Source organism: Candidatus Thermoplasmatota archaeon, assembly GCA_035540375.1.
Classification (GTDB): domain Archaea; phylum Thermoplasmatota; class SW-10-69-26; order JACQPN01; family JAJPHT01; genus DATLGO01.
In genome coordinates, this window is sequence record DATLGO010000004.1 from 1 (window position 1) to 82,348 (window position 82,348).

General features: G+C 71.0%; 45 protein-coding genes and 2 tRNA genes. 17 read left to right on the plus strand and 30 right to left on the minus strand.

What is annotated here, in order from left to right; genetic code table 11:
* Positions 1-23: 23 nt before the first annotated feature.
* Together gyrA and gyrB are read right to left on the minus strand one after the other, a co-directional pair.
* Entirely contained in the window at positions 24-2,660 is a 2,637-nt protein-coding gene (gene gyrA / locus VM889_00255) for a DNA gyrase subunit A (GenBank protein ID HVL46970.1), read from the minus strand.
* 11 nt (positions 2,661-2,671) lie between these two features.
* The gene (gyrB, locus tag VM889_00260) at positions 2,672-4,591 is read right to left on the minus strand and encodes a DNA topoisomerase (ATP-hydrolyzing) subunit B (GenBank protein HVL46971.1); all 1,920 of its coding nucleotides are present in this window, start codon (positions 4,589-4,591) and stop codon (positions 2,672-2,674) included.
* A gap of 119 nt (positions 4,592-4,710) precedes the next feature.
* Between gyrB and VM889_00265 the strand changes: the two genes are divergently transcribed.
* On the plus strand, positions 4,711-5,205 hold the full coding sequence (locus VM889_00265; protein HVL46972.1) for an NOB1 family endonuclease: 495 nt from the start codon (positions 4,711-4,713) through the stop codon (positions 5,203-5,205).
* Positions 5,206-5,233: 28 nt separating this feature from the next.
* Positions 5,234-5,317 (plus strand) — tRNA-Leu (locus tag VM889_00270).
* Positions 5,318-5,338: 21 nt separating this feature from the next.
* On the opposite strand, the gene VM889_00275 is transcribed toward VM889_00270, so the two are convergent.
* The 5 genes from VM889_00275 to VM889_00295 form a co-directional block, all read right to left on the minus strand.
* Positions 5,339-6,595: a right-handed parallel beta-helix repeat-containing protein gene (locus tag VM889_00275; protein HVL46973.1), complete on the minus strand. Its 1,257-nt coding sequence runs from the start codon at positions 6,593-6,595 to the stop codon at positions 5,339-5,341.
* 56 nt (positions 6,596-6,651) lie between these two features.
* Positions 6,652-7,404, minus strand: a complete 753-nt coding sequence (locus tag VM889_00280; protein HVL46974.1) for a hypothetical protein — start codon at positions 7,402-7,404, stop codon at positions 6,652-6,654.
* 6 nt (positions 7,405-7,410) lie between these two features.
* Positions 7,411-23,253: a LamG-like jellyroll fold domain-containing protein gene (locus tag VM889_00285; protein HVL46975.1), complete on the minus strand. Its 15,843-nt coding sequence runs from the start codon at positions 23,251-23,253 to the stop codon at positions 7,411-7,413.
* Positions 23,250-36,212: a hypothetical protein gene (locus tag VM889_00290; protein HVL46976.1), complete on the minus strand. Its 12,963-nt coding sequence runs from the start codon at positions 36,210-36,212 to the stop codon at positions 23,250-23,252. The genes VM889_00285 and VM889_00290 overlap by 4 nt, the downstream gene beginning before the upstream one ends.
* Before the next feature lie 144 nt (positions 36,213-36,356).
* Positions 36,357-38,099 (minus strand): hypothetical protein, encoded by a 1,743-nt coding sequence (locus VM889_00295; GenBank protein ID HVL46977.1) that lies wholly within the window; start codon positions 38,097-38,099, stop codon positions 36,357-36,359.
* Between the two features lie 119 nt (positions 38,100-38,218).
* Between VM889_00295 and VM889_00300 the strand changes: the two genes are divergently transcribed.
* A complete protein-coding gene (locus VM889_00300; protein ID HVL46978.1) occupies positions 38,219-39,580 on the plus strand; it encodes an amino acid permease in 1,362 nt (453 codons plus the stop codon).
* Here the strand turns inward: VM889_00300 and VM889_00305 are convergent, their stop codons facing one another.
* Positions 39,581-41,284: a hypothetical protein gene (locus VM889_00305; protein HVL46979.1), complete on the minus strand. Its 1,704-nt coding sequence runs from the start codon at positions 41,282-41,284 to the stop codon at positions 39,581-39,583.
* A 67-nt stretch (positions 41,285-41,351) separates the two neighbouring features.
* Complete coding sequence (locus VM889_00310; GenBank protein HVL46980.1) at positions 41,352-43,025, minus strand: hypothetical protein; 1,674 nt, start codon at positions 43,023-43,025, stop codon at positions 41,352-41,354.
* 363 nt (positions 43,026-43,388) lie between these two features.
* Between VM889_00310 and VM889_00315 the strand changes: the two genes are divergently transcribed.
* Positions 43,389-43,463: transfer RNA gene (locus tag VM889_00315), tRNA-Met, on the plus strand.
* A 432-nt stretch (positions 43,464-43,895) separates the two neighbouring features.
* On the plus strand, positions 43,896-44,063 hold the full coding sequence (locus VM889_00320; protein ID HVL46981.1) for a hypothetical protein: 168 nt from the start codon (positions 43,896-43,898) through the stop codon (positions 44,061-44,063).
* Here the strand turns inward: VM889_00320 and VM889_00325 are convergent.
* The gene (locus VM889_00325) at positions 44,053-45,348 is read right to left on the minus strand and encodes an FAD-dependent oxidoreductase (protein ID HVL46982.1); all 1,296 of its coding nucleotides are present in this window, start codon (positions 45,346-45,348) and stop codon (positions 44,053-44,055) included. The genes VM889_00320 and VM889_00325 overlap by 11 nt on opposite strands.
* 77 nt (positions 45,349-45,425) lie before the next feature.
* Here VM889_00325 and VM889_00330 point away from each other — a divergent pair, with 77 nt between their 5' ends.
* Positions 45,426-46,319, plus strand: a complete 894-nt coding sequence (locus tag VM889_00330) for an AsnC family transcriptional regulator (protein HVL46983.1) — start codon at positions 45,426-45,428, stop codon at positions 46,317-46,319.
* A gap of 183 nt (positions 46,320-46,502) precedes the next feature.
* On the plus strand, positions 46,503-47,306 hold the full coding sequence (locus VM889_00335) for an alpha/beta fold hydrolase (protein HVL46984.1): 804 nt from the start codon (positions 46,503-46,505) through the stop codon (positions 47,304-47,306).
* A 479-nt stretch (positions 47,307-47,785) separates the two neighbouring features.
* On the opposite strand, the gene VM889_00340 is transcribed toward VM889_00335, so the two are convergent.
* The 3 genes from VM889_00340 to VM889_00350 form a co-directional block, all read right to left on the minus strand.
* Complete coding sequence (locus VM889_00340) at positions 47,786-48,589, minus strand: response regulator (GenBank protein HVL46985.1); 804 nt, start codon at positions 48,587-48,589, stop codon at positions 47,786-47,788.
* A complete protein-coding gene (locus tag VM889_00345) occupies positions 48,589-49,971 on the minus strand; it encodes a PAS domain S-box protein (GenBank protein ID HVL46986.1) in 1,383 nt (460 codons plus the stop codon). Before VM889_00345 ends, VM889_00340 begins: the two co-directional genes overlap by 1 nt.
* Before the next feature lie 299 nt (positions 49,972-50,270).
* Positions 50,271-51,086 (minus strand): hypothetical protein, encoded by an 816-nt coding sequence (locus tag VM889_00350; protein ID HVL46987.1) that lies wholly within the window; start codon positions 51,084-51,086, stop codon positions 50,271-50,273.
* A gap of 341 nt (positions 51,087-51,427) precedes the next feature.
* On the opposite strand from VM889_00350, the gene VM889_00355 reads away from it, so the two are divergent.
* Both VM889_00355 and VM889_00360 read left to right on the plus strand, forming a co-directional pair.
* Complete coding sequence (locus VM889_00355) at positions 51,428-53,182, plus strand: hypothetical protein (protein ID HVL46988.1); 1,755 nt, start codon at positions 51,428-51,430, stop codon at positions 53,180-53,182.
* On the plus strand, positions 53,143-53,727 hold the full coding sequence (locus tag VM889_00360; protein ID HVL46989.1) for a hypothetical protein: 585 nt from the start codon (positions 53,143-53,145) through the stop codon (positions 53,725-53,727). The genes VM889_00355 and VM889_00360 overlap by 40 nt, the downstream gene beginning before the upstream one ends.
* An 18-nt stretch (positions 53,728-53,745) precedes the next feature.
* Here the strand turns inward: VM889_00360 and VM889_00365 are convergent, their stop codons facing one another.
* Together VM889_00365 and VM889_00370 are read right to left on the minus strand one after the other, a co-directional pair.
* Positions 53,746-54,546 carry an endonuclease/exonuclease/phosphatase family protein gene (locus VM889_00365; protein HVL46990.1) on the minus strand — a complete coding sequence of 267 codons (801 nt, stop codon included), beginning with the start codon at positions 54,544-54,546 and terminating at the stop codon, positions 53,746-53,748.
* A 152-nt stretch (positions 54,547-54,698) separates the two neighbouring features.
* Positions 54,699-55,754, minus strand: coding sequence for a hypothetical protein (locus tag VM889_00370; protein ID HVL46991.1), 1,056 nt, complete (start codon positions 55,752-55,754; stop codon positions 54,699-54,701).
* A gap of 191 nt (positions 55,755-55,945) precedes the next feature.
* Here VM889_00370 and VM889_00375 point away from each other — a divergent pair, with 191 nt between their 5' ends.
* A complete protein-coding gene (locus tag VM889_00375; GenBank protein HVL46992.1) occupies positions 55,946-57,055 on the plus strand; it encodes a DNA alkylation repair protein in 1,110 nt (369 codons plus the stop codon).
* A 236-nt stretch (positions 57,056-57,291) separates the two neighbouring features.
* Entirely contained in the window at positions 57,292-57,921 is a 630-nt protein-coding gene (locus VM889_00380; protein ID HVL46993.1) for a hypothetical protein, read from the plus strand.
* Between the two features lie 166 nt (positions 57,922-58,087).
* On the opposite strand, the gene VM889_00385 is transcribed toward VM889_00380, so the two are convergent.
* Positions 58,088-59,380, minus strand: a complete 1,293-nt coding sequence (locus tag VM889_00385) for an FAD-binding oxidoreductase (protein HVL46994.1) — start codon at positions 59,378-59,380, stop codon at positions 58,088-58,090.
* A gap of 320 nt (positions 59,381-59,700) precedes the next feature.
* Here VM889_00385 and VM889_00390 point away from each other — a divergent pair, with 320 nt between their 5' ends.
* Complete coding sequence (locus VM889_00390) at positions 59,701-60,669, plus strand: winged helix-turn-helix transcriptional regulator (protein HVL46995.1); 969 nt, start codon at positions 59,701-59,703, stop codon at positions 60,667-60,669.
* 31 nt (positions 60,670-60,700) lie between these two features.
* Here the strand turns inward: VM889_00390 and VM889_00395 are convergent, their stop codons facing one another.
* Positions 60,701-63,832: a PKD domain-containing protein gene (locus VM889_00395; GenBank protein HVL46996.1), complete on the minus strand. Its 3,132-nt coding sequence runs from the start codon at positions 63,830-63,832 to the stop codon at positions 60,701-60,703.
* A gap of 186 nt (positions 63,833-64,018) precedes the next feature.
* On the opposite strand from VM889_00395, the gene VM889_00400 reads away from it, so the two are divergent.
* A complete protein-coding gene (locus VM889_00400; GenBank protein ID HVL46997.1) occupies positions 64,019-64,417 on the plus strand; it encodes a DUF1722 domain-containing protein in 399 nt (132 codons plus the stop codon).
* On the opposite strand, the gene VM889_00405 is transcribed toward VM889_00400, so the two are convergent.
* From VM889_00405 to VM889_00440, 8 genes are all read right to left on the minus strand, one after another.
* Complete coding sequence (locus tag VM889_00405) at positions 64,407-66,116, minus strand: hypothetical protein (protein HVL46998.1); 1,710 nt, start codon at positions 66,114-66,116, stop codon at positions 64,407-64,409. The genes VM889_00400 and VM889_00405 overlap by 11 nt on opposite strands.
* A 61-nt stretch (positions 66,117-66,177) precedes the next feature.
* Complete coding sequence (locus tag VM889_00410; GenBank protein ID HVL46999.1) at positions 66,178-66,684, minus strand: heme-binding protein; 507 nt, start codon at positions 66,682-66,684, stop codon at positions 66,178-66,180.
* A gap of 87 nt (positions 66,685-66,771) precedes the next feature.
* Positions 66,772-70,569 (minus strand): HYR domain-containing protein, encoded by a 3,798-nt coding sequence (locus VM889_00415; protein HVL47000.1) that lies wholly within the window; start codon positions 70,567-70,569, stop codon positions 66,772-66,774.
* Positions 70,570-70,634: 65 nt separating this feature from the next.
* Positions 70,635-71,978: a DUF2254 domain-containing protein gene (locus VM889_00420; GenBank protein ID HVL47001.1), complete on the minus strand. Its 1,344-nt coding sequence runs from the start codon at positions 71,976-71,978 to the stop codon at positions 70,635-70,637.
* A 57-nt stretch (positions 71,979-72,035) separates the two neighbouring features.
* Positions 72,036-73,085, minus strand: a complete 1,050-nt coding sequence (locus VM889_00425; GenBank protein HVL47002.1) for a methyltransferase — start codon at positions 73,083-73,085, stop codon at positions 72,036-72,038.
* A 46-nt stretch (positions 73,086-73,131) separates the two neighbouring features.
* Positions 73,132-74,250 (minus strand): Vms1/Ankzf1 family peptidyl-tRNA hydrolase, encoded by a 1,119-nt coding sequence (locus tag VM889_00430; protein ID HVL47003.1) that lies wholly within the window; start codon positions 74,248-74,250, stop codon positions 73,132-73,134.
* Between the two features lie 38 nt (positions 74,251-74,288).
* Entirely contained in the window at positions 74,289-74,903 is a 615-nt protein-coding gene (locus VM889_00435; GenBank protein HVL47004.1) for a hypothetical protein, read from the minus strand.
* A 40-nt stretch (positions 74,904-74,943) separates the two neighbouring features.
* Positions 74,944-75,750 (minus strand): amidohydrolase family protein, encoded by an 807-nt coding sequence (locus VM889_00440; protein ID HVL47005.1) that lies wholly within the window; start codon positions 75,748-75,750, stop codon positions 74,944-74,946.
* A gap of 242 nt (positions 75,751-75,992) precedes the next feature.
* Here VM889_00440 and VM889_00445 point away from each other — a divergent pair, with 242 nt between their 5' ends.
* The gene (locus tag VM889_00445; GenBank protein HVL47006.1) at positions 75,993-77,285 is read left to right on the plus strand and encodes a DEAD/DEAH box helicase; all 1,293 of its coding nucleotides are present in this window, start codon (positions 75,993-75,995) and stop codon (positions 77,283-77,285) included.
* Between the two features lies 1 nt (position 77,286).
* Here the strand turns inward: VM889_00445 and VM889_00450 are convergent, their stop codons facing one another.
* A complete protein-coding gene (locus tag VM889_00450) occupies positions 77,287-77,766 on the minus strand; it encodes a HEAT repeat domain-containing protein (GenBank protein HVL47007.1) in 480 nt (159 codons plus the stop codon).
* 26 nt (positions 77,767-77,792) lie between these two features.
* A complete protein-coding gene (locus tag VM889_00455; GenBank protein ID HVL47008.1) occupies positions 77,793-79,088 on the minus strand; it encodes a tetratricopeptide repeat protein in 1,296 nt (431 codons plus the stop codon).
* Between the two features lie 84 nt (positions 79,089-79,172).
* Between VM889_00455 and VM889_00460 the strand changes: the two genes are divergently transcribed.
* Positions 79,173-79,655, plus strand: coding sequence for a hypothetical protein (locus VM889_00460; GenBank protein ID HVL47009.1), 483 nt, complete (start codon positions 79,173-79,175; stop codon positions 79,653-79,655).
* A gap of 10 nt (positions 79,656-79,665) precedes the next feature.
* Here VM889_00460 and VM889_00465 read toward each other — a convergent pair whose 3' ends face one another.
* Positions 79,666-80,172, minus strand: a complete 507-nt coding sequence (locus tag VM889_00465) for a KGG domain-containing protein (GenBank protein HVL47010.1) — start codon at positions 80,170-80,172, stop codon at positions 79,666-79,668.
* A 111-nt stretch (positions 80,173-80,283) separates the two neighbouring features.
* Between VM889_00465 and VM889_00470 the strand changes: the two genes are divergently transcribed.
* A complete protein-coding gene (locus tag VM889_00470) occupies positions 80,284-80,616 on the plus strand; it encodes a hypothetical protein (protein HVL47011.1) in 333 nt (110 codons plus the stop codon).
* A 3-nt stretch (positions 80,617-80,619) separates the two neighbouring features.
* On the opposite strand, the gene VM889_00475 is transcribed toward VM889_00470, so the two are convergent.
* On the minus strand, positions 80,620-81,327 hold the full coding sequence (locus VM889_00475) for a DUF1614 domain-containing protein (GenBank protein ID HVL47012.1): 708 nt from the start codon (positions 81,325-81,327) through the stop codon (positions 80,620-80,622).
* A 120-nt stretch (positions 81,328-81,447) separates the two neighbouring features.
* On the opposite strand from VM889_00475, the gene VM889_00480 reads away from it, so the two are divergent.
* Positions 81,448-81,612: a hypothetical protein gene (locus tag VM889_00480; GenBank protein HVL47013.1), complete on the plus strand. Its 165-nt coding sequence runs from the start codon at positions 81,448-81,450 to the stop codon at positions 81,610-81,612.
* Positions 81,613-82,052: 440 nt separating this feature from the next.
* On the opposite strand, the gene VM889_00485 is transcribed toward VM889_00480, so the two are convergent.
* Positions 82,053-82,348: hypothetical protein (locus VM889_00485; protein ID HVL47014.1), on the minus strand; the 296-nt coding region annotated here is incomplete at its 5' end.

Consider the following 82,348-nt stretch of genomic DNA (forward strand, 5'->3'; position numbering starts at 1 on the left):
CGTCGCCCTGGACCCCGTTTGACCTACTCCTCTTCGTCGGGCTCGGCGGGCTCCGGCTCGTCGGGCGGGAGCGGGAAGGGGCTCGGGGGCGCGGGCGGCCCCGGTCGAGGCTCGCTCGCAAGCGCCGCGGCCTGGGCCTCGAGGTCGGCCTCCGCGACGTCCTCGTGCATGAGGACCGCGAGCGCGCGCACCTTGTCCCCTTCGTCGAGGCGCATGATGCGGTTGCCCTGGACGTTCCGGCCGAGCACGCTGATCGTGCTCACGGGCACGCGGATGACCATGCCGCCCTCGCTCGTGACGAGGATCTCGTCCACCTCGCGGACCTCGCGGACGGCCACCACGCGTCCGTTGCGCTCCGTCGTCTGGATCGTGATGATGCCGGACCCGCCGCGGTGCTGGAGGCGGTATTCCTCGATCACGGTGCGCTTGCCGTAGCCGTTCTCCGTCACCGTGAGGAGCTGGCCCGCGGGGTCGCGGATGACGGCGAGGCTCACGACGCGGTCGCCCGCGTCGAGCGAGACGCCGCGCACGCCCGTCGCGGGTCGGCCCATGGGGCGGACGTCGGCCTCGCTGAAGCGGATCGATTGACCCTGCGCCTTCGCGAGGATGATGTCGTCCGAGCCGCCCGTGATGCGGACGCCCACGAGCGCGTCGCCCTCGTCGAGGCCGAGCGCGATGATGCCGGACGTGCGGGGGCGGCTGTACTCGGCGAGGCTCGTCTTCTTGACGGTGCCGTTCCGGGTCGCGAAGAAGAGGTACTTGTCCTCCGCGAACTCCGCGACGGGGACGGCGGCCTCCACGACCTCGCCCTGCTCAAGGCCTTCGAGCAGGTTCACGATCGCCTTGCCCTTGCCCTGGCGAGAGCCTTCGGGGATCTGCCAGGCCTTGAGCCAGTACACCTTCCCGACGTTCGTGAAGAAGAGGATGTAGCGGTGCGTCGTCGTGACGAAGAGGTCGACGACGTAGTCCTCCTCCTTCGTCTGCATGCCCACGAGGCCCTTGCCGCCGCGGCGCTGGGCGCGGTAGGTGTTGAGCGGGATGCGCTTGATGTAGCCGTCGTTCGTGATGGTCACGACGACGTGCTCGTCGGGGATGAGGTCCTCGACCTGGATCTCGCCCTCGGCGTCGACGATGGCCGTGCGGCGCGCGTCCGCGTAGGTCCCGCGGAGCTCGTCGAGCTCGGCGACGATGATCGCCTTGACGCGCTCGGGCTTCGCGAGGATGTCCTCGTAATCGAGGATCTGGCCGTGGAGCGATTCGGCCTCCTCGCGGAGCTTGCGGACCTCGAGGCCCGTGAGCTTCGAGAGGCGCATGTCGAGGATGGCCTTCGCCTGCTCGTCGTCGAGGCGCGTGCCCACGTAGTCGAGCCCGACGCCGAGGTATTCCTCGGCGACGAGGGCGGCGCGGGCCGCGTCCGGGTCGGCCGACTCGCGGATGATGCGGATGACCTTGTCGAGGTTCGCGCGCTCGCCGACCGCGAGGAGGAGGCCCTTCACGATGTGGAGGCGCGCCTCGGCCTTCTTGAGGAGGAACTGCGTCCGCCGCGTCACGACCACCGTGCGGTGTCCGAGGTACTCCTCGAGGAGGCCCTTGAGCGTGAGGACGCGGGGCTGGTTGTCGACGAGGGCGAGGTTCAGGATGCCGAAGCTCGCCTCGAGCTGCGTGTGCTTGAAGAGGTTGTTGAGGACGACGTCCGTGACCGCGTCGCGCTTGAGCTCGATGACCATGCGCATGCCTTCGCGGTCGGACTCGTCGCGCAGGTCGCTGATGCCCTCGAGCTTCTTCTCCTTCACGAGATCCGCGATGGCGGCGAGGAGGTTCGCCTTGTTGACCATGTAGGGGAGCTCCGTGAAGACGAGCCGTTCGCGGTCGCCCTTCATCTCCTCGATCTCGTGCTTCGCGCGGACGCGGATGACGCCGCGGCCCGTCGCGTAGGCCTGGAGGATGCCGGAGCGGCCCTGGATGATGCCGCCCGTCGGGAAATCGGGCCCGGGAACGAGCTTGACGAGCTCCGCGATGGAGATGTCGGGGTTCGCGGCGAGCGCCTTGAGCGCATCCACGATCTCGCCGAGGTTGTGGGGCGGCATGTTGGTGGCCATGCCGACCGCGATGCCGGAGGATCCGTTCACGAGGAGGTTCGGGAGCTTCGCGGGCAGGACCGTCGGCTCCTCGAGCGAGGCGTCGAAGTTGGGCGCGAAGTCCACGGTCTCCTTGTCGAGGTCCTCGAGCAGCTCGCCCGCGATGCGGGAGAGGCGGGCTTCGGTGTAACGCATGGCCGCCGCGTTGTCGCCGTCGACCGAGCCGAAGTTGCCCTGGCCGTCGACGAGGGGGTACCGCAGGGAGAAATCCTGCGCCATGCGGACCATCGTGTCGTACACGGCGGAGTCGCCGTGCGGGTGGTACTTTCCGAGCACCTCGCCGACGACGCGGGCGCTCTTCTTGTGCGCCTTGTCGGCGGTGAGGCCCAGCTCCTGCATCGCGTACAGGATGCGGCGGTGGACGGGCTTGAGGCCGTCGCGCGCGTCGGGAAGCGCTCTGCCCACGATGACGGACATCGCGTAGTCGATGTACGCGGTGCGCATCTCGCTCTCGATGGGGCGGTCGACGAGGGTTCCGTGGCCGCCGTTCGGAATCGTGTCGGGATTCGGTTCTTCCACCATCGCGCTTCACCTCAGACGTCCAGCACCCGCACGTCCCGCGCGTGCTCCATGATGTAGTCGCGGCGCGGCTCAACCGCGTCGCCCATGAGGAGCGTGAAGAGGCGATCGGCCTCCACCGCGTCCTCGACCGTGACCTTCGCGAGCGTGCGCGTCGCGGGATTCATCGTCGTCTCCCAGAGCTGGGTCGGGTTCATCTCGCCGAGACCCTTGTAGCGCTGGAGCCCCACCCCCTGCGATCCGATCTCCGCGAGGATCGCGTCCTTGTCCTTCTCGGTGTACGCGTAGCGCTCGGTCTTGCCCTTCTTGATCTTGTAGAGGGGCGGCTGCGCGATGTACACGTAGCCCGACTCGATGAGCGGACGCATCGTCCGGTAGAAGAACGTGAGGAGGAGCGTCCGGATGTGGGCGCCGTCAACGTCCGCATCGGTCATGATGATGATCTTGTGGTAGCGGGCCTTCGAGAGGTCGAACTCCTCCTCGACGCCCGCGCCGATCGCCGCGATCATGTCCTGGATGAGCTGGTTCTTCAGGATCTTGTCGAGACGGCTCTTCTCGACGTTGAGGATCTTGCCGCGAAGCGGAAGGATGGCCTGGAACTCGCGGTTGCGCCCCTGCTTCGCGGACCCGCCGGCCGAGTCGCCCTCGACGATGTAGAGCTCCGAGGTCGTCGGGTCGCGGCTTGCGCAGTCCGCGAGCTTGCCCGGGAGCGTCGAGGACTCGAGGAGCCCCTTGCGGCGCGTCAGCTCGCGGGCCTTGCGGGCGGCTTCGCGGGCGCGCTGGGCCTGCAGGCACTTCTCGACGATGATGGCCCCGACGCGCGGGTGCTCCTCGAGGTACGTCGCGAGCTTGCCCGCCACGATCGAGTCCACGATGCCGCGGGTCTCCGCGTTCCCGAGCTTCGTCTTCGTCTGGCCCTCGAACTGGGGCTCGGGGATCTTCAGGCTCACGATGGCGGTGAGGCCTTCGCGCGTGTCCTCGCCCGAAAGGTCGTCCTCGCCGGACTTGAGCGCCTTCGACTCGCGGGCGTAGCGGTTCACGACGCGCGTCACGGCGCCCTTGAAGCCGACCATGTGCGTACCGCCCTCGGCCGTGTTGATGTCGTTCGCGAACGAGAACACGTTCTCCGTGTATCCGTCCGTCCACTGCATCGCGACGTCGACCATCTGCCCCTGGTCCTCGCCCGAGAAGGTGATGATGTCGGGATGGAGGGGCGAGCGGCCCTTGTTGATCCATTTCACGAACTCGGCGAGGCCGCCCTCGTACTGGAAGACCTCGCGCCGGTCGCTCGTCTCGTCCGTGAACGTGATCTTGAGGCCCGAGTTCAGGAAGGCGAGCTCGCGCAGCCGCGTGACGAGGGTCTCGCCGTTGAACACGGTGTCGGTGAAGATCGTCGCGTCGGGCTTGAAGCGCTGGCTCGTGCCGTGCCCGGGCGCGGGTCCGAGGCGCTGCATGGGGGCGACCGGGACGCCGCGCTCGAGCCGCACGAACGCCTTCTCGCCGCGGTACACGACCGTCGTCTCGAGCCACTCCGAGAGGGCCGCGACCACCGAGAGGCCGACGCCGTGGAGACCGCCCGACACCTTGTAGGCGCCGCGGTCGAACTTGCCGCCCGCGTGGAGCTGGGTGAGCACGATCTCGAGCGCCGGCTTCCCGTACTTGGGGTGGATGTCGGTCGGGATGCCCTGACCGTCGTCGGAGACCGTCACCGAACCGTCCTTGTGGAGCGTGACCTCGATCGCGCTGCAGCGGCCCGCGAGGGCCTCGTCGACCGAGTTGTCGACGAGCTCGTACACGAGGTGGTGGAGGCCGCGCTGGTCGGTCGAGCCGATGTACATGCCCGGGCGCTTGCGCACCGCGGCGAGCCCTTCGAGCACCTGGATCGAGGCCGCGCCGTAGTCTTGCTGCGACTCGGAGGCCTTCTTCTCGGTCATGGAAAACGTACGCTCCTGCGGAGTCGGGGCTTATGAATGCCCGGTGCAACCCACTTATAAAGGGAAACGCCGGAATGGCTTATATAGATTCCGCGGCTGTCCCCCGATTCGGACCGCCCATGGACGCCCCCCTCGTGCTCGACACCTCCGCGCTCCTCTCCGGCCGCCCCGTGCGGCTTGCGGGCGCGACGTACGTGCCGCCCGAGGTCCTCGACGAGATGCGCCGCCCCGGCGCGAGCGCGCGCAACCTGGAGTATCTGCTCGCCGCGGGCCTCGCGGTGCGCGCGGCGACGCCGGGGGCCCTCGCGGCGGCGCGCGCCGCGGCCGAGCGCACGGGCGACCTTCCGCGCCTCTCCCGCGCCGACCTCGCGGTGCTCGCGCTCGCGGTCGACCTCGGGGCGCGGATCGCGACCGACGACTACCGCGTGCAGAACGTCGCGGTCGCGCTCGGGATCGCGCACGAGGGACGCGCGGAGCGCGGCATCACGGAGGCGTGGACCTGGGTCTATCGCTGCAACGGATGTCGCCGGGTGCACGCGACCGACCCCGGAGCGTGCCCGGTGTGCGGCGCCGCGACGCGCGCGGTGCGGGCGCGACCCGGCCAGAAGCCTTGATGCCGCGCGGCCCGCATGCGCGCTCGACGCGGAGGTCCCCTAGCTGGTCAATGGGGCGAGACTTAGGATCTCGTGCCGCAGGGCTTCGCAGGTTCGAATCCTGCCCTCCGCATGTCCGGTTCGCGCCGCGGTGCTAATGCCTCACGGGCTTGAGCTTCGGGCACTTCGTCTTGAGCTTCGGCTCCTCGACGAGCCAGGGGTCGTACGGCACGAAGCCGGTCGATTCGAGGGCCGCGCCCGATCCGGCGCCGACGCCCGAGGGGCCGGTCGCGTCGCCCCACCAGTTGCGCGTGGCGTTGCCCGGCAGCCCGGCCTCGGCGACGAGGCCCGTCGCGGACCGGACGATCGAGTTGTTGTGGAAGGCCCAGCCGCCGGCGTTGAAGATCGACGCGGCTGTGCCCGCGTCCTCGAACCGGTTCTTCTCCACGAGGCCCCGGTCCCCGAGATCGAGCCGGAGGCCGCGCGTGACGTTGGAGAAGAGATTGCCCACGATGTGGACGTCCTGCGACTTCGCAAGCCACAGGGCGGCTTCAGGGTGCCGCGAGCCCTCGAACGTGTTGCCGCAGACGAGCGCCGACGGCAGCCTCGTGGGGAACTCGATCTCCTCGCTCGCCCGGAACGCGGACGAGGCGCCCACGAAGAGGTTGTCGACGAGCGAGAAGGCCTCGTGATCGCCGTCCACGAGCACCGTCGCGTCCGCGAAACGGTTCTCCTTGAGCGTCACCGCGCGGCTCGCCTCTCCGAAAAACAGCGAATCCAGGGGCGTGCGCCGGAAGGTCGAGCCCTCCACGAGCACGTTTGCGGACGCGCGGACCGCGAGGCCCGATTCCGACCCCGCGAACACGACGTTCGAGATGCGGACGTCCTCGGACCGCAGGACGTAGACGCCGAGATACGTGAGGAGGAGGTCCGGGACCGGCGGCGTGAAGTCGGTGTCCTCGATTGCGATGCCGCGGGACGACTCGACGAAGACGTTGAACCGGTGGTCCGTGACGCGGACGTCCCGGACGACGACGTTCTCGGCCTGCGCGAGATGGATGCCGATGGGCTCCCGACATTCGGGGCCCGGTCTCGTCGCGCAGCCGGGCGCGGCCGCGACGCGTCCCGTGAGGTCCCGGATGACGACGTCCTCGATGACGACGTGCGCGGTGGTCCCTTCTAGCCGGATGCCGGCCTGCGCCGTGTGGACGATCTCCCAACCGCGGATGACGTAGGGGTCGTCGGCCGTGCCGACGCCGTCCACGACCCCCGAGAAGGGGCCGTCGAAGGCGGCGTCGCCCACGATCGTGATGCTCGGATGCGGGAGGTGGGACGGCGCCACCGCGACCGGCGCCGACGCGAAGCCGACGCCGGTCGCAAGGAGGCTCACCGCAAGGAGAACGGGCCACATGATCGCGCGCTCGCTACCGGGGCCTTATAGGTCTTTCAGTCCGCTCCTTGGCCGCCTCAATAGGAAATCCAGCCGGACGCGTACTTGAACGGCACGGGGTCGCCCGTCATCGTGACCTCCACGTGGTAGTAGTTCACGTCCCCCTCCCGGTTCGTGGCGCCCTTGTCCTTGAAGACCGTCCCGTTCAACTGGTAGGCCCAGACGCAGTCGTGGATCGATTGAAGGACGGTGCACTTCGAGGCCGTCGTGCAGTCCGCAGGTCCGATGTTCGCTCCGCTGATGGTCTGCCGGTACGTGACGCAGGCCTTCACCGCGTACTCCTTGCCGATGGAATCGATCACACGGTTCGCGACGCGCCAGCCGAAGGTGTCGGTTCCGCGGACGTCCCCGTCGAACCGAGCGTACCAGATGCACTTCCCGTAGGAGTAGGTGCTCGTGTTGACCCACCAGGGGCCCGTGTAGGCGCACTGCGGAACGCTGAACTGGGAATCCGTGTTCGCGCACGACTGCGATCCGTCGGGACAGCCTCCCGGGGTTTCCGACGCCGTTTCGAGCCCGCGGATGCCGATCGAGTACCACTCGAGGTGACCGTTGTTCCGGGTCGGCGCCGCGCCCCGGTCGATCATGACGCCCGACGACGCATCGTAGTAGACGATGTGGTTGTCGAGGGTCCGGAGGTAGTCGCCGCTCGAGGGATTGAGGGGGTCGCTCTGCAACGCCCCTCCGCCTCCGCCGAAGGTGATCGCGGCGGCGGCGCCGGAGACGATGAGCAAGGTCGCGATGCAAGCCGATAGCCGGGGGATCCTCATGGTTTCCTAGCCTCCCTGATTGTTCGTGTTGAACTCCCTGGTGCCAAGTGAAACTTCCGCTCCCTGGTCCACGATCACGTCGATCGTGTGCGGCCCGTTCGAGCGGGTCCTCGTGTCCCACGCGTAGGACCACTTCGGCGCGCGTCCCAGGTTCGCGATGGCCGCCTGGTCGTGGTCGACGACGAGGCGGATCCGGTCGACGAGATCGCCCGCGTCGGGGTCGATCGCGGTACCCGTCAGGGTCGCCGTACCCGAGAAGGTCGCCCCCTCGGCCTGGTCGAAGGTGACGACGGGGAGGGCGTTCGCGGCGCGGATCACGATGTCGTCCACGTAGATCTCGCCGGCGCCCGTCGGGGTCGAGGCATCGAGGTCGCCGATCGCGAGCCGCGTGAGGGCGCCCGCAAGCGGCAGCTCGGTGTACATCTTGTTGTTGAACTCGATCGCCCACAGCCCGCGGTTCTGGTCGACGTCGATGCGGATCGGGTACCACGTGTTGGCGCTGATCGTTCCGAGGGCGAATTGGCTCCAGGAACCGCCGTACCGCGTCCGGGCGTAGGCCTCCGTGGCGCCCGTCACGGTGTTCGAGTGCAGCGAAAGGCCGATCTCGAACGTCGAGCCGGTGCCGAGCGCGAGCGCGTACATGTGGTTGAACTGCACGCTCGGCGAGGCGGTTGCGGCCGGATCGGCGGCGGGTCCGCTCGCGGTGGTCGAGCCCACGTCGACCTCCTGACGGAGGGAGCCCGCGGCCGGGTAGAGCACCATGGCGTCGACCACGAACCGCGACGGCAGGTTGAGCGATCGCGTGACGTGGGACACCTCGTTGGGCACGCCCGTCGACCGGAGGTGCGCCGCGCGCGACCCCGTCAGGGTGAAGTTGTCCGACCAGTCGGCATGGGACGTGGGACGGTACGGGGGCTTGACCCAGAGCAGGGACGTCGTGTCGTCGAACCCTTCGGAGGCGACAAGGCGGCCGCGGTGGACGAGGAGCGACCGCCAGCGGAGGTCCGCGTCGCCGCCCCCGAGGACGATGCCGTCCGGCGCGAGCGCGCTCGAGGTCGAATAGCTTCCGACGAACGCGTCGTTGACCTTGAGTGTCCAGCGCCCGTCGAGGACGCTCACGACCAGCCTGTTGTAGGCAAGCGGCGCGAGCGACGCGCCCGTCGCGACGGACGAGGCCCCGTCGTGGACGACGATCGCATTGGAGACGCATCGGATCCTCACGACCGGATCGGTTGCGCTTGTGAGGCGGAGGAGATCGCCGTTTGCGCACCCGCCCTCGAATCGGCCGACGTCGACGCTTGCCCAGTAGGCCGTTCCCGTCGCAGGAAGAGGCGCAGAAAGCGTCGCGCTCACGGTCGATGCGCCCTGGGTGCGGACGCTCTCGACCTTCTTCCAGGGATCCTTCGAAACCGACACGGGACCCGCGGTCGTCCAGCCTTCGGTGGTCGAGAGGGCCGCGTCGAGGAGGCCTCTCGCGAGGACGTCGCTCAGCGCCGACCCCACGTCGTCGATCCACACCTCGCCCGAGGTGGCGGCCGCCGGAACGGCGAACCGAAGGGCCGAGACGGGCGCGGCGCCGAGTCGCGTGTACGTGCCGCGCGGGACGTCGTCCACGATGAGCGTCCACGTGGAGGCCCCGGGATCCTTGATCTCGAGCTTCGTCCACGCGCCCGTCGCGAGCGTGGCGCCCGTCGCGACCCAGGCTCCGCCGGACAGCGCAAGGAGCGAGCCGCCCGGCTCGGCGCGCAGCGCGGCGACGGTGGTCGACCCGCCCGTCCTCAGCTCGAGGAGGTCGATCGACCCGCCCGCCCCGGGCCGGAGGTTGACGAACGCCCAGTGGCGGCCGGCGGGGACGTTCTCGCCGATGGCCCATTGCGCGGACGGCGATGCGGCGCCGCTCGTCGCGAGGAGACGGATGCCCTGCGCGCCCTGCCGGGCCGCGATCGCCTCGGCCTTCGCGAATTCCGCGCCGGTTGTCGGATTGAGCGTCCAGTACGGATCGCTTTCCACCGCGCCCGTGCGGACGACGGGGGTCGTGACCGGGGTCGCGTTGAACCGGTAGGTGACGACGGTCTTGGATTCCTTCGCGGTCGTCGCCGTGAGCTCGAGGACCTGGTTGAGGCCGAGGCCGTTCAGATCCTGCACGTAGTTCAGCGAGAGCGCGGGCGTGCCCGTCGCCTGGTACTTGAGGCCGCCGTTCAGCTTCACCTGCACGGTGACCGGCTCGGATCCCGCCTCCACCGTTCCTTTGATCGTGAACTTGTCGCCCACGACCTTGCCGTGCCCGCCCGAGACGCCGACGAGCTGGTCGTTCACGACCGCCCCGCCCACGAGATCCCGCGCGAGGTTGAAGACGGGCTCGGGCACGATCCGCCAGAGGAACGGCGGCGAGACCGCGTCGCGGAAGTTCCCCGCGAAGTCCTTGGCCTCGATCTTGAGCTCGTAGGAGGTGCCGTGCGTCATCGACCACGTCGTTGTCGTGACGACGTTCTGGCCGGGGACGAGCGTCACGCCGGTGAGCTGCGACCACGATCCGCCGACGACGCGGCGGTAGAGCTTGATCGAGTTGCGGTTGACGCCCGAGCCGTCGTCGAGGATGGTCGTCTTGACCGAGAGCCACTTGTCGGCGAAGCCGCCTCCCGGAAGCTCGTTCGGCAGCACCGAGAGCGTGGGCGCGACGGTATCGACGTAGGCGAGCGCCTCGGCCGCGCCGAGCGGCTCGACGTTGCCGGACTTGTCGGTCGCCGAGGCGCGGACCTGGACGGGAACGTTCGTGGGGATCACGACGGACGCGCCCGGGTACGCTCCCGTGGTCGAGGCGCTCCACGCGCCGGCGGGAACGTAATGGTCGATCGGCCGGTACGCGAGGTTCGGGACGGGCGAGAGGGCTGTCTTGCGGCCATCGCCCGCGCTGACGCCGACGTGCGAGACGCGGGCGGTCTCCGGGAAGGCCCCGTAGCGGGCCTCGATCTCGCCCGTGCGCTTGAGGACGAGCGCGAAGTTGTTGCTCGTCGCCGGGTTCGCGGTCGACCCCACGTTCCAGATGATCGTCGCGCGGTCGTCGGTCGCCGAGACGCGCAGGCCCTTCGAGGCGCCCGTCCCGACGACGAAGGCGCCCCACGCGGGGGCGATCACGCGCTGCCCGTCGAAGTTCGCGGCGGTCGGCGAGGCCTCGAAGCCTTCGCTGAAGCCGACGACGCCCTTCTCGTCGGCCCAGAGCGCGGTGACCGGTTGGCCGTACACCTTGAAGGCGAACGGCAGGTCGAGCCTCTGGCGGGACGCCGTCGAGAGCGCGCCGGTCGTCCAGCTGAACACGGGCTCGGCCGGGACGTGCCGTGGGTTGAGGTTCGCGTTGCCGTTCTGCTCCGTCCATCCCGAGAAGGCCGTGAACCCGTCGTCCACGAAGGCCGTGCCGAGGCTGTCGACGAAGCGCACGCGCTTCACGAAGGCCTCGAACTCGGGATAGCACGTCTTCCATTGGCCGAGCGCGCGGATGGAGACCTCGAAGAACGGCGAATTGCTCTGCGTCTGGTACGGCGTCACGACGAGGCCGGGCGCCGTCGTCGTGAGGTCGTGGTCGTACGTGTAGGGCCCCATGACGATGCGCAGCGCGAGCTTGCCTGCAAGCGACTCGGATCCGCATCCGGTCATCCAGCTTTCGAGGTTGTCGACGAGGTCGACTTCGGCGCGCATGCTGCGGGAGGCTCCGACGTACGGGTAACGGTAGATCCGGGCCCACGCGCCGGACGCGACGTCCGTTCCCGCGACGCGCGAGAAGACGTACCCGGATGGCCGCGCGGTCGTCGAGGTCTCGTGGGTGTACAGCGACCCGTCGAGAACGCGCGTCTCGATCGCGACCGACGCGACGCCGCTTGCGAGGCCGCCCGCCGGCGCCGGGTCGGCGGCGATCGGCGCGACGGTCGTCGAGGGGCGATAGAGGGTGGCCACGAGGGGGGTTGCGGTCGGGGCCGTGCGGTCGAGCAGGATCTTCGCCGGCGCGGGCCGCGCGGCGGCGACGTAGGGCCGTTTCGAGACCTCGTCGATCTCGAGCGCGGGGAGGACGCGCCGGTAGAGGCGGAACTCGTCGAGCGCTCCGGAGTAGAACTTCGCGCCGCCGCCCGCGCTCGCCGCGTTCGAGCCGATGAAGCGGAACTGCGTGGGGGACTCGGAGACGGCGCCGCTTGCGGCGCCCGACACGGTCTTCGGGACGCCATCCACCCAGAGCGTGAGCGTCGTTCCGTCCCAGGTCATGGCGAGGTGCGTCCAGGCGTGCACCGGAAGCGCCGCGTCGGACGCGACCGCGACGGAGCCCGCGGCCGTCTTCACCGTGGCCTTGGCCTTCCCGGCTTCGAGCCAGAGCGTCCAATCGTCGGCCGCGTTCGCCTTCGTGGACAGGGGCGCCGTCTGCGAGGCGACGTCCGGCTTCACCCAGGCCATGACCGTGAACGCGGACCCGAGCGCCCAGGTCGTGCCCGACGACCACTGCAGGTACCGGTTCGTCCCGAAGCGGTAGGCCATGCCCCAGGGCGAGGTCTCGTGCACGGGGTGCTGCGTGGTGGTGAGCGTCTGGCCCATCGTGCCGAGATCGCTGTACACGTTCGCGGCGCCGTCGAAGGCGAGCAGGTTGACCTCGTCCGTGCGGCGGCTCGTCGCGCCGGTCGCGGCGCCCGAGTCGGACCCGTGGCCGACCGCGTCGCGCACGTAGGCGCGGGCCGAGTACTCGACGCCGTCGACGCCGGCGAGGTCGACGTCCGCGAGGGTCCACGTGCCGCGCGGCGGGACGTTCTCGCCCGCAAGGTCGGCGAGGACGAGCGGACGGTGGGTCGCGCCCGTCGTCTCCACCTCGAGCGCGAGGCGACCGAGGCGGCCCGCCCACCGGTCGACGGGGGCCGCGTTCGTGACGACGACGTCGACCCGGAGCGGAAGGTCCTTCGCGAAGCCGTCGCCCGCGTCGCCCTTCGGCACCACCGTGACGGTCGGGGGCGTGAGGTCGAGGATCGTCGACGCGACGGGCGTCCACGGTCCCGCGAGGCCCGAGACGTCGACCGCGCGGATCCTCCACGCGTATTTCGTTCCGTCGTCGGCGGAGGAGCCGAGATTCCGCGTCCACGTGAACTCGGATTGCACCGCGCCGACCTCGCGCGTCGCGACGTCCACGCCGAGGGGCGCGGGGAGGTCGTATCCGAGCCGGGTCGTCTCGAGCTCGACATAATCGACGCCGGAGGCGTAGCCGTCCGGGACGGAGTCGTCCACCTGGACGAGGAGGTCCTGCGCGAGGAGGAGCGTCTCGCCCTTGACCGGCGCGAGGATGGCGCCGGGGGGACGGTTGTCCCACGCGAAGCCGTCGAGGAGGAGCGCGGGGCCTTCGACGTTGCCCGCGACGTCCCGACCGCTCACCTCGAAGCGGTGGAGGCGGTTCGGCGCGATCGCGATCGAGGTCTCGTACTCGCGCCAGCCGGGGCCGCCGGCCACCTCCGAGACGGCGAGCTCCGTCCGGTGGCCGCTCGCGACGTCGACGAGCCACACCTTGAGCCCGTCGGCCCCGGGTCGGATGCCGGAGGCCTCGAGCGCGCCCTCGACGAGCGGGTCCGTCACGCGGAAGACCGCGTGGACGTTCGCGCCGGTCCAGGGTCGGATCGCGGGGAACCCGTTGAACGACTTGAGCGCGGTCGCCGGAGCGTGCACGTCCACGAGGAAGCCGCCGAGGATCTCGATCGACTCCGGGGGTTCGACGTTGCCGGCCGCGTCCGAGGCGATCGATCGGAACCAGTAGCGCTGGCCGCTCGCGACGGGGTGCGGATCGGTCGCGGGCGTCCAGGCCCCGTTCGCGCCGACGCGCGCCTCGAGGGCGACGGACGTCGGCGCCGAGTCGCGCGGCGGGTCCTGCACCGCGACGTCGAGGTCGATGAGGAGGGGCTCGCCCGCGCGCACGTAGCCGTCGGCGACGTGCGGCGGAAGCGTCAGCGTCGAAAGCGGCGGCGTGACGTCGACGAGCGTGACGTTCTTGTTGACCTCGCGCAGGAGGCCCGCGCGGTCCGTCGCCCGGACAACGAAGCGCCAGGGCTTGCCGTCGTCGAGCGCGAGCCGGTCCGCGCCGTAGGTCACGCTCGCGTCGCCGCGCGCCGTCGGCTGCGCGGCGTTCGGCTCCGCGTACCAGGGCGCGGGCGGCGCGTCGCCGTTCCCAGCGAGGATCTCGATCTTCGCGAGTCCCGCCGTCGCGTCGGCCGCGATCCAGCGGAGGTCCACGGTCTTGTTCGTGTACGTCGGGAGATCGTCGACGAAGAGCGTGGGTCCGGTGACGTCGACGGTGAACTCCACGGCGGGTCGGTCGGCCTGGCAGTTGCCGGCGGCGTCGCAGACGACGAGCACGACGCGGTATCGCTGGCCGTCGGCGAGGTCGAGTCGGTACGTGCCGTTCGGAAGCGGCGCCTTCTCGACGGGGAGGGCCGGCGGGCCGAAGAGGACCTTCACGACGAGGTCGCTCTGGACGCCCGCGCCGAGGTTCTCTAGGTTCGGACGGAACCAGACGCGCGGCTCGCTCACGAAGCCGTCGGGATTCACCTGGCGCGCGAGGTCGGCGAGGTCCCCCGCGGGCGCCGTGAGGTCGAAGCGGAACGTGGCCGCGGTCGAGCGGTTCGCGTTGCCCGCGCGGTCCCACGTCGTGGCCGTCACCGTCCAGAGCGCGCCGTCCTCCGCCGCGAGGTTTGCGGGACGGATCGCCCATTGGCCCGTCGCGTCGGGGGTCGCGTGCGTGCGACGGTCCCCGCGCTCGCTCTCGGCGACGAGGACGACGCGATCGATCGCGCCTTCGTGGTCGACCGCGAGCCAGCTCACGGTGGGGGAGTCGTTCACGAACGCGGGGACGAAGGGCGGAAGCCAGTGGATGTCGGGCTTGAAGAGATCGAGCGTCGTCTCGACGGCCTCGCTCAGCGCGAGGTTGCCCGCGGCGTCGTAGACGGCGCACGCGGCCTCGACTGGCCAGAGCCTGCGCGCCTCGAGCCAGGCGGGGACGGGGCCTTCGCGCATGCGGATGGTCGCGTCGCCCTCCGCGGCCGGGAGATAGGCGTAGAGGTGCCAGTCGGCGGCGACGCCTTCGGGTCGCACGAGGAGGCTCGCGTTCACGACGGCGCCCGCGACGGCCTGGTCGGAGTCGTTCGAGGCCCAGACGAGGGGGATCGCGTGGCCGCCGTCGAGGCCGATGTCGAGGACGCGGCAGACGGGCGGCGCGCGGTCGATGTGGAAGGCGAAGTCGGCCTGCGGCTTCGTCTCGCGGTTACCGGCCTCGTCGCTTGCGACGACGCGGACCTCGACGAGCCGGCCCGAGATGCTCCGGTTGTCGAGGCCGAACGCGGCCGCGTCGACGCGGACCATGCGGTCGATCGAGACGGTCGGGTTGAGGGAGCGGTTCGTCGCGGGGTCGATGCCGCCGCCGACGTGCTCGCGGTCGAGCGTGATCCAGCCCGAGTCGCCGACGCGCGCCTGGACGCGGACGTCGTGGATCGAGGCCGCGATCTCGCACAGGTTCCTGGAGGTCGACTGCCCGAGCACGTTGAAGTGGTCGTCGCGCAGCCACGAGGGATCGATGCCGACGGGGACGCCGAGCGCCGGCGGATCGGTCACGAGCGGCGCGTGCGAGCTGACCTTCCGCCACGAGAGACCGTCCGTCACCGGGGCGAGCGTGTCGACGATCGTGCGGGCACCGACCTCGACCTCCTTGCCGAAGACGTCCTTCGCTCGGACGGTGAGATCCATGAGGCCGCAGTCGCCGCCCGAGAAGAGCTTCCTCGCGCTGAGCACGTCGAGCGTGACACGGCCGTCGCGCGGATAGAGCGTCGCGATCTTCGCGAGTCCCGCCTCGGAGGGCGCGTAGACGTCCGCGAGGCGCAGCCCGCAGTCGGGATCGAAGAGGGCGAGCTCGGCCTCGAGGGTCGAGAGGTCCACCGTGGCCCCTGCGCCGACGACGCTTGCGAGGACGCGCTCGCGCGCCGTGTCGCCGAGGAGGTAGAGGAGGCTCGTGGGACCGAAGACGTCGGCGATGACGGGCTCGTACCACGTCGCTTCGTTGCCGAGCCGGTCCCGGACGACGACCTTGACGGCGGCGACGAGCGGATTGAGCGCCGTCACGTCGTCGACCGCGGGAACCGCGGCCTCGAGGGCCGCGTCCTGGACGCGCTTGCGCTCCCACACGTCGGTCGCGAGCGCCGTCGCGAGGTGCGCGTTCTTCGCGAGGAAGTCCTGGAGGTTGTCGATGCCGTTGAAGTGCACGTGCGTCGTGTCCCGATCGAACTCGCCGACGAGGTTCCACGTGAGGCCCTGCGGGAGATTCGATTCAATGAAGGCCTTGAGGGCCTGGTTGACGCTCAGGCGTTCGAGCATCTCCGCGTTGAACGCGGGAGCCTGCACGTCCCGGTTCAGTTCGCTCATCGCCATCCGCGTGTGATGGAGGACCCAGGCGTGGTCGAGGGGCGCCCAGTACACGGCGTACGTCCAGCCTTCCCCCGCCGGGCGAAGGCCGCTGCCCACGACGGGGTCGTGCCCGCGCCAGCGCAGGTTCCAGCCGACGAGGTCGCCGCACGCGTTCTCGGCGTGGATCCAGCCGCGCGGAGGCGTTCGGTCGAACGTGATGCTCCGGGCGACGCCCGTCGCGACGTTCCCGGCGCGGTCGAGGACCTCGGGCTCGAGCGTGAGGCGCTCGCCCGTGACGAGCGGGAGCGCCCCGAGCGCGCCTTCGCCGAGCGCGCCGAAGGGCCCGCGGAAGCCGGCCGTGGGCTGGGTTCGGGCGAGGCCGGGGCTTCCGTCGGGGTTCTCGGTCGAGAGCCTGAAGCGCGTGAGCGCGAGACCCGAGCCCGCGTCCGCGGCGGCGATCTCGAAGGGCACGGTGAGGTCGCGCGTGAAGCCCGCGATCTCGTTCGGGGAAAACGTGACGGCCGCGGAGGGCGCGACCGTGTCGAGGATCGCCGGCCACGTCCAGCTTTCGGAGCCGGGCTCGAGACCCGCGGGGGCCGCCGCGAGCGCAAGCGCGCGGTCCGGCGCAGCGAGCGCGAGGACGCCGTCCTCGAGGGCGAGGCGCGCGGGGGGAACGACCGCGAGGTCGAAGGCGGAGGCGGTCGCGCGGGCGGGGAGCGTGTAGGCCGGGCTCGCGTATCCGACGTGAGGCCTCGCGACGACGGCGCGCCACGCGGGGTCGGGGGTGCCGGGGTCGACGGGCGCGACGGGCGGTTCGTGGACGCACGTCGAGGGCTCGTCCGAAAGCCGCGACGTCGCGACGTCGATCGGTCCCGTCGCGACGCCGGCGACGCACACGAGCGCGTCGTAAAAGCGCGACGCGCGCGCCTCGAGCGAGGCTCCGGCGTCGAGCGCGACGGGGCGTTCGACGACCGCGCGGTCGAGACGGAGCCGGGCGCCGATCACGTGCACGCCGTCTTCCGCGGCTTCGTCGAAGCGGGCCTGGTGGAGGTCGACGTCCGCGCGCGCGAGCAGGTCGCGGGCGTTCGCCGTCCACGTCACGTCGTGCATGACCGCGCGGCCCGTGTCGAGGCCCTCGAAAACCGCGACGGCCGCGTCGCCGGCGCGGGCGTTCCACGCGAACGTGGCGCCGGACACGGCGACGAGGGCGTCCTGCGCGAGGAGCGCGCCGCCCTCGTTCGAGGTGAAGAGCGTGTCGGCGACGAAGACGTGGCCGCCCGGCGCCACGAGGCCGCGGCGGTTCGCGTCGACGAGGGCGCCGTCGAGCTCGACGCTCCCGCCGTCCACGAGGAGGGCGGTCGCGAGCGCCGAGAACGCGGCCTCGCGGGCGACGAGCGCGCCGCCCGCGGGAATCCGCGCGCCGACCGCGCCGGCGAGGATGCCGCCGCGCGCGAGTTCGGCGACGCCCTCCACGACGAGCGTCGCCCCCGTCTGCGGGTGTCCGCCGCGCACGAAGAACGCGTCCGCCGCCTCGAGGCGGCCGCCCTTCTCGACGACGAGGCTCCACGGGGCGTCCGGGACGCGCGGAACGATCGTCACGTTCGCGAGCCGGAGCGTCGCGCCGGCGGGCACGCGGAGGATCGCCTCCGCGCCCTTCTCGCCGCCGACGACGAGCGTCCGGTCGGCGAGGGTCCATACGCCTTCGACGACGAAGCCCGCGGGAAGGCGCATCACGGACGCCGTTGAGGCGACCGCTTCGGCGGGTCCGAGCGTCGCGGGATCGCTCCACGGCGCGTCGTGGAGGACGTCGCGAAGGCGCGAGGTCACGGGATCCACGAAGAGCGCGCTCGCGTCCATCCGCTCGCCCGGAAGCGCCGCGGCGGTCGCGTGGGCGACCGTTCCGAGAACGTTCCAGAGGCCGCCGGTGGACGTCGCGAGGACGCTCACGCGGCGACCGGACCAGCTCGAGAGGTCGAAGGCGTCGACGCGCGTCGCGCGGTCGAAGGGGTCCGTGGGCGCGAAGCGCGCGTCGCCTTCGACGGTCGCGAGGCCGAGGGGGCGGGCGCCGTTCGAGGGCGCGAGCGCGAAGGTGACGGCGTCCGCGGCGTCGGCCGGCGGGAACGCGTGCTCCACCACGAGGAGCCCCCCGTGGGGCACGACGCCGCTCCAGAGCGCGACCGTCCCGTTCACGAGCCCCGCGTAGCCGGGGCCGGACGGGGTGACGGGCGTCTGGAATCGGCCCCGCGCGAGGCCCGTGAGGTCGAGCACGAAGTCGAGGAGGTCTCCAAGGCAACGGGTCGCGTCCGCGGATCGGTAACGGCATTCGTCGCGGACGACCCGGAGGAACGCGTCCGCGTCCGTGACGTTCGCGTCGCCGTCCTGCGTGACGTTGCCGAGCGTCGAGGCGGCGTCGTCGTAGGCGTCCTCCGCGAGCGCGCGGTACGCCTCGACGACGAGGCTCGCGTTGTAGCCGATCTCGCCTCCGGGACCGTAGAGGTGCGTCCGGTTGCCGTAGCTGAACGCGAGGACGCCATAGCCGCCGCCCGGGGCGTAGGCGAGGCCCCGCGCGCACGTCGCGGCGCCGGCCGGCAGGAGGACCGGCGATCGGACGACGTCCTGCGGAAAGAGGCAGTGGAAATCGTGGCCGGGGACCGCGGGCGAGGGATCCGCGAGGTCCGCGACGGGTTCCTCGACGCGCGCGAACGCGACGCGGGCGCTCGACCCGGCCGTGAACCGCACCTCGACGTCGCCCGTTTCGCTCGCGTCGCCGAGCGCCCGCTCGTCGAGGCGCCAGAGACCGGCTCCCGGCGCCGCGAAGGTGACGTGGCGCGCCGCGAGCGGGTGGACCTGGGGCGTGACGTACGCGTAGGCATCGAGCACGCCGATCGGGTGGAGGTCGGGATAATAGACGGGCCCGAGGGCCCGGCCGAACGCGAAGGACACCGCGACGGGCGCGGGCGCCACCGCGTTCGAGAGCGCGATCCCCGTGTCCTCGGTCGATCCGGGCGCGGGCGAAGGCACCGTCCCCTCGCCGCCCTCGAGGACGAGCCGCCCGTCGGGGCCGCGCAGGTACACGTCGATCGACTCGCCGACGAGGCGGCCGCGCGCGTCGTGCGGCTCGACGCGGATGGCGGGCGCGGCGAGCGGGTCGTCGCCGCCGCCCGGCAGGAGGTTCGGGAGGTTCGCGACGTCGAGCCGAAGGGATTCGAGGTCGAGCCGGGCCTCGCCCGCGGTCCAGGCGGCGAGGGCCGCGCCGTCGAGCGCGAAGCGGACGCCCTGCGTCCCGTCGAGCGGGCCGGATCCGAACGCGCGACCCGAGAGGTCCGTCCGGTCCGGCCGGATCACGATCGCGACGTCGAGCGCGGGGGCCTCCGCGGCGAGGTCGTGGAACGCGACGGGAACGACGTAGCCGCCGGGGGTCGCGGGCGCGAGCTTGACGCCCGCGCGGCCGAGCGCGTGCGTGTGTCCCGCGCCCGAGAGGAGGCCGCCCGCGTGCGTTTCGGGCATCGTGTCGTTCACGTCGCGCTTGTGCGGCCAGGCGAGACCCTCGCGCGGCGCGGGGATCCAGAGACCGTCCGGCGTCGCGAGGTACGTGAGCGAACGGCCCGCGACGGAGAGGGTGACGTACGCGACGCCGTTCTCGACCGAAAGCGGCAGGAGCAGGGCGCCGTGGATCTCCGAGAGGGGCCGCGGGAGCGGGAACGTCGCGGTGACGAGCGCGTCGGGGAGCGTCGCGTTGCCCGCAAGCAGGAACGGTCGGGTGTCGAGGTGGCCCGTGAGGCGCTCGTAGCGGAAGGCGGCGGGGTCCGCGAGGTGGGCCTCGTAGCGGGCGCGCGTCGCGGCGACGTCGTGGGCGCCGAGGCCTTCCGGCGGCGCGCGGCCGACGGTCGCGAAGGACCAGCCGATCTTCGTCTCCCCCCAGGGGAGTCGCTCGGAGGGCGCGTGCGTCGAATCGGCGCGCGCGCGGCCGCCGCGGCGGTTCCACGACCCTTCCGCGTAGGGCTCGACCTGCGCGGGCGCCTGCATCGGGTGCGCGATCGGAAGGATGGAGCGCGCGTCGAACGCGGAGCCCTGCTCGATGTCGAGGAAGCGGTACGCGACGGGGAGCGGGAGCGTCAGGACGCGATCGGCGTCGGGAATCGTCGCGGCGGCGTCGAGGCGGCCCGCGAGGAACGCGAAGGTGCGCGCGCGGCCCGACTCGCGGATCCCGTCCGGACCCTCCTCGCTCGGGACGGGAAGGGTCGCGCGCACGGCGAGCGCGACCGCGTAGGCCGCGGGCGGCACGAGGCCGAACTCCGCGCGCGCGTCGCGGAGGGTCGCGGAGGCGGCGGGCGCGAGGGGGAAGGGTTCGTACTCCAGGCGGTCGGGGCCGGATTCGGTCGGGGGCACGAGCCACGCCGTCGCCGATTCGGGAACGGGAAGGTGCGCGAGGGGCACCGTGAAGACGACGCCGCGCGTCGCGAAGACGGGGATCGTGAACGGGCGGTGGAGCGGGCTTGCGACGCCGCTCGACTCGATCGTCACCCTGAGGTGCGTCGCGTAGACGCCCGGGGCGGGCGGGAGCGTCAGCGTCACGTCCAGGTGTCGCGCGTTCGCCCGGTTCGGGAACGTCTCCCCCTGGTCGGGGTCCTCGTCCCACGCGATCGCGGGGGCCTCCGCGCCGGTGACGCGCGTCACGGCGAGGCCGCCCGGGGTCGCGTCGATGCGGTGCCAGACGAGGCTCCCCGGGTCGAGCGCGACGCGATCGGGGTCGAGGAAGCGGTTCGCGAGGAGCGCGAGGTGCGCGGTCGCGGAGGCGTCGCGCACGCCGAAATCGAGGCCGGCCGCGGAGGGCGTGACCGTCGCGGCGAGCACCTGGGCGAGGTCCTTGATCTCGAGGTCGAGCTCGCCCGCGCCCTGCGCGAACGGAGGCACGCCCGCGAGCGGGACCGCGAGGGCGGTGAGCCGTCCGCGGATGTATTGCAGCCGGTCGACGCCGGAGAGCCCGTTCTCGATCGCGAAGTTCTTGTCCATGACGAGGGCGAGCGCGCCGACATACGCCGCGGCGACGCGCGTCGTGGGGCGCAGGGCGTAGGCGCCGCCCGCGGCGTTCGCGGAGGGCCCGTAATCGATCTTCGCCTCTCCGGAAAGACCCCGCGCGTGGACGTCGTCGAGGGTCGCCCGCGTCTTCGCGCCCGCGACCTCGGCCTCGAAGACGAGCCGGTCGCAGCGGCAGGCGCCGCCCGTGGGCGCTTTCGGGACCTCGCGGTGGAGCGTCGCGAACGGCGCGCCCGTCGCGGCGTCGAGGATCTCGAAGGCGACCACCGTGTGGGGCGGGTCGATCGAGGTCCCGCGGTAGTCGCGGCCGGTGTCGCGCACGCGGACCTTGAGAAGCCGTCCGGACGGCGCCGCTTCCGAGGAATCCGTCGCGCACTCGACGCACGGCTCGACGGGCACGCACACGAGACCTTCGCACACGGTGCGCGGCTCCGGCCGGTAGTCCATGCGATGGTCGACGACCACGAACGGGTCGGCGAGCACGCGGCCCGTGCCGGTCACGCGCAGGTCGAGGCCGAGGGCGTTGCGGGGTTCCGCGCCGGCGTTTGCGTCGGAGAGCGCGAGACGGTACGCCGTGCCGGGGACCCCGAGGCCGCTCGGCTGGAGCAGGATCTTCGCCTCGAACCACGTGCCCGCGGGGGCGGGTCGGGCGCCGGGCCACGTCGCGCCCGAGGCGACGGTGGGGCTCGCGTCGACGACGAGCGCGCCCTGTTCGATGCGGGCGGCGCCCGCGAGGACGCGCCCCGGGTCGTGGTCGAAGCGGTCGTCGAGGTTGTAGGTCGCGGCCCGCGAGGACCCGCCCATCGCGGCGAGGGCGTCGTTCATCACGATCGGGATGTCCGCGGGGGCGACGAGGTCCGGCTTCACGCCGTAGAAGGCGCGCGTCGGTCCGGCGCCGCTCGTCGGCAAAAGGACGCGCCGCGTGCCCCCTCCGGGCGTCTCGTCGCTCGTGGTCGCGCCCACCGTGATGACCTGCGGGAGGTCCGCGAGCCCGCCGAGCGACTGGAGGTCCCATCGGCCGAGGTCGACGTCGTGCCTCGCGCCGTCGCCCGCGGGAACGATGACCGGAACGCCTTCGTGGACCATCTGCGAGAGCGCGAGGTGGAGACACACGCGCTCCTCGAGGTGGCTCGCCTCGTGGGCGAGGATCGCGGCTTCGGCGGGCGAGAGGTGCGAGAAGTCGAGCGCCTCGAGTCCGAACGGGAGCTTGATCGACGGCTCGAAGACGTGGTAGTCCGGAACCGTCCCGCCCGCGCGGCGCGGCCCGGCCCACGGGAGCGGCGCGCAGAGCAGTCCGTCGCCGTCGTGGTGACCGTCGACGCCGCCGTGGCCGCCGCCGTGGCCTCCACCGTGCCCGCCGTGGCCGTGCTGGTGCGCGGGTTGCGCGTTGCCGTAGAGGCTCTGATCGTGGAACGGCAGGGGCGCGCTCTCGTTGAAGCCGTTGGGAAGGGGATAGGCGTGGTTCTCGCCGCCGTAATCGTACATCGCGAGATTCGCGGCGACCGCGCGCCAGAGGACGGCGCGCGCGGCCTCGAGCGCGCCGCCCGCGGGGGGCGTCGCGCCCGGCGCGCTCGCCCCCGTGTAGGGGTCGGCCGCGGAGAGCGCGTCCGGGACGCGGTGGAACCCGGCTTCGGGCGGGAGGAGCGAGACGACGACGTCCGCGCCCTCCTCGAGGGCGTACGCGAGGCTCCGCGCGATCGCGCGGACGCTCAGGCGCCCCTCGTCGTCGGTGACGCGGATGACGAGGTACGAGGCGCCGAAGGCCTTCTGGAGCATGACGGAAAGGGCGCCTGTCGAGGCCCCGTCCGGATCGCGCGCGGCCGAGAGGTCGAGCGAGGCGCAGGGCCAGGCGTCGCACCGCGCGTAGGTCAGGTCGAGGCCCGACACCCCTCCGATCGCCGGGAGGACCGTGGGGTCGAGGCCGGACACGAGCACGGCCGCCTTCGCGGCGAGCGTCGTGCCCGCGGGCGCGGCCTGGATGAGCTCGCGCGCGTCGTTTGGCTGCACGTCGCTTGCGGCGAGGCGGCGGGCCTCTTCGCCCGCCCACGCCTCGGGCTCGAGGGCCTCGACGCGCACGCGCGCGTAGGCCTTCGCGCTCTCGCCGGTGGGTCCCGTGATCGTGAGCGTGATCACGTGCTCACCCGTCGCGCGGTAGCGGTGGACGGCCGCGACGCCGGTCGCGGTCGCGCCGTCGCCCCAGTCCCAGGCCCAGGTCGACCCGGGCGGCGCGTAGGCGCTTGCGGCGTCCGCGACGAAGGTCGTCGCCGTCGTCCCGACGTCGGGCGTCACGACGAACTCCGCGTACGGTTTCGCGGGCGGAGGCGCCGCCGCCCCCGTCACGAACGCGGAGCCGGGGGAGACGAGAAGCACGGCGAGGACGACGAGCGGGACGCGGGGAGTCTTCACGATGAGCCACCTCCGAAGATGGGGTCGGGCCGATCGAGGACCGCGTCCACGCGGAGCCTCGGGGCGATGTCGGGGCCGAGACGATCGACGTACACGGTGCCGCCGACCGCGAACACCTCGATCGACGTGATCGCGAGCCCGCAGTGCCACGGCAGGATGAACTTGTCGTAGTTCTGGAAGAGAAAGACCCACGACGGGATGTGGTAGTCGTAGGGCTCCTTGTCCACGATGTCCTTGTGGCGGAAGCCGCCGACGCTGTCGACGCGCTCCGTGAACGTGACGGGGCGAAGGCGCTCGTAGATCGCCCGCGCGTCGCCGAGGTGGCGCGGAAGCCACAGGCTCGTGTCGGGGCCCCGGAACGTCTCGAGGGCGTCGAGGACGCGTTCGACGATCGACCGGTCGCGCTGGAAGCGCTGCGCGGCGACCTCGAGCGCGAGCTGACCCGTGTCGAAGGTGAGCGTGACCCAGCGTCCGCGCTGCAGCGGCACGCCGCCCGCGTGGAGCCCCGTGAAGTTCTCGCGCGGATGCAGCAGGTTCGCGCCGTGGTCCAGCTCGCCGTCGTGGTCGAGCGTGAGCGCGCCCGTCGCGGGATCGAGCACGACGAGCTCGTCGCCCCACGTCACGAGGGCGGGGCCGTCGTAGCGGCCATACACGCCGCACGAACGCCCGGCGGTGCCTTCGGCGCGCGTCACGACGCTGCCCGAGATCTTGAGGCCGATCTGGCGCGGGGCCTCGCCTTCGGGGATGAAGACGTCCATCTTGATGGGCGCATCGAACGGCACGGTGGCGACGCCGTCGGGGGCAAACCCGAGCGAGGCGATGTCGCCGATGCCGCCGAGCTTCACGGACCGCACGCCGGACGAAGCGGGAGCGGCCCACGGGAACGCGTCGGGTCCGCGACCGTCGGCCCAGGGGAGCATGCGCGCGCCGGGGCCGCGGCCCTCGACGCCGAGCGCGTCGTCGAGCCACGTGCGGGCTTCGCGGGCGGCGTACACCGCGGCGCCGCTCGGGACGTGCTCCGCCTGCTTGCGGAGCGTCACCGCGAGGTCGCCGTCGCCGTCGCGCCGCAGGGCGGGAAGGAGATCGTAGCGCCGCCACGTCTCGCTGCGAGTGCCCTGCCGGTCGATGCCGTCGTCGCCGCGCCAGTATTCCGTGCGCGGCTGGTTCGCCCAGGAGAGGTGGCGCGTATCGAAGCCGGTCGACCCCGAAACGTAGGCGCCGATCGCGTTCTCGGCGCAGTTGAACGCGGTCTCCTGGAGCTCGAGGTCGCGGGACACGTCCTTGCAGCCGAGGTCGAAGTGCAGCGGCTCGGGGTCGGCCGGCGTGCAGGCCGCGCCGAGGCCGGTTGCGCCCTGGATGAGGTCGTCGGGGCACGGGATCGCGGGCACGACGAACGTGCCGATGAACGCGTGGAGGAACGCGTCGTAAGCCTCGTTGCCGAAGACCTCGCGGACGTACGATCCTCCGCCGGGGACGAGCTTGTCGGCCCAGTAGCTCGCCTCCTCCGCGGTCTCGATCTCGATCGTGTCGAAGGCGCTCTCGGCGAGGTTCTCGCTGTACCCGAGCGTCATGAGGAGCTCTTCGAGCGTGGGCGGGCGTGAGATGGCGGAGCTCACGGCCTCGCCGTTCTGCGTGGCATAGACGAGGAACGTCGCCGCGCCCATCTCGGACGGCGCGATCGCGCGTCCGCGGGCGTCCGCGATCGAGGAGGCATTGACCTTGAGCACGGATCGCCAGACGGTGCCGCCCGCGCCGCCCACCTGAAGCGTGGGCGCGCCCTCGAAGACGCGCCGGTCCTCGCTCGGCGAGCCGTGACGGTGCGCGATCGAGGCGTCGGCCGCGACGGGGATCATCGCGGGCATGACGACGGCCCGCGCGTCGGACGGGGGACCCACCTGGTCGAGCCCCGGCCCGAGGGCGTTCACGCCCTGCACCGCGTAGGCGAGCCGCGTGCCGACCGGGAGCCCGTGGCTCGTCGGGTCGGAGAGCGCGCGCAGGTGGCCCGCGGCCGTCGTCGCGACGATCTCCGCGGAGGCGTTCGCGTCGAGGTCGCGGCGCAGGAGGTTGAAGTCGACGAGGGGCGCGCCGCCGTCCTCCGGCATGTACCAGCGGACCGTCGCGAAGTCGTGGTTCTCGGGAACCTTGACGGCCTCGAGAACGGGCGCGGGAGGCTTGATCGCGTCCCCGAAGCGGATGTCGTCGACGAGGACCTCGATCGGGATGTGCGTGCCGCCGATGCGGAGCGCGTTCGGGACCGCTCCACTCGTCGTGCGGAACTGGCCGACGAACTGGCCGTCGAGCGCGACCGCGTACACGTCCGCGTCCTTCGCGGGGGCGTAGACATCGATCGTGTGCCAGCGATCCGGGTGGGCGCCGCCGACGATCTCGCGGTTCGTCGCGGTGTCCCCGGCCGCGATGCCGTAGGAGAGGGGCAGCTTGTTGCCGACGACCGCGCCCACGGGGTCGGGCAGCGCCGACACCCAGCTCACGGCGCCTTCCGGGTCGAGGGGCGCGAGGATGTGCGGATCGAGGTCGACGCGCAGCGTCTCCTCGAACGCTCCGCCGGTCGCGCGGCCGAGCTGCACGAGATGGAACCGGTCGCCCGGGATGAGCGCGTTGAAGAGCCCGGGCTGGAGGCCGGGCACGAGGAACCGCACACGCGCGTGGTAGGGCCCCGTGACCTCGGCCGTGCGCCACGTGACGGTCGCGGGCGTGCCGTGGAGGATGTCCTCGATGGACAGGTCGATCCTCCGATCCGCGAGAAGGCCGGCGAGTGCGTCGTGGAAGGCCAGGTTCACCTCGGCGTTGCCGGAACCGACCGGAGGATTCACGCGAAGCGGCGGGAGCGAGGGGTCGGTCTCGCCGATCGCGAGGGCTTGAAGGATCGTCTCCGTCGCAAGGCCGTTCAGCTGTTGCGCGAGCTTCTCGACGGAGGGACAGAGGTCGAGGTCGACCGAGGCGAGCGGCTGGTCGATGCTTGCAAGGTTCATGGGAACCGCGTCCAGGTCGCGGTTGAGCTGGTTCAGGATCGAGAACAGCGTGTCGAGGCCGCGCTCCTGGATGCGGAGCGCGCGCGACCAGCGGGCCTGGTGCGCGTCGTGCGGGAAGCTCGTCTCGCGCGTGATCTCCACCATGTCGCCGAGGCACGTGTCGAGGCGCGCGTCGACGAGGCCCCATGGATCGAGGCGGATCTCGCCCGATTCGTAGACGGGTTCGACGCCGGTCGAGGGCGCAAGACGGCCCTCGCGATGGAGGGCGAAGCGCTCCTCGAGAAGGGCGGGGCGGACGCGGTACGGGAGCGAGGACTCGCCCGCGAGGCCGTCCTTGTTCACCCCGCGCACGGTGATGTAGCGCCACTCGCGATCGAAGGCGGGATCGAGCGTCGAGGTCTCGAACGTGACGAAGTCCACGCCGGGGCGCCAGTCCGCTTCGCCGATGGGCCCTTCGAGCGCGCGGTAGCCGGGCGTCACGTGACCGAGCTTCACCGCCTTGCCGTCGGGGCGCGGCGACGCGAAGACCTCGTAGTACGCGACGGCCGGGTTCGCGAGGCCCGACGGCTGGAAGCTCACCTGGAGCTTCTCGGCGAGGCCGGGCGCGCGGTGGAGGCGCGCGTCGAACACGAACGGCGCGGGCGGGGCCCCGAGCGGAGGACCGACCGTGGGGGCGCCCTTCGCGCCGCCGGCCGACACGCTGATCTCCTGCACGGCGCCGGGCGCGAGGTCGACGGTGGCGAGGTGGACCTCGGGATGGTCCGCGCGGAGCGCGACGGCCTCCGGGACCTGGTCGAGCGTGCGCGCCGTGTCGGTCGCGCGGTGGAACGCGTCCGGCCGGCGGGCGGCGGAAGCGTCGGGAAGGCTCGCGCGCGCGTCCTCGGCGGCGCGGCGGCGGTTCACGAAGGCCTCGAGGGCGTCGCTTGCGAGACCCTCAGGGCTGCGCGTCACCCACGTCGTGTGGACGGACGCGGAGGGGCGCGTCGCGTCGCGCGGCTCCGCCGCGGCCGACGCCCGCGTTCCCGGATGGTCGGTGGTCACGACGGACCACATGGGCTTCATGACGCCGTTGAAGCCGTCGATGAGCGTGCCGCCCCGGCCGCCCCAGATCGCGTCGATCTCGGCCGAATGCGCGCCGATCGACGTGAACGTCATGGACGCGTGGACGCGTTGGGCGGGCGGGAGATTGACGGTTCCCTCGTCGAGGATCCTGTCGCCCACGCGCACGAACGCCGCGCGCGTGGAGGCGTCGTAGCCGAGAACGACTTGCGATTGCGAGGGCGCGCCGAGCCTCAGACCCGAGACGCTTCCGTCGAAGACCGCGATGAACCGCTTCGGATCGACGCGCTCGTACGCCGCGGCCGTGGCGTTCAGGAGCTCGCGCATCGCGAGGGTCGCGTTTCGCCGCGCGCTCATGACGCGCTCGTCGAGCTCCCGGACGTCGCGTCGCTCGATCGCGTCCACCCAATCCTCGGCCCAGGCGAGGAGCGCGTCGTTCGCCGCAAGGAGCTCGGCGACCGCGAGTTTGCCGTTCTCGTCGGCGGCCGCGACCTCCGCGAGGGCCGCGTCCCTTTGGCTCTGCACGTGGAGGCGATAGGCGGCTTCGCGCTCGGCCACGCTGTCGAGCGTCACGTTCGTCATCGCGTTTCCGGCCCACCGCGCGATCTCCGCGCGACGGGCGTCCGCGAGGGCGAGCGCCGCGTCGGAAACCTCCTCGACGTGGAGGCGCGCTTCGGCCGTGATGGCGTTCAGCGTGAGATCCACGGCCGCGATCCGCTGGCCCCTCGCCACGACCTGCGCCTTGCTCGCGCCGAAGGCCGTCTCGAGCCCGCGGAAGAGCGTGGGCTCGCCGATGATCGAGGCCACGTCCTTCTCGAGCGCCGTCACGAGCGGCAGCGCCCGGGCGAGGTCCTCGCCTTCGCGCTCGAGGTGCTTCGCGGCGACGAGATAGCGACCGAAGGGAACGATCGCGTCGAGGCGAGCGAGCGCTTCGCGGAGCTCGCGCTCCTCCTCGGATCCCTCGAAGTCGACGATGGTCTCGACGTCGTCCACGACCTCGTAGCCGACGAGGAACACGACGCCCGCGCCCGTGTCCATGAACGTCATGCGAGCGAGGGTCTTCGAGAGGTCCGCGGAGCCGTCCGCCTTCTCGGGGTGTAGCGCGTAGGTGAACACGTAGGCCTCGAGGAGGCCCGCGTGGAGGAGCTTCGTCACCTCGGCGAAGGCGTCCTCCGTGAGGTCGGCGAGGTTGCGCACGACGATCGTGCGGTTCGTGGCGCTCGTCCGCGCGAAGCGGTCCGCGCCGGTCCCGACGGCCTTCGCCGAGGCGAGCGAATCGCGCAGGACGTCCAAAGACTCCGGCATCGCGCCGAGGCGGATCTGCATCCGGACCCCCGCGCTCGCGTCCTGGGATTCCGTCGTCACGACCCGGACGGTCGCGGGGCGGACCACGAGCGAATCGAGCAGGATGTCCGGGATCGAAAGGGGATCCGTCTTCACCGCTTCGATCACTTCGCGGGAGGTCTTCGCCGCGTTCTCGAGGATGGCGAGCATCTCCGGCGTCGGATCCGAGAGGTCGAGATCCAGCGTGCGCCCGCGGGCCGAAAGCACGAGCGCGCCCGTGTCCGCCTGCCAGGCGACGCGCTGCGGGCCCGCGCCGTCCTCGACCCACGGGTCGACGAGGAGTTCCGGCGCGCGCCGCGAGGCGCCGACCACGACGGTCTCCTGCCGCGTCGCGACGCGCCCGCCGTCGTCCGTCACCTCGAGCTTCACGACGTGCGCGCCCGCCGAGGGGAACGTCGCCGTGACGGAGGGCGTGAAGCAGCCGTCGGCCTCGTACGCGACGACGATGCCGTCGGCCGTCTCCTCGACCGTGAGCCTCCGGAGGTTGCGACCGAAGCCGGTCGCGAGGGCGTTCGTGAAGAAGTCGTCCGCGGGGTCGTCGTTCGCGTCGGGCGCAAGCGGCGCGCCGAGGGAAACGAGGGAGGCGTCGGGAACGGGCAGCGTCCACCGGTAGGACACGACGCGCCCGTCGGGGTCCTCGAGGTTCGCGAGGGCCGGTGTGGCGCGGTTGGGCGCGAAGACGACGGGCCTTCCCGGTTCGACGGGCCCGACCCAGACGAACGTCGCGTCCGGGGCCTCGTTCGCGCCGGCCGCGCGGCCGACGTTGAACCAGAACGGGCCGTAGTCCATCTCGTACACGAGGCCGGGAACGGGCGCGTCGCCCGCCTTGAGAACGGCCTCGATCTCGATCGCGTAGTCGCCCGTCTCGGGCAGGAGCCGCTCGGCCTCGGCGGCGTCGAGCGTGACGCGCAGCTTCTCGAACCGCGCGACGTCGAGGCCCACCTTGACGTCGAAGAAGCCGGGCGCCTTGGACGCGGCGAGCGTGACGCGCACGTCGCCCGCGGGCGGCTCCGGCTCGAAGGGCAGCACGGGCCCGTCGATCGCGTCGCGCGTCGCGACGAGCGCGCGGCCGCCGGTCTCGTTCACGAGCCACACGCGCACGCGGTGACCCTGCCCGAAGGTCGGAAGCGACATCTGGAGCCGGTCGAGGTCGTTCAGGATCTCGCTCATGGGCACGCGCACCGAGAGCAGCTTGCTTGCCGCCTCGAGGGTCGTGTCGAGGAGATCCTCGAGCGTGTAGCCGAGGTCGGCGAGCGTGTGCTCGCGGAGCCAGCGCACGTCCGAGGCGAAGGCGCCCGTCAGGTTCTCGTCGCCCACGAGCTTGCGGATCTCGCTCTCGGCGAGGTCGAGCTTGTCGAGCGTGACGTTGTTGAGGATGTAGCGCAGGAGCTCGAGGTCGACGCGCGGGAGCTGCGGATCCATGAGGACCTGGTAGCTTTCGACGCGGTTGCGGACCGCGAAGTCGAAGGCGAGGTCGACGGAGGTCGGCGCCGCGTGGTCGCGCTCGAACCGGAAGCGGTGGATGAGGCGCTCGCCCGCGATCTGCCGGAGGGCCGGGGTGCCTTCGACGAGGTAGCGGTCGACGGGCGGCTCGCGGAAGCCGAACTGGCCGCGCTGGAGAGCCATCGTCGAGGCGCGGAGGAACTCGCGGATGATGAGCTCCTCCTCGATGGAGACGCCGTCCTCGTCCATCGGCCCGCCCTGCGCGTTCTGCGTGATCTGGTCGAGCGTCGTCAGCACGGGCGTGGGCTCGCGCAGGCGCGACACGTGACTCACGTTCAGCCACTGCCCCTCCTCGCGGAGCACGCGGCGGAGGTCCTCGGGCAGGCGCTCGAGGTCGGAGTCGGCGGGCGTGACGACGAGCGCGCGCCGCCGCTGGATGCCGTCCGTCACGAGCGCGGCCGCCTCGGTCACGAGGTCCTGCTTGTTGAAGGTGAACCAATTGGCGCTGCCGGGCGGGACCTCGATGAGCACGGCGCGCGAGCCGACGTGGACCTCGCCCGGGGCCGGGTCGAGGATGGCGTCCACGCGCCCGATCGTGAAATTGACCGGCGTGTCCTTCGGGATCACGTCGCCCATGCCGTCCGCCATCGGATCGAACACGTACGCGGGATACGCGAGGCCCATGGGGTCGATCTCGCGCCGCTCCCAGTAGCTCTCCGTGAAGCCGGGATCCATGAACGTGTCCTCGACGATCGCGGGTCCGCGGCCGTCCGTCTGGCGGTGCTCCGTGACGTGGCCCGCGAGGTCCCGGCCCACGAACGAGAGGCCGTGGCCGCCGGGCGGTCTCAGGAAGCGGCCGCTCCACGTTCCGAATCCGCGGTGGTCGAGACGGCAGGCGAGACCGGCGATGCCGCCCGCGGCGTCGGGATACGCGTACGTGCCCACGTCGTTCGAGAAGCGGAACCCGGCGCCGTCGCGCCACCACGCGGGGTTGACGCCCGGGACGGTCGGGAGGCCCGCCGGCGTGCCGAGCGCGACCTCGCTTGTCGCAAGGAGGGTGCCGTTCGCGCGCGCGACCTTGAGGAGCCTCGGGTATTCGATGCGCCAGCCGGGGTAGCCGTTCGCGACCGGATCGATCGCGTCGAACGCGAAGCGGAAGACGACGTCGCGCGGGTTTGCGGTCCCGCCGAAGCTCGCCGCGGCGCGGCCCGTCGCGACGTCGACGAGCCCGCTCACGTTCGCGAGGACGGCGCTTGGCACGGGTTGCGAGGGATCGCGGCTGTCGCGCATCCAGACGGTGCGCCACGTGACGCCGCCGTCGAGCGACGCCTCGACCGACAGGCGGTCGACGGGCGCGTGCGCCACGCGACCGCGCCCCGCGGGCTCGACGTCCTGGCGGTGCCGGATCACGAGGACGGGATCCTCGAACGGGACGTCGACCTCGAAGCTGAAGGCGCCGCGGGCGGGGCCCGCCGCCTCGTAGGTTCCCTTCGTGGCGTTGCGGAAGGCGAGGGCGGGAACGGGGGCCGCGCCCGCGGCGGGATCGATGACGTCGACGGTCGCGAGCATTCCCGAGGACGCGAAGCCCGGAAGCGACGCGGGCACGGCCGCGTACACGATGGGGTCGCCGACGGGCGTTTTGTTCTCGACGCGGACCTGGACGATCGACCAACCGCCGTGGCGGTTGTCGATCGCGTCCACCGAATCGAAATCGAAGGCCACGGTGGCCTTGTCGCCGCCCTTCGTGAAAGCGGAAAGCGGGACGCGGCTCTCGAACCAGGCGTCGCCGATCGCGTTCGAGGACGACCACGTCGCGGCGCGCGCGAGGGTCTCGAACGGGGGGCCGATGCTCACGGTCATGCGGTCGGGGTCGAGTGGCGCCGTCTGGGGCGCGCGCTCCACCTGCCAGGCGGCTTCGAAGGCGAGGAACCACTCGTCGCCCGGGTTCGGGTCCGCCGCGAGGGCGGCGCCGGAGGCGGGACCGATGCGGAGGGCGCCCTGCGGAATGCGCGCGCGGGCGGGCGTGTCGACCTCGACCCAGGCGGAGGCGAGCTCCTCGGTCGCCTGCAGGCCGGCCGAGACGTCGCGCGACTCGACGCGCGCGTGCGGCGCCGTCACGCGGAGGCCCGCGGGAACGTTGTCGGGGTCGATGAAGAGGTGGATCATGCCGAAGTTCAGGTGCTCGAACCCGATCTCCCAATAGACCTCCTCCCGCGAGGGGGCGGAGAGCCCGCTCTCGTCGTTGTCGCGGTAGGCCTTCTCGCCCCAGGGCGAGACGGCCTCCGGGACGTCGTCCACGCTCGGCTCGAGGTCGAAGATGTTGTAGCAGCGGCCGGAGTCGAAGTCGCCCGCGACGACCGCCTCCTCGGGTTTGTCGATCTTCGTGATGTCGTAGACCGCGCGGTAGTACGTGCAGCGCCAGAAGATGTTCACGGATTCGCCGGAATCTCCCGTCATCACCGGGACCCCGGTGATCGCTCGGCCGTTCACGTTCCAGGTCTGGGACCGGTTGTAGAACGGCTGCTCGTAGAGCCCGCGGCCCGGCGGCTTGATCTGGTCGGCCACCGCGTGGTGGTCGCCCGCGAGCACGAGGTCGGGGACGAGCGTGTAATTGCGCAGGTCGATGACGCTCGTGTATCGCGCGATGTCCTCGAGGCGTCCCGTGAGGGGGTTGAGGACGGGGTGGTGCTCCATGAAATGCGTCGTGAAGAGCCGCTGCGAGGCGGGGTTCACGGCGAACCCCGTCGGGTTGGGATTCGGCACCGCGGCGGCGTTCGGGACGAGGTCGCGGCCGATGACGTGCGCCTCGGGAATGGCCCAGTCGATGCGGTTCTCCTCGAGCTGCGCCGCCATGACGAAGTCGCTGAGAAGGTGTCCCCCGTACACCTCGAAGGTGTAGGGATTCACGTTCAGATGGTGGGGCATGAAGTCCATCGACAGGAGCAGATTGGCCTGGAAGCCGGTCGTCACCATCGGGGGCACGACGCACGTCGTGCGCGGCACCTTGTCGGCGGGCTTGCCGATGATCGGCAGGTCGTTTTTCTTGGACATCTCCTTGTGGCAGGGGACGCTTCCGCCGCTCCGCTGGATGATGCTCAGCCAGCCGGGCACGAGCGGCGCGTTGTCGTGGTTGCCGAGGTTCGAGATGTAGATGTTGCCGTCGCCGGGGTTGATCCAGATGTCGAAGGGCTGCAGCAGGCGCGGACGGACCTCGTACCAATAGTCGAGGAGGAGCGGACCCACGGGCTCGCGGATGATGAACACGTGGTGCTCGTTGCTCACGCCCGCGTAGTCGACCTGGATGGGCGTGGCGCGCGGATAATGGATCGGCTCGACGTCGTCGCAGTGCCAGGGGTGCTTGCCGCCGGCCTCCTTCTCCTTGCCGCGGGCCTCCCACGGATCCTCGCCCTCGGCGAGGTGGAAGAGCCAGTCGTCGGCGCTGTAGCGGACGCAGTAATCGAGCCACGTCGCGGTCCCGACGGCGCTTCCCGCCCCGGCGATCGGGATCATGGAGCGGACCGAGGCTTCGAGCGTGGGCGTGTCGACCGTGCCGTCCTCGAGGCCCACGAGGGAGCCGTCGCGCGCCGCGCCGAGCCACTTCTCAAGGAATTTCGCCGACGCGTTCGTGAAGGAGTGGTCCTCCTCCGCGAGGTCGACGAGGTCGGCCACGAACGCCTCCGTGCGGCCGGGCCAGCGCGCCTCGAGCGAGGCGAAGACCTCGACGACCGCCGGTGGCCGCTCGGGGGGCGTCACGCGCTCGATCGTCGCGAGCGACTTCTCGAGGAAGGCGAGGTCGTCGCGGCTTGTCAACCGGTCGAACCACCGGTCGCGGAACGCGTCCGCCGCGGCCGGGAAGCTCGCGGGCTCGACGAGGAAGAGGTCGCGGAAGTCCTGGACGAGGTCGGCCCACGTCGTGTCCTCGAGGATGCGGCGCGTCATGGATTCCACGAGAGGCGAGACGAAGCCGAGGCGGTCGTCGCCCGCGCGCGTCGCCGCGGGCGCGTTGAACTCGAACCAGCCGCCGATCTCGTTGCCTTCCGGCAGGCGCGTCGAGTCCGGGTCGTGGTAGAGCGTGAGGTCGCGCGGGACCGCGTGGAGGCTCGACGCATCGAGCGTCACGGCCTGCACCGTGGGACCCTTGAGCTGCACCGAGGCCTTGTCGGTCGAGAAGCCCCGCTTCCCGTTGTGGAGGAGGAGCGAGAGCGTGTTCGATTCGCGGTTGACGACGAATACGCTCCCGTCGCGCACGTCCACGTCCACGCTGATGGGATGCATGCCGTCGACGGGGCCGCCGACGTCCATGGGATAGGCCTTGCTCGCAAGGAGCACCTCGCCGCGCCCGCCGGGGCACGCGGCGTCACGCTTCGTCGCCGCGCACGACTCGGGCCCGGGTCCGCCCTTCGTGAGGTAAGGATTGTTGAACTTGGCGCTCGCGGGGTTGCCGTCGATGAAATGGATGGTCCAATCCGCGAGCATCCGGACGTCGGGATCGTTGAGCTGCCAGTAATGCGTGACGTACACGAGGCCCGTCACGGGGTTGTACACGACGTCGTGCGGACCGACCGAGACGTTCCCCACGATCTCGATGTAGCGCTCCCAGGCGTCGAGCTCCGCGTCGGCCTCGGCGACGTGCTTGCGGTGCTCGTCCCGGAGCACGGGATAGGGGACGAGGTTGTTCGTGTCGATGCGTCGCCGGATCTTCACCTCGATGTCCGAGGTCACCTCGAGGTACCGGATGAACCAGTCGCAGCGCCATCCGTCGCCGTCGCCGAGGCGCGAGGGATTGGATCGCGAGTAGAGGCCGGGCGAGTGGATGGCGTCGTAGCGCGCGAGGCGGCGCGTGTCGTAGGCGCAGAACTCGTTCGCGAACTCCGCGTCGTGCCAGAGGCGCGCGTCGATGCCGGTGAACGCGAGGAAGCACGCCCACCCGGTCGCGCCGGGCGGCGGGGGGTTCGAGACGACGGGCGGGTCCGTGCGCGCGGTGATGTAGGCGAGGGCGTCGTTCAGGTCCTTGTCCCAGAGGAACGACGTGTCGAGGCGGTCGCTCCAGCGGGCGCCCGCCGCGCGGTCGAAGCAATAGCGGTGGATGGTGTCGAGGGAACGCGCGAAGCGGTCCTCGACCTCGCGCGCGCCGAGCAGGAGGCTCGACGCATAGTAGAGGACGGCTTCGCGCGAGAAGACCGCGTTGTCGTCGAGCAGGAGCACGCGATAGCCCGTGCGCTCCTCGTACGAGGCGACCTTGCCCCAATCGACGACGTTGAGATTGACGATCGCGACCTTGCCCTGGTGCGAGAGCGCGGTGTAGATCCAGTTCAGCTCCGTGTTGAAGTCGAGGCCGTGGGGGCCGAGGTGGCCGTGGCCCTCGACCGAGCCCGTGAAGTCGACCGCGGTCGAGGTGTCGCCGATCGCGGCCCCGGTCGCGTTCACGCCGCGGCGGTGCGGGTCCTGCTCGTGGTAGTCGGCTTCGCCCCAGCCCGGCTCGTCCTCGAAGAACGGCTGGTAGCGGCATTGGCTCGACGCGAGGATCTGCTTCGAAAGCGGGAGGGACTTGAGGTCGACGCTCTTGCGCTCGCCTTCGGGCGTCGTATACGACACGACGGGGAGGTCGCGCGCGTTCTCGAGCACCTGCTTCTTCGCGGAGCACACGGCGTCGATGTTCTCGCGCGTCACGCCGCGGTCCTCCAGCACCTGGAACATGAGCTCCTCGGCCGAGCGGAGGCCGAGCGCCTCGTAGTATTCGGGCTGCTCGTCGTACTGGCGCTCGAAATACGAGCGGTAGAGGTGGCCGAGGCTCCCGAAGTGGTCGCCGTTCGAGTGCGCGGAGAAGTAGGCCGCGTAGAGGTCGTGCTCGCACGTGAAGCCCGTGAGCGGGTTCGGGGAGGAGGCGTGGAGACACGGCGTGAGGTTCAGGCCGACGGTGCCGAGCCGCAGGAACGTGTTCGACCGGTGGAGGGTCGGAGGCTCGACGGCGGACAGCATGCCGTGCGAGACGGGCGACGACGGCGTCCCTTCGCGCACGCGGTCGAATCCGCCGTGGGACATCGCAAGGTTCGCCCCGAACAGGAGGGCGATCGCCATGAAGGCCGCGAGCTGACGCTGACGCTGGTTGAATGGCCCGACCAAGGGCTGAACCTCCCCGATGGATGCGCCCGGGAAGGCCCGACGCGGGCCGGTCTCCCCGAACGAGTCTCCCTACCGAGCCGGGATATCGGACATGGCGACGATAAGGGTTGCCGTCCGCCGGTTAAAACGAGGCCTCGCCACGGGTCAGGGGCGGCCCCGGTCCGGTGCGACCGGTTCGAGTTCGACCTCGGGCCGCACCAATTCGACCTTGACCTTCCACCGGCGGCGCGCGAGGGCGCGCAGACGCTCCAGGGGGAGACGCCCGCGGACCCATGCGCGGGCGAAGAGCAGCGCCACGATGAGGAGGACGACCGCGACGAGGGCGATGAAGCCCGGATTGTCGATGAAGAAGGCGAGCGTCGCGCGGGCGTACGCGAAGGACACGCGCTCGAGGTCGAGGCCCTGGACGGGCGGCGCCATGCCGAAGGAGAGGCGCGCGTAGAGCGGGGCGCCGACGGCGTAGATCGCCCGCACCTGGAGGACGTGAGGGCCGGGACGGAAGTCGCCGGGCTTCAGGGTGACCGTGAACTCGGAGGCGGGCGGAATCTCCGTGTATCGGATGCCGTCCGTCGTCCATGCGAGGCTCACGGGGGGACCCCATTCGCCCGGGGAGAAGGATCCGCGCACCACGACGTCGTTCCGCGTGAGGATGACGTTCGCCGTGACCGGCGGGTCGACGATGAGCAGCCGGGGCGCGCGCACGAGCGCGTGCGGACTCGGCCGGAAGGTCACGAGATCGAGGCCCGTGCCGTTCGCGAGCACGGCGTAGACGCGCTCGCCGTCGGTGTACGGCCCCGCGTGGATCTTGAGCGTTCCCGTGAGCTGGACGCGCTGGCCGTTCGAGAGGTTCGCGGCGAAGATGAGGTTGTCCTTGCCGTCGTCCTCCTTCCACACGGCGAGGTCGCCCGCGATCGCCGGCGGGTGGCTCGACTTGAACGCGATCTGCATGTCGCGCACCGTCTTCGAGGCGGGGTCGAAGCGGAGGAGACGCCACGCGCCGTCGCGCTGCTCGAGGTAGTGGATCGACTTCCCGTCCGAGACGGGCACGCTCGGCGCCGTGGGGCCCCGCGTGATGATGCCGGTTCGACCCGTCGCGACGTCGAACCACGCAAGCTCCCACACGCCGTACTGGCTCGCGCGCCACACGACGACGCCGCCCGCGACGACCGGGTCCGTCTGGCGCGAGGGACCGCTCGCGGCGACGATTGCGGGCGACCCGTCGAGCCGGCGCGCGTGGATGTCCCACGTGAGCTTGTTGTTGTTGTCCTGCCACGCGACGACGCCGCCCGCGACCGCGGGCGTGAGCTCGTCGAGGGACCCGTTCGAGACGCGGACGAGGCCGTTCGTGTCGAAATCGAGCGCCCAGATGTCGCCGCGGCGACGGTCGCGGTGGTCCACCCACACGGCCGTTTTGCCGTCGAAGTCGAGGTCGCGCTTCGCGCTCGAGACGTTCGTGACGAAAAGGCCCGTGCCGGCCTCGACGTTGTGCGCGTACACGTCGACCGCCCGCGTACCGGGACGCGTCGCGAGCCACACGGCCCACGGGTGCGCGAGGCGGACCTCGCGGTCGAGGATGACGGACGCGGGGGCCGGGACGGGGACGGCGGCGACCTTCCCCCACCACCACGACTCCGCGTGGAGGGAAAGCCACGGGCTCTGGTTCACGTACGCGCGGAGGGCGCGGCGCTTCGCCTCCTCGAACTGCTTGCGCTTCTCGGTCGCGTTCGGCTCGTCCTCGGGGTGGTCGTGGGGCTCGCCGCCCCCATGCGCGAGCGCAACCGGCACGGGCGCGAAGAGGGCCGGGACGAGGAGGAGCGCGAGGAGGGCGAGGGCGCCGGCCCTGGGGGCGCCTCGGCTCCGCTCGCGGACCTTTGTCAACGTGACCACTCCAGCGGCTTTCCGTTCGCCCGTCCGCTCTTAAAGGTTGTTGCCCACCCGGCGCCCGCCGCCCGCGACCCCTCGCCGCCTTCGCCACCTATAAGACCCGTTCCCCTCCTCGCCGGCGCGTGGCGAAGCTGCGGCGCGACCTCGGCCTCTTCGAGGCGACGACCGTCGTCGTCGGCACGATGATCGGGTCCGGCATCTTCCTCGGGCCCGAGCGCATCGCGACCCTCCTCGCCGACCCGTTCCTCATGGTGCTCGTTTGGGCCTTCACGGGGCTCCTCATCCTCTTCGCCGCCCTCACCTACGCGGAGCTCGGGTCGATCTTCCCTCAGTCGGGGGGCGACTACGCCTACCTGCGCGAGGCGTACGGACCGCTCGTCGGATTCTTCAACGGGTGGAGCGTCGTCAACTTCGGCAAGGGCGCAAGCCTCGCCGCCGTCGCGGTCGGCGCGGCCACCTACGCGACCGCGTTCCTCCCGATCGAAGGGTGGGGCGAGAAGGTCTTCGCCGTCGGCCTCATCGCGGCGCTCGCCCTCGTGAACGTCCTCGGCGTGCGCCACGCGGGCCGCTTGAGCAACGTCCTTGCGGGCGCGAAGATCGCGGGCATCGGGGGCCTCATCCTCATCGGCCTTTTCTACGCGGGCGCGCCGCCCGCCGCGCCCGGGCCCGCGCTCCGGGCGCCCGCCGGGCTCGATCTGGTCGCGGCCTTCGGCGTCGCGATGGTGCCCGCGCTCTTCGCCTACGACGGCTGGAGCGTCTCGACCCAGGTCGCGGAGGAGATCCGCGATCCGCAACGCACGCTCCCGAAGAGCCTCATCGTGAGCGTCCTCGTCGTCGCGACGCTCTACATCCTCGCGAACCTCGCGTACCTCAAGGTCCTCGGCATTGGCGGCATCGCGGGGAGCGAGTTCGCGGCGGCCGACACCGCGGGCCTCGTCTTCGGCGACACGGGCCGCACGCTCATGGCGCTCGCCGTGCTCCTCAGCATCGTGGGCACCGCGAACGCGATCACCGTCACGGGCCCGCGCGTGAGCTACGCGATGGGCCGCGACGGCGTCTTCCCCGCGCGATTCGGAACCGTCACGCGCTGGGGCACGCCGGGCTTCGCGATCGTCGTCCAGGCCGCCTACGCGGCCGTCTTCGCGATCGCCCTCGACTTCGACACGCTCCTCAACGCGCTCGTCTTCGCGGGCTGGATCTTCTACGGCCTCGCGGGCGCAAGCGTCATCGTGCTCCGGCTCAAGCGCCCCGAGCTCCCGCGCCCCTACAAGGTCCCGCTCTACCCGTGGGTGCCGCTCGCGTTCGTGGGCCTCAGCGCGTTCTTCGTCGTGAACACGCTCACGCAGATCCCCGTCGAAAGCGGGCTCGGGCTCCTCCTCCTCGCCCTCGGGTACCCCGTGTACGCGCTTGCGCGGCGCAAGTGGCAGACCGTCGTCCCGGCGCGGGAGTGGCGGGCGCTCGTCGAGGCCGAGCGGCCGCGGTGATCAGGGCGAAAGCCGCTCGACGCGATCGCAGTCCTGCAGCGTCTCCGTCACGTCGACGTCCGCTTCCTTGAACTCGATCGACCTCGGCTCGGTGCACACCGTGAATCCGCCTTCGGCCGTTCCGCGCGGGAACCACAGATAGGGATTCGTCAGGCGGTGGCCGATCTGGGTCGCGTAGAAGGAGGGCGCATCGAGGACGATGGGCTCCGAGCCCGTGATGAACGAATATCCCTTGACGCAAGGGTTGGCGAGGAGGGTGCACGCGTCGTCCGCGACCGGCGTCGGGATCGACGACCATCGCATGACGCCGGGCGTTCCCCACGTGGTGTCCGGCGTGAGAACGATGCGGAAGCTGTCCATGTTGGTGCCCGCGCGCTTGGTGTCCCAGGGCACGAACTCACCCTTCGCGTCGAGATAGCGGTGCCCGACGGGCCGGTTGCCGCCTTCGTACGGATCGTCGCCGACCGCCCCGACGAAACCGTCCCCGTTGAGGTCGCGGAAGACGCCCGTCCACACCTCGACCGCGAAGAACCCGTTGGGGGGGACCGCGATCGCGCGGTTCCCATTGGCGTCGCGACCGAGGGCGGGGAGCGGATGCGCCTTCTTCAGCGCGCTTTCGCCGCCGGTCGGCGCTCCGAGGTTGGGGAGAAGGTCGATCCAGCCCGCGTAGCGCGACCGGTATTCTTCGAGGCGTCCCGCGTTCGTGCTCGCCGTGCGCGGGTCGGCCGCGTAGGAGGGGTCGATCTCGGCCTCGTAGGGCGCGTAGGCCGCGGCGACGACGGGAGCGGCCGCGGAAAGCGGCGCGGGCGGCACCGTGCACGTTTCGGGGCACATGCCGAGGCCGGGCGTGCTCGCCTCGTTCACGGCGGAGCCCGCGGTCGCGCGGTAGAGGGCGGCCACGGGTCCGGGCGCAAGGGCGGCGTACGTGTCGACGTCGACGCGGCTCCACGGCTCGACGCTGTAGGGGCGCGCGTTCACGAGGTCGGGCACGAGCGAGACTTCGCTCACGGTTTCCATCGTGTACGTGAGGAGCAGCGACCCGTCGAGGAAGACGATGAAGATGTTCGCCTGGTGGAGGCGCGTCTCCGCGTCGACGCCGCCCGTGTAACGGAAGTCCGGCTCGTTCGCCGGCGGCCGGGTGGACGATTCCGTGAAATGCGGGTGCGACCCGGGCTCGATGAACGCGTAGAGGCGGTTCTTGAGCGGCGCGTGACCCCCGACGGGCACGTACTCGTTCCCGGGGTCGTAGCCGTCGAACGCCACGCCGGCCGCGCCGGCGGGGCGGGTCCGCACCTTCTGGTCGATGACGCCATTCGCGTTCTCGTCGGCCCAGAATCCGTAGAAGGCGCGCGCGTTCACCGGGCCGGGCCAGATGGCCTCGGGCACGAACCCCGTTTCGCGCGAGAGCGAATGCGCGACGCCGGAGCTTCCCGCGCGCACCTGGGGATGCGCGGTGGACACGCCGGGGGACCAGAGCATGGCATCCAGGATGAGGACGCCCGAGGGCGGGGACGCCTGGTTCGTGCCGTAGACTTCGCAGGACGGGATGTCCGGCCACAGGTAGGCTTCCTCGACGCACGTCCGTTGGTGGGAAACGCGCGGCGATTCCTCGGTCTCGTAGCGCATCGTGCCGTGGTTCCCGGCGGCGATGGGCGCCGCGAGGACGGCGATCGCGATCAGGACGGGGGCGAAGCGGCGGAACACCAAAGAGCCTCCCGATGCGAAGGGGCCCGGGCGTGCCTTGACCCTTTCGGCCGGGCGTCGCGGCCCTTCAGGGCGCGAGGCGCTCGACGTGATCGCAGTCCCGCAGTGTCTCGACGACGTCGAGCCCCCCTTCCCGGAAGCTCAGCGCGCGCAGGTCCGTGCAGACCGTGAACCCACCCGCCGCGGTGCCGGCCGGGAAGAGCACGTACAGCGTCGTGAGAAGGTGGCCGGGGCGCTGGTCGTGCACGGGCCATGCCTCGAGGACCACGCTCTCCGAACCCTCGACGAACGCATACCCGGAGATGCACGGGTCGGCGAGGACCTCGCAGCCCGAGCCGGGAGCCGGCGCGCCGCCCGGGGTCACGAGAAGGATGCCCGGGTCGCCCCACGTCGCGTCGGGCGTGAGCGTGATCCGCATCGTGATGAACCCCGCCTCCGACCGCGTCGCGACGGGGACGAACTCGCCGGCCGAATCGCGGTAGCGGTGCGCGATGGGCCGGTTGCCGCCGTCGTAAGGATCCTCGCCGACGGCGCCCACGAAGCCGTCGCCCGTCGCGTCGAACCACAGCCCCGTGCGGACCTCGGCCGCGACGAGGCCGCCCGGCGGCACCGCAAGACCGCTTGCGGCCCCGGGCGCGGCGGGAAGCGGCGCCGTGCGCGCAAGCGACCGCTCGCCGCCGTTCAGCGCCACGAGCATCGGCATCACGTCGATCCACCCCGCGTAGCGCTCCTGGTACGTCGCGAGGCGGCCCGCGTTCGTGCTCGCGCGGCGCGGATCGTCGAGCCAGGCGGCCGAGACTTCGTCCTCGTACGCCGCGTACGCGAGCCGCACGACCGCGCCCGCGCCCGGGGCCGGCGCGGGCGGCGCGCTGCAGCCTTCCGGGCACGCGCCGAGGCCGGGCGACCCGACGTCCCGCACGAGCGGGGCGGCCGTCGCCGCGTAGAGCGCCGCGACGGGGCCAGGCGCGAGGGCCGCGTACACGTCGACGTCCACGCGGCTCCAAGGCTCGGGACGGTAGTGCCGGCCTTCGGCCCAATCCGGAACGAGGACCGCTTCCGCGACCGTCTCCATCGTGTACGTTTCGAGGAGCGACCCGTCGAGGAGGACGATCGGCGCGTCCGCGCGGTGGAGCCGGGTCGCGCCCTCGACGAACGCGAAGCGGACGTCCGGCTCCGACGCGGCCGGCCGCTCGTACGACGCCGTGACCGGCGGGTGGGCGCCCGGCTCGAGGAAGGCGACGAGGGCGCCCTCGTAGGGCGCGCGCCGGATCGCGGGCACGAACTCGTTGCCCGGTTCGTACCGCTCGAAACGGGACCCCGACGCGACGACGACCGCCTGGTCGACGATCCCGTTCCCGTTCTCGTCCGCCCAGAAGCCGTAGAACGCGACCGCGTGCGCGAGGCCGGGCGCGACGAGCGCGGGCGCGACGCCCGTCTCGCGATCGGGGGATCCCGAGCCCCACGACGTCGCGACGCGCGCCTCCGGGTGCGCGGGGAAGACGCCCGGCGTCCAGAGCATCGCGTCGAGGATCGGGACGCCCGCGTCCGGGATCACGCCGAGCCCCACCACGGGTTCGCAGCCCGGGAGGACGTCCGGCCACGCGAGCGCTTCGGGCACGCACGTGCGCTGGCGCGACGCGGGCGACGGCTCCTCCGCTTCGAAGCGGAGGGAACCATGGTTCGCGAGCGCGGCCGGGACGACGAGGAGCAGGAGCGCGAGGACGGCGAGCGTGCGCGGCATCGGGCGGGAACCTCCGCGTGGGACGCGGAGGGAGGCACCATGAGCCTTCGCCCGCGCCGTCGCCGCCGAGCCCGCGTCGACGCGGGTGCGGCGCCATGGCAGGGATCGGTCCCCGCGCCGCCGCTCCTTGAACCGCAACCCTTATCCCGCAATGCGCGATAGGCGACTTCGCGGGCCCGGGAAACCGGGACGTCCTTCCTGAGGAACGACGAATCCCTCGTCGCCGCATCGCACCAGCGGGGTGGGGTAGCCAGGAAACGCTGGACGACCTTCGGGTCGTCCGCGGCGTTCGCTCCGCTCACGCTCCCGACGGGCTCAACACCCGTCACGAACGCAGGGAGAAATGCGTTCACCATTCGCACCAGCGGGGTGGGGTAGCCAGGAAATCCCGACGGGCTCATAACCCGTAGATCAGTAGTTCAAATCTACTCCCCGCTACTCAAATTCCATAGACAACCAGCAATACATTTTTTGATAGCCTGCGCCTTACGAGCCCTGTTCTCGTGTCTGGGATCTGTCTCGAGGCCCCGGGGAGAGCTCCGCCATGCCGGCGGCATGTGAAAAGATATCATGTCTTGGGGTCCTATCGAGGTCCAAAGTTTCCTGGAATGGATCGGCGGCAAAGTCGTCAGCCAGCTTTATCCAGACGCGAAGGTACCTTTCCTCGGAGTACCGCATGACCCCGCTTGAGGGAGGTCGGGTCCCCGTCCAATAGGCCGACGGCCACAGCGACTCTGTCGAACTCTCTGCTTGCATCATTCTCGATGAGGAGCGGGTTGCCTTATTCGGCCTCTATAGCGGTGACGGAGCTAAAGGCTCCGAGAACCCAGATAATCGTACCCGGATTCGCGCGGCGATCTCGTTCTCGCAATGGGGCCAAACCTCGTCCGCTTCGCGGTCGACCCGTTCCGCAAGCTCTTCGGGAGCCCGATCCGCTTCACTTTTTCCCTCGACGAGGACGCAGCGTTCTTCATGGCTGGCGCGGGTGCCGCGGCACTCGCCAACCACTACGGAGGCACCGTTCCTCTCACGTGGTGACGCGGCCGTAGCGGCGCGGGTGTCCGTTTGCGTGGCTCGCGGCGAGACCGGCGGCCGCGGTAGCGCTCGCCGCAGATGCGTGAGCCAAGAGGCCATCGGGACCGACCCACTCGCCTGCCAGATAGAGGCCGGACACGCTCTCGACGAGGCTCGAGGGCCGGGAAACGTCTGGGCGGGGCCACCAGCTCGAAACCGTGATCTCGGGAAGGTCCTGCCTTGCCTCGACCCGCTGGGGCCAGCCGGGTTGCAGAAAGTCGAGGAATTGCTCCATCGCGCGCGAGGCGTCGTCGGGCGCCTCTCCGGGGGCAAGGTAGCGCATGACGTGGACGAGGGCGGATCCGCGTGGCGCCAGCTCGGCGTAGCGGGAATGGACCGAATAGTAAAGCGGCTCGCCGAGGCCCAGGGCGTACGTGAGATCCGGCCGGGGCAAGTCGGACAAGCCGACATCAAGGCATGCCATGCGCACGGGAAGGCTCGCGTCGGCTGCCGCCCGCAGTTCGGGCACGTCCGGAGCGATCTGGAGCGCGGAACGGGGCGGGACCGCGAGGATCACGGCATCGGCGGCCAGCGTGCGGCCGGCTTCGAGCTCGACGCCAGACACGCACCCATCCCTGTTCCGCAAAGCAGCAGCGCGCTCACTCGTTTCGAGCACGACGCCATGCCGGGACGCCGCTTGACGCAGATCGTCAACGAGACTCTGCCAGCCGCCGTGCAGATACAGCGTCTTCGCGCGGGTCACCATGACCATCTGCTCGATCGCGACGGCCGCGCTGGTCGTCGACGGGCCGTGCGCGAGCGTCGTGAGGCGCGCGAACATCTTGAGGAAGGCCTTCGCGCGCTCGCTGGAGAAGCGCTGGTCAAGGAAGTCCTCCAGGGTCCGTCCGACGAGCGTCGCGTCGGAAGCCTTTGGCGGGCGTGCAAGGAACGCGAGGAGCTCGCGCTTGCCACGGCGATCAAAGAGGTCGGACGCGAGGAGGGCCAGGGGACCCGTCGGAAGCGGAAAGATGCGGTCGTCGTGGACCACTCGGCCGGTCGCCGGCGCGACCACGCCGGCGCGCAGCTGAATACCAAGGCGTTTGAGGACGCGCCCCACGTGTCCTCCCGAGAACATGGCATGGGCGCCCAGGTTGAAGGCGTAACCATGCTCCCGGCGCGTGCGCGCCATGCCCCCCAGAGACGCGCTGGATTCGACGAGCCGCACTCGTGTGCCGTCCTTGGCGAGGAGCGCGGCGGCCATCAGCCCTGAAAGGCCGCCGCCGACGACGACCACATCCTGCGAAGCCACGCCCGTGGCAGGTCGCCCCCGGGATTGGAACCTGTCCGGCTCCGGAGTTTAAGATTGAGCACCTTGATAAGTGGGCCGTGGACGTGCGCGACTTCGCCATCCTCACGCACCTGCTCGCCCGGCCTTTCGACTCGTTCGAGCGGGTCGGCCGGGCGGCGGGCATGACCGGGGCGGCCGCGAAGGCTCGCGTGGCTCGACTCCAGGAAGAGGGTTTTCTCTCCGCCTTCCACTGCATCCCCGCACCCGAGGTCGTGGGCCGAACCGCTCACGGACACCTCTTCGTCGCAGAACCCGGCAGAATGCGCGTGGCCGACGTGCTGGCGGCCGACAGTGTCGTGACCGCGGTCGAGAACAGCGGCGGGCGTATGAGCGTCATCAGCTACTCGCGACCTGGCGACCCGACAGTCCCCCCCGAACTCCTCGACGCGCTGGGAGAGCCGCTGCTCACGGCGGCGATCCGGGTGACCCGGCTCGACGCGCGTCGCGCGACGCTCGGGCCTCTCGATTGGCGCGTCATGCGGGCGCTCGTCCACGACCCGCGGGCATCCGTCACGGATCTCGCCGCGGTCGTCGGGCTCACGAGACGGACCGTCGCCAGGCGGCGAGAAGCGCTTCTGAATGCGGGTGCCATCCGAACGATGCCGGCGCTCAGCGAAGCCAACGCGAGAGGGCTCGTGATCGCGCACTTCTTCGTCTTAGCCGAGAGCGCGACGGCGGCCGGGCGCGCGCTCCAAAATCCCGCGCGCGTTTTCCCGCTCGCGGAGTTCCTCGACCCCCCAGGAGTCTCGTTCGCGACGGTCGCGCCGACGCTCGGAGAGATCGTCGAAGTTGAGCAAGCCATCCGTGCGTTTCCCGGCGTGCTTGATGTGGGGTGGCAGACGCCGCTTCATGTCCACGTCGCCTGCGAGCGCGTCACGTGCTGGATCGAAGAGCAAGAGGCAGTCTGGAATTCGCGCTCCACGCCTCGGTGATCGCCGCACCCGCGGGATGCGCCGCGGCGTGCAGATTCCACGGCGGGTGACTTATGATGGTGCTCAAATTCGAAGCGCGGTACACGACAGCGTCGTATCCCGCACCCGCAGTCCTCGCGGCACCGGCAACTGGCTCGGACCGAAGAACGGGCATGCGTGCTACGAAAGGCGGGAGGTCGACATTTGGATCGGGGACCACCATCAAGGCTCGAGCGCCGTCTCGTCGGGTTGTTTGCCAAGGCCGTCTTCGTCCGCGGCCGCCGCCGCACGCCGCCCGAGAAACCGAAGCATCCGCCGAGCCAGGAGGTCGTCATCGAGGGAGACGTCGGACAACGGCTCGTCGCCCGCTGGTTCCCTGTGGAGCGGCCGCGCGGCGTCGTGGTCTTGGCGCACCCCGACACGAGGTGGGCGAAGGATTGGTTCGTCCAGCGCGGGTGGATCGACTTCATTCACGAGGCGGGGCTGGAGGCGCTCGCGTTCGACTTCACCGGATACGGCGCGAGCGAAGGGCCGGCGACATATCCTCTCGATGACGTGTTGGCCGCCACGCGTTTCGCCCAAGCCGGGTCAGGCTTCCTGCCCGTCCATGTCGTTGGCGTCAGCTACGGCGCTTGCGCCGTTGCCAACGCCGCGCCCCGGCTTTCTGGCGTGAAGTCCATCGTGCTGGAGTCGCCGTTTCCAAATCTCAACATATGGTTTCGGGATAGACTTCGACGGCTTGCGATGGATGTCTTCGATCGTGCATTTCCCAAAACGTCGCGGTTCGCGCAAGCCGACGAGAACATCGCGCACGCGCTTCCTGAACGCATCCTGTTCTGTCTCGCAGAGGAAGACGAGACAACGCCTCCTGCGCTCACGGAGGCCGTCGCACGTCGCGCGCCGCAAGAGCGCACAACGCTTCTACGGGTCCCTGGCGCAAGCCACCTCGAGCCCTTTACCACGAGCGAAGAATACCGCCAGGCGCTGCTGAAGACTTGGCTCGTGTAGCGCAGATCGCGCGCAGCACTGATGGGACCCAGCCTCCGAGGTTGGAATCGATAACGTCGCCGAACGTCAGGCGACGCCCACAGAGATGGGTCGTCCAGGATTTGGATCTGGCACGTGAACGTGCCTCAGCTTCGGGGCACGTCTTCCCGTGTAGGCGTCGTGTTGTTTCCGAGGAAACGCCACGGCTCCGGTGTTTCGTCGATCCACGCGCACGCGACCTTCACGTCGACAGGGTCGCCCTGAGCGATCTCCCGGCTGGCAAAGACGTAGGGGTCGGCAGCGGCCAGGTGCCCTGGCTTGATGAGGGGACGTGTACCGTGACTTTCGCGAGGCGTAGCGAAACCATTCGGCGTACAGCTCGCGCGAATAGCACAGTAATAGCAACTATAGAGGTGTTCTACGGGGCGACTTGTCCAGCCGCTCTCTCGAACCTCAGCTTCGGTGGCGACTCATCGCGCATCCTCGTCGCGCCCCGGCTCTCAAATGAGTTCCTCGACGCGCTTTTCGAGCGCGGCAATTTTCACGTCGCGCTCTCTTATGAGCCGTTCGTAGTTGGCCCGGTCGAGTGTATCGCGCAGCGTGATGACGTAGCCGTCGCGCATGGGCAGGAGCGCGCCGCGCACGTCGTGGCGCGCGCCGTCGGCTCCCGTGAGCCGGGCTTCGAAGGTTCGGGACTCGCGTTTGCGGCGGGCCTGGGCGAGCACGAGGTCGAGGCTCGAGTTTCCGAGGCTCAGGGCCACGACTTCGGCGAGGTCCCGCCCGATCGCTTCCGCGTCCGATCGGGCGGTGAGGCTCCGGGCGGCCGGATTGAGGAAGGTGACGCGTCCATCCGCGTCGATGCCGATGACGGCTTCGTCGAGCGTGGCGAGGATGGCGCGGTGGCGCTCTTCGGCGCGTGCGAGGGCGACTTCCGCGTGGTGAATGTTGCGGGCGATTTCGAGCGTCGTCTTGAGATCGACTTCCTCGAAGGGCTTGAGGACGTATCCGTAGGGGCGAGCGAGCTTGGCTCGTTCGAGCGTGGCCGCGTCCGAGTGGGCGGTCAGGAAGACGACGGGGACGTCGTGGCCTCGATGGATCTCTCCCGCGGCTTCGATGCCGTCCATGGGGCCCTTGAGTCGGATGTCCATCAAGATGACGTCCGGCTTGTTCTCGGTCGCGGCCGCGATGGCGTCGGGGCCCGTGTCGACGATTCCGGTCACCTCGTAACCGATCCGCGTCAGGGTGTGGGCGAGGTCCTGCGCGATGAGCCCCTCGTCCTCGACGACGAGCACGCGGGGCTTCATCACGATTCCTCCGCTGACGGGGCGGGCATGCGGAGGACGAACCGCGTAGGGTCCCTGGGGCGGATGTCGAGCGTCGCGTCCAATTGGCGGGCGAGCGTGGCCACGACGCGCAAGCCCAGGGTCGTCGTGTGTTCGACGTCCAACCCCACCGGGAGCCCGACCCCGTCGTCCTCGACCGTGAGGAGGAGGGCGCCGGTGTCGTCGGGACCGAACCGAACGAGCACGTGGCCGCGGCGGTTGCCCGGGAAGGCGTGCTTGATGGCGTTGCTGACGAGTTCGTTGACGACGAGCCCGAGGCTCATCGCGGTGTCGACCACGATGGGCTCGCCGGAGGCTTCGATCGTCACGTGCACTTTCCGGTCGCCGACTCCATAGGCCCGCAGGAGCTCCGAGGCGAGTTCCTCGATGTAGGGGCCGAAGGCGATGCGCGCGAACTCCTTCGAGCGGTAGAGCGTCTCGTGGACGAGCGCCATCGATTTCACGCGGTTCCGGCTTTCGGCGAAGGCGGCGCGAGCGGCGGGTTCGTCGATGGTGCCGCTCTGGAGATTGATGAGGCTCGCGATGACCTGCAGGTTGTTCTTGACCCGGTGGTGGATCTCGCTCAGGAGGACTTCCTTCTCGCGGACGCTTTCCTTCAATCGCTCTTCCGCCCGCTTGCGTTCGGTGATGTCGCGGATCGCGCTGCTCACGAGCATGCCTTCCTCCGTCTCGAGGGGGCTGAGGCTGATCTCCACGGGGAACTCGGTTCCGTCCTTGCGCAGACCATGAAGTTCGAGCCCCGCGCCCATCTCGCGCACCCGCGGGTCCGAGAAGAATCCGTCCCGATGGGGGGGATGACGCGCCTTGAAACGATCGGGGATGAGGATCTCCACGGTCTTGCCGAGGATCTCTTCGCGCCCGTATCCGAAAAGGCGCTCGGTCTGCGTGTTCACGAGCACGATCTCGCCGGCCTTGTTGACGATCACGACGGCGTCGGGCGCGGCCTCGAGAAGTCCGCGGAACTTCGCCTCGGCTTGTTTCCGGTCCGACGTGTCGCGGATGGCGGCAAGCGTGACGGTGCGACCCCGGATGTGCAACGGGCTGAGGCTGATCTCGACGGGAAATTCCGTGCCGTCGCCGCGCAAAGCGCGCAGATCCATGCCGCGTCCCATGGATCGCGCCTGCGGCAGCGTCGAGAAGGCGGCGCGATGGGCCCCGTGCCGGGCGCGCAGCCTGGCGGGGACGAGGCTTTCGACCGGGCTGCCCACGAGATCGTCGCTTTGGAACAGCCGCGTGGCCTGCCGATTGGCCTTTTCGATGACACCTCCGCCGTTGACGACGATCATCGCGTCGGGCGCGGCTTCGAGGAAGGCCTCGAAATCAGGACCCAGGTCGGAAGGCATCCGTACCCCTTTCAACCTGGTGTACTTGATAAGTGCTTTGCGGAAGCGGCCCGAAAAGCTCTTGGGCGGCCGGGCTCGAAATGGGGGGAGCGTGCGCGGAATCGTCGCCGACGCGAAAGCCGCGCCCGGTGCGGGCCGCGATCCGGTCGACGGGCCCGTCCGCGCGCTTGCCGTGGCCGGGCCCGGAGCTTCCTCGGCTGCGTGTGTGAGACCGGTTTCGTCGTGCGCGGTCGCGCTCGCCGCATGTGGTTCTCGCGAAAGTGTCCCGTAACGTTGGGCCGGCCGGACTCGCAACCGGATCACACGAGGCTCAGCCGGGTCGCGTGCTCGGTCCCGTCGCCGACCTCGACGCGCAGGCGCCACGTGCCCGCCGTGAGGCTGCGCGTGTCGAGCTCATGGTGCCAGTGGTGACCGATCCACCGCATCGCGGACCCGGGGTGCGACGTCGAGGGCGCGGCCTGCTCGAGCGCGGGAAGCCCGCCATCGAGCTTCGACAGGAACAGCCTGGGCGCGACGGCGGGCGCGACGCCGTCGCAGAGGACCCGGAGCCGCACCGGGATCGTGGAGCCGAGCTCAAAGCGGTGCGAGCCGTCGAGCCGCGCATGGCCGGGGGCCGCGATCGGCGGGAGCGGCGCCGAGACCTCGCATGGGGCCGAGGCGATCGCCGACCCGCAGTCCACCGAGAAGGGCGCGCTCGTGATCGTCCAGATCTCGGGATTCTCGTACGCCGTGACGACGCGCAGCCCGGCGTGGCTCGAAGCGAGCGTGACGGGGCCCGCGAGGACCGCATACGTGCCGTACCCTTCCGGCGTGCCGACGAAGGGAACGGAGGCGAGGACGAGGTCCGGGGAGGCCTCTTCGTAGACGAGTAGGCGCCCCGTTTCCGCGAGGAGGCCTTCGCCGCGGATCCAGAACGCGCACGAAGGGACCGCAGTCGAGGCCGGGGCCTCGGGGGTTTCGTGAACGGTCAGGGACACGAGCACGTCCGCCCCCGCGGTGGGCGTGAGCGCGACGGCGACGACGAGGAAGGCGAGCACAGCGGGGAGCATCCGGGATCGAGCGAGGGCCATGCGGTCGATTGCGGGCGCGCGCGCGAAATAGAGCGTGGTACGCAAAGCGTTGCGACGGACGCGATGCAGCAAGATCGGCGGGCATTCGGTCCCTTCCGCGACCGTGCGCGGGGAGACCGGCTCGGCGACCGATCGTCGTTCCTCGTCGCCGCTCGGCCGCGCCGCGTCGGACACCGAGAGCGACCGACGGCTCGCGCGTCAGATCCGTCGAGAATCATGCCGCGCAAGCGAGGCCGGGTGCCGGTCGCACGAGCCGGTTCAGGGGACGTGGAGCGGTCCACACAATCGCGCGCGCGAGGCCCCGCGCGGGCGAATGCATCGTCGAACGATAGCGGAACCGCGATTTTATGGCGCGCCGACACGCTGCTCGATCGGGAGGCCCAACGTTGCGCCGCGTCGTCATCTCGAGCGTTCTCGCGATCGCCCTTCTCGTTCCAGCCCTCGCCGCCGCCTACGACGGCGACGTGAGGTTCGAGGCCGAGGAGCACGACCGACTGCGCCTCGACGGGAAGGGCCAAAACAATCGCGTGGTTGAGGCCATCGCGGATCGCGGCGCGACGCCCGGCGGCATCCTCCTTCTCGATGACTTCTGGGACACGACGGGAACGGCGCACACGGTGGACATGAAGGCCGTCCCGGGTTTCGTCCTCTCGGGCGCCGACGAGAATTATCAGCCCGGGATCACGACCCGCGGCGACCTCGAGCGGACCTCCGGCGGCATGCTTCCGAAGGCGATCCTTCCCGGCACGGGGATGTTCAACGCCTGGTACGGTCGCTGGGAGGACAAGAACGGGGACGGCATCATCGACGACACCTACGAGGACCGCTCCCCGTTCGACGAATGGTTCCCGATCGAGAGAGCGAACCTCTACTCGTACGTCGTGCCCGGCGCGCACCCGAACCTCTACAGTTCCACGCGGCCCTCGGAAGACGGGCCCGATTTCACGTATGTCTATCGCGGCACCCCTCAGATGTACCGCTCCGCGAGTCACCTCGCGTTCGACCGCATCGTCTTCCTGGATGGATCGCTGTTCACGCACTACGTTGTGGATACGGTCGTGAATCCGCTTCTGGTTCCTTCGCCCGGCAAGCCCTTCACGCCCCAGGCGGATTCGCTCGTCGACATCGACGAGTACCCGGTGGTCGCGCCGGGCCCCGTGGCGCAGCTCTACAAACCTTTCGGGGATGCGATCGTCGCCCCGCTCGGTTCGCCGTCGTTTGCGACCTGCCCCGGGTCGTGCGAATACCCGCCCTTCGCCTTCCCCGCGCCGCTCGATGGGCCCGCCGCTCTCGTGCAGGGGCGCCTCTACGCGCCCTACGAGCAGGAGTCGCGCGCCGCGTCGGACTCCTCGGCCGCGGGCCGCCTCCTGGAATTCCAGACCGATTACCTCGGATGGGTCGACCTCATCCCCGACTACGCGGGCCCGGACCCCCTCGGGTATCTGCCGGTGCACCACGGCCCCGTCCCGGGCCGGTCGGCGGACGGGCGGCCCGCGATGATTCCAGGCCACCTCGGTTTCACGCTGAGGAGCGGCCTGTGGAAGGACCTCAACGAGGACGGTTGGATCGGCGCGGCCGGACCCGACCCGCACCTCGGCGGCAACCGCCCCATCGCGGACGCCTACTTGGACGCGAAGGGGGAATACATTGCGGACTGGCTCGTGAACGCAGCCAACACGCGGCTCATCGGATTGCGCTACCTCACGGTCACGCTGACGCCGACGCCGGACTGGGGCCCGGCGGGCGCCTTCGTCATGATGAACACGTACACGCCGGCCGTCGACGGACAGAGCGTCCTCGTGTGCGGCCTGCAGAACGTCGCGCCCATCGTGTTCAACGGCGCCCCCGACCCGTCGAAGGCGCAATGCGCGGTCGACTACGGAACCGCGAGCGTGAACGATCCGAACGCTCGCCTCCGGCGCGTCACGGGCAACGAGCCCGTCACGCTTTCGCTGCACTCGAAAACGCTCGACCCGGGCTTCTATCAGGCTCTGCAATATCTCTACCTGCCGCAGGGCACGCTCGGTTTCAGCGTCCGCGCGTGCACGGAGGAGGCGTTCGTGAAATACAACTCGGGCGGCCTCGACGTGAACGACCGGGTGTGGGACTGCGACACCCTCGCGCCGCTCGCGGTCGGCTGATTCCAGCGCCCGGCCCGCCGCGCGCGATCCACAAGAGCGAGCGCGCGGGGTGCAGGCCCCGATCGACTGTTCCCGATCCGGGGGGCGAACGCGCGAAGGCGGACCGCGATTTCTACGAGGTTGTCACGCACGCGCCCGAGGGGCCCTTCGCCGACGTGCTCGCGAGCGTCGGGTGGACCGTGGCCGTCGGCCCGGTCGAGGTGGCCGTCACGCGGACGCCTGCCGGCACGGGCGAGGCTTCGGGAAGCGCCGCTGACGGCGCGTCCGTCGCCTACGCGCTCGAGGCGAACGCGCTCGCGCCGAGCGCGCTCAAGGGGCTGCCGCGGTTCTGGCACGTGACGCCCGGCGGGACCGCGCACGTGGATTACAGCGTCGACGCCGCGGTGCTCGCGGGCGAGGCCGTCTGCGATCTGAAGGCGGGCTCCATGGCCGCAAGCGCCGTCGGCGGCGCGTGCGGCACGGGCGACGCGACGGTGGGCCTCATCGTTCCGTCGACAGCCTGGAAGGCGCAACGATATTACTTCCCGGGAATCCATGCGGCTTGATCCGGGAGATCCTCGCGCTCACACGCGCACGAACGGCACCGCGAACTCCGCAACGACCGGAAAATGGTCGCTCGGGAACGTCTCCGCGGGCGTCTCGCGGATCACGCGGTATGCGAGCGTGCGCACCGCGGGTCGCACGAGGACCCAGTCGACGCGGATGAACGCGTGCTCCTTGAAGTGGTGGAACGTGCCCGCGTACCACGGGTCGCGCTCCTCTGCGAGCCGGAGCGCGTCCGTGAAGCGCGGCTCCTCGCCCGTGAGGATGCGATGGGGCTTCGCCCAGGCGGGGCTGTTGAAGTCGCCCGCGAGGATCGTGGGCTCGCCCGGCGTGGCGTCGCCGAGGCGCTCGTGCAGGAGGCGCGCCGTTTTCGTGCGCGACGTCGGCACGAGGTGGTCGAGGTGCACGTTGGCGATGCGGAAGCGCGCGCCCGTCGCGCGATCCTCGAGGCGCGCCCACGTCACGATGCGGGGCACGTCGTTGCCCCACGTGAGCGTGCTCGGATCGTCCGGCGTCACGCCGAGCCAGAACTGGCCGTGAGCCTCGAGCGAAAACCGGCGCGTGTCGAACGCGACGGGACACCCTTCGCCGTCAAATCCGCCTTGCCGGTCGCGGCCCACGATCCAATGATCCGGTAGGTTCTCGACGAGGTCGCTCGTCTGGCCAGGCGTCGCCTCCTGAAGGCAGAGGATGTCGGGGGCGACGGCGTCGACCGCGAGGCGCGCCATCTCGCGACGCTCTTCCCACGGATGCTCGATCGCCTCCTCGCAAGGCGTGTCGTGGAGGATGTTCCAGGTCATGAGGCGAAGTCGCGCGCCCACGCTCGTTCGAGGCCGGACAACCGCATGGGGGTTCTGGTCGTCTCGCCGGTCGCGAGCGCCGTCGAGTCCCCGCGGGGCGTCGGCCAAGCCATTTCTATACGGAAGGGGAGATCACCGCGCGGGAACCTCCCCGCGCGGCGGACGTTCGTCGTTCAGGCGCGGCGGCGGAGCACGATGACTGCGGCGATGGCGCCGAGGCCGACGAGCGCGAGCGAGCCGAGCTCCGGCGTCGGGAACGGGGGCGCGTTCGCCGGAAGGCCGAGGTACGTCCGCGCGAGCGTGCAGTCGCCCGAGGCCTGGCCGGTCACGACCGTGATCGCCGACCCGGCGGGCGAGTTGGCGACGTTCTTGACGAGGAGCGCGAGCCGGTCGCCCGGCACGACGTCGAAGGCGCCCGTGACCGTGACCGTGCCGGTCGCGCGCGTGGCGGCGCTCGCGGCCACGGTGGCGCTGCCGAGGGACGTGAACGTGCCGTCGTAGCGGCCGACCTGCACTTCGTAGGTGCCGGTGTAGCCCTCGCTAAGCTGGATGGAGTAGCCCCAGACCGTGTTCGTGCCGAACGTGAACGTCTCGGTCGCCGCGACGTCGCTCGTGAAGAGGTGGCTTGCGCCCTCGGCGAGGACGACGGTGCCCGAGGGAGCGCAGGCGTTCTCCGTCAGGCCGCCGGCGGAGGCGTACCACGAGGGGCTCGCGGTGGCCGTCGAGCGGCAGAGCATCACGTCGTCGAGGAGCAGACCCATGTTGTCGCCGCCGATGCCTTCGAAGGAGAGGCGGGCGCTCTGGTCGGCGGGGACCGCGATCTCGCGGTGGTACTTCTTGAAGAGAGCGGCGCCCGGGAGCGTGATCGTCTCGGTGAAGAGCGTGCCGAAGGTGATCGTGACGGAGTCGCTCGCGGTGTTGCGGGCGTTGCCCGATAGCTCGAACTCGACGACGTAGGTTCCGGTCGTGAGCGCGAAGGCCGCCTTCGAGGTGATCTTTCCTGCGTTGCTCGTGGAACCGTCCATGTCGAGGTAACGGCCGTGTCCGGGTCGGATGTCGTGGGCGCCGCCCGCGCCGATGACGTCGATCGTTCCGTCCGAGATCGTCCAGTGCGCGAGGGTCGCCTTGTTGAGGCCGAGAGCTTCCGCGTCGAAGGTGTCTTCGAAGATGGGGGAGCAGTGGGCGACGTCGAGCGCGCCCGCGCTCGCAAGGGGGGTCGCCATGATCATGAGTAGAGGAATCGCCAGCAGCGCCAACCGCGTGGACATGAGCCCCGGGAGTCGGGCCCTTGGACATGAGGGGGCGGAAGGCCTTCTCGCGAACATATCCATCGAGGTCCGCTCTTGAGCCATCCTCCATTCGATGTCGGCGTGGGGGGCGGGCGGCATCTTCAAGGCCGCGGGGCGTCCCTCCTTCGGCGATGGGCGAGGCCCTGAAATTCTTCTTCGACCGGCTCCGCGTGGAGCGGATTGCCGACGAGTTTGCGCGCGCGTGGCCCGCCTTCCCTCGCGAAACCTTCAGGGCCGACGCCTCGACAGGCCTCGACGGGCTCGAGCTGCTCGACCGCGCTCGCCACATCGCGGAGGCGCTCGCGCGGGCCTTGCCCCCGGCGTACGAGGAGGCCCTTCCGATCGTCCTGGCATCGCTCGGGGCCCCGCTCGCCGATCCGATGGGCCAGGGTATGGAGGCCTTCCATCATCACCCGCACGCGGTCTTTGTCGAGCGGCGCGGCCTCGGCCACCCGGAACCCTCGCTCGCGGCGATGCGCGAAATCACGCGGCGGTCCAGCTGCGAGTTCGCAATCCGCCCCTTCATCGAGCGTTACCCGGCCCTCACGCTCCCGACGCTCGAACGGTGGACGCGAGACCCTGACGAGCGCGTGCGGCGACTCGTGTCTGAAGGGACGCGGCCGCGTCTCCCTTGGGCGGCGCGCCTCGCGCCATTCCAGGCGGATCCGTCGCCGGTGCTCGCGCTCCTCGAGAAGCTGAAGGACGATCCGAGCGCCTACGTGCGCCGCTCCGTAGCCAACAACCTGAATGACGTCGCGAAGGACCATCCCGAGGTCGCGCTCGCGGTGACCGCGCGCTGGCTCGACGAGGCGCCGCCCGAGCGCCGGAGGCTTGTTCTCCACGCCCTCCGAGGCCTCGTGCGCGCGGGCCACCCGGAGGCGATCCGCCTCGCGGGGGGCGAGGGCGGCGACGCGATTGAGGTTTCCGGGACTCTCGACCCGCCGCGCCCTCGCATCGGGAGCGACCTCCGGTTCGCGATCGTGCTCACGAACAAGGGGGCCGAGACGACCGCCGTTCTCGCGCTCCGCGTCCGTTTCCCGAAATCCCGCGGACATCGGGGAACGACGAAAACTTTCAAGCTGCCCACGAAACGCCTCGCGGCCGGCGGGACGGCGAAATTCTCGAAAACGGTGTCCTTCGCGCCCCGGACCACGCGACGCCATCGACCCGGTCTCCACGAGGTCGACCTGGTGGTGAACGGCGTCGCGCGACCGTTCGGCGCGTTCGAGCTTCTCGCGTGAGGACCGACCGACCTGAGCCGCCCGCGAGCGGCGTTCTTGCCGAGCGTCTTGCGACCCGGCGCAGGGTGCGCCGCTCGCGCGCTTTCGCGGAGCCGGAATTTGAACCATCGACCGCGGGGATCCGTTCCGGCGCTTCCTGGCGGCCTGGGGGGCCGATCCTAGAGGAAACCTCTCGATCAGCGCACCGACGGTGTTCAGATATGTTCGGGGCGTATCCGCGCTTGGAGGCCCCCGCCATGACCCGTCGGATGACGCGCCAGCCCCTGATCGCCCTCGCGACCGCCCTTCTCGCTCTCACCGTGCATGCTCCCGCCGCCGAAGCGGCCGCAACCGAAGGATGGTATCTCTACCCGAACCTCGTCCTCAGCCGGACGGCCCCCGTCGGGGCGAGCGGGTGGCACGACATCGGCAATGGCGCCACCGCGATCTTCCAGGGCGACGTGTCCATCGCGACGTGGAACCTTTCGGGCGCTTGGCCCTACTCGATCAAGGTGAAGGGCCAGGGCAACGCCGACGCGTTCGACATCCAGATCGGCAAGATCAACACGACGGGCGCCTTCAAGGCCGCTGCGCCCCCGATCCCCCTTGCGACCGGGAACGGACCTCAGACGATCGTGACCGGGTCGGTCCAGGTCTCGAACTTCGTCATCGAGGAGGGCGAGCGCCTCGCGCTTCGCATCTACAACACGCCCGCGACGAAGGGCGGCGGCAACTCGGTGAACCTCCAGGTCGCCGTCAACGACCCGGCCTCCGGGGTCACGGCCCCGTCCCAGATGCCGACCCAGCCCGTGCCCGAGCTTCCGACGCTCGCGCTCGCCACGGTCGGCCTCGTCGGGCTCGGCCTCGTCGCCTGGCGCCGCCGCTGAACCGTCGAACCAGGATCCAGGTCCGCGCGGACCCTCGGCCGACTCCACGCGTCCGAGGGCGCGCGGCCCGATGGCAGCGACGCCTTGAGTCCGCATCGAGGTTCGACAGGGCGGCCTGTCGGGACGTCGCGGAGCGCCCACCGGCTTCGGGACGAACGGGACCGCTTCACGTCGTCGGTCGCACGTTGCGATTGGCGCGGAAGAGGTTCGACGGATCGTAGGCCCGCTTCACGCGGGCAAGCCGCGGGAGATTCGCCCCATAGGTCCCCCGCAGCCGGTCCTCCCCGTCGTCGGCCGTCTGGAAGTTGACGTAGTTGCCGCTCGAGTAGGCCCGGAACCGCGCCCACGCCTCCCGCACCCACGCGACGTGCATCGCGGCGTCCGGGTCGTCGGGCGCCCACATGCCGGTGACCCCCATGATGTAGAGAGTGCGGCGGTTGCCGACCGCGCCGTCATCGTCGGCCCGCTCGTTCAAGGCGCCTTCGACGTGGAGGAAGCCCACCTCGGCCTCGGGGATGGGATTCTCCTGCGACAACGCCGCGACGACGTCGACAAGAGCATCGGGGATCGACGCCACGTGCTCGGATTTCCAGTAGTAGTGCATCCCGTGCGGCTCGGCCCCATCGATGAAGCCTTGCTGCTCCGCGTAGGGTCGCGCCGCGACGGCGTCGACGATCGGCTCGCCGATCGCCTCGAGGAGCGGGTCCAGTTCGCGACGCGCGTCGTCGAGGGGGCCGCTGTGGCAGACGAGCGCGAGGGCGACGCGTCGATGATGCCACGCTTCGGGAATGAACGGCGCCGGAGGCGCGCGACGGATGCTCAGGAACACCGTGAGGTGGCGAGGCGCCGAGGCCGTGAATTCCCGGTAGGCCGTGAAGATGCGGCGCGCCTCCTCGACCGATTCGGCGGGCCACGCGATCGCCCCGCCGGTGATCATGGGACCGACGGGATGGAGGCGGAAGGTGAACTCGGTCACGACGCCGAAGTTGCCTCCGCCGCCGCGCACGGCCCAGAAGAGATCGGGATGCGCGTCGTGGTTCGCGCGCAGGATCCGGCCGTCGGCCGTCACGATCTCGACCTCGAGGAGGTTGTCCACAGCCCATCCGAAGCGACGCGCGAGGTAGCCGAAACCCCCGCCGAGGGTAAGGCCCCCCACGCCCGTGTCGGAGACGAAACCGAGGACGGTCGCAAGGCCGTGCTTCTGCGTCTCGCGGTCGACGTCCTGAAGGAGCGCGCCGCCCCCGACGCGGGCCGTCTTCGTCCCGGGATCGACCGCGACGGTCCGCATCCCTGAGAGGTCGATGACGAGCGCGTCGTCGGCGACGGCAAGCCCGGCGATGTGGTGACCGCCGCCCTTCACGGTGACGAGGAGACCCTGCTTGCGCGCGAACGACACGAGCGTCGCGACGTCGCGCGCGTGCCGTGGACGCGCCACGAGGGCGGGGCTGCGCCGGATCATGCCGTTCCAAAGGCGCGTGGCCTTTACGAACTCCGGATCCGCCGGCCGAAGAAGCGGCCCCTCGAGTGTCTCCTCGAGGCGCGCAAGGTCGCGCTCGGGGACGCGGCGGGTGCCTCCTTCGAGGGCTGCGAGCGTGAGGGTCCGGGAGTTCTCGGCGTGGCGGAACAGGTTCTCACCGAGAGGTCATGGCCGTCCACGGACCTTGGATGCTTGTCGCCGATGCGTCGACTGCGGGGCGGGTCGCGCGCTCCCATGGCCCGGCGGTCGTGGCCAGGACGACGGATCGGACATTTGAAGCGCCACCGCCCCTCATCCGTGCCATGGACCGGCTGGACGCGGCGATCCTGCGCGAGATGTACCGCGGCCGCGTCCTCCTTTGGGGCGGCGGCGATCCGCGCCTGGCCACCCCGGACCTCGCGCGCCGCCTGGGCGTCGACCGGTCGACCGTCTGGTCGCGCCTCAAGGCCTGGCGCGAGGCAGGCTTCCTCGTGCGCCAGGAGGTCGTCCCAAATCCATCGCTCTTCGGCGCCGGCCTTGCCGGAGGCGACGTCCGGGTGGACGACCCGCGACGCAAGGGCGAAGTCCTCGAGGCGCTCGCGCTCGTGGACGGCGTTCTCGCCGGCGTCGACCAGGTGGGCCCCTATGTCCTCCTCCTTTACGCGCAGGAAAGCGAGGCCGCGCTCGGACGATGCACCCGCCTCGTCGGAAAGCTTCCGGGCGTCGACGCCGTCTCCCTGTGCATCCCCTTCGAGCCGCCCGCGAGCGCGCTCGCGCCCACCGCGGCCGACTGGCGCATCCTCGCGTCGCTCCGCACGCACGCGGAGGCCTCGCTCGCGGACGTCGCCAGGACCGCAGGCGTCAGTCGTCGGACGCTGGACCGCCGCTACCGTGAGCTTCTCGCGTCGCGCGCGATCTGGACGTTCCCGGTCCTCGATTTCACGCGGTACCGCGGCGCCGTCCTCGCGCGCTTCGTCGTCCTCCTCGAAAACGCGGCGACGACGCCGGGTTTCCTGAACAGGTGCCGGCGGGAGCTGCCTTCGCTCGTCTGGTGGGACGCGATGCTCGAGGCCTCGCCGAGGCAGGCGCTCGCCCACCCGTGGGTCGACCTCTACTGTCACCTCGAGGCGGTCGCCGACGTGGAGGCGCTCACGCTGAGCCTTCTTGCGGCCCCGGGAGTCCGGGCCGTCGAGACCTATTTCCCGAAGGCGTGGTTCGTCGTCCCGTCGTGGTTCGACGAGCGCATCGCGAAGATGACGGGTGCCGCTCCCGCGAGGCGAGGGCGGCGTTGAGGCGCGGCGCGGCCGCAGCGCCTCACCGGCCTCACTTGATCACGATGTCGCGCGTGCGCAGGACGCCGTCGCCGAGGTCGAGGCGGAGACGCCACGTGCCCTTCGCGAGGTCCTTCGTCTCCACGTTCAGTTCGTAGATGCCGGAGGATCGCGTCGGGTCGTTCGGCGTGTGCTCGTTGTCGTCGCCGGCCTTGCCGTGGCCGCAGCCCGTGCTCATGCCCTGCCCGTGGCCCTCGAAGGGCATCCGGAACCGGTGGGCTTCGCTCGAATGCTTGAGGCCGTCGCCGGGGGCGGCGATCCACGTTCCGACGACGCCGTTCGCGACGGGCGCGAGGTAGAGCCGCGCGACCGCGTCGTTCACGACCGAGCTTGCGCCCGCGAGGCAGAACTTCACGGGCATCTGGGCGCCCTGGTTGAACGCGTGGCCCTCCATCACGGGCGGGCGGAAGTGGAACCAGTCGAACGTGACGCTCACCTCGAAGGTGGCCGTCCCCGTGTTGCCCGCTCGGTCGGTGGCGCTGCACGTGACGACCGTGGTGCCGAGCGGGAAGAGGGAGCCCGAAGCGGGCGCGCACGTCGCGGTGCCGGCGCCGTCCACGAGATCGTTGGAGGGGACGGGGCCGTACGTGACGTAGGCGCCGCCGGCGGTCGTCGCGTACGCGGCGAGGTTCGCGGGCGGCGTCACGACGGGCGGCGTCGTGTCGCGCACGAGGATCCCGAACGCGGCCGCGCCGACGTTGCCCGCGCCGTCCGTCGCCGTGCAGACCACGGTCGACGCGCCAAGCGGGAAGGTCGAGCCGGACGGCGCTTCGCAGCCGAGGCTCGCGACGCCCGTGGCGACGTCGGTCGCGGTCGCCTCGAAGGTCGCGACCGCGCCGGAGGGGCCCGTGGCCTCGAGCACGATCGTCGCGGGGACGGTGATTGCCGGGGGCGTCGTGTCTTGGACGAGGATCGAGAAGGTTCCGGTGGTCGTGTGACCCGCGACGTCGGTCGCGACGCACGTCACCGTCGTCGCGCCGAGCGGGAAGACCTCGCCGGAGTCCGCATCGCAGACGAACGACGCAAGGCCGCTCGTCGCATCCGCCGCGTCGACGACGAAGGTCGCGACAGCGCCGTCGGGACCGGTCGCCTCGAGGACGAGGTCCGCGGGGACGACGACCGTCGGGGGCGTCGTGTCGATGCCGATCGTCGCGGTCGCCGTCGCGACGTGGCCCGCGAAGTCGCGCGCCGTGATGGTGGCGACGTGCTGACCATCGCCCGCGACGGTGCCCGTGCAGGGCGCCTCGGGGCCGTTGGCCGTGCAGAGCGGGTCGTGCGCGAGACCGAGCGTGTCGCTCGCCGTTCCCGCGTAGTCGGCGATGGGCGCGAGGCACCACTCGGCGCTCGTCGCGCTCCAGGCCGCGCACGTGAAGGCGATCGCGACCGTCGGGGGCGCGCCGTCGACGTAAACGATCCGGGTCGTCGTGTCCGAAAGACCGCCCGCGTCGAAGACCGTCAGCGTGACCGTGTAGACGCCTTCGGCGGCGTAGGCGTGGACCGGGTTCGCGAGCGTGGAGCCCGACCCGTCGCCGAAGCTCCACGCGCGCTGCGCGATGGGCCCCTCGGCGTCGACGCTCGTGTCCGTGAACTGGACCGAACCGCCGATCGGGCTGTAGGTCGGGTCCGCCGTGAAGGAGGCGACAGGCGGCGTGTTCAAGCTCACGACGAGGTCCTTCGTGACGCGGCTCGAGATGCCGGTGTTGTCCGTCACGACGAGTTGGACGCTGTACGTGCCCGGCGCGGTGTAGACGTGGACCGGGTGCTGGAGGATGCTCGTCGCTCCGTCGCCGAAGTGCCACGACCATGCCACGACCTCGCCGTCGGGATCCGTGCTGAGGTCCGTGAAGAGGACGGCCTGGCCCCGGGTCGGATCCGGCGTGCCCGGCGAGAAGTCGGCGATGGGCGCCGCGGTGTCGACGACGACGACCTCGACCGCGCAGAAGTGGCCGAAGTAGCCGGACGAGTCTCCGATCGTGAACACCACGAGGTAGGTGCCGACCTGCGCGGCCGCAGGCGTCCACGTGAACGTGGACGAGACGGCATTCGCCCCGGCGGGGAGCGGGAACGCGGCCCCCGCGGGAAGGCCGAGGTGGTTGAGGTACACGTGGCGGTTCTGGACGGGGGAGGAGGCGCTGACGTCGAAGCTCTCGGCGCTGCCGGCGCGGATCACGCGCTGCTTCCCGCACGGGCCCGCGCTGAAAGCCGGGATGGGCGAGCCCGGAGGCAGGAGTTCGATGAAGAAGTCCGTCGGGACCTTGTTGCGGCCGTCCGACACGTGGACCTGGGTCGAGTAGAGGTTGTGGACGTCGGGGAGGAGCGAGATCCCGGCCGGGTTCCAGAAGTACAGGCCGTTCGCGAGTCCGACCGCGGCGGGCGCGAGGCCCGGGGCGACGGGCTGCGCGAACGCTGGGGTCGTCGCCGAGGCGGGGCCGGCCTCGTCGGGAAGGGCCATCGTGAAGTGGAGGAGGTCGCCCTCGACGTCGGTCGCGGGGATGCGGAAGACGCACGGGCCGGGCATGACGCAGGGAACGATCGGCGGCACGAGCGTCCGGGGCGAGTCGTTCTCCGTGGGGCCGGCAAGGTCGACGACGACGTTCAAGCGGTAGTTCGCGTCGGGATTGTTGATGTGGCGGTTGTTGTTCATCGCCCCGAGGCGGCAGCACTCGTCGTACGTGACGACCCAGGGCTTGCCGTTGTTCGTCTCGGTCTTGTAGACGTGCGTGATCTCGCGGCCGCCGCTCCAGACGAGCTTGCCCGTCATGACGTTCGCGGAGGGGTTCACGCTCTCGACGAGGAGGTAGAGCTGCTCGGCGGTCTTCCCGTCCCCGAAGCGGAGGAACTCCCAGTTGAGGCGCACGAGGTCGCCGACCTGGGGGTTGCGCGGCTCGAAGGTGGGATAGTTCCAGCGCCAGGAGAATCGCCCTTCGAAAATGACTTCGCGCGGCTCGTCGCCGTGTTTCCAGGAGAGCGTCCCGCCGCGGAAATGCGTGGCTTCGGCCTCCCCGGCGACCGCGGTCAAGGCGACGACCGCCAGGAACGCCGCGAATCCGATGAGCGCGAGGAACCGCGCGCCGTGACCAATCGAAAGGGTAAACTCTCTGGGGTTGACCTGACCTGCCGACATCGTGCCTGCCTCCAAAACGGGTCCCGGGGTGGGGACCCGCACCCCGTCCTGTCAACGGGACCCTGCGGGGCACGTCGCTTGTGGCCGGACAGGGATTCAACGTTCCGAAGCTCCGACCTAGAGCGAACCTCTATCACGGCGCGGGCGGGGACGGGCGTTATACCGCAAGCGGACTCACCCGGTTCCATGGACGCGCCGTCGCTCAGCGCCCTGTGGCGCGAGGTCCCGCGGACGAAGGCTGCGATGCAGGCCTTCCACGCCTGCGTCAAGACGGACCTTCTCGCCCGCGACGTCGAGGGGGCCCGCGCGCTCGGTCGCCTGGCTGCCGCAGGGGCCTTCGAAGCGTACGGCGAGCGGCTCGCGGCCGCCCTCGCCGCGCCCGCGAGCCGGGGACGCCACGCGAATGCGCTCGCCCACCTCGCGGGGCACGTCGGGGACCCCCCGACGCGGCGGGCGCTCGCGCGCGCCGTCGAGCGGTATCGCGCGGGCGCGCTCGACCTCGAGGAGGCCAAGGCGGCCATCGCGGCGGCCCTCGCGCGCGACGGGACCGCGTGGGCTCGCGGGCAGACCTACCTCAGAGCGTGAAGCCGCCGAGCGGCGCGAGCGTGTCGCAGTCCCAAACCGTCTCCTCGTGGGGCTCGCCGCCGTGCGACCATGCGATCGTCTCGGGCGCAAGGCATGCGCGGATCGAGAAGCCGTCCGTGCCGGCGGGGAGGAGGATCTCGTGGGCGTGGTTGTACGAACCGAAGGTTCCGGACGAGCCGCTGAAGACCGTGAGCGTGATCGGCGTCGCGCCCGTCACGTGCCAGCGCGACGGCCCGTCGACGCAAGAGCGGATCTGGAGCTCCTCGGGGGGGCACACGAGGCCGCCGCTTCCGGTCATGGCGGGGACTCCGTTGTTCGTGACGAACGCGCCGGCTTCCCCCCAGTCGGGCGACGGCACGAGCGTGACCCTCACGATCGAGGAAGCGGCCCCCGGGGCGCCGACGGGGATCGGGAAGAACTCGCCGCGAGGGTTCTGGTAGTCGTCGGGGTCGGGGCGCGATCCGCCTTCGTAGGGATCTGGGGTCGAGGCGAACCCGACGAAACCGTCCCCGTTGAGGTCGCGCCAGAGCCCCGTGTGGACGCGCGTCGCAAGGAGCGTGGGAACCGTGGCCGCGGACCCGTCGTCGGCGCGGCCCACGAGCGGGGTCGCGAAACGCTGGTAGCCGAGGCCCACGTTCGTGTCGAGGACGCGCTGCTCGAGCCGGAGGTCCGCCCAGGCGAGGAAGGCGTTCTTGTACGCGTCGTGCCGGCCTTCGGCGGACGAGCCGCTTCCCGCTGCCCATTCGCGCAGGTCCCCTGCGTAGAGACGGTCGAAGGCGGCGCGCGCGACGGGCGCGACGAGCGTGCCTTCCGCGGAGGGGAACCCGACCCGCTCCCCGTCCTCGAACACGGTGCCCGAGTTCGGGCTGCCGAAGCGCTCCATGAACGGTCCCGCGGTGACGCCGTACACCGCCTCCACGGGCCCGGGGGCGAGGGCCGCGTAGCGGTCGAGGTCGACCAGACTGTCGGCGCGCGGCGTGAAGGGCCGACCGTGCGGTCCCGGGGCGAAGACCGGGCGCGACACCGTGTCCACCTCGTACGTCGTGAGGAGCGTTCCGTCGAGGTAGATCGTCGGGCCGATCGACGTGTAACCCCACGCGTCGTACGCGTACGCGAGGTCGGGCTCGGTGTCGTGCGGCCGCGCCTCCGACAGGAGCGTGGGATGGCTGCCGGGCGAGATGTAGGAGACGAGATCGCCGCCGCGGTGGCTCGCCCACTCGTTGCCCGCGGGCGCCGATGCGGAGGCGTTGCGGATCCAATCCACCAGCCCGTCGCCGTCGAGGTCGTCCCACGCGCCGTAGAGCGCGATGAAGGTCGTCCAGCCGGGGTACACGAGGTCGGGCAGCGCGCCGCGCGAGGAGCGGGCGTAGGAATGGAAGCCCTGGTGGGTCTCGGTCGCGCCCGGCCCCTGGGCGTTCGCCACGTTCTCCCAGGGGTTCACGCCGAAGTGCCCCGGGAACGCGTCGAGGAGGCGGATGCCGACGAGCGGCGAGCTGAAACCCGTCGCCGTCATCGGACAATTCACGGGATCCTCGGATCGGCCGAGGGCCTCGGGCACGCAGTTCTTCTGTCCGGTCGCGTCGAGCGCGAGGCGGTTCGCCTCGTCGGCTTCGGGCGCGAGGGTGAGCGAGGCGCGGGACGCGGCGAGGGCCCCGCCCGCGACAAGGGCGAGGACGACGAGGACGGCGAGGGCTTTCACGGTGGGCCTCCCACCTTCGAGGAAGCCTCGCGGCTCTTGGGCTTTTCCCCCGCCGGTCGCCTCAAGCGCGGGCCGGACCCGCCCCGACGCGCTCCACCGGGACGTGCACCTCGCTCCGCTTGATGAACGGGGGCGTGAGGGGCGCATTCCAGTAGACCGCGTAGGCGGGACCCGTGGGGCGGTATTCCGGGTGCTCGGCCAGCCACGCCTCGATGCGCGCCCTGCCGCGCTCGAAGTTCCGGGGGGAGTAGTTGCCGCGAAGGCCGGTCGCGATGACCTCTCGGCTTTCGACCGGGTGGAGGTCGACGCCGTCGACGGTCTTGAGGACGCGCGTCTCGTCCTCGCGCGGAACGAAGAAGCGCATGCGCGGACGCTCGACCTCCACCTCGACCGGCGTCGTCATCGCGAGCTCGTTCTCGTGTAGGAACGCGAAGTCCCGGTAGAACATGTCGTCGCGGTCCCGCCAGGCGTCCTCCTTGCCGCGCGCCTCGTACGCGAGGGCGGGCGGAAGCGTCTTGACCTCCACCGCTCCGACGGGCGTCTTCGGGTACGTCGCGTCCGTCGCCATGCCCATCATCGGAACCCGGCGTGCTTGAGGCTTCGCCGGTCGGGCCGACGGGCGGCCGCCGCCCGCTCGGGCGGCGGCCGTGCGCCCTCACCGGATCACGAGGGTCACGAATCGGTTCTCGCCGTCGCCGAGGTCGGCGCGGAAGCGCCACGTGCCCGCGGCGAGCTTCTTCGTGTCGACGTTCAGGTGGTGGCTTGCGGGATCCGAGCTCGTGGGATCCACGAAGCGGAACCGGTGGGCGGGCGCGCCCGCGACCTTCGACCCGTCGCCCGGCGCCGGGGATTCCGCGCCGACGACGCCGTTCACCACGGGCGCCGCGAAGAGGTGGGCTTCGAGGCCGCTTGCGGCCGCGCTCTCGTTCGCGAGGCGGAACTTGAACGGGATCGTCGAACCCTTGTTGTAGGACTTGCCGTCCACGACGGGCGGGAGGAAACCCGACCAGTCGTAGCGCACCTGCACGGTGAACGTCCCCTCGCCGACGTTGCCCGCGGCGTCCGTCGCGCGGCACGCCACGGTCGTGAAACCGACGGGGAAGAGCGATCCCGAGGCCGGCGAGCACGTCACCGGAACGTCGCCGTCGACCGCGTCGTGCGCGGACGCGGCGCCGTACGAGACGTGACGCCCGAGCGTCGAGGCGGTCACCACCACGATGTCGCCGGGGGTCGTCACCACGGGACCCACGCCGTCGAGGACTTCGACGACGAAGGAGGACGTGGCGGCGTTCCCCGCGGCGTCCGTCGCGGTGCACGTGACGGTCGTCGCTCCGACCGGGAACGTCGAGCCGGAGGCGGGCGCGCACGTGGCGACGCCTGCGCCGTCCACCGCGTCGTCCGTCCAGGGGGCGTCGAACAGGACGACGGCGCCGTCGGAGCCGGAGGCCTCCACGACGAGGTCATCGAGGGCTCCGATCGCCGGGGCCGTCGTGTCCTCGACCCGGACCTCGAATGAGGACGTGGCCGCGTTGCCCGCCGCATCGCTCGCGGCGCACGTGACCGCGGTCGTCCCGAGCGCGAACACCGACCCGGAGGCGGGGCCGCAGGAGGCGACGCCTTCGCCGTCCACCGCATCGCTCGTCGAGGGCGCGTCGTACGCGACCAGGGCGCCGTCGGGCCCGGTCGCTTCCACGACGAGGTCGGGCGCGAAGGCGATCGCCGGGGGCGTGCGGTCGACGACGGTCACCGTGAACGTCACCGGGTCCGCATCGAGCCCGACCCCGTCGCTGGCCGTGCACGTGACGGTCGTCGCGCCGAGAGCGAAGCGGGCGCCCGCCGCGGGCGCGCACGTCGCGTCCCAGACGCCCGTCGCCGCGTCGCGCGCAAGCGGCGCATCGTAGGCGGCGATCGCGCCGTCCGGCCCCTCGGCTTCGAGGACGACGTCGCTGGCCGCGTCGATGACGGGCGGCGTAGTGTCGACCACGCGGACGAGGACCGTCGCCGTCGGCGCGACGTTGCCGGCCGCGTCGGGCTCCGCTTCGCACGTCACGACGTGGTCGCCCAGGCCGAAGAAAGCGCCCGGCGCGTGATCGCAGACCACGCCCCGCGGACCCGAGACGAGGTCGTGCGCCGTCGGCGTCGCGAAGGTGACGGGCATCGCGCCGGGGCGGTCGAGCTCGTACGTCTGCTCGGGGACGTACGTCCAACCGGGCGCGGTCGTGTCCTGGACGGTGACCGCGCGATCGACCGACGCCGCGTTTCCGGCGCGGTCCGTCGCGTGGCAGGTCACGAGCGTCGTGCCGATCGGAAACGGCGTCGCGGCCGGGTGATCGCAGGCGGCGGATTCCAGTCCGCTCGAATGCGAGCCCGGGAAGTGGTCGGTCGCGTCGAACGACCACGCGGGGAGGAATCCTTCGGGACCGGTCGCCTCGAAGGGCCCGTACCCGAGGTCGAGGTCGAGAAGCGGCGCTTCGCGATCGACGTGGACCGTGAGTTGCTCGAGGGCCTCGTTCCCGGCAAGGTCGCGGGCGACCACGGCGAGGAGGTAGGCTCCGCTCGAGGCGAGCGTTCCCTCGCACATCGCAAGGGCGGCGCCGACGCTGCACGCGAGGGCGCTCGTATCGAGGTTGGGGTCCGTGGCCGTCATCGCGTACGACACGGGCTCGCGGCAGTACCCGCCTCCGCCCGCGGGACAGACGGCGTCGATCGCGACGACGGGCGCGACGCTGTCGACCTGCACTTCGAGGGTCGCCTCCTGGATCGGATTGTAGCCGTCCGAGACGGCGAGGCGGACCGTGTAGAGCCCGTCGGCCGCGAACGCATGCGTCACGACGGCGTCGGCCGCGGAGAGCATCGTGCCGTCGCCGAAGACGAACGTGCGGTGAAGGGGCACGCCTTCCGGATCGACGCTCTGGTCGCGGAACTCGACGGGGACGCCCGAGCGCACGTGGACGCGGTCGGCCGCCAGGCCCGCGAGGGGCGGGGCGTTCGGCCCGACGGAAAGGTCCACGAGCGTGCGGCCCGTGACGCCCGTGTTGTCGGCGACGAGGAGCTGCACGGAGACGGGACCCTCGGTGGCGTAGGTGTGGTGCACCCACGTCGCCGTCGTGGTGAGGACCGTGCCGTCGCCGAAGTTCCACTGCCGGGACACGACGGTGCCGTCGTGGTCGAAGCTTTCGTCCGTGAAGTTCACGGGGATGCCCACGACGGGGGGCCTGTCCATCGAGAACTTCGCGATGGGCGCATTCGACGGCGTGACGACCAACTCGACGGCGCAGAAGGGAGCCCAGTACTGGGCCGTGTTGACCGCGGTGAAGACGACGAGGTAGGTTCCGACCTGCGCGAGGTTCGGCGTCCACGTGAAGACGCCGTTCGTTGTCGTCGAAGCGGGGTCGACCTGGAAAGTCGCGCCGGAAGGCAGGCCCACGTGCGCGAGCCGCACCGGGCTCGACGGGTTCGCCTGCGAGGCCACCGCGCGGATCGGCATGCTGTGCGCCTGGCCGGCGACGAGCGTGACCTGGGCGCCGCAAGGACTCGGACTGACGAAGCGCGGGAGGAGGTCCGCGGAGTCCACGAGCTCGATGAAGAAGTCGACGGGAGTTTCGAAGCGCGTCGACGAGACGATGACCTGGGTCGAATAGAGGTTGTGCCCCTTCGTGTAGTCCACGGGCGCCCTGGAGGCGTTCCACGTGTAGACGCCGTTCGAAGCGCCGACCTCGGCGCTCAATCCGCCCGCGCTCGGCTGGACGGCCGCGGGCCCCCCGGCCGACCCGGGGATGTAGGGGCCCATCTCCGACGCGTCCGCGAGCCGGAAGCTCGTCAGATGACCTTGCGCGTCCGTGACGGGAATCTTGAAGGAGCAGACGGGCCGGACGCACGAGACGATCTGCGGCAGCAGGCTGCGGGCGGGCGAATCGGGCTGATTGACCGGGAACGCGATCTCGGCCTCGAGACGGTAGGAGGCGTCGAAGTTGTTCAGATGCCAGAGCGGCGAAGCCTTGCTGATGCGGCAGCAGTCCGTCATCGAGATCTTCCACGGGGCGCCGTTCAGGGTGTCGCTCGGGAGCGCGAACCGGAGGGAGGCGCCTTGAGAAGCCACGATGCGCCCCGTGAGGACGTTGGCTGCGGGGTCGGAGGATTCGACCCGGATGTAGAGATACGTCCACATATTGGAGCCTTCGACCCGGATCGTGTCGTCGGACACGCGGGTGACCATGCCCACCGTCGGGTTGACCGGGGAGAAATAGGCGTAGTCCCGCCGGAACGTGAGCGTTCCTTCGACGAGGATTTCGCGCCCGTTCCCCGTGGGCGTTGCGGTCAGCGTGCCGGCTCGGAAGTGCGTCGCCTCGGCCTCGTCGGCCACGATGGCGACGAACGCGCCCGCGGCGAGAACGCCGAGGAGCGCGGGAAGAATCCATCGGGCCGAATCAGAAGGTCCAACCTGAATCTGCATGGGGGCCTGCCACCTGCCGCCGCCGCGATAGCACGACCCGATCTTATAATTTCCCGGGGGAGCCTCTATCGCTCGGCGCGCTCGGCCATGCGCTCGGCGGCGATCGCGACCACGCGTCGGTGGGCGCTGTCGAGCAGGTCGCGATCCGCGCGCGCCTGCACCTCGGCCGCGGCCTCGAGATGCACCCGCGCGGCGTGATCCGCGAGATGCCGCACCCGGCGGTCGCCCGTCCGCATCGATCCCGCGAGGTCTCCGAGCCGCACGAGCAGGCGATGCGCGACCGCGACGTCCGTCGCGCCATGCCGCCGCAACGGATTCAGGGACAGGTCGACGACGGCTTCGAAGGTCATTCGGGAAACCACGAGGCGCAGCGAGCCCGTTTCGTCCTCGCGGTGGGGCGACGGCAGACGGCGGCAAGCGAGATGCGCGAGCCCGTCCCCGAGGCGGTCGATCGCCGAGACGGCCGTGTAGGGATCGTTCACCCCCGGCGAAAGCGCGCGGACCGCGACCTCCACGAGCTGCTCGAAGACGAAGGCCAGATCCTGCTGGGGCGTCTTGCGGGAGCCGACGACGAAGATGCCCTCGAGACGCTTCCCGAGCCGCTCGTCGACGCGCGAGCCCGGCCAGGCCCGGAGGACGGGCGCGCCGTGCGCGACGAACTCGCCGGGATGTTTCGCGATCTCGAGCACGAGGTCGTGCTTGACGGCGAGCTCCATCACCTCGTCCTCGTCGATCGCCTGGAGGTAGCCGCTGTGCCTCGACCGGACCGTGAAACCCTCCGCCTCGAAGGGCGGAATCGCGACCTCCCGCTCGTCCTCGGGGCCCGCTTCCCCGAGCGTCGCCGGATACAGCTTGTCCATCGCCTGGTGCATCTCGTTCGAGACGTTCGCAAGCACCGTCTCCGCCTGGATCGACCGTGTGATGTGGTGGATGAAGTAGATGAGGACGGCAAGGCTCGCGAGGGCGAGTCCGAAGCCGATCGAGACCGAGAGGCGCGGCACCTGGTTGAGCTCCGCCGTGCGATCGATCGCCTGGAGGCCGAGAAGGCAGAAGACGAACGTCGCGATGAACGTCCCAAGGACGATCTGGACGCTCCGGTCGCTCATGAAGTTGCGCAGGAGCCTCGGTCCGAACTGCTGCGACGCGAGCGAAAGGGCGACGACCGTGATGGAGAAGGTGACGCCCGTGACGCCGATCATGGATCCCGCGATCGTCGAGAGGACGCTACCCGCGCCGGCGGGTCCGCCCGAGAAGATGTACCACGCGTCGTCCGGGAACTGATGGTCGAGGTCGAGGCGCAGGGCGACGAGGCTCAGCACGAAGGACGCGATCGTCATCAGGCTCGGGACGAACCAGAGGCTCGAGCGGACGTCCTCCAAGAGCTTCTCGAGGCGCGTCCCGAGCGACACGACTGCCTGGGGGGTCGTCGATGCGCTTGAAGATGACCCATCGGCGTGCCTGATGCGTCAGGGCTTGGTCGCGATGACGAGGCTCGTGCCGGGCGTGCGGAGGAGCTTGGTCCGTCGCGGCTTCGCGAGGCCGGCGTCCCCGAGCGCCCGGGCCACATCCTCGTAACGGTGGACCACGCCGCCGATCATGTGCAGATAATTCAGGCTCATGAGGCGCGTCGCGGCCTTCGGCGCCGATCCCCCGACCGCGCCCTCGAGCTGCTCCATGACGACGAGCCGTCCGCCGGGCGCGAGGGCGTCGGCGGTCCGCCGGACGAGCGCGCGCATGTCCGCGACCTCCATTCCGTGCACGACGTTGAAAAGCAGCGCGACGTCGTGGTCGCGTCCGAGGTCCGTCGTCCAGAAGTCGCCCGGCGCGAGCGCGATCCGCGACGCGAGGCCCGCCTCGTCGACGTTCTTCGCCGCGTAGGCGAGAGCGTGCGGCGCGTCCACCACGGTCGCGTTGAGGCTTGGGTGGGCGCGGGCGAACGCGATCGCGTAGCTCGCGTGACCCCCACCGACGTCGATGAGCGATTTCGCGCCCGCCGGGATCGGGACCTTCGCCACGACCTCGCTTGCCCCCAGCGCCGCGATGGCGGTCATCCACGCCTGGAAGCGCGCGGAGACGTCGGGCTTCGACGCGATCCACGCGTAGAAGTCCACGGCGGGCTTGCCCGCCCGGATCGAGGTCTCGAGGTCGCGCCAGAAGGTGAAGAAGCCCTCCTCCCAGAATTCGAAGCCCGCGGCGAAGCTGAGGCCGGCGTCGCGCACGAGCCATTTCGAGGTCATCGCCGTGTTGCGGTAGAGGCCGCGTCCGTCGCGCTTGACGTACCCGAGCGGTTCGAGGGCGTCGAGCGTGATGCGCGTCGCGCGGGCGTCCGCGCCGATCGCCGCCGCGACGGCGTCGGCCGTCGCGGGGCCCTTCGCGAGCGCATCGAAGATCCCAAGCTTCACGCCCGCGAGGACGACGCGGAAGGAGAGGGCGTTCAAGATCTCGAGGAGCGGCCCGGGCGCGAGGTGGAGGCGCAGGAATGCGGCGCGTTCGACCGCGTTCGGCATGATCGGCATGGCCTTCGCGAGGGCCATCGCGGCGGATAGCGGCTTCGTCTATACGCTACCAACGCAGGAGGGCGCCGAGCCCGTCGATTTCGCGGAGGATCGGGTGGCCGCGCTTGACGAACTCGACCGACCCCTCGGTGCGGAGGACGCCCTCGATCGCCTCGTTCGCGAGATCGACCTTCGTGCCCTCGGACCCGCATGCGCACCGTTCGCCCGGAGGGAAATAGCTCTGGTGGGTTTCGCACTTCCCGCCCGGGACCGTGTGGTCCTTCTCGACGACGAGGAGGTCCACGCGTCCGTCGCGCGCGGCCCGCGCCGTCTCGAGACCGCCGCCCGCCGTGAGGTCGCCGCGCGCGAAGGCGCCCGCGAGCATGCGGACGGCTTCCGCGGAGGCCTCGGCCTCCTCGCGCCTTGCGAGATCCATGAAGCGCTTGAGAAGCACGTCGTCGGCGGTCGCGCCCTTGAAGTCCACGTCCTCGACCGCAAGGAGGCCTTCGCGCGCCTTCGCGCCGAGATGGTCGACGAACTGCCGCTTGGCCTGGCCGGGTCCCGCGACGAACACCCGGCTTGCCTCGCCGCCCTCGACGAGGCGGTCGACGTGGCCCGCGATCTCGGCGTAGAATTTCTCGACGCGCCCCTGCCGGTGGCGCTGGTAGCGCATCTGGCTCATGCCGCCCTTCTTGTGGCGGCCGATGAGCGACATCCTCGAACGCCCCGCGAGGTCCGGGATGCCCTCGTCCACGAGGTAGACGACGCCGTGCTCGCCGTCGATGAGCACGAGGACGAACGCTTCGTGCTCGTCCACGTGCCGCGCGAGGGGGCGCACGTAGGGGCTCGAGTCGAGGACGACGCGATTCTCGACCGGGGCCGCGAGCGCGAACGCGCGCCCGAAGCCGTGCGCGGGAGACGCGAACGCGGCGACGCCCCGCGCGCCGGCCGCGGAGGCGGTCTTTTTCGCGAGGCGCGCGGCTTCGGCGAGCGCGCGGTCGAAGGCCTCGACGTCGCCTTCGCCCTCCGCGAGCGCGGCGCGCACCTCGCGGGCTCGGCGCTCGACGGCCGCGTCGCGGCGGTCGTCGGTGAGGTCGAGGTAGAGGCTCACGAACGTGTCCCGGCTTTCGGGATCGTAGGCCGCGACGAGGGCTTCGAAATCCACCTTCGCGAGCGAGGGGGGCATCCCGCTCACATGCTTCGGACCCTTCTTGAACCCGCCCCTCAAGCGGGGCGACGCGCGTCCCACTCGGCGAGGCGGCGGCGGTAGAACCCTTCGGGCTCGCCCGGCCGCGGGACGGGCTTCGCAAGACGCCAGAGCCGCATGGCTTCGCTCTCGGCCGCCTCGGCCTCGGCCTCGGTGGCGGCGGCCGCCGCCTCGGCGGCGTCCGACCCGAGCGGCTTCCACGCGGCAAGGATGATCGCGACCGCCTCGGCGTCCGGGCCCCACACGGAAAAGTCGGCGCCCTCGTCCTTGAACTGGACGAAGGCCTGGACGCCCTCCTTCGCGTAGCGGCCCTTGCCGGGGCCCAGGTACTGCCACTTCATCCCGAGCGCCTTGAAGGGCGCCTTGATCTCGTTCTTGTTCGCCTCGTACACGTCGAGCGCGAAGAGGCGGCGGTGGTGGTTCTGCTTGCCCGGGGCCTTCTCGGCGGGTTTCCCGGGCGCCTCGGCGATGCGCGGCTTCGCGCGCGTCGGCTTCGCGGCCTTCGCGGCGCGCTCCGCGCTTGCGGGCTTCGACGCGGCCTTCGCGCGCGTCCGTGTCGGCTTCGCCGCCGCGGCCTTCGCGCGGGGCCGGGTCGGCTCCTTCGGCGCGGGCTTCGCGCGCTTGACGGGCACGCGCCGTCAAGCGCGGGCCGCGGGAAAAATGCGACGGCGCTCAGACGTCGATCCTGAAGAGCCGCGCCGCCGTCTTCCAGCGGATGGCCTCCATCGTCTCCTCGGGGAGCTTGAGGGCTTCGAGGAACTTGATGTAGGGGCCCATCTTCACGAGCGGCCAGTCGCTTCCATAGAGGAGCTGACGTCCCGGGTCGCCCATGAAGAGGATCATCTCCTTGAGCTCCGCGATCATGTGCCGCTCGAAGTCGTTCGAGAACTCGCCGAGGACGAGGCCCGAGATGTCCGCGTAAACGTTGTCGTTCTTGTAGAGCACCTCGGCCGTGTCCTTGAACCACGGGTTCCCCAGGTGGCACATGATGAAGTTCACGTCGGGATAATCCACGGCGACGTCGTCGACGAGAAGCGGGTGGGCGTGGCGCAGCTTCGCGCGCTTGCTGTACGTGTCGCCCGTGTGGATCATCACCGGGACCTTGTGCTTCGCGGCGAGGCGGAACACCGACTCGAGCGACGGATCCGTGATGCCGTAGGGTTCGTACCCGGGGTAGAGCTTGATGCCCTTCACGCGGCCCTCCCGGATGCGGCCCTCGAGCGCGTAGAGATCGGTGCGATTCTCCTCGCTGCGCCAGCGCAGGCCTTCGACGAGCGTGATGCGCGGGCTCTCCTCCGCGACGTCGAGGATCTCCTCGACGCTCGGCCGGTCCACGTCGTGCTTGTACGACGTGATGACCACCGCGTGGTCGACCCGCCATTCGTCCATCTTCGCAAAGAGCGAGCGGAGATTCTCGATCGTGGGCTGGCGGGATTCCTCGTGGTAGTTGTTGAGGTGGACGTGGGCGTCGATCAGCACGGGGACAACGAGGGCCCGAGGCCCCTTAACAGTACGCCGCGCGCGACCGACATCCTTGACACCGGTTTCGGCTCCGCAGGCGTTGTCGCCCACCGGCCGGTAGGGCCGAATGTTAAATAGCAAGGGCGCCTCCTCCCGCACGGAGCGATCGCCGCGCGGTCCCGTCGCCGCGCCGGAACTCTTTCCAATCGGTCGCTCCCGCACTTCCCGCGCCGGACGGAGCGCAGGGAAACCTGATCACCATGAGCACATTCCAGAGCTTCCCACTCAAGACCAGCACGCTGAAGGCCCTCGCCGAGCGCGGATTCGTGAATCCGACGCCCATCCAGAACGCGGCGATCCCGCTCCTCCTGCAGGGCGAGGACGTCATCGGCCAGGCCCGCACCGGCACCGGCAAGACCGCGGCCTTCGGCATCCCCCTCGTCGAGGCGCTCGAAGCGCGCCGCGGCGTCCAGTCCCTCGTCCTCGCGCCCACGCGCGAGCTCGCGAACCAGATCGTCGAGGAGCTGAACCTCCTCGGCAAGGGCACGCCGTTTCGCGCGGTCGCGATCTACGGCGGCGTCGGCTTCGGCGCGCAGGAGGCTGCGGTCGGACCGCGCGGCAACGCCACGTGCGTCGTCGCGTGCCCCGGCCGCCTCCTCGACCTCCTCGAGCGGCGCACGATCAGCCTCGCGAACGTGCGGCACGTCGTCCTCGACGAGGCCGACCGCATGCTCGACATGGGCTTCATCCACGACATCGACCGCATCTTCAAGCACCTCCCGAAGGAGCGCCAGACCGCGCTTTTCAGCGCGACGCTTCCGGCGGAGATCCGCAAGCTCGCGGAGAAGTATCTCCGCGCGCCCGAGACCGTGAAGGCCGAGGAGGGTCCCCTCGCGACGCCGCTCACGGAGCAGTACCGCGTCGACATCCGCGGCGACGGCCTCGCGCCGCTGCTCACGATCCTCGAGCGCGAGCGCCCCGAGCGCGCGGTCGTCTTCACGCGAACGAAGCACACGGCGAAGCGCATCGCCGCGAAGCTCCAGGCCGCGCGGCTCAAGGCCGACGCGCTCCAGGGCAACCTCAGCCAGTCCGCGCGCGACCGCGTGATGGCCGGCTTCCGCTCGGGCTCGGTGCACATCCTCGTTGCGACCGACGTCGCCTCGCGCGGCATCGACGTCGCTGAGCTCACGCACGTCATCCAGTACGACATGCCGACGACGGCGGACGACTACGTCCACCGCACGGGCCGCACGGGCCGCGCGGGTCGGCCGGGCCGGGCGTTCCTCCTCGTCCCGCCGGGCGGCGACGGCGAGGTGCGCGCGATCGAGCGCCTGTCGGGCATCCCGATGCAGCGCTACGACCCCGGCCCCCTCGTGGTCGTTCCGGCGCACGTCGCGAACGCGGGCCCCGCGGCGCGCGGCTACGAGTCCCAGGCGGCGGGCGGACGCGGCGGCCACGCGCAGCGCGGCCGCGGCGGAGGCGGCGGACGCGGCCGATCGGGCGGCGGGCGACCCCAGGGCCGGAGCCACGCGCCCGCGCGCGGCCGGCGCTGAATCAGTATTCCATCTCGTCGGTCTTGAGGAACGCGAGGTTCGCGAGCGCGACCTCCGCGCTCATCCGGACGTCGAGGTTCTCGTCCTCGCGGCGGGCGCGCTCGAGGCTCGGGACGACCGCGTCCGTGCCGAGGTTCCCCATCGCCTCGGCGGACTCGTGCCGGACCATGTAATCCCGGTCCTCGAAGAGCGCGCGCTCGAGGTAGGGGAGCGACGCCGGGTCCTGGAGCTGGCCGAGGACGTACGCGCACTCGTGGCGCAGGAGCGCGGAGTCGTGGACGGCGAGGAGCGAGCGTCCGATCGCGTGCGTCGCCTCCTCGGTGCCGAGGCCGCGCAGCGCGAAGATGGCGCGCATGCGCGTGAACATCGGCTGCGTCGTGTCGAGGAGCGTCGCCTCGATGGTCTTGATGTCGCGCTCGCTCAGGGCGGGGGCGGGGTCGACCGTCTCGAAGACGCGGGGCTCGGCGGGCTCCTGGGGCATGGCCTCTCGTATTCCAGGGGGCTTCATCAAGGTTGCGAGCCGCCGGCGTCCAGCCGCTCGAGCAGCGCCCGCGCGACCGCGTGGTCCGGGTCTTCCGCAAGGGCGCGCCGGAGCGCGTCGCGCGCCCCCGCGCGATCGCCGAGCGCCCACCGCGCGCGTCCGAGGTTCGTCCACGGGAAGGCGCGCGAGGTCGAGCGCTCGGCGCGCGTCGCCCGCTCGAGCCACGGGATCGCCTCGCGCGGCCGCCCGACCTCGATGAGGTAGGCGCCGAGGTCGTTCATGGGGTTCCCGAACCCCGGATCGACCGCGTGCGCGCGGCGGCACGCCGCGATCGCCTCGTCGAAGCGGCCCGAGAAGCTGAGGGCCCACCCGAGGAACGTCCAGGCCTCCGCGCTCGGGGCCGCTTCGAGGCTCGCGCGGTAGGCGTCCTCGGCCGCCTCGACGTCGCCTGCGACCTGGAGCACGTAGGCGAGATGGAAGCACGTGCGCGCCGACGCCCACGCATCGGCGGTCGCGCCGTCGGTCGGCCCCGGCGTCGACGTTCCCTTCGCGGCGCCTTCCGCGGACCGCGCCGGCGACCAGGTTCCGTCGACGGCGCGCTTGAGCGCGAGCTCCTCGACGGTGCGCGCCTTCCTCGTCCAGGCGCTCTCGAGCGCGCTTTCGAGCGCGAGAAGCCGGCCGGCGTCCCACGCTCCGCCCGCAAGGAACGGCTTCGGCTCGCCCATGGGTTCGGGAACGGGCGCGAGCCCCTCGAGGAAAAGCTCGGCCGTCGCCCCGCCTTCGCGCACGACGCGCATCCAGCGCCGCGCGCCGTCGACGACCTGCGGCGCGAGGAGCGCGCCCCCCTCCGCAAGCGACGCGACGGCGGCCGCGGGCGGCGCGGGCGACTCGTGCAGGAACAAAATCCGCTCCCACCGCGCGTCCGACGCGCTTCCCGCGACCACCTCGACGGGGAACCCGGCGCTTGCGAGGTTCGCCCGCGCGACGCTCGCGAGCGCCCCGTCGCGCTCCGCGAGCGTCACCCGGCCCTCGCGTCCGACGAGCGTCGCGAGCACGGCCGCGGCGTAGCCCGTGTCGGGGCCGACGACGAGGACGCGGTGACCGCGGCGGGCGTCGAGCGCCGCGAAGGCGAGCGCGAGCGCGCGGGGGGAAGGCCCGACCGGCGTCGGGAGGGTCGGAAGGATGGGCATCGGGACGTCGAGGCCGCGCACCATCGCGAAGCGGTCGGGCACGAAGACGGCCCGATCGACCGCGCGGAAGGCTTCGGCGAGGGGGCCTTCGAGGAAGCCCCGCTCGGCGAGGCGCGCGAGGACGCGGTCCACGGCCTCGCACCCGCGGGAGGTCGTTTGACGTTTTGCCCCACGGACGGGCAAGCTTCAAGTCGTGGGCGCGCCTGGGACGCCCGGATGGCGGCATGCGCGTCGTGCGGGCAGGGCCTCGAAGGCTGGATGAGCTTCTGCCCCGCCTGCGGGGCGCGCGCGAAGCCTTCGCCCGCCCCGTCCCCCGTCTTCCTCGAGGACGTCATCGCGGCCTGCGTCCAGTGCGGCGCCGAGCACCCGTACGGGAAGCTCGTGCGGTGCAGCGTGTGCCACGAGCGCTCGTGCTCGGGCTGCAGCGCCGCCTGCCGCGTCTGCGGCGAAACTTCGTGCCTCGCGGACGTTCTCGACTGCTCGGAATGCGGGAAGCCGGGCTGCGCCGCGTGCTACCTCCGGTGCGAATCGTGCGGCACGCGGGCGATGTGCCCGGACGACGACGCGGGGTGCTCCGATTGCGGCCTCGCGACGTGCGGTCCCTGCATGAAGCACTGCGGCAAGTGCGACCTCGACGTGTGCGAGGTGTGCCTCGACGAGGCGCACGAGGAAGCGAAGGGCAGCAAGCGTCGGCGCTGACGATCGGCCCTCAGGGCGTGTCGCCGCCGGTCGCGGCTTCCTCGCCCGTCGCGCGCAGCGTCTTCGCGCGGCCCGAAAGGCCGTTGCCGCCCGCGCCCTCCGGGACCGGCTCGTCGCCGCGCAGGCGCGACTCGCCGCCCTTGCGGCCGATCTCGGCCATGTGGTCGCGGTTGCGGCTCACGCGCTCCCCGCCCTTGCGGCCGATCTCGCTGTAGAACTCGGGTCCGTACTTGCTGCGGACGGCTTCGCCGCCCTTGTGGCCGATCGCGGCCATGTGCTCGCGGTTGCCCGAGACGGCCTCGCCCCCGCGGCGCCCGATCGCGGACATGTGGTCGCGGTTGTTCGCGACCGCCTTGCCGCCGCGGCGTCCGATCTCGGCCATGTGGGCGCGGTTCTGGCTCACCTTCAGGCCGCCCTTGCGGCCCGCGGCGCGGAGGACCTCGGGGTCGACGCGGCGCCCCGTCGTCGACTGGGTGGTCTCGGCGGACTCGTCGGTCTCGTGGTCGGGCTTCGACATGGCCCGCCCGTCCCGGCCGGGCGTCAAGGGGGTTGTGGATCGGGACTCGGAGAACAATCTTCCAGCCTGGGCCTGGGAAACGTCTTAGCGCCGATCCGCGTTCGCCCGCCCGTGACCGCGCCCGCGCGACGCCGCAGCAATCCGCCGCCGGCCCCGACCTGGGGCGGGGTGATGTTCCTTCTCGCCCTCCTCGCGGCGCTTCCCCAGGCCATCCTCCTCGTCCTCGGGCCCCTCGCGGGATGGCGTCCCGCCGACCTCCCGCTCATCCGCATCTGGCTCATCTTCCTCACGCCGTTCTTCTGCTTCGGGGCCCTCGCGCTCAAGGTGCGCAAGCCCACCCCGACGGGCCCGGCGGCGACCGCGGGCTACCGCCTCGCGACCATCGCGCTTGCGATCTGGGTCGTGTACGTCGCCGCCGTGCTCATCCGCAACGAAGGCTTCTGAGGCTCACGTCCCGGACGCGTCGCGACCGGACACGGTGCGGGCGAATCGCGCGCCCGCGACCGCGATCGCCGGGAGGAGCACCGCGAGCACGGCCACGATGAAGATGCCGTCGAGCACGCCCGCGCCGCCGAGCACGATGCGATGGGGCGTCCCGTCGTACAGGAGCTCCGAGAGGTGAAGGCCGTCGGCGCCGAGGAACACGCCCCAGGCGCCCGCGGTGAAGGCGAGCGGGCCGCCGTTCGAGGGCTTCCTCAGCGACAGGACGATGCCCGCGAGGCCCGCAACGATCGCGGGCACGCGGTAGTAGAGAAGCACGCCTTCGCTCGGGATCGCGTACGAGGAGAGGTACGAGACGCCGCCCACCACGACGATCGCGAGGAGCGCCCGCATCGCGGGCGCGCGGCCCGCGATCATCACCTTGAGGCCGATGACGAGCGGGATCACGCAACCCGCGACGTTCATCGCGAGGTACGCGTCGCCGATGCGCGCGAACCCGATCTCGGTTCCCGCAAGAAGCGGCGCCGCCGCGAAGACGAGCAGCGCCTCGCCGCGCGTGAATCCGATGCGCGCGAGGGCCGGCCGGGCGAGAAGGATGATGATGAAGACGGACGCGAGGAGGAGCGCGAAGGGTTCGGGACCGAGGAGCAGCGCGGGCGCGTCCGCCCGTATCGTGACGTCCCAGGTGCCGCCGGGCGGAAGGATGTCCCACACGCCATCGACCTTGCGGACGGAGTGTGCATGAGGGGGACGCCGGGCCCGGCGGGGCGACTCGCGAAGGACCCCCGCGAGGGGTTCGAAAACGTGAAGGCGGGGACGCGCCTTCGCGATCGCGTGAGCGGTTCCCGGCGAAGCCTCGCGGCGCGCGACGCGAAGCGGCGCGATCCCCGTCGCGCCGACCGCCGTCGCAAGATCCTCGTCTGGTTCATGGTGAGCATGCTGCTCTTCAGCGTCCTCGTCGCCATGGCCGAGTTCTTCATCGCGCCCTCGGGCGCCTGAGAAGGCTTCATGGCGGGGGCCCGCCTTGGGGGGTTCGGGCCCCGTGCTGATTCAGTTATAAGCCGACGCCGTCGCTCACCCAGCGGCGGCGGATGATGACACTTTTCGAGGCTGAGGGCCCCTTGCTCGACCAGCCCGGGCGCTCGCGAACCTTCATCATCGGGGAGGCGTCATGGCGCCCCGCGGCGCGGTGACCGGGGATCAACCAAGGAGGGCCTCCCCCGATGATCGTTTCATTCTAGAGAGCGCCGCCACGGATTCCCGAGCGGAGCGGATGAGAAGAAGCGACGCTCGGCCCTGTGTTGTTGTCCTCACGCCCGGATGTTCTGAGGATCCGGATCGGGGGAAGCGAACTCATCATCGCGTCGCAGGCGGCTGAAGCAGGTCCTTACTCATGAACCCGCGCCGGGCGCGACCGTCCGGTCACGCCCGGGCGCTTCTCACGTGCGCTTCAGGCGGCCGAGCACGGGCTCGTAGATGAGGCCCTTGTCCATGAGGCTGTTCAGCGCCTCCTCGACCTCGGCCTCCGTGACCTTGCGCTTCGCGGCCTCGGCCACGATGTCCTCCCACGGCGCGCCCTTCCCGTCGTCGAGCGACTCCGTGAGCGCGTGCACCTGGTCCTCCACCTCGCTCTTCCGCGCGTCCGCCGCGGGGTCCGCGACCTTCGTCGGTCGGACGACGGCCGGGGGGGCGGCCACCGGCGCCGCCGCCGGGGGCCGCCCCCCCGGCCGTCGTC

Excerpts from the sequence above, each read along its gene's own strand:
- gyrB (HVL46971.1), bottom strand. The coding sequence starts at position 4,591 with ATGACCGAGAAGAAGGCCTCCGAGTCGCAGCAAGACTACGGCGCGGCC.
- VM889_00280 (HVL46974.1), bottom strand. The coding sequence starts at position 7,404 with ATGAGGATCCCCCGGCTATCGGCTTGCATCGCGACCTTGCTCATCGTC.
- VM889_00320 (HVL46981.1), top strand. The coding sequence starts at position 43,896 with ATGGGGCCAAACCTCGTCCGCTTCGCGGTCGACCCGTTCCGCAAGCTC.
- VM889_00390 (HVL46995.1), top strand. The coding sequence starts at position 59,701 with ATGGACCGGCTGGACGCGGCGATCCTGCGCGAGATGTACCGCGGCCGC.
- VM889_00310 (HVL46980.1), bottom strand. The coding sequence starts at position 43,025 with ATGCCGCGCACGCTCGCCGTCCTCGCGCTCCTGCTCCTCGTCGTCCCG.
- VM889_00465 (HVL47010.1), bottom strand. The coding sequence starts at position 80,172 with ATGTCGAAGCCCGACCACGAGACCGACGAGTCCGCCGAGACCACCCAG.
- VM889_00425 (HVL47002.1), bottom strand. The coding sequence starts at position 73,085 with ATGCCGATCATGCCGAACGCGGTCGAACGCGCCGCATTCCTGCGCCTC.
- VM889_00275 (HVL46973.1), bottom strand. The coding sequence starts at position 6,595 with ATGTGGCCCGTTCTCCTTGCGGTGAGCCTCCTTGCGACCGGCGTCGGC.
- VM889_00345 (HVL46986.1), bottom strand. The coding sequence starts at position 49,971 with ATGCCTTCCGACCTGGGTCCTGATTTCGAGGCCTTCCTCGAAGCCGCG.
- VM889_00430 (HVL47003.1), bottom strand. The coding sequence starts at position 74,250 with ATGCCCCCCTCGCTCGCGAAGGTGGATTTCGAAGCCCTCGTCGCGGCC.
- VM889_00450 (HVL47007.1), bottom strand. The coding sequence starts at position 77,766 with ATGCCCCAGGAGCCCGCCGAGCCCCGCGTCTTCGAGACGGTCGACCCC.
- VM889_00385 (HVL46994.1), bottom strand. The coding sequence starts at position 59,380 with ATGATCCGGCGCAGCCCCGCCCTCGTGGCGCGTCCACGGCACGCGCGC.
- VM889_00395 (HVL46996.1), bottom strand. The coding sequence starts at position 63,832 with ATGTCGGCAGGTCAGGTCAACCCCAGAGAGTTTACCCTTTCGATTGGT.
- VM889_00265 (HVL46972.1), top strand. The coding sequence starts at position 4,711 with ATGGACGCCCCCCTCGTGCTCGACACCTCCGCGCTCCTCTCCGGCCGC.
- VM889_00445 (HVL47006.1), top strand. The coding sequence starts at position 75,993 with ATGAGCACATTCCAGAGCTTCCCACTCAAGACCAGCACGCTGAAGGCC.
- VM889_00460 (HVL47009.1), top strand. The coding sequence starts at position 79,173 with ATGGCGGCATGCGCGTCGTGCGGGCAGGGCCTCGAAGGCTGGATGAGC.
- VM889_00380 (HVL46993.1), top strand. The coding sequence starts at position 57,292 with ATGACCCGTCGGATGACGCGCCAGCCCCTGATCGCCCTCGCGACCGCC.
- gyrA (HVL46970.1), bottom strand. The coding sequence starts at position 2,660 with ATGGTGGAAGAACCGAATCCCGACACGATTCCGAACGGCGGCCACGGA.
- VM889_00340 (HVL46985.1), bottom strand. The coding sequence starts at position 48,589 with ATGAAGCCCCGCGTGCTCGTCGTCGAGGACGAGGGGCTCATCGCGCAG.
- VM889_00415 (HVL47000.1), bottom strand. The coding sequence starts at position 70,569 with ATGCAGATTCAGGTTGGACCTTCTGATTCGGCCCGATGGATTCTTCCC.
- VM889_00375 (HVL46992.1), top strand. The coding sequence starts at position 55,946 with ATGGGCGAGGCCCTGAAATTCTTCTTCGACCGGCTCCGCGTGGAGCGG.
- VM889_00410 (HVL46999.1), bottom strand. The coding sequence starts at position 66,684 with ATGGCGACGGACGCGACGTACCCGAAGACGCCCGTCGGAGCGGTGGAG.
- VM889_00370 (HVL46991.1), bottom strand. The coding sequence starts at position 55,754 with ATGATCATGGCGACCCCCCTTGCGAGCGCGGGCGCGCTCGACGTCGCC.
- VM889_00400 (HVL46997.1), top strand. The coding sequence starts at position 64,019 with ATGGACGCGCCGTCGCTCAGCGCCCTGTGGCGCGAGGTCCCGCGGACG.